The following is a 113,728-nucleotide window of genomic DNA, read 5'->3' as shown; positions in this document are numbered from 1 at the left end:
CGCATCGTGGCAATAACCTTCCAGCCTTGCTCGAGAAAATAACGCGCCGTCTCCAGGCCAAAACCCGATGAACAGCCGGTGATCATTATCGTTTGCATATCTCTGTCTCCGAATGGCTTCTTCCTTTTGATCATAGACAGGCCGTGCCGGACGATATAGGGTCAATAATCCATCATTCTTTAGCAGGAGTCCGGAAATGAGCGATCCGCTGGCGGAGGTCATCGCGATGTTAAATCTCAGAGCGGTGCTGACCAAAACCATCGAGGGGGCGGGAGACTGGCGAGTCCGGCGCTCGGATCAGGGGTTGTCATTTTATGGCGTCGTGCTGGAAGGCGGCTGTCGGCTGGAAATTGACCAGCATGAGCCGCAGATCCTGCGCGCTGGGGATTTTATTCTGATCCCGGCGGCGTACCGCTTCTCGCTAACCAGCCTGACCCCGCCCCCTTCACCGGCGCTGGAAACCATCCCGGTGCAACTGGCGGAGGGACACTTTCGGCTGGGCGCCCTCGACCAGCCTGCGCAGATGCAGGCGCTGATTGGCCACTGCGCTTCCGGTTCAACGAACGCCAGCCTGCTGGCCTCGCTGTTGCCAGCCTTTGTGGTGGTCCGCAATCAACCGCGGCTGGCCACCTTTGTCGGGCTGCTGAAAGAGGAAGCGCAGGCGGATCGCGCGGGCAAATCTTTCGTTCTGGCGAGGATGGTTGAGCTGCTTTTTATCGAGGCCATCCGTTCCTCCGGCACGCTCGCGACCCCCGGTCTGATGCGCGGGCTGAGCGACCCGCGGGTCGCCCAGGCAATCCGTCTGCTGCATCAGGCCCCCGCCAGACGCTGGACGGTCAACGCCCTGGCCGCCGACTGCGCGCTGTCTCGCTCGACGTTATTTGAACGCTTTACCGACCTGACCGGGATGACCCCGATGGGCTATCTGTTAGGCTGGCGAATGACCCTGGCCATGCAGTGGCTGAGCGAGACGGGCATCAGCATTGCGGATATCGCCGAGCGCATCGGCTATGGCTCGGCCAGCGCGTTCAGCGTAGCTTTTACCCGTTATACCGGGATATCGCCGGGCAAATATGCCCGCCAGCGGGCGGCGCTAAATGTCTCCCGACCAGCTCTGACTTAACCTGCCGCAATCTCCGTCTGCAGCCAGCGCTCAAACATCTGCAGCGCTGGCTCCCCCTCCCCGCCGCCGGGTTTGATCAAACAGAAGCGCTTAGCCAGCGTCGGGGAGCCCGGCCACGGGGCAACCAGCGTTCCGGCGCTCAGCTCGCTTTCCACATACATCTTCGGCACCAGTGCCACACCCTGCTGGCTAAGTACCGCGGCGATCGCCATCTCATGCAGATCGTAGCGCGGCCCCTGAGCGGGGTTATCCAGCGCCAGACCGCACTCGCGGGCATAGTGCAGCCAGGCGTCCGGGTTTTGCCGCCGGTGAATGCGCGTTAGCCGGTTAAGCAGCCCCGGAAGATCGTCATCCGTCAGCAGCGCAGCATGGCAGACCGGCAGCAAATACTCCGCAAATAAAAACGTCACCTCCATTCCGGTCCACGCCGGGTGTTCAAAATGGATGGCGGCATCAAATCCGCTTCCCGGCAGAATGAAGGGATCGCTGCGGGCGGCGATATTGACCACGATATGCGGATGCTGCGCCGCAAAGCGCCCGAGCCGGGGAATTAACCAGCGGCTGGCGAAGGTGGGGAGCACGGCGATCTCCAGGCTGCGGCCATCGACGGGCATCCCGCTGACGTCATGGGTGTCCCGTTCCAGACGAGCGAGGATCTCGCGGACCTGACGAGCGTAGCGGGCGCCTGCCGGATTGAGCCGCACCCGGCTCCCCGTCCTGTCGAAGAGTTTACTGTCGAGGAGCGCTTCCAGACGGGCAATCTGCCGGCTGATGGCCCCTTCCGTTAACGCGAGCTCCGCCGCCGCGCGGGCAAAGTTGCCGTGACGAGCCGCGGCCTCAAAAGCCAGTAGCGCAGCGCTGCTGGGGATTTTACGACGCATAGCCAATGCTCCTTGTGCAGGCTCACCGAAAGTCAGTGACAGAATATCACTAACCCTTGAATTAACATCGTTTTTCAGCGCCATTTTTAGCCGATAGGATGATGAAAACTCACTAAAGCGCCTTGTGCGCCACATCATCTGTTCATCAAGGTCACTATGCTCTATGTCGTCGAATGCGCCTACACCGATCCCCAAAGCGAAGCGGCGTGGAATACCTTTTACAATCAGGAAAAACTACCGGCGCTGGTCTCTGTGCCCGGTTTCTACGCCTCCCAGCGCTTCCGCGCTCTCAGCGAGGGCTGCCCCTGCTACCTAGCGCTGCACGATATCCACGATGCTACCGTCATCGACAGCGACGCCTACCGCCGCAACGGCGGCGGCCATTTTGCCCGCTGGCAATCGGCGATCGCCGACTGGCATCGCCACCTCTATCTAACGAATAATACGCTGCGGGAGGTTGCCCCGGATGAAGTGCTGCTGCTGGGCGATACCGCGGAGGACTTGCCCGTCGCTGCGCCGATACACCTGCAGCCAGGCGGCCTGGCGACCGAACAAACCCGGTATGCCGCCATCCTCCCACGAGACAACCTGCATCACCTGGCCACGACTGCCGCCGTCTTTATCTATCAGCCCATCACCGCCCGGTTACGCAACCCGGCGCAGCGCGCGTGAGGTCGCCATGTCACCTGCTCCCTTTTATACGTTGACCGCTGGCGACCTGACGGTGACTGCCGTGAGTGATGGTCTGATGTCAGCGCCGCTGTCCTTACTCTCGGGTATCTCGCGGGAGGAGGCGGAGCATCTGCAGCGGCATTCAGGATTAGCCTCGCCGGAGACCATTGCGATTGGCGCCTATCTGATCCGCGGTCGCGGGAATACGGTGCTGGTGGATACCGGCACCGGCGGAGCCAATGGCGTTGGCGGCGAACTTATCGCCAATCTGGCGCGGCTCGGCGTTGGTCCTGAGGAGATCGACGCCATCCTTCTCACCCACGCCCATCCGGACCATATCGGCGGCCTGCTGTCCGCCGCTGGTACGCCAGCGTATCCCAACGCCACGGTGTTCCTGCCTACGCGGGAAAGCGCTTACTGGCTGGCAACATCCACGTTCGACAACGCCAGCGATCGCGGCCGGCGCAACGTGCTGCTTGTTCGCCGTGTACTGGCGAACTGCGCGGCGCAAATCAGCGGGGTTGATGATGAGGAGGTGATCGCCGGGATCCGCCCGTGCCCTCTGCCCGGCCATACGCCCGGGCATACCGGGTATCGTCTCGAAGCGGGCGATACCTCGCTGCTGATCTGGGGGGATATCGTCCATTTCCCGTCCATTCAGTCTGCGCGGCCAGAAGCCTCGGTCGCCTTCGACGTCGATCCTGAACAGGCCCGGCGTACCAGGGAGATCCTGCTACGCCAGGCCGCCAGCGAACGGTGGTTGATTGCCGGTATGCATCTTGGCCTGCCGGGATTCGCCAGAGTGGAGAACACCGCCTCAGGCTATTGTCTGCGTTCGGTGTGATCGTTGAGCAGAACAATGACCACAGTAAAACCCCGGTCGCGGCATGAGCACGACCGGGGCGTTTTGTCCGGGAAAGTGGACGAGCCGTTAACCGCGGCTCTTCCAGCCTTTTTTACTTTTGCAGCTAGCTTTGGTGGCGACCCACGGGTGACGTAGCTGAGTCAACTGAAGATCCTGGGAGGCCGGGCTGGCCGACCAGCGTTTGTTGCACAGAGGCTTACGAGTTGCAATGACCATAAAAACGCTCCTGAAAAGTAATGAACCATTCCCTGGGTAGTTCCACAAGTTCAGAATTAGCGTATCACCGCGTAACGGAAGTTATTTCAATCTTTGTTTTAGAATGTAAATGGTCATCGCCCTCAGAAATAGCTTAAATTGATCCAAATCAATTTAAGTGCATTTATTTTTCGATGCCACCTATATTTTCAAGCGCTTACCTTCGCCAGTCGCCTGATTAAGACTTTTCCTATACCGCATAATACAACAGAATCAAGCGATATTATCAGATTTTTATTCTAGTTATGTATGGCTGTGTGGTTATTTGTTTTGATTATTCTAACTGATAAAATTCACTTGGTCAGTCAGCAGCGGGCAGGTACTCTGCACCGGCAAGAAGAGGATTTGTCAGGGAGTGGTGGATGACTAAAGGCTATAAACTACTTGGCTATAAGTTAGCGGATAATATTTTCTACTGCCTGCATCATCGGGAAATTATCACGCTGCGCGGGACACGGACGCAAGTCCAGCTACGCAGCACCATGGCCTGTTTACTGGAGTACCTGCTGGCGCACGGCAGAGAACGTCTGGTCAGCGATGAAGAGTTAATGATTAACGTTTGGGAAAAAAATAATCTCCGCCCTTCCGCGCAGCGCCTATGGCAGGTTATTCAGAGCTTAAAGTCTCGCTTACACCAGGCTGGCGTGGAGAGCGCGTTAATCATCCGCGTTAAGTGCGCGGGGTATTATATTAATAACGTTTACGTAGCCGAAATTTATTCATACAAACCGCCGGGGATGATGAATTATATAAACACTTCGCCTGCTGATATGAATAAGCTTCTGGTACGCAGCTAATCCCCTCCCCGCGCCGTTTACATCGCCAGCAACAGGGTTTATTCGTTGAATATTTTAATTCACAGCAATAATATTTAATTTTAATATCGGTATCGCCCAGTGTTTTCGGGATATTCAGAAAACAGCGCCCGAATTAAAGGTTATTCACTCCCTGCCCCTCAGCCATCTTCCAGAACTGTCCGGGCTGGATGTGATTATTTTGTCACTGGAAAACTATCATGATTACCTGGCTGCCGCTGAAATCGCTCAGCACTTTCAGGGCCTGGTCATTGGCTTTACGTCAGCCGGCAACGTAAGGCGCGGACGCCCCTTTTTCGCGGATTCCCTACTGTGGGTCAGCCAGCGCGAAGCGGTACGTGAAGTGAGCCGCCTTCTGCGCTGCCTGGCCGAGCGCCGCTGGCCACTCGTGCCGCGTCACCAACGTCAGAGCGTTTCTTTCCGTCAACGAGCCCCGCTCAACCGCCTGGAGATGCGGATGATTGATGCCACCATGAAGGGTCAGTCGGTTCATCAAATGGCCGCTACGCTGGGGATTAATCGCAAGCGGGTCTATAACGGCCTGGAAAGGATTAAAGTGAATTTCCGCCTGGTCAGTCATAGCCATTTTCATCATTTCATGACCGACAGGCTCTCTTTTAGTCGCCTGTCTGTCGACCTCCGATGCCTGACCACAGCAGCTAATGCAACCCTGCCGCCGCGCGCAGCCTCGAGGCTGGCGGAAAATCATTCATATTATTTGAAAGAGTTTCGCAAATTGTTTTGATTTTAGGCTCCAGCAATCAAGCGTATTCTTTATCACATCAGGGCAACAGGCCCTTTATCAGACACCAAATTAAGGAATACGACCATGAAATTCATCAAAACTTTCGTTGCTGTTGCTGCGCTGTCTCTGTTCTCTGCTGCCAGCTTTGCTCAGAGCGTCAGCGCCACTGCCTCCACGCTGGACCGCGCGGAAGCTAAAATTGCCGCCCAGGCCGCAGAACAGGGTGCATCCTATAAAATTACCAGCGCCCAGTTTAACAACCGTGTTCATATGACGGCTGAACTGAGCAAATAAACCCTTGCCCCTAAACGTTTCCTAAAGCGCCGCCTGGACGGCGCTTTAGTTTTTCCTCCTTCCTGACCTTTCCCGGCAGGTCCATGCGGCATTCGCCGGATCCCGGACAATACTGACTCTCAGCACAAAAAGAGCCGGATAGCAATAAATACCCGATTGGCTGGATTATCTGCGGCTTGTCGGCGTAAAGCGGAGAGGTCTGTCGCCGCGAATCAGTCGGAGGCCTTCCGCTGTCTGCAAAGCGGCGCCCATTTTGGCAAAATTTGCGTGGCGTGGTGAGGGTTTGCAGGGCCTCCGTGCCCTGGAAAGACTTTATTCGAAAAAGACGTCCGGATTTTCCGACAGCGAAACAAAGGATTTCGTATTTTTATCCAGCGCCTGAATATCGCCGGTTTCGATGTCGTAGAACCAGCCATGCAGGCGCAGGGTATGGTCGCGCAGACCAACCGCCACCGAAGGATGGGTCTTGATGTTATTCAGTTGGGCGATGACGTTTTCCTGCACCATGCCGTTGACCTTATCGGTTTCGCTAGCCCAGGTTTTCTTTTCCACCACCGCTTTCGCGGCATCGGCATAGCGTAGCCAGTGAGACACCGCCGGCATCGGCTCAAGGCACTGACAGGTGGCGATCGCTTTCATCGCGCCGCAGTTGGAATGGCCGCAGATCACGATATCCGTCACGCCCAGCGCAACCACGGCATATTCGATGGTCGCGGAAACGCCGCCCGGCTCCGGCCCGAAAGACGGCACGATATTCCCGGCATTACGAATGACAAAGAGCTGTCCCGGCTCCTGCTGGGTAACCAGTTCCGGCACCAGACGGCTGTCAGAACAGGAGATGAAAAGCGCTTTGGGATTCTGGCTGGAGGCCAGGCTGCGGAAGAGTTCTTTACGCTGGGGGAAGATCTCTTTCTGGAAGTTGAGGAAGCCCTCAATGATATGTTGCATAGCAGTGTCTCTTCTCTGTAGTTATTACGGTATGACAAAGATCACAGTTATTCAGTTTACCATCGATGACAAGAATGGGAATCGTTATTCAAACAGTTGCGCAGAAAACGCGCGCCGCCAACGCCTGCTTCTCCCCGTCTAATACACACCTTTTTGACGTGCTTTCCTGAACCAGTTTGCTACTCTGTCTGCTCCAACCGTCCACACGTTACCGACCGCCTGCCTGCGGCGGACATAACAGGAGTCGCTATGTTCCTATCCAGCCTGATGGCCATTGCCGCGGTGCTGATCATGGGCGTGATCAGTCCCGGCCCAAGCTTTATTTTTGTCGCGCGCAATGCCGTCGCTCGCTCGCGTCTGCACGGTATGGTGACCGCCCTCGGTAATGGCGCCGGTGCGGCCATTTTCTCCATTATGGCGATGCTGGGCCTGCAGAAGGTGCTCACCGCGGTGCCGGAGCTGTTTATTGGTTTGAAGGTGGCGGGCGGGCTCTATCTGCTGTGGCTGGGCTATAAAATTTTTCGCGGGTCGGCGCAGCCGATGGATTTTTCCGCCAGCGGGATGGCCGGCAACCGCTCTTTGCTGAAGACCTTCCGCGACGGGCTGTATACTCAGCTCAGCAATCCCAAAACGGCGCTGGTGTTCGCCTCAATTTTTACCGCCCTGCTGCCGGCGCAGATCCCCACCGCCTTCTATTACATCGTGCCGCTGATGAGCTTTCTGATCGACGTCAGCTGGTATTCGCTGGTGGCGCTGGTGCTGTCTGCCGACCGCCCGCGGCGCGTCTACCTGCGGCTGAAGCGGCGGATCGACATCGCCACCGCGACGGTGCTGGGGGCGCTGGGCCTGCGGCTTATCGCCACCTCCCTCACCCGCTAGCGGGTTACACGGTATAGATGCGAATATCGTGCTGCTGAAAGGCAACGCGATATTCGCGACTGATATTCTCTTCCACCACCAGCACATCGATATCGCTGCTGGCGGCCACCACAAACCGCGCTGCTGCCGGAATTTTATCCGAAGTCAGACCAACAATAATCTCGCTGCACTGTTTAATGACCGCTTTCTTGAACTCGCAGTCGGCATAGTCAAAGCCGGTCAGGCCCGACTCTGGCGCCATCGCGCAGCCGCCGATAAACCCCTGGTCGAATAACATGCCCTGCACCTGAGCCACCGCCGCGGCGCCGACGCAACCGCCGCTCGCTCGCTGTACCTGGCCGCCAAGGATCACCACGTCATACAGCGGTTTTTTCACCAGTACCGCGGCGATCTCCGGCGAGTTCGTTACCACCGTCAGCGCCAGCTCGGTGGGCAGCGCCTCGGCCATCGCCAGATTGGTGGTCCCGGTATCAATGAAAATAGTGCCGCCGGGCTTCACCAGCCGGGCACACTGTTGCGCGATCCTGAGCTTTATCGCGCGGTTTTTATCTTTCCGCTCACTGTAATCCCCCGCTTCCGGCAGACTCAGCACCGCCCCGCCATACACCTTTTTACAGAATCCCTCGCGGCTGAGCTCATGCAGATCGCGGCGGATGGTATGCTCCGACACCTGAAGACGCGCCGCCAGCTCCGCGCACACCACTCTGCCGTTTTCCTGCAGGATCTGGCAAATCAGCGCTTGTCGCTGTTGAGGGAAAGCAGCATAATCGAGCATAACACAATCCTTAAATGATCAAAACCGAGCAGTAGCAAGCATGATCGTCTGCCCTGCTCTGGTTGTCAACGTTCCTGCCCGGAGGTTTACCATGAAAATTGCCCATTTCGCCCTGTGGACCCAACAGCTCGACGTCCAGGCCCGCTTCTGGGTGGACTTCTTTGCCGCCAGCATCAATGAAAAATACCTTAGCCAGACCAACCCCGGCTTTGCCTCCTATTTTGTTACTATCGACGACGAGGTGGTGATCGAGCTGATGACCAAGCCTGGCCTGCAGCAGGCCTGCGCGGATAATAACCATACCGGCTGGGCGCATCTGGCCCTCTCGGTGGGCGGGGCGGAACAGGTCGATGCCATCGCCCAACGCGCCGGGGCCGCCGGAATACTGATCTCGCCGCCGCGCACCACCGGCGACGGCTATTATGAGGCGGTGATCGCCGATCCCGATGGCAACCTGATCGAAATCGTCGCATAGTCAGCAGAACGCCAGTATTCAGGAGGCATCCATGGCACATTACCGGATTATCGACACCGCATCCTGGCCCCGCCGGGACCATTTCACTTTTTACCGCCAATTCGCCAACCCCAGCTTTAATCTCTGCGTGCCGATAGCGGCGCAGCGCCTGTACGAATGTGCGAAGGACCGTCGGGTCTCGTTTTTTCAGCTCGCGCTCTATGCCCTGCTGCGCGCGGCCAACGGGGTACCGCAGCTACGCCAGCGAGTGCGGAACGATGAGGTGATTGAATATGACAGTCTGGCAGTAATGACGCCGGTGATGACCGTCGGAGAGGGATTCCGTCAGGTGTGGTGCGACAATGCTCCCGAGTTCACCGCCTTCAGCGCCGCGGCCACGCCGAAGATTGTCGCGGCAAGAGAGACATCCCCGGCGCCGCTCATCGTCGATGGCGAGCATTTTATCTGCGCCAGCTGTCTGCCATGGCTCCACTTCACCTCGATGACCCATGCGGAATATGCCGTCGGCGCGGCGGTCCCCGCGCTCACCTGGGGAAAATTGCAGAATGGCGTTATCCCGGTGGCCGGGCGGTTTAACCATGCCTTCGTCGATGGTCTCCACGCCAGCCGCTTTTATGCCCTTGTCGAAGAGGGATTTAATGACCCCGAGCGGCTCTGGTTGCCGCTAACCGAAACCGCACCCTCCCTGCTTCCCCCAGCGGCGAAGGAGCGTTAACGTCTGCCCGGAACTGACCGCCAGGGAGCCTTACTCCCTGCACGGCGGTCGGTACGGGGCCACTATCATCGTTCCCTTTCAGCCGGCGAATACCGCGCAGGTGTGACGCCTGTTCAGAACCTCGCGATTGAAAAACTGGGTCGCAGACAGCATGCTGACCAACCATCATCAGACAGCGGAAACCACTGCTTCATAGCCATAAAATGGGATTATATTGCCGATCCTTTGCTAAGGATAATTAGTTATAAATCATAGCGTTTCAGTGTTAGACAGGGCGAAGTGCGCCTCTTATCTTTCGTCATGAATTGTAAATAACCACGCAATCATTTGATGAGGTAGCACTTTTGTCCAGATTACAACAAGGATTAAAAACCAGACAAACCCGCTTCGCCCTGGCGCTAAAAGTGGCCCTGCTCGGCGGCGTGGTAGCATTTTCTTCTGTTGCCCATGCGGAAGTGATCCTGAAAGAAGGCATCACCCCGGCCAGCGACGCCAGCCAGATCCCGGCCAGCGCCAAACTGCGCACAGACACGGTGGTGGCCGGGATCTCCGAGCCGCAGGGGATCTTTAACCCCTACTTTTTCATCAACGGCTGGGATGAGAACGTGACTAACGTCATTTTTTCACGCCTGATCGACTGGGACAGCCAGGGCAAGCTGGTCCCGGGACTGGCGGAGAGCTGGACGGTCAGCCCGGATAACAAAGTCTATACCATCAAATTGCGCCCTGGTCTCACCTTTAGCGACGGCTCACCGCTGACGGCGGAAGATGTCGCCTTTACCCTGACGGTCCTGCTCGACCCCAGCTATGATGGCGATACCGACATCACCCTGGCCAATATCGCCGGCGGGGCGGACTACAAAGCCGGCAAGGCTGACAGCGTCAGCGGCCTGAAGGTCATCGACCCGCTCACCCTGCAGGTGACCACCACGCAGCCAGGCGCCACCACGCTGGCCAAAATTGGCGGGCCTGTACTGTCGAAAGCCTGGTACGGCAAAGGGTATCAGCGGGGGAATCTCGACTATCTGCGCTCACTGCACGGCAAGCCGCTGGGCAACGGCCCTTACGTGTACGACAAATATATTCCCGGTCAGGAAATACGCTTCCATGCCAATAGCCATTTTTACCGTGGGACGCCGCCAACGCCGCGCTTTATCTATCGCGTGACCAATCCGTCCACCAACTTCCAGCTGTTCCAGACCGGGGAGACCGACTACGACGCCTTTACCTCGCGCCCCGACGATATTGAGCAACTGAAGATGCTCGGCTTCGCCAATATTAATCTTTACGGCTCCAGCGACTACAGCCAGGTGGAATTCAACGTGCATCGCCCGGCGCTACAGGATAAGCGGGTGCGCCAGGCGCTGATTTACGGCCTGGATAGGCAGAAGCTGATCGACGTGGTCTATCAAGGATACGGCAAAGTCGCCATCGAACCGATCGCGCCGATCTCCTGGGCCTTTAACGCTGAAGGCGTCAACCCTTACCCTTACGATCCGGCACAGGCCAAAAAGCTGCTGGATGAGGCCGGCTGGAAACCAGGCGCCGACGGTATCCGCGCCAAAGACGGCCAGCGCCTGGAGCTGACCCTGCTGGTGAGCAAGAAGGTGCTCAACGATGCGCTGATCCCCATCGCCAAGGAGAACTGGCGGCAGATTGGCGTGCTGCTGAAGCCGCAGGTGGTGGATTTCAACGCCCTGATGGCGCAGCGCAAAGCCGGAAATTACGATTTGGCCTCGTTCAGCACCAGCACCCTCAACGACCCGCACGACGGGGTATGGGATTTCTACAGCAGCGAAGCTAAAGAGTCCGGCTACCATAACGCGGAAGTCGATAAGCTGATTAACGCCGGCAACGCGGTGCTCGACATCGAACAGCGCAAGCCGATCTACCACCAGCTGTATAAAGTGCTGGCCGACGATCCGCCGGTGATCCTGCTCGGCTATCGCGAGATCCTTTCCGCCAGCAGCGCCCGCGTCAGCGGCTTTAAGCCGGATATCTACAACGGCCTGACCGGCAGCCTGCCGGATGTAAAAATCGTCAAATAAATCCCTGGCCGCCGGGTTAACCGACGGCTGATGTGAGACCGTCATGAGAAATTTCATCCTGAGGCGCCTGCTGCAAACGCTGCCGATACTGCTGCTGGCCTCCTTCATTATTTTTTTGCTGTTTGCCAAAACCCCCGGCGACTTTATCGATGGCAATATCACCCTGACCGCCGCCCGCGCCGCGGAGCTGAAGGCGATCTACGGCCTCGACCAGCCGCTGTTGACCCGCTACCTCCACTGGCTGGGACAGTTGCTGCGCGGTGATTTAGGCTTTTCGCTGCAGTATCAGATCCCGGTCAGCCAGTTGCTCAACCAGTACATCTGGAACTCTTTTCTGCTGGCCAGCGTCGCGCTGGTCTTTTACTGGGGCATCGGCCTGGCGGTGGGCGTGGTTTCTGCCCTGCGCCCTGGCTCCTGGTTTGATCATCTGGTGAGCGTCGCGGTGTTTGCCGCCATGTCGTTCCCCACCTTTTTCCTCTGCCTGCTGCTGATTAAATGGTTCGCCGTCGATCTCCACTGGCTGCCGGTAGGCGGGATGACCAATACCGGCAGCGACGAGAGCGGCTGGCAGTATGTGCTGCAGGTGGCTGCCCATCTGGCGCTGCCGGTGCTGGCGCTGGTGATGCTGCAGGCGGGCAGCCTGACGCGCTATGTGCGCGCCAGTATGCTCGACGTGGTGAAAATGGATTTTATCCGTACCGCCCGCGCCAAGGGGTTGCAGGAGCGCACGGTGATCCTCAAACATGCCCTGCGCAACGCCCTGCTGCCGATTATCACCCTGCTGGGCTTCGAGCTGCCGGGGCTGTTCTCCGGGGCGATCATTACCGAAAAGGTATTCAACTGGCCGGGGGCGGGCCACATTCATATCGACTCGCTGGCCGCCCGCGACTATCCGGTACTGATGGGGTTTACCCTGTTTCTGGCGGTGCTGACGATCGTCGGGAATCTGCTCGCCGACGTGCTGTACGCCTGGGCCGATCCGCGTATTCGGGTGAGGTCATGATGATCCTGTCTTACTTAGCTTCCCGTCGCCGCCAGCGGCAGGCGGCTATCCCGGCGCTGGCGCACATTACCCCCTCTCCCTGGCGCCAGGGGTGGCGACAGCTGCGCCGTAACCGGCTGGCCATGTTCTGCCTGCTCCTGCTGGCGGTGATGGCGGTGTGGTGCGTGCTGGGGCCCGTCTGGTCGCCGTGGAGTGATGATGCCACCGACGCCCTGAGCATCAACCAGCCGCCCGGGGCGGAACACTGGCTGGGGACCGATTTCCTCGGTCGCGATGTCTACACCCGCCTGCTGCTGGCCGGGCGCATCTCGCTGATTATCGGCCTGCTGACCATGGTGATGTCGGTGTGCCTCGGCTACCTGCTCGGCGCCCTCTCGGGTTACGTCGGCGGGTTAACCGACAAACTGATCATGCGCGTGGCCGACCTGGTGATGACTATCCCCGGGTTACCGCTATTGATCGTCGCCGGGGCGATGCTTTCTGAGCTCGATTTTTCGCCGGACTCGCGCATTTATATGGTGGTGGTGATGCTCAGCCTGCTGGAGTGGCCCCGACTGGCGCGGCTGGTGCGCGGGCAATGTCTCTCCCTGCGCGAACGCGATTTTATGCTGGCCACCCAGGTGCTGGGCCTGTCGGCGCGTCGCCGGCTGTTTGGCCACCTGCTGCCGAATACCATTCCGATTCTGGTGGTGATGGCGACCATGGCCGTCGCCAACGCCATTCTCAGTGAATCCGCGCTGAGCTATCTCGGCCTCGGCGTGGTGCCGCCGACGCCGTCGTGGGGCAATATGATGGATGCCGCTAACAGTCTGATCGATTTCCAGCGTCGCCCCTGGCTGTGGATGCCGCCGGGCATCGCCATCTTTATCACCGTGATCGCCATCAACGTGCTGGGCGATGGCCTGCGCGACGCCATGGATCCCAATATGAAACCGAGGCTGAAATGACCACGCCGTTAGTCTCCTTTAATCATCTCTCCGTCTCTTTCGCCGGCGAACGCTCTCGCGTGCGCGCGGTGCAGGAGGTCTCTTTCACCATTCAGGCCGGGCAAACCGTTGGCGTGGTGGGTGAATCCGGCTGCGGCAAAAGCGTCACCGCCATGGCGCTGATGGGCCTCCTGCCGCCGCAGACGGCGCGCATCGACGGCGGCGAGATCCGCTTCGCGGACCGCGATCTGCTGCGGCTGAAAGCCAGACAGATGGCCGATCTGCGCGGTCACCAGCTGGCAATGATTTTTCAGGAACCGATGTCGGCCCTCAACCCGGTGTTGACCATCGGGGAGCAGCTGTGCGAACCGCCGATCCGCCACCTCGGCGCCACGCCGAAAGCCGCCTGGCATCAGGCCATCCAGCTGTTAAGCGAGGTCGGCCTGGCGCGCGGGGACAGCCTGATGACCCGCTATCCTCACCAGCTTTCCGGCGGCATGCTGCAGCGTGTGATGATCGCCATGGCGCTGAGCTGTCGGCCCAAACTGCTGATCGCCGACGAACCCACCACCGCGCTCGACGTGACCGTGCAGGCGCAGATCCTACGCCTGCTGCGGGATCGGGCCCGGGCCAGCCAGATGGCGATGATGCTGATTACCCACGACCTGGGGGTGATCGCGCAGATGGCCGAGCAGGTGGTGGTGATGTATGCCGGACGAATTGTGGAACAAGGCGCCACCGCGGAAGTGCTACGGCATCCTCAGCATCCCTACACGCGGGGGCTGATCGCCTCCCGACCGGTGCCCGGTGAGCGGCGTCGGCGGCTGTACTCAATTCCCGGCCAGGTGCCGGATCTGGCCGCCCTGCCGGCGGGCTGCGCCTTTGCCGGGCGCTGCGAGCGGGCGACGGCGCGCTGCCGGGAGGCGATTCCGCCGCTGCTCGGCGACCGCCAACGTGCTGCCTGCTTTTATAGCGAATTTGCGGAGGTGACAGCATGAGCGAACCCTATGTCATTGAAGTGGATGGATTGAAAAAATATTTTCCGCTACGCGACGGCCTGTTTGGTCAGCAGACCGGCGAGCTTCGCGCGGTGGACGGCGTCAGCTTTAATATCCGTCCGGGCACCATTTTTGGCCTGGTGGGCGAGTCCGGCAGCGGTAAAACCACCGTCGGCCGGACCCTGCTTGGCCTGTACGAGAAGAGCGCCGGCAGCGTGAAATTTCACGGTCAGGAGCTGGCCGACCTGACCGCGCCTGCCCTGCGCGCTATCCGGCCCAAGATGCAGCTGGTGTTTCAGGACCCCTATAGCTCGCTGAACCCGCGGCTGCGTATTGGCGACGCGATTGGCGAAGCCATGCTGGAGCACAAACTGTGCGCCCGCAATGAGCTATATGACCGGGTGATCGACGTGATGAAGATCTGCGGCCTGGCGCCGGAACACTATGCCCGGTTCCCGCATCAGTTTTCCGGCGGCCAGCGTCAGCGGATCGGTATTGCCCGGGCGCTGATCCTCAACCCGGATTTTATCGTCGCCGATGAACCCATCTCGGCCCTTGATGTGTCGATTCAGGCGCAGATCATCAATTTGTTTTCCGACCTGCGCGACAACCGCGGCGTCACGTTTCTGTTTATCTCCCACGACCTCGGGGTGGTGGAGCATTTATGTGACGATGTGGCGGTGATGTATCTCGGGCAACTGGTGGAAAGCGCCAGCCGCGATGCGCTGTTCAGCCGCCCCCTCCATCCCTACACCCGCGCCCTGCTGGCTGCGGTGCCGACCCTCGACCCGCACAGCGAACCGCAGGCGCTGGTGCAAGGCGAGATCCCGGATCCGGCCAATCCCCCCGCCGGCTGCCGCTTTTCATCCCGCTGCCCGCTGGCCAGCGAACGTTGCCGCAGAGAGCCTCCGGCGCTGCGCGAGGTGGCCCCGGGCCATCGGGTCGCCTGTCATTGGGTCGCATCCTGAGCGCGGTCGATGGGGTTATTTATTTCTAAACAACCGACCGATTGTGCGCGGCAGCGCCAGGATTTACTATCCGCCCCGTCTTGTGAGACGCGCGATAAATGAAGCGGAACATCTTTGTACTCTTTTGCCCAATGGCTTCGGGCATTTTTTCTCCACGCCCGGGAGCGATCCTCCCGGCAAGATATTTAGCGGGGCGCGGTCGCCCGTCTGTCAAAACGCAGCAATGGAATTGCTCGTCCGCGTCCCGCTACCCTTTTCCCGCCGCTAATTAAATAAGGGCAAAAAAATAAGACAACATGAGATTGCCTGGGGTATAGCTTTATCTTATTTTTTAAGCGTGTACTCCCTGTTAAGGTATCAACATCATGCTTAAGCGTCGCACTCTCAAAACAGCACTGGCGGCGGTTATTTCCCTTGCCGTCATGGCCGCGCCAGCGTATGCCAACCCGGGTAATGGCAATGGCAACGGCGGTGGTAATCACGGGAACAGTGGTAACCATGGCAATAGCGGCAATCATGGTAACAACGGTAACAGTGGCGACCATGGCAATAAAGGGCAAAATAAAGGCCAGTCCACTGAAGATCACGGCAAACGGAAAAACTACGGCAAGCCCGACCACGTCGACAGCGATATTAGCTTCTCACGGGCGCGCTCCCTTGCCGTGAACTACGGTCTGGTCGGCTATCAGGCGCTGCCGCCGGGTATCGCCAAAAATGTCGCCCGCGGCAAACCGCTCCCTCCGGGGATCGCCAAAAAGACCCTGCCAGCTTCTATGATTAACGACCTGCCCTATTATCCGGGCTATGAATGGCGGGCGGTCGGCGATGATCTGGTGCTGGTGGCCCTGAGCACCGCGATCGTCACCGCCGTGATTAACGGTGTGTTTGACTAAATCACCTGCTTATTGAAAAGCCTCGCCTCGGCGAGGCTTTTTTGTGCCTGATGCCGGTGAGTGACGGCTCACCGGCATAACCAGTATGATAACGGTTCAACCAACCCGGGACCGACTATGGACAAAGACACAGTAGTAACGCTGTTGAAATACAAGCGCTGGATTGACCTTGCCACCTTACAGGCGATCCGCGCGATTGACGGAACGGTACATGGCGAAAAGCGTCACCTGACCATCAGGCTGATGAACCATATCCATGTCGTTGATATGATTTTCCGGGCGAATCTGCGCGGCAGGCCGCACGGCTACACCGCGCTGAATACCCCTGAGACGCCAACCGTTGATGAGCTGGAAACGGCCATGACCGCCTGTACGGACGAATACATTCAGTACGTCAGCGCCATGACCCCCGCCGACTTCCACGAACGTATCGCCTTCAAATTTGTCGACGGCGGCGACGGCAATATGACCGCGATGGAGATGCTGAACCACATGCTCTTTCACGGCGCCTATCACCGTGGGGCGGTGGGCTGGATGATTGGCGAATGCGGCGGCGTGCCGCCGAAAGAGGTGCTGACCGTTTTCCTGCGCGACCATCATTCCTGACCGAGCGAAACCATTCGCCGTCGATTACGCGGAGAATCAGCAGGAGCTCTGCCTGATGTCGAGTATGGGTTTTCTGGTACAGGGCGCTAAGGTGGGTTCCGATCGTGGCGATAGATACGCCCAGATGTAAGGCGTCATGCCCCGCACCAGCAGCTCCGCCACTGCGTTTTCGGCGGGCTTGACGTTAAAGAGCTCCATCAAGGCGCTGCCGGTGAGAAACGCCAGTTTCTGCAGCGCCGATTTCCACAAATCAGGATCCAGGGTGGCCATCAGCACCGTTTCCAGGATCTCGATATAAATCCGGTCCGTATCACTCGCCATACCGCCGCCTGTCAGTCACAGTTTCCGTTGCCGGAGCGGCGCATATGGCCGCCCTAATCAGCATAATTCCGTCAGCGAAACAATAACAGTTCCGGTTCGCTGAGCAGACCGGGAAGCGTGACGCCACCGCGCTATCAAGGGGGTTCAGGATCCACTGTCGCGGGTTTGGATAGCGCCCCCCTTCCGGCATAGCGTCCGCCAGACCATCAGGGCGCACAGCAGGGTGACGACCGCCAGCCCGCTAAACAGTAGCGTATAAGCAGAGTCATAGCTCTCGCGCAGCGCCCGGAGGGAAAAGTCAGGCAAAAGCGCAGCCGCCTGCGGCATATTGCCGGCCCCCAGCCAGCCTGCGGCGCGGTCAATCACCTCAGGCGCATACCCGTGTACGCGGCTCTGCAGGGTCAGGGTATTGCTTGCCGTTAATACCGCGGAGACTATCGCCAGGGCGATCCCCTCGCCGGCAACGCGTACGGTGTTGAACAGGCCTGCCGCCATACCGGCTTTGGCGACCGGCACAGCGGATATCGCCAGGCCATCCATCAGTCCCCAGGGAAGCGCTGCCCCCGCCCCACAGAGGAGCAGCGCCAGCACCAGTTGCGGGAGGTGGTTACTGTGAAAAGCATCGCCCAGCAACAACAACCCGACGGAGGCCATCATCAGTCCCGCCGTGGACACCTGCCCCGGTGAAAACCAGCGGGTGAGCAGGGCCGCAACGGATGGGAAAACCAGCATCGGCGTGGTCAGCGCCATCAGATACAGTGCGCTCTGCGACTCACTCATCCCCTCTCCGCCCATAAAATGCAGTGGAACAATAATCAGCAGGACCACGTAGCAACAGCAGGTGGCGACAGGCAACAACAGTACGCCGACAAAACGCGGATGACGCAGCAGGGAGAGTTCCAGCACCGGGTTGTTCACCCTCCGGCAGCGTACGACAAACGCCACGAACAGCCCCCCCGACGCGATGAGCAAGGCCAGCGTGGTCAGGGATAAAAAACCGCGGGCCGGAATGACCATAAGCGATGCAGTAAACAGCATCAGGGCCAGCGTAAACAGGGTTAAGCCCAGGTTGTCGGGTGTCTGCGGCTCGCTTTTTTCTGCCGCGGGCAGATACGCCAGACCGATAAGCAGAACTATCGCCGAGAGCAGCGCAAACAGGGCGTATACGCCGCGCCAACCCACCGCGTCGGTCATGAAGCCGATCAGCAGCGGACCGAACGCCAGGCCAACGCCGAACACCGTGCCGAGGATGCTGAATGCCCTGGTCCGCTGAGCGCCATCATACAGCTGGGCCAGCGCCGCACTGCCGCTGGCTAAAATCATCGCCGCGGCCAGGCCCTGCAGCGCCCTCAACACGCCTGACAGGAAGAGATTGTGCGTCAGACAAAACAGCAGGCTGCTCAGGCACAACAGCGCGGCGCCGGCGATAAAAATACGTTTTCTGTCGATGGCATCCGCCGCCACCCCTGCGGCCAGCAAAAAGCTGCCGAAAGTCAGCATAAAGCCATTGGTCAGCCACGACAGCGCAGCGGGAGAGCCGCCCAGCGACTGCTGTATCGCGGGGGTGGTCATGACGCCGCCGGTAAAACTTAACGGCAGCAGCAAGGCCGCCATAAAGACAGAAAGCGCGGCCAGGGCGCTGGCGTATCGGGAAGGTGTTCTGGCGGGGAGTAACATCGGGCGGCCCTCATCAGTCGGCAAGAAAGAATAAACTGTCGCCATCCTATTGCGGATGTTATTGCCGATAAATAGACTGAAAATATCTTCTTAAGAGACATAAGGTTTATAATCGATGGACAGCCTCACCTCGTTGACGTCCTTTGTCCGCACCGCCGAAACGCTAAGCTTTGTTCAGGCCGCCAGGCTGCTGGGCATATCTGCCTCGGCGGTGGGTAAGAATGTCGCCCGGCTTGAGCATAAACTGGGGGTCCGGCTGTTCAACCGCAGCACCAGAAACGTCAGCCTGACGGCGGAGGGGGCCGCATTTCTGACCCGCTGTCAGAGTATCCTGGAGCAGATCCAGGAGGCCGAGTCAGAGCTGACCAGCAGTCTCTCACAGCCCACCGGCAAACTGAGGATTTCACTGCCCGTCATTGGCTACCGCCTGTTGCTCCCCGCCCTCACCGCCTTTAGCCGTCTTTATCCGCAGGTTGAACTGGATCTCGACTTTAGCGACCGGCTGGTCAATCTGATCGATGAGGGGGTTGATGTCGCTATCCGCAGCGGTGAATTAGCGGACTCCCGCTTGATCGCCAGAACGCTGGGGGGTTTTCGTTTTGTGCTCTGCGCCAGCCCGGCCTATCTGGCGGAATACAGCGCCCCCGGCTCACCAGCGGAATTGGCGGCACACAAGTGCATTTTTTTCCGCTTCCCCGCGACGGGGCTGATCCAGCCCTGGGAACTGCGCGGTATGCGACTGACGGGAGATTTCAGGGCCGCTGCCGTGATGACGGTCAATAACATTGAGGCCGCCATTCGCTTAAGCGCGGCGGGGATGGGCATCGCTTATGTGCCTGATTTTGTCCTGCGCGAGGCAATGGATGAGGGACAACTGCAGGAGGTGTTGCCCGGGTGTTGCGTCAAGGATGGGCATTTCTCGGTCCTGTGGCCCGCCAGCCGCTACCTGTCACCAAGAATACGCTGTTTTATCGATTTTATAGCTGCGGCAGAGATACCTTTGTCACCCGCATCGGCAAGCCCTACCACCTGAAAAGCTCAGCGCCGGAGATCCTGCCGCCCGGCCAGCGAAAGCCGGCGGCAGGTATACCATTCAAGAGCGCATCTTACCCTTTGGCAAAATTGGCCTGGATCCGCTGCTGCAGATAATCCTCGGCGCTGATGGGCGGGTACTTCCTCTGCGGCCCGAGGATCTCGACATCTTTATTGGCCTGGCAAAAAAACGCCAGGCTGTAGCGCGGCCCCTGATATTCATGGGGCAGCGGATTTCTCACCCGGTGGAAGTTAGACGGCAGCTGGTCGTCGCTCCAGCGCATCAGCATATCGCCGATATTACAGGTGATCACCTCCTCGCGCGGCTCAATGCTGGTCCACTGCTGGCTTTCACGGTCTTTACCGGGACAAACCTGCAGGCCGCCCTGGCCGGGGCGCTGGAACAGCAGCGTCAGACAGTCAAAATCGGTGTGCGCGCCGGCCCGCCACATCCCCTGCTGCGACTGCTCGGTTGCATAGTAATGCAGCATGCGCAAGGTGCTCTGATAGGTGTCACGCTGCGGATCGTGCGCGGTGGTAAAAAACGATTCCGGAAAACCGAGCTTTAAAGCAAAGCAGGAGAGGATCTTCATCCCCAGCTGCCAGCACTGCGACTCAAACCCGAGCATTGTCTGCTGGAATGCTGGCAACTCCCGATCGCTGGGCCAGCGCCCGGCCATCAGAGGCCGGGTTATCTGATACGACTCTTTTTGATCCGGGGTGCGAGTCGACGGCCGAACCTGCGCTTTGCTTTCCCAGCCGGCGTTACCGGCCAGCGGATACTGGCGCTTCACCTCGTCGGGCAGGTCGAAAAACGCCTCGGTCATGCTGAACGCCTGGCGGATCTCCGCCAGCGGAATACCGTGATGGCTGACCTGGAAGAAGCCAATCTCCACCGCCGCCTCCCACAGTTGTTCGGCAATGTCATTTTTTCTTGCGGCAAAGTTCGACAGGTCGATACAGCGCACTTCGCGGGCGAAGGTCTCTTCGCCCTCGGCGCCCATCAGCGCCTCTTTTTCCAGTTCCTGTAAGGCGTAGCGTTGATTCTGGGTGGTTGCGTTCATCGTCATTATCCTGTTATCAGTTAAACAGCGGCGCGCTGTTGGAGGGTACGGACGGCAGCCAGCGCGTCGTGGCGCATCGCGTCAAGGTCGAGACCGGGAATGGCGTCGTCTTCCACGATGGGGCGGCCATTGAGCAGTAGCGCCTTCAGCGCGGCGCGCCCACCGCAGGCCACCGGCCCAATGGCCATATCGTGCAGGCCGAAGTAGCGCGGATCGTCCAGCCGGTAAATGGCAAGGTCCGCCTGCATGCCGACCTGCAGGGTGCCGCTCTGCGCTAAGCCGAGGATCTGCGCCCCTCCGGCGCTGCCCCAGCGCACCACATCCTCCACCGTGGCCGCATCGGCCCCACCCTCAAAGGTGCCCCCGGCGTAGCGCGGCTGCGCCAGCATCCCCTTGCGCGCGCGCTGCAGCAGCCATGCGGCATGGGCTTCGCTTTGCATATCCGCCGCTTCATTCGAGGCAGCGCCGTCCACCCCCAGCGAGACCGGGACCCCGGCCTGCTCTAACGCCAGCAGATCGGCGATGCCGCTGCCCAGCCGGCCGTTGCTTTGCGGGCAGTGAGCGATGCCGGTTCCGGTACGGCCCAGCAGGGCAATCTCCTCCGGCAGCAGCTTCACCAGATGGGCAAACCACACGTCATTTCCCAGCCAGTCGTGTTCCGCGCAGAACTGCACCGGCGTCATGGCGAATTTCTGCCGCGCGGCGTCGAGATAATCGACGGTTTCCGATAAATGGCTGTGCAACCGGATCCCCAGCTGGCGGGCCAGCTTCGCCATCTCCCGCAGCTGGGCGCCCGGCGCGGAGTGCAGGACGGTAGTGGGCGCCATCACCACCCGGCGCAGAGACTCGGGCCGGGGGTCGTGATAGCGGCTGACCAGCCGTTCGACATCCGCCATATAGCCGTCGAAGGTTTCCGGACGCAGCGCCACCGGCAGATCCTGTTCCACCGCCCGGCCCTGGGTCGCCCCACCCCGGCACAGGACGATGCGCATCCCCAGCGCTTCCCCTTCGCTGAAGACAATCTCCGAGGTATCGAAAGGCATATCCGGCCAGTACAGGTAGTTGTGATCCGCCACGCTGGCGCAGCCCGAGCGCAGAAGCTCCACCAGGCCAATGCGCACCGCCAGACGAAAGGTATGTTCATCGAAAGCCGCGCGAAAGCGGTACGGCGTGGCGCTCAGCCAGGCCGTCAGGCTCTGGTTCAGCCCCTGCGGCTCGCCCTTCAGCAGCGACTGAAAAAGATGGTGGTGCGTGTTCACCCACGCCGGATAGATCACGCAGTCGCGGGCATCGATCTGTCGCTCTTCCGGCAGCGGCGTCAGGCTGCCGATGGCGGCAATCTTGCCGTCGCGGATGCGAATATCCGGCCCGGCCAGCCGCGCCGCCTCTCCGGGCAGACCGCTGAGGATGGCATGGGCATTTTGAATAATTAATGACATGGCGTCGCTCCTCATGGTTTAACCTGCATGGCCTGAACAAATTCGGTGGTGTAGGCCTGTTTCCAATCGGTAGCCGCCGCCAGTAGACCGGCGCTGACCATAAAGTCGCGGGTCTTCTGCCAGCGCGCGTCGGTCATCGTCCCCCAGCCCTGGCTGGCGGCATCCCCGCCGTCGATCAGGTGATGCTCACGGATCTGGGTCACGCCCCAGGCGAGCAGATCGTCGGTCATTTTCGGGTTGTCCTGCTTAATCAACGCATTGCCCGGCGCCGGATCCTTGAGATAGCTCACCCAGCCCTCCATTGAGGCGCGGACAAACTTCGCCATCGCCGCTTTACGCTCGGCGATGGTATCCGGGCGGGCGATAAGGATGCCGCCGTAGGGGGGATAGCCGTGCTCGGAAAAGAGGAAGAAGTTCGCCTTCACTCCGGCCTTCTGCACCTGGAACACCTCGGAGCTGACATAGGCCTGCTGGGCGACAGCGTCATCGACGACAAAGGGTTGAATATTGAAGGTATAGGGGCGAACCTGCGCGTCGCTCAGCTGGTATTGCGCCTTCAGCCACGGCCACCACGTCGCCTGACCGGAGCTGGAGACCAGCAGGGTTTTGTCTTTCAGCCCCTGCAGGGAGGTGACATCGGCATGGGTCAGCAGCCCCTGGGGATCGTACTGAAAGGGCGCGGCAATGGCCTTTGCCTGGAAGCCGCGCTGAATGCCTTCCAGCAGCTGCAGGTCGTAACCGATGATCACATCGGCCCGCTTCGACAACAGCAACTGCATGCCGTTGACCTGCGGTCCGCCGGAGCGGATCTCGACGTCGAGACCGTATTTTTTGTACAGCCCGGTGGCCTGAGCCTGATAATACCCCCCCTGTTCCGCCTGGGCGTACCAGGAGGTCAGCAGAACGATTTTCTCCTCGGCCTGAACGGCCAGCGAGACACCGCCGAGGGCCATCAGGCCCAGCCAGCGTATGCCCCGGGGAAGGCGTGCGCCTGTTTTCATTATCCCTCTCCTCTTTACGCCGGGAGGGGGAGCGAGCGAATGTGGCTCAGCCTCCCATCCCGGTCAACATTGAACCGCGACATGGTGACTGAGCAATGTCCCGTATGGATAACCCGTACTGACCGCTTCTACTCACACTCAGCTATACAAAAACAATGCCAGATTTAAACGCCTGCGAGCGGCCGCGAGAAATCGCCTGCGCCGCCGCCCTTGGGCATGCAACCTTTGATTCATGCCCACAAGAAACGCACCATAATGGTGCGCTAATGAATGATTTTAGTGCCTGCCCGACATTTCACAGCTGGCTGAAGAGCATCTCCAGCTGGTTCAACATCATCGAGGCGGCAAGGGAAAGCTGGCGGGCGGGCGAGACGCACAGCGCCAGGGTGAAAGGCTTAAGCTGCGGATCGGTTAGCGGCACAAACGCCAGCTGGCCGGACTCAATCTCATCGAGAATATCCAGCCGGCACAGGATGCCGATGCCCATCTGCTCTTTGATCAGGGTGCGGATCATGTGAATGTTATTCGATACCGCCACCTCCTTTACCTCGTTGCCGCTGATGTTCACCAGCGCCTCCACCGGCTCGCTGATCATCAATGGGGCGGACGGCAGGATAAAGGGGTAGTCGAGGCACTGACTAAAGCGCACCGCGCTGCGGCTGGCCAGCGGATGGCCGGTGGGCACCACGATACCCATATTCATTTCGGCAAACGCCCTCACCTGCAGTTCACGGGAGGTCTGCGGATTGAGCATGATGCCGAAATCCGCCTCGCCGGAGATCAGCGCCTGCTGGATGTGGATATTGTTGATGGTGGTCAATGTAAAAGAGATGTTGGGATAATGTTTATGCACCTCTTTGAGCATCGTCGAAAAGAAATGCCGGTTAATGGCATCGATGGTGGCGATGCGCACATGCCCGCGCCGCAGCCCGCGCAGGTCATCCAGCTGCTCGCAGACCCGGGTAAAGTCCTTTTTCCAGTTATTGGCCGCGTGCAGGAGCAGCTCCCCGGCGGCGGTCAGCCGCAGCCCGGTGGGATGGCGCTCGAAGAGCGGCATCGCCAGCTCCTGTTCCACGCGCAAAATCTGACGGTCGATGGAAGACGCCGACACATGCAGCGCCTCTGACGCTTTACGAAACGATCCCTGACGGGCCACTTCGGTGAAATAGAGCAGAAATCGGGAGAAGGCAAACATGGTTTGGGTGCTCTCTTTTTTGCAACGGGTTGTGCGAATCAAAGCTCTGGACGCAACAGTTTTATCACAATACCGTAGCATTCATAGCGGAGAAACGATCGTTTCACCCATTTTCTTGCACGCCGGACAGTTCACCGCGAAGGGGAGTTATCTCTTCGCCGACCCTGGCCGCCCTGCAGACAGCGGAGTGAGGGAGAGTAAACGGTAATGCACAGCCACGATCTTATTTCGGTCTCGGTCGGGGAAATACGCCCCAACGGACAGGGAAACCTATCCATAATTTTGCAGACGGCGGCCGGGGAAATATTACCGGCCTACTCCGCCGGGGCGCATATCGATATTATTATTCCCGGCGTCGGCCCGCGGCAGTATTCCCTGTGCGGCACGCCTGACCGCAGTAATACTTATGAAATTTGCGTCAGACTGACTGACACCTCCACCGGCGGCTCACGCTATTTGCACCAGCAGCTCAAAGCCGGCGATCGGCTCGCCATTTCGCCGCCGCGCAACCATTTTCCCCTGCCGCAGGCCGGGCGCTACCTGCTATTTGCCGGCGGTATCGGCATCACGCCTTTGCTGGCGATGGCTGAAGCGATTGCCGCCAGAAAGGGGGCGCTGGAGCTACATTATTATGTCGCCAATTCGCGCCAGACCGCCTTCTCCCCGCGCCTGAACCAGCTGACTGCGAACGGCACGGTGGCCATTCACTGCAGCGAGGAAGGCGCGTCGTTTCGCCAGCGGGTCCCCGAATGCTTAACTGTGCACCACCCTGATACCGTAGTAATAGCCTGCGGCCCGGAGGGTTTTATTCAGCGACTGCGGTCGGTCATGGAGGAATATCGCTGGTCGCCGTCGCAGTTCGTATTCGAGCGTTTTACTCCCGCGGCGGAAAATAATACTGCGGCGAAAAATGCGTTTTATATTGAGCTGGCCTCCAGCGGGCAGCGCCTGCAGGTGGCCGCGGATCAAACCATTGCTCAGGTATTACAGCACGCCGGGGTGGAGGTAATGCTCTCCTGCGAACAGGGAATGTGCGGCTCCTGTATTACAGGGGTCCTCGACGGGATCCCCGAGCACCGGGACAGCGTGCTGACGGCGGAAGAGAAAGCCGGCAACGACCAGATCACGCTCTGCTGTTCGCGGGCGAAATCGCCGGGTCTGGTTTTGGATCTGTGAGGAGACAGACGATGACGCTCCCCTCCTCTTGCGCGCCGCTCACCGGTATCAGCCGCGCCCGACTCCCGGCCTGGGCGCTGCCCGACGGCTGGCCGACGCGGGCCAACGGTGAGCCGCTGCTGGCGGACCTGGCCTTTCGCGACGGCCGGATTGCCGCATTGACCCCAACCGACCAGCCGACTCCCGGCCTGTGGGACCTGGCGGGAGCCCTGACGCTCCCCGGCCTGGTGGAACCCCATGCCCATCTGGACAAGACATTCACCATTGAACGCTGCCGTCCGACGCAGGCCGGACTGCTGGCGGCGATCCACGCCATGCACGAGGATCGCCGACACTGGACCAGGGCAGATATTCAACGTCGGGCGTCCGCCGCGCTGGCCCGGGCGGCAGCGAATGGCGTGACCCATTTGCGCAGCCATGTCGACTGGTTTACCGCCGACGCGCCGGACGCCTGGCAGGAGATCGCCCGCCTCGATACCGGCGGCATCACCCTGGAGCGGGTGGCGCTGGTCCCGCTGCCCCTGTTTCAGGATCCGGTGGAAGCCGAGGCCATTGCCCGCGCGGTCGCCAACAGCGGAGAGCGCTGCCTGCTGGGCGGCTTCATCCACTCCTCCAACTGGGACGCCGCCGCCATGGAAAATCTGCTGTGCAGCGCGGCCCGCTGGGATCTGGATCTGGATTTGCATATTGATGAGGAGCTCAGCGAAGTGTCTCAGGGGCTGACCTGGCTGGCGGATCATCTCTCCCGCCACCCTTTTCCCGGACATATCTGCTGCAGCCACGGCTGCGCGCTGGCCGCCGGCAGCGACGAACAGGCGGCGCCGATCCTGCGCCAGCTGGCGGCGCACGGCGTCACCCTTATCGCTCTGCCGATGACCAACCTGCTGCTGCAGGATGCGACGTTCGGCCGCACGCCGCGCCAGCGAGGGATCACCCTGCTGCACGAGGCGCAGGCCGCCGGCGTGGCCACCCTGCTCGGCTGCGACAACGTGCAGGATGCCTTCTGCCCGGCGGGGAGCTATGACCCGCTGGACACCCTGGCCTGCGGTCTGTTCAGCGCTCAGCTCAGCGACCTGTTCGACCAGCAGTCGCGGCTGATCTGCGATCGCGCGGCGCTAACCGGTTCGCCGGCAGACGCGGCGCCCTTTGCCGTCGGGGCGACGGCCAGCGTGGTGATTTTCCCGGGTAGTGACCGTTTTATCTGGCCTTTAAACAGCGCCGCCCGTCTGGTGGTTAACCACGGCAGGTTAACCCACCGGCGCGTGTGGCAGGAGGAGATGGCACATGAGTCTTGAAGCAGGCGCCGGGGCGCCGCTGGCGCGGTATGCCGCCTGGCGCAGAGCCGGCGATTTTATCTTTCTCTCCGGCATTATTCCGGTCAATCCCCTGACCGGCACCATCGTCAACGGCTTTCAGGATGTGCCTGAGCCGGTGCGGGAGCTGCTGGGGGCGACCGGCGAATTTTCAACCGATGCGAAACAGGGCCCGATCCTCGCCCAGAGCTGGTACGTCCTGGAGAGCATCCGCCGCACCGTGGCGTCCGCGGGAGGGCAGATGAGCGACGTTATCAAACTGGTGCAGTACTTTCGCAACCTTGACCATTTTCCCTATTACAGCCGGGTCAGGAAGCTGTTTTACCCCGACCAGCCGCCCGTTTCCACCGTGGTGCAGGTCAGCGAAATGCTGCCCGACGCCACGGTACTGATTGAAGTCGAAGCGACCGTCTGGTTACCCCCGTCATTTAACTCCGAGGCACCGCGATGATTAACGGTTACATTCCTGCCGCGCGCTTTCTTCCTTTTCTGAGCTGGACGGACGTGGCCGCCCTGCCGGATAAAAGCAATACGGTTATCGTCCTCCCCACCGGGGCGATCGAACAGCACGGCCCGCATTTGCCCTGCTCGGTGGACAGCGTGATATCTTCCGGCGTGGCGGGCCATGCCCTCGCCAGGCTGCCGGCGACGATCCCGGCCTACGCCATTCCGCCGATCGTCTACGGTAAGTCCGAGGAGCATCTGCATTTTCCCGGCACCCTGACCCTTAGCGGCGATACGCTGCTGCATACCCTGCTGGAGATCGCCGAATCTCTCTATCGGGCCGGTTTTCGCAAGCTGCTGATGATCAACGGCCACGGCGGCCAGCCGCAGATCCTGCAGATCGCCTGCCGGGAAATGCGCCTGCGCCACGGGGATTTCATCGCCATCCCCCACGACGTGTTCAACGTGCCCAACTGCGAAAAACAGTTTCTCAGCCCGCATGAACAGCGGATGGCGATGCACGCCGGGCATAGCGAAACGGCGCTGATGCTGGCGCTGGCGCCGGAGTGCGTCCATATGGAACGGGCCGTCGCTAATTTCCCCCCGGAATTCCCCTGCCCAACCCTGTCGAAAGGCCGTCCGGCGGCGGCGTGGGCGTCGTATGACTTTGGCCCCAGCGGGGTGATTGGCGACCCGACCCCGGCGACGCGGGAGCAAGGCGAAGGGCTTCTCGACTCCCTCGCCGCCAGCTGGGCGCAAGCGATCATCGAGATCCACCGCATGGCCTGGGTCGAACGTCGCGAACCGACCTGGGGCAAACAGCACTGGCACGGCTTTGTGCAGTCCCTACCACCTTCTTTCGCTGCTGAATCCAGGGAGCCCTGATGAATACCAGATTGACGCCCGTTTTTACCCTGCTGACCGTGGCCGCCCTCGCGACCTCAGCCTCCTGCTTCGCGGCGGAGAAGTTTACCTTTCTCACCAACTGGTATGCCCAGGCCGAACACGGCGGGTTTTACCAGGCCCAGGCCACCGGGCTGTATCAACACGCCGGTCTCGATGTCGAAATTAAAATGGGCGGCCCGCAGATCAACGTCATGCAGCTGATGGCGGCCGGTCAGGCGGATTGCACCCTTGGCGACAACGGCCAGGCGCTGGAGACCTGGCAGGCCGGAGTGCACGCGGTGACCGTCGCCACCGTGTTCCAGCACTCGCCGACGGTGTTTATCACCCATGACAAGGTGGAGAACCCGGCGGAACTTAAAGACAAAACCTTCCTGCTCGCCACCGAGGCCTATACCTCCTTCTGGCCGTGGGCGAAAAGCGAGCTGGGTCTGGCTGGCAGCAAAGTGCGCCCCTATACCTTTAACGTTCAGCCGTTCCTCGCCGATAAAAACCTGGTGCAGCAGGGCTACGTGACCTCGGAGCCGTTCTCCGTCGCCAAAGGCGGGCAGCCGTTCTATGTCTATCCGCTCAGCGACTGGGGCTACCCGCCCTACGGCAACTCGATTATCTGTATGGCCGACACCATCCGCAAACGTCCGGCGGCGGTGGCGGCCTTCGTCAAAGCCTCCATGGAAGGCTGGAAAAGCTACCTGCAGGATCCCGCCCCCGGCAACAGCCTGATCGGTAAAGCAAATCCGCAAATGGGCGCCGAGCAGATCGCCTTTGGCATTGCCCAGATGAAGTAGTACCAGCTGGTGACCGGCGGCGATGCTAAGACCGGCGGCATCGGCATCATCACCGAGCCGCGGCTGAAGAAAACCTGGGACATGCTGGTGAAAAACAAACTGATCGACGCCAGCAAGGTGCCGTTTGAGCAGACTTACACCCTTGAGATGGTCAAAGACGCCGGAGTGATGCCATGAATACCGCCCCGAAACTGACCGTGATGAGCGATACCCGCTTTATACCCGCCGCTGCCACCCCGGCCATCGAGGTGCTGTCGGCGGAGAAAATCTACAGCAACGGCACCCGGGCGCTGCTACCCGTCAACCTGACCATCAATCAGGGGGAGTTTATTACCCTGCTCGGCCCGTCCGGCTGCGGTAAAAGCACCCTGCTGAAGATGGTCGCCGGCCTGGTGGAGCCCAGCGACGGCAAGCTGATGCTGTGGCGGCGCGACAGTCGGGAAAAGGCCCAGCATCCGCTGTCGTTCGTCTTCCAGGAAGCCACCCTGATGCCGTGGAGCAGCGTGCGCAATAACGTCAGGCTGCCGCTGGATCTGGCCGGCGTGCCGCGGGCGGAGGGCAATACCCGGGTGAGTGAAGTCCTTGAGCTGGTGGGCCTCGGCAAGTTCGCCGACGTCCTGCCGCGCGAACTCTCCGGCGGCATGCAAATGCGCGTCTCCATCGCCCGCGGCCTGGTCACCCGCCCAAAGCTGCTGCTGATGGATGAGCCCTTCGGCGCGCTGGATGAAATTACGCGTAACAAACTCGACAGCGACCTGCTGCGTCTCTGGCAGGAGCAGAACCTGACGGTAGTGTTCGTCACCCACTCGATCCACGAAGCGGTGTTTCTCTCCCAGCGGGTGATCATGATGGCGGCCCGTCCCGGACGGGTGGTCGAAGATATCGCCATCCGCGAGCCGTTCCCGCGCAGCGAGGCGTTCCGCGTCAGCCCGGCCTTTTCCCTGTATGCCCGTCAGCTGCAGGACAGTCTGTTGCAGGCCAGCCAGTCTGGTATGGAGCCATAATATGAAAACCACAACCGCAACGCCGTGGATCCAGCATCCGCGTTTTCTCAAAATTCTCTATCCGACCCTCGTCGCGGTGGCGATGGTGCTCCTGTGGCAGGGCGCGGTGAGCTATTTCCGTATCCCGGCCTTTCTGGTGCCGTCGCCGCTGGTGATGCTGGAAAGCCTGTGGACGCATCTCACGCCGCTGCTGCTGGCGCTGCTGTTCACCCTCAAGATCACCCTGATCTCGTTTCTGCTGTCGATTGTCATCGGCGCCGCGGTGGCGTTTATCCTGGTGCAGAACCGCTTTGTGGAAACCGCCCTGTTTCCCTACATCGTGTTTTTGCAGGTGACGCCGATCGTCGCCATCGCCCCGCTGATCATCATCTGGGTGAAGGATGCCACGCTCTCGCTGGTGGTGTGCGCCACCCTGATGGCGGTGTTTCCCATCATCTCCAATACCACTCAGGGACTGCGCAGCGTCTCCCCCGGCCTGCTGAGCTATTTTCGCCTCAATCACGCCAGCCGCTGGCAAACGCTGGTGCGGCTGCGTATCCCCTCGGCGCTGCCCTATTTCTTCGGCGCGCTGCGTATTTCCAGTGGGCTGTCGCTGATTGGCGCGGTGGTGGCGGAGTTTGTCGCCGGGACCGGCGGGACCAATACCGGGCTGGCCTATCAGATCCTGCAGGCCGGCTACCAGCTGGATATCCCGCTGATGTTTGCCGCGCTGCTGCTGATCTCTCTCGCCGGTATCGCGCTGTTTGGCGTGATGTCCTGGGTCTCGCGCCGGGCGCTCAGCGCCTGGCATGAAAGCGAAGCCGTGCAATCTCATTAATGTTCTGCTGACGAACAGGAAAAAGAATGATGACTGATGAACAGCGTCAACACGCGGTCGCGGCGATCCAGCAGGCACTCCCGGCGCTGGAGTGGACCTTACAGCCGGCGAAGATCAAACGGCTCTCCCGCGATTTTCACTGGTTCAGTCCGCTACTCACCGAGCAACTGGCGGGGAAACAGGCGGACGCGGTGGTTCGCCCGCGCGATGAAGAGGAGCTGCGGCAGCTGGTCTGCGCCTGCGCGCAGCACCAGCTGCCGCTGACCCTGCGCGGCAGCGCCACCGGCAACTACGGACAGCTGGTCCCCCTCGAAGGCGGGCTGCTGGTGGATATGACCGGGCTCAACCAGATCGTCGCCCTCGGCAACGGCACAGTGAGGGCCCAGGCCGGCATTCGCCTGGCGGACATCGAAACCGCCGCCCGCCCGACGGGCTGGGAGCTGCGCTGTATGCCATCGACCTATCGACTGGCGAGCCTGGGCGGTCTCTACGGCGGCGGGTTCGGCGGTATCGGCTCCATCAACTATGGGCCGCTGGCGGCGCCCGGCAATGTGCTCAGCGTCAAAGTGATGACCGTCGAGCCGGCCCCCCGCGTGCTGACCGTCCCGGCTCCCGAAGCGCTGCTCCTGCATCACGCCTACGGCAACAACGGCATTATCCTGGAGGTTGAGCTGGCGCTGGCGCCCGTGCACCAGTGGATTGAACGCCTGGACGTGTTTGACGATTTCGCCGATGCGCTGAACTATGCCAACGCCTGCGTCCGCTCGCCGGGGCTGGTGAAGCGCCAGGTGGCGCTGCTGGCCACGCCGATCGCTGACTATTTTAGCCACCTCAACGATCGTTACCATGCCGGGCAACATGCGGTTATCAGCCTGATCGCCGAGGAGAGCGAAGGACTCTGCGCCAGCCTGTTACCGCGCCATCGCGGGAGCAACGCCATCCGGCAGGCCAGCGACGAGGCCCGGACGCGCAACGGCTCGTTAATGGAATACTGCTGGAACCACACCACCCTGCATGCGCTCAAGGTGGACAATACGCTGACCTATCTGCAGACGGCGTTTGATCCGCTGCGCTATCCGCAGCAAATTTTACAGATGGAGCAGCACTTCGCCGGGGAGGTAATGTCCCATATTGAATTCCTGCGCGATATCGAGGGCAATCTCACCGCCAGCGGTCTGCAGCTGGTGCGCTATACCACGCCCGAACGTCTTAACGCCATCATGCAGATATTTCGCGACAACGACGTCAAAATTAACAACCCCCACGTGCTGCAGGTTGAGGACGGCAAACAGGGCGTGATTCGTCCCGACGTCGTGGCAGTGAAACAGTCTCTCGACCCGGCGGGATTGCTTAACCCCGGCAAGCTGCGCGGCTGGGCGCTGCGCGACCAGCTGGAACTCGACAGCAACCCGCTGACGCGGGCCACCCGCGAAAGCCCCACGACCTGATGGTCCCCGGTCCGGTTGGGCGCTAACGGGTCGCTGGCCCGTTGCCGCCCAACCTCATCCTGCGCCGGACAGTCCCGCCATATGGACGATAAAGCCCACCGCGGCGGCGGCCAACGGCGCGGTAAATCCCACTTTATTATGGGTGGTTTCAATAAACGACCCGCCGGCGTGAATAAAGATAAACGAGGGCAAAAGGTAAACTATGTCACCAGGCACGCCGCCGCGATGCCCCCCAGCAGCACATCATCGACGCCCAATACCGCTTTGGTGTAATCGCCGACAAACCCGACAAAGGTCACCACCATGATCAACGGTCCGGGGGTCGATTCCCCCAGGGCGAGGCCGTCCATCATCTGCCCTGCGGTCAGCCAGCCATAGTGGGTCACCGCCCCCTGGTAAACGTAAGGCAGGACGGCATACGCCCCGCCGAAAGTCATCAGCGCGGCTTTGGTAAAGAACCCGCTCATCTGGGTCAGCGGATGCGCCCAGCCCAGCATTAGCGCCAGGGCGGCCATCGGCACCAGCCACAGCAGTATCCCGGCGCTGGTGCTGTTCGCCCTGATGGAATGGGGCCACCAGCACGTGCTGCATAGCGCGCCGCCTATTGCATTGGTGGACAGCGCCAGCGGCAGCGTGGCGAGCCCCAGCGCGCTACAGATCGTCAAAGCCGGTACCCATGCCGAAACCTGAGGAATGTATTACTGGCACTGCTTGCCGGACGCGCGGCCTCGCCATTTTCGACCGGCCACAAAAGCCCTGGGATAGGATGAAATCTGGCTGGAAACGCGCCAGTGAAGAAAGGATATCGTCAGACGGGCAGCAGCCCCCTGCTGCCCGCCTGACGTGTGAGTGGCGTTAATTCACCCGCGCAGGCAAGGTAATTTGCTGCAGGGCATTCGCCATATTAATCTGAATCAGCTCTTTAAGACCTTCGCGCTTAATAAACTGGCTCCGGTGCTTACTTTTCACCTCTTCAATACTCTTTTTGATCTCTTGCGCCGGCAGTTTATACCAGCCGCGAGCCTGTTTCTCACCGCCCATTTCCAGCCACAGCGATGAATAACTGGCTTTCACCAGATCGCTTTTCACGTGGTAATCAGAATCGATGGCGTAGACCGTGGAGATGTTGAAATATCGCAGCAAACCATACAGCACGCTCATGATGATATTTTTCGGCCGCGCGCCATGCAGCTCTTTAGTCAGCACCTTCACTTCGTCATTGGTGATATCTTTCCCGCCCTGGATGCCGCCGATATAAGCGCGGCCATCGTCGGTGCAGGAAAAACAGACGCTATAGACGCGCCGGTCGCCAAGAAACAGCTGCAGCATCAGCTCCCCTTCCTCCTGAAACGGCGAGGCCAGCAGCTTAACGTCAAGCTTATCGCCATTTTTCAAGGGAATAGAAAACATCTCGCGGCCAAAATCCGCGACATTGTAGAGCTGCGGCAGGATATCAGGGTGAAACGTTTTCTCGATGAAATTCAGTGAACCATGGGCAATATCCAGTTTGCGTCGTTTTGACAGCCGTTTATTGAGATACGCTTTAAACGGTTTATCCTCAAAAGGCACCAGTCCTTTGGTCACCGCGGTCAACCGCGCGCACTGATATTTCGCACAAAGTCCTTGATATTCTCTGTATTTACCTCCTGCGAGCGAGAGCTCTCTGCATTTTCGTAAAATTTTTTTATAGCTTATTTTGACCTGACCGATCACTTTATTATGTTTACGCCATTCTTTGATGGCGCCTGCAACAGTATGTTCCATTGATTAAGATCCATAGATTCATCCATAATCGCGGCCATATTAACATAAAAGCGTTTCGTCAACGCTTAATTACTCCTTCGTTGTCCTTTCATTTAATATTTAGGCAGGAAATTATCCTGGCGACGTTATTTGTCGCTAAACTTATTCTGTCAACGATTATTTATGGTAGGTAACGCCCTCCGCTCAGCGACTTAACGCTCTGTGCCTTCGGCGCGAAGCGCGGCTACATCCGCTGGCGGTTATGCCCTATACTTGACCCTGATTCAAAACCAGCAACGATAGGTAACTTATGGAAATTGATCTCGACAACCTGGTCTTCAGCGGCCTGGATGAAGCGGAAGAGCGCAACGCGGAGCGTCTGGAAGAAGCGGACAAAAAAGCCCAGGCGATCGTTGCCGACGACGACTGCGGCGACGCCTGCAAAATCTGATTGTCAAACCGGCCAGCAGGCCGGTTTTTTTTTGACGCCCACACCTTCAGGTGGGTAAAAACCCTTTCAGCGTATCCAGCAGCGCCTGCGCCGCCTTCGACAGCGGCAGATGTCCGGCATGGATCGCGCCGACGCACTTCTCAATCGGCGGATCGCTGAGCGGGATGCAGACGGCGCCCAACGATGCCATCTGCGTTTTACACAGCGCCGGCACCGCGCTGCCCCCCAGGCCGCTGGCCACCATTCTCCCCACCGTTACCAGCTGATGACTCTCCAGCGCCACGTCCAGCTGACGTCCGCTGCGCGCCAGCGCCTCCTCCAGCATCAGGCGTACCGCCGAGGGGCGCTGCAGGGTAATAAAGTCGAGGGTCAACAGCTCCTGCCAGGTGAGCTGCTTTTTCTTCGCCAGTGGGGATTGTTGGGGAACGATCGCCACGAAGCGGTCCACCGCCAGCGGGGTAAACAGCAGGTTGTGGTTGGGCGATGGCTCGAAAGCGATGCCCATCTCCACCCGCCCCTCGCGCACCATCTCGATCACCTGCTCATTAATCACGTCATGCACCGTAACGTTCACCCCGGCATAGCGGTCGCGGAAGGCTTTCAGCGCCTCCGGCAGAACGTTGGCGGCAAACGACGGCATCGCGGCGACCGAAATTTTACCCCGCTGCAGGGTAAAGCTCTGACGCATGGCCTCCTCGACGTTATCCCAGTCGGCCAGCAGCTGACGGGCCATCGGCAGAAAGAGTTCCCCCTCCTGGGTGAGGGTCACTTTGCGGGTGCTGCGCTGCAGCAGCGCGCCGCCCAGCGCCTCCTCCAACCCTTTGATGGTCAGGCTGAGAGCTGGCTGCGACAGATTCAGCCTTTCGCTGGCGTGGGCGAAATTCAGAGTGTGAGCTACCGCTAAAAACGCGCGTAACTGTTTGACACTCATTCTCATTTTTCTTCCTGTTAACTAATTGAAAAAAATTAGTTAACAGGAAATTAATTAAAATTCCAAATGAGTGGGTCACAAATTCAAAATTATCAAATCAGTCGCCTGCGCCAATGATAAGGCTATCGCAAGGCAGGAGAGACAAGATGGCAGGACTGGATAAACGCGTCGCCAGTTACGAAGCGGCGCTGGAAGGGTTAACGGACGGCATGACGCTGCTCGCCGGCGGCTTCGGCCTGTGCGGCATTCCCGAGAACTTGATCGCCGAGGTGCAGCGTCGCCAGGTGCAGGGGCTGACGGTGGTCTCCAACAACTGCGGGGTCGACGGTTTCGGTCTCGGCATGCTGCTGGAGTCGCGCCAGGTCAGCAAGGTGGTGGCCTCTTACGTCGGGGAAAACGCGCTGTTTGAACAGCTGGTGCTGAGCGGCGAGCTGGCGGTAGAACTCACCCCGCAGGGAACGCTGGCGGAAAAAATCCGCGCCGGCGGCGCCGGCATCCCCGGCTTTTACACCGCCACCGGGTATGGCACCCCGGTCGCCGAAGGCAAAGAGGTGCGCCAGTTCGACGGCCGACACTACATCCTTGAAGAGGCGATCCGCGGCGATTTCGCGCTGGTCAAAGGCTGGAAAGCCGACTGGTACGGCAACGTGGTCTATCGCCACACCGCGCAGAATTTCAACCCGCTGATGGCCACCGCCGGGCGCATTACGGTGGTGGAGGTGGAAGAGATTGTGCCGCCGGGCGAACTGCCCCCCTCCGCCATCCATACTCCGGGGATCTATGTCGACCGGCTGATCGTCGGGCAATTCGAAAAACGTATTGAACAGCGCACCCTGCGCGCCGGAGGGCACTGAGATGCTGACCCGTGAACAAATGGCGATGCGCGTCGCCCAGGAGCTGCGCGACGGCGACTACGTCAACCTCGGGATCGGTATCCCGACGCTGGTGGCCAACTACATTCCCGCCGGCATTGAAGTGATGCTCCAGTCGGAGAACGGCCTGCTGGGGATGGGCGAATTTCCCGATGAGGAAACCATCGACGCCGACATGATTAACGCCGGTAAACAAACCGTCACCGCGCAAACCGGGGCGGCGATCTTCGATTCCGCCCAGTCGTTCGCCATGATCCGCGGCGGCCACGTCGACCTGACCGTTCTTGGCGCCTTTGAGGTCGACGTCGCGGGCAACATCGCCTCATGGATGATCCCTGGAAAAATGGTCAAGGGGATGGGCGGCGCCATGGACCTGGTGGCCGGCGCGCAGAACATCATCGTGGTGATGACCCACGCCTCAAAAAACGGCGAATCCAAACTGCTGCCGCAGTGCACCCTGCCGCTCACCGGCGTGGGCTGTATTCGCCGGGTACTCACCGATCTGGCCCTGCTGGAGATTGTCGACGGCGCGTTTGTCCTGCGCGAAGTGGCCCCGGGGGTCAGCCCCGACGAGGTGATACGTAAAACGGCGGGACGGCTGATCGTCGCCGACGACGTGCGCGAAATGCGCTTCAGTTAAGGAGAGATCATGACCGATATTGCCATTGTTGCTGCCGTACGCACCCCGATAGGCAGCTTTCGCGGCGCCTTCGCCCCTCTTTCCGCCGTCGACCTCGGCGCGGCGGTGGTGCGCGGCCTGCTTGAACGCTGCCAGCTGCCCGCCGCAGCGGTCGACGAACTAATTTTCGGCCAGGTGCTCACCGCCGGCTGCGGGCAGAACCCGGCGCGCCAGACCGCGCTGCGGGCCGGCCTGCCGGTCGACACTCCGGCGGTCACCGTCAATCTGGTGTGCGGCTCCGGGCTGAAAGCGGTTCAGCAGGCGGTGCAGGCGATCCGCTGCGGCGACGCCGGGATCGTTATCGCCGGCGGCCAGGAGAGCATGAGCAATGCTCCCTATCTGATGCATGGCGCCCGCGACGGCCTGCGTTTCGGCCACGCCAGCCTGCAGGACAGCATGATCCAGGACGGCCTGTGGGACGCCTTTAACGACTACCACATGGGCATTACCGCCGAGAACCTCGCCGACGCCTTCGACATCAGCCGCGAGCGCCAGGACGCCTTCGCCGCCAGCTCCCAGCGCAAAGCAGCGGCCGCTATCGCCGCCGGGCGCTTTCGCGAGGAGCTCGTTCCGGTCAGCGTCCCGCAGGGCAAAAAGCCGCCGCGAGTCGTGACTGACGATGAGCAACCCCGCCCGGAGACCAGCGAGCAGCAGTTGGCCCAGCTGCGCCCGGCGTTTCGCCCGGCTGACGGCAGCGTCACCGCCGGGAATGCTTCGTCGCTGAACGACGGCGCAGCGGCGGTCCTGCTGATGCGTGTCGATAAAGCGCGCGAGCTTGGGCTGCCGGTGCTGGCGCGCATTGTCAGCTCAGCGGTCGCCGGGGTCGACCCGTCGGTGATGGGCATCGGCCCGGTGAGCGCCTGCCGCCAGGCGCTGCAGCGCGCCGGCTGGACGCTGGACGAGGTGGACCTTATCGAAGCCAACGAGGCTTTTGCCGTCCAGGCGCTGGCCGTCGGCCAGCTGCTTGAATGGGACAGCGAGAAGGTCAACGTCAACGGCGGCGCCATCGCCCTGGGCCATCCCATCGGCGCCTCCGGCTGCCGGATCCTCGTCAGCCTGGTGCATGAGATGCAGCGCCGGGGCGCCAGCAAAGGGCTGGCCACCCTGTGCGTCGGCGGCGGCCAGGGCATCGCCATGACCCTTCAACGTTAACAGGAGCCACTATGTTTACACCACGCCTGGCGGTACTCGGCGCGGGACTGATGGGCGTCGGTATCGCCTGCCATTTCGCCCGCCACGGTCACGCCGTCCGCCTGTATGACACCGATCCGCAGCGTCTCGCCGAGGTTCCGGCAGTGGCCAGCGCCATCCTGTGCGAGCTGGAGGCCAGCGGTCAACAGGATCCCGCCGACCGCGACGCGGTGCTGGCCCGTCTGACCCCCACCCCGACGCTGAATGCCCTGGCCGATGCCACGCTGCTGATTGAAGCGATCCCCGAGCGGCTGGCGCTGAAGCACGCCCTGTACGCCGAGCTGGAAACGCTGATCGCCGACGAGACGATTATCGCCAGCAACACCAGCGGCCTGCCGCCGGATCGGCTGGCGCAGGGCATGCGCCACCCTGAACGGTTGCTGATCGCCCATTTCTGGCATCCGCCGCACCTGATCCCGCTGGTGGAAGTGGTGCCCGGGAGCGCCACGCTGCCTCATCTGGCACGCCAGGTGAGCGACTTTTGCGCCGCCTGCGCGCTGGAGGCAGTGGTGCTCAACCGCGCCGCGCCGGGCTTTGTCGGCAACCGGCTGCAGTTCGCCCTGCTGCGCGAAGCACTGCATATCGTCCACAGCGGCATCGCTTCCCCGGAGGTGGTGGACCAGGTGATGCGCGCCTCGCTGGGCCGCCGCTATGCGATGGTCGGCCCGCTGGAGGCTGCGGACATGACCGGCCTGGCGACGGTCCAGGATATCTGCCAGCACCTGCTGCCGGAGCTGGCCAGCGGCACGGAGATGATGTCGCTGGTGGCGGAGAAAGTGGCGCGAGGCGACACCGGCGCCCGCAGCGGGCAAGGCTTTTACCGCTGGGACGAGGCCCGGCACCAGCGCATCCAGTCGCGCCGGGAACACCAGCTGCGCTTCGCCCTGAAACCCTAGTATCGCGTTCTGTACCCCTACAATAACAATGAGAGTGAGACGTCGTGATGAGTGTGATAATAGCCCTGGCCGCGCTGGCGTTACTGATGCTGGCAGCCTACCGTGGATACAGCGTGATCCTCTTTGCGCCGATCGCCGCCCTCGGCGCGGTGCTGCTCACCGACCCGGGCGCGGTCGGCCCGGCCTTTACCGGCCTGTTTATGGAAAAAATGGTCGGCTTTGTGAAGCTCTATTTCCCGGTGTTTCTGCTGGGCGCGGTATTCGGCAAGCTGATTGAGCTGTCGGGATTCTCACGTTCGATTGTCGCCGCCGCCATCCGCATCCTTGGGCGCCGCCACGCGATCCCGGTGATCGTGCTGGTGTGCGCCCTGCTGACCTACGGCGGGGTGTCGCTGTTTGTGGTGGCCTTTGCCGTCTACCCTTTCGCCGCCGAACTGTTTCGCCAGAGCGGGATCCCCAAACGGCTGATCCCCGCCACCGTCGCCCTCGGGGCATTCTCGTTTACCATGGACGCCCTGCCCGGCACGCCGCAGATCCAGAATATTATTCCCACCAGCTTCTTCGGCACCAACGCCTGGGCGGCCCCCTGGCTGGGGCTTATCGGCTCGCTGTTCATTATCATCTTCGGTTTGCTGTGGCTGGAGCGTCAGCGCCGCAAAGCGCAGGCCCGCGGCGAAGGCTATGGGACCGACCTGCAAAATGAGCCGGAGACCCCGGATGACATCGATCTGCCGCATCCGCTAATCGCTATCGCCCCGTTGCTGTTAGTGGGGGTGCTGAATCTGCTGTTCACCCACTGGATCCCGCAGTGGTACGGCGCCAGCCATGAGCTCACCCTGCCGGGTCTGGCGAAGCCTGTCGTCACCGAAGTGGGGAAAATCACCGCCATCTGGGCGGTGCAGGCGGCGCTGCTCTCCGGCATTGTGCTGGTGCTGGTTTGCGGCTATCGCAATATCCGCGGCCGGCTGGCGGAGGGAAGTCGGACGGCGGTGGGCGGGGCTATTCTCGCGGCGATGAACACCGCCTCTGAGTATGGCTTCGGCGCGGTTATCGCCGCCCTGCCGGGTTTCCTTGTGCTGTCAAAAGCCCTCGCGGCCATTCCCAATCCGCTGTTAAACGAGGCGATCAGCGTCACGGTGCTGGCCGGGATCACCGGCTCGGCCTCCGGGGGGATGAGCATCGCCCTGGCGGCGATGTCCGAGACCTTTGTCGCCGCCGCCCACGCCGCCAATATTCCGCTCGAGGTCCTGCACCGTGTCGCCGCCATGGCCAGCGGCGGCATGGACACCCTGCCGCACAACGGGGCGGTGATCACCCTGCTGGCGATCACCGGCCTGAGCCATCGCCAGGCCTACGGCGGCATTTTCGCCATCACGGTGATCAAAAGCCTCGCGGTACTGTTTGTCATTGCCACGTTCTATGTGACCGGCATTGTCTGATACCAGATTGAAGGAGTAATAAAATGAACTTACACGGTAAAACGGCGCTGGTCACCGGCTCCACCAGCGGCATCGGTTTAGGGATCGCCAAAGTGCTGGCGCAGGCAGGCGCCCAGCTGGTGCTCAATGGCTTCGGCGACAGCAGCCACGCCCGGGCTGAAGTTGCCGCGCTGGGCAAGATCCCCGGCTATCACGACGCCGACCTGCGCGACGTCGGGCAGATCGAGGCGATGATGCACTATGCCGAAAGCACCTTCGGCGGCGTCGATATCGTGATCAATAACGCCGGCATCCAGCACGTGGCCCCGGTGGAGCAGTTCCCGGTGGACAAATGGAACGATATTCTCGCCATCAATCTCTCCAGCGTCTTCCACACCACCCGCCTGGCGCTGCCGGGTATGCGCCAGCGCAACTGGGGGCGCATCATCAACATTGCCTCAGTGCATGGCCTGGTGGCGTCGAAAGAGAAATCGGCCTACGTCGCCGCCAAGCACGCGGTGGTCGGGCTGACCAAAACCGTGGCCCTGGAAACCGCGCGTAGCGGCATCACCTGCAACGCCATCTGCCCTGGCTGGGTGCTAACCCCGCTGGTGCAGCAGCAGATCGACAAACGCATCGCCGAGGGGGTCGACCCGGAGCAGGCCAGCGCCCAGCTGCTGGCGGAAAAGCAGCCCTCCGGGGAGTTTGTCACCCCGCAGCAGCTGGGCGAAATGGCACTGTTTCTGTGCAGCGACGCCGCCGCCCAGGTGCGCGGCGCCGCATGGAACATGGATGGCGGCTGGGTGGCGCAGTAAGCCGCTGGCGCCGCGAAGATCAGAACATCGCCAGAAAGCGTTTCACCGTACGCGAGCGCTCGAAGCGCCGCCAGGCGATGGCGATATCGGTCTTCAGCGGCGCCCCGCTAAGCGGGTGATAGCTGACGTTCGGCTGCTGGATGCAGGTCATCGACTGCGGAACCAGCGCGAAGCCGAAGCCTGCATTGACCATGCTCAGCGACGATGAAATTTGCGACGACTGCCAGGCGCGCTCCATATCGATCCCGGCGCGCAGGCAACTGTTATACACCAGCTCATACAGCCCGGGGGCCACCTCCCGCGGGAAGAGGATCGGCGCCACGTCGCGCAGCTGCTCCAGGGCAAGGGTCGGCTGCGTCGCCAGCGGGTTATCGCGCGGCAGCGCGATAACCATCGGCTCCTCATCGATAATCCGCAGATTAAAGGCTTTACTGCTCTCGCACGGCAGGCGGACGAAGGCGATATCCAGCTCGGCCTCGCTCAGGGCGGTCATCAGATTGGCCATATTGTCTTCCATCTGGTGCAGGGTCACCCCGGGGTGGTCGAGCTGAAAACGGTGCAGCAGCGTGAAGATTTGCGGATGGAAAGCATCAGAACTGGTAATGCCTAGCGACAGGCTGCCGTTCATCCCGCGCGCAATGCCCTTGGCCTTCTCCAGCGCCGCATCGCTCATGGCGAGGATCTGGCGGGCATCCTCATAGAAAGACTCTCCCGCTTCCGTCAGCTCCACCCCGCGGGTTAAACGCCGGAACAGCGGGGTCCCCACTTCGCGCTCAAGCCGCTGAATTTGCTGACTTAACGGAGGCTGTGAAATACCCAGCTCCTTGGCGGCCTGGGTGAAGTGCCGCGTCCTGGCGACGGCGACAAAATAGCGAAGATAACGAAGTTCCATATCGAAAACGTCTCAAACCAGCATGGTTTCTATATTGGAACTGTGAGCTGAATCGGGTCAACATTTATTTAACCTTTCTTATATTTGTTGAACGAGGAAGTGGTATATGAATCATTCTGCTGAATGCACCTGCGAAGAGAGTCTATGCGAAACCCTGCGGGCGTTTTCCGCGCAGCATCCCGAGAGCGTGCTCTATCAGACATCGCTCATGAGCGCCCTGCTGAGCGGGGTTTACGAAGGCAGCACCACCATCGCGGACCTGCTGAAACACGGCGATTTCGGCCTCGGCACCTTTAATGAGCTGGACGGGGAGCTGATCGCCTTCAGCAGTCAGGTCTATCAGCTGCGCGCCGACGGCAGCGCGCGCAAAGCCCAGCCGGAGCAGAAAACGCCGTTCGCGGTGATGACCTGGTTCCAGCCGCAGTACCGGAAAACCTTTGACCATCCGGTGAGCCGCCAGCAACTGCACGAGGTGATCGACCAGCAAATCCCCTCTGACAACCTGTTCTGCGCCCTGCGCATCGACGGCCATTTCCGCCATGCCCATACCCGCACCGTGCCGCGCCAGACGCCGCCGTACCGGGCGATGACCGACGTCCTCGACGATCAGCCGGTGTTCCGCTTTAACCAGCGCGAAGGGGTGCTGGTCGGCTTCCGGACCCCGCAGCATATGCAGGGGATCAACGTCGCCGGGTATCACGAGCATTTTATTACCGATGACCGCAAAGGCGGCGGTCACCTGCTGGATTACCAGCTCGACCATGGGGTGCTGACCTTCGGCGAAATTCACAAGCTGATGATCGACCTGCCCGCCGACAGCGCGTTCCTGCAGGCTAATCTGCATCCCGATAATCTCGATGCCGCCATCCGTTCCGTAGAAAGTTAAGGGGGTCACATGGACAAACAGTATCCGGTACGCCAGTGGGCGCACGGCGCCGATCTCGTCGTCAGTCAGCTGGAAGCTCAGGGGGTACGCCAGGTGTTCGGCATCCCCGGCGCCAAAATCGACAAGGTCTTCGATTCACTGCTGGATTCCTCCATTCGCATTATTCCGGTACGCCACGAAGCCAACGCCGCATTTATGGCCGCCGCCGTCGGACGTATTACCGGCAAAGCGGGCGTGGCGCTGGTCACCTCCGGTCCGGGTTGTTCTAACCTGATCACCGGCATGGCCACCGCGAACAGCGAAGGCGACCCGGTGGTGGCCCTGGGCGGCGCGGTAAAACGCGCCGATAAAGCCAAACAGGTCCATCAGAGTATGGATACGGTGGCGATGTTCAGCCCGGTCACCAAATACGCCGTCGAGGTGACGGCGCCGGATGCGCTGGCGGAAGTGGTCTCCAACGCCTTCCGCGCCGCCGAGCAGGGCCGGCCGGGCAGCGCGTTCGTTAGCCTGCCGCAGGATGTGGTCGATGGCCCGGTCAGCGGCAAAGTGCTGCCGGCCAGCGGGGCCCCGCAGATGGGCGCCGCGCCGGATGATGCCATCGACCAGGTGGCGAAGCTTATCGCCCAGGCGAAGAACCCGATCTTCCTGCTCGGCCTGATGGCCAGCCAGCCGGAAAACAGCAAGGCGCTGCGCCGTTTGCTGGAGACCAGCCATATTCCAGTCACCAGCACCTATCAGGCCGCCGGAGCGGTGAATCAGGATAACTTCTCTCGCTTCGCCGGCCGGGTTGGGCTGTTTAACAACCAGGCCGGGGACCGTCTGCTGCAGCTCGCCGACCTGGTGATCTGCATCGGCTACAGCCCGGTGGAATACGAACCGGCGATGTGGAACAGCGGCAACGCAACGCTGGTGCACATCGACGTGCTGCCCGCCTATGAAGAGCGCAACTACACCCCGGATGTCGAGCTGGTGGGCGATATCGCCGGCACTCTCAACAAGCTGGCGCAAAATATCGATCATCGGCTGGTGCTCTCCCCGCAGGCGGCGGAGATCCTCCGCGACCGCCAGCACCAGCGCGAGCTGCTGGACCGCCGCGGCGCGCAGCTCAACCAGTTTGCCCTGCATCCCCTGCGCATCGTTCGCGCCATGCAGGATATCGTCAACAGCGACGTCACGTTGACCGTGGACATGGGCAGCTTCCATATCTGGATTGCCCGCTACCTGTACAGCTTCCGCGCCCGTCAGGTGATGATCTCCAACGGCCAGCAGACCATGGGCGTCGCCCTGCCCTGGGCCATCGGCGCCTGGCTGGTCAATCCTGAGCGCAAAGTGGTCTCCGTCTCCGGCGACGGCGGCTTCCTGCAGTCGAGCATGGAGCTGGAGACCGCCGTCCGTCTGAAAGCCAACGTACTGCACCTGATCTGGGTCGATAACGGCTACAACATGGTGGCTATCCAGGAAGAGAAAAAATACCAGCGCCTGTCCGGCGTCGAGTTCGGGCCGATGGATTTTAAAGCCTATGCCGAATCCTTCGGCGCGAAAGGGTTTGCCGTGGAAAGCGCCGAGGCGCTGGAGCCAACCCTGCGCGCGGCGATGGACGTCGACGGCCCGGCGGTAGTGGCCATCCCGGTAGATTATCGCGATAACCCGCTGCTGATGGGCCAGCTGCATCTGAGTCAGATTCTGTAAGTCATCACAATAAGGAAAGGAAAATGAAAAAAGTCGCACTTGTTACCGGCGCCGGCCAGGGGATTGGTAAAGCTATCGCCCTTCGTCTGGTGAAGGATGGATTTGCCGTGGCCATTGCCGATTATAACGACGCCACCGCCAAAGCGGTCGCCTCCGAAATCAACCAGGCCGGCGGCCGCGCCATGGCGGTGAAAGTGGATGTCTCCGACCGCGACCAGGTATTTGCCGCCGTCGAACAGGCGCGCAAAACGCTGGGCGGCTTCGACGTCATCGTCAATAACGCCGGCGTAGCGCCGTCCACGCCGATCGAGTCCATTACCCCGGAGATTGTCGACAAAGTCTACAACATCAACGTCAAAGGGGTGATCTGGGGCATCCAGGCAGCGGTCGAGGCCTTTAAGAAAGAGGGTCACGGCGGGAAAATCATCAACGCCTGTTCCCAGGCCGGCCACGTCGGCAACCCGGAGCTGGCGGTATATAGCTCGAGTAAATTCGCGGTACGCGGCTTAACCCAGACCGCCGCTCGCGACCTCGCGCCGCTGGGCATCACGGTCAACGGCTACTGCCCGGGGATTGTCAAAACGCCAATGTGGGCCGAAATTGACCGCCAGGTGTCCGAAGCCGCCGGTAAACCGCTGGGCTACGGTACCGCCGAGTTCGCCAAACGCATCACTCTCGGTCGTCTGTCCGAGCCGGAAGATGTCGCCGCCTGCGTCTCCTATCTTGCCAGCCCGGATTCTGATTACATGACCGGTCAGTCATTGCTGATCGACGGCGGGATGGTATTTAACTAATAAAAAAAGCTCTGACATGGCTTGCCCCTGCTTTCGCGCAGGGGCTTTTTTTGGTTTGGGTGTGAGCTTCGTGCAAAACACAGCAACGATATTTGGAGGTCTCTGGCACGACGCGGGCAATTTGACCGGGCTGAAGGTCTGCTTTGAGCGGGAAGCGGACATGCCTCCCTTGCGGTGTAAAAACTTTCTGGTAGCAAGGTGGTATTGATGCATCAAAGACCGGTAAACTTAGGCGCAGCCTCTGCTGCGGTATCATTTTGAATAATAAAGGATGACACTTTGAGACTTTATGATGTAATTACTGACTGCATCCAGCTTAAATTAAGTGGAGCTGCAACAGATAATGTTATTCAATGCTTCGGTGGCAATATACTGACAAAAGAAAAGCCAGTTTTGGCAATCGAAGTTTCGAGCAAAGAAATATTGCTTTGGATGATGCAAGGAGCAACGAATGTACATGTTTATATCAGCGCAGGTACTTTTCATGTAAATGCATTGTATGCACCAACTGTCCGCTTTCCAGCAGCCAGAATTTATTTTATGAAATCAAAAGACCTTTTCTGGTTTGGCCATATTGGTGTTTATCTCGTACAACACGGAATCAAACTTACTCCAGTAGATGATGCCAGCTTCTCAAAGCTCATTGATGATACGGGGTATGTACAACGTTATAAGTCGTGGTGCGAAAAAAGGAAAGCTGACTCGAGATTATTCGATGGTCTACTAGGAGGGCGGTTTAAGAATACTGCTGTAGATCAAGCTATATGGCTATCCTCCGATGGAAAGTGCTTGGTTTGCGGTGAAAAAGCCGATCGCATGGCGACCAGTACTGTTTGGGGAAAGTCAGGGATGATGATTGGTATGCAGTTGTGTTTGACACATGAAGAGGAATCTCAGAAGCAATCAATTCTTCTCAACTATCTCTCGAATCATTTGGGTGGAATAGTTATGTTCTCAAATATGCGTCCACTGACTACTGAGGAAATGCTTGAGCAGACCTGCGAAATACTTAAAGTAAATTTCAAATGCACTATCATGAAAGTCGTAGGGGAAACTGTAACCGCCCGAAGACAGTCAGGGATCACCGTAGTAATCAGACACCAATCTCCGTCGAATTATGCCCATATAATAATAACCCCTGAAGGAAAACAGTTGTCTAGGGTCGATTCAGCCGATCATCACAAAATACCTTACGGCCCTGATCATGTACATTCTGATCTGCGTAAATCTACAAAAAATATCGTCGAGACAAGCTTTACATACGGACATATTGGTCTAGATATGAAACTACTTTTAAAGCTGATCCAAGAGGCTGAAGATAAATTATAAGTTAATCTAATGATACTAGCAATGGCGGCTCCAGGCCCGCAGTCGATGGGCTGCTATAATATTATCTTCATCATCGTGTTCTATTGTGATAGGCATCCTTGATGATATTAAAACTGAATTAATTACTTGTTTAGGTGACACGCTAACCTTGAGCGCTCCATTTATATCTCTTGCGTATACTTTATCGGCAACATCTCTATTCCTTCTATTAATTGCCTTTTTTAATCTAATGACAGGAAGCTTGCTTTGTCTTGCATCCTCGACTCTCCAACGAGAAGTGTTTGAGTATCTTACGTTTTTTTGAAGATATTCTAAAGTAGAAGCAAACTCCGAGTTCGACATATCAATAACCGATGTGTCAAACCAAATTAGCCTATGTGCAGATATCAATACGATATTATTATAATCTCTTAGTTTTTTTAGTATGTGATATATTAGTGATGACTTGCCAGTGTAAGCAGACCCGTTATAGTTCTACGCACTTTTTGAGAGTTTCGGCTTTTCGGCCATCAGCCGGTACTCTTCCGGTGTCAGGTTATTCAGGGATTCATGGGGCCGTTCGCTGTAATATTCAGCCAGCGAGCTCTCCGTGATTTCCCGTGCTTCATTCAGGGTCCTGAACAGATAAAAATCCAGTATTTCTGTCCGGTACGTCCGGTTAAAACGTTCAATAAAGGCATTCTGCGTTGGTTTCCCTGGTTTGATAAATTCCAGTATCACACCATGCTCTTCAGCCCACTGCGCCAGCGTCAGCGAGACCAGTTCAGGCCCGTCATCCATCCGCAATTTCAGCGGATAACCCCGGTTTGCCACGATCCTGTCCAGCACCCTGATCACCCGCTGAGCCGGGATATTCAGGTCAATTTCGATCGCCAGTGCTTCGCGGTTAAAATCATCCACCACGTTGAAGGTCCAGAAGCGTCTGCCGCATACCAGCGCATCGTGCATAAAATCGATGGACCAGCTCTGGTTCATCGCCTCTGGCGTCGCCAGCGGAGCCGGCTTACGTACCGGCAGGCGCTGTTTTCCCTTACGACGAAAATTCAGTTTCAGCAGGCAGTAAATGCGGTGAACTCTTTTATGGTTCCAGCTATTGCCCTGCCTGCGCAGCACCTGAAAAAGCTTTTTAAATCCGTATCACGGATAGCGCTCAGCCGCCACGTTCAGTGCCATAATCACCGGCTCATCACGTCGTGTATCCGGCTAATAAAGAAATACCGTCCTGCTCAGCGACAATGTCCTGCAGGCCTGACGTAAGCTCATGGCAAACTGCGCGGTCAGATAGCTGACCAGTTCACGCTTTATCGCTAGTTTTAAAGCTTTTTTTCAATAATGTCTTTCAGTGCACGGCACTCGAGACTCAGCTCCGCAAACATCTGTTTCAGCCGGCGGTTTTCATCCTCAAAGTCTTTCATCTTTTTGATATCACAGGCTTCCATACCGCCAAACTTCTCTCTCCAGTTGTTATACGAGGCCTCAGAGATCCCGGCCTCGCGGCAGACATCCTTGACAATAGGCATACCCGCCCGTGAATTAGGGCTTTCCTGCAGGAGTTGGGGTTAAGTAACACTGGTTTGATTCAAGTGTTTTCGGATGCTGTTGTTTTTGCCAACATTGAGGCTATATTAGTTCGCATTTTTATCTCTACTTTTTCCGCCATCTCTTCTATCAATTCTGGTAATTCTGCATGGTTATTTCTTGCGTTGTAAGGTATTACGATTAATTTTCTTAATCTCCTATGTATCTCTCTTATGTTTTGAGGTATGTTACTGCTGGTAATAATATAATGTGGCCGTGATCTAGGATAGCGATAAGCGTATAATTCCATTAATGAGGTGATTGCAGGATCATCCATTGAAAAACCTACAAAAAGGAATGTGTAGTTTAGTAATAATGAATCAAGGAATAGTGAGTAATTCTCGTTACCAAAAGCAAGTCTAATGTATTGCGAACGAGAGAATACAATATTGCTTACATCATCTATTGAACCGTGTATTTTTATTATATAAGAAGTATCATGCTCTTTTAAAACTTTAAAAATATCATTGTCTACTTTAGAAATAACTTTAAAATGGCGATCACCATCTGCTAATGAAGAAGTCCATGCACTTTCTATTAGCTTATCAAAGTTAGTGGTAAGTATTATTCTTTGGCCTAGTGATATCAAGGCCCTATGAAGACTTGAGGGTTGAGCTGCGCGACCATACTCTTCTGTTATTTTACGTTCCCACGACTCTCCATAATCTGCTTGTAATAATTCACATGCAAGAAGATAATCTTTGGAGGACAGTAATTTTTTGATTTGTTTCTTTAAAGATGGCTCTCTATCTTTAGATGCATCTTCTAAAAATGTTGGCCAACCTTTAAATCTATTATCGGCATCAAGGTTAACGCTTGAAGACACCCCTGCCCCTAAAAATAAAACTACTTTTTGCTGTGCAAGATCGTTTATTAAATCCTCATTATATATAGTCATAAACTATTTCTCGCCATTAGCAGTCTGAATGTTCTCTAAGTATCTTCTTGCAATATCTCGATAAAGTTCACGCGCGCTTTTTCTAAGTCTGGTGTAATTTCCTGTACCAGACACTGATATCATCGGAACGTGTTGTGATTGTGATTTCGGAGCTAAACTACCTAAATGACGTATATCTCCAAGGTGTGGGTTCATATCTTTTGATGCATAAAGTTTAGAAAGATGTTCAGTAATTTTAGAAGGAAACACCTCTCCAATGTCTTCATACGCCTTTACCCGACGCTTCGATTTTATTTCTTCTTCAGTATTCTCAAGCTGAATTGTATCGTATCCAGAGCGTTCTTTATGTTGTTGGGTGACGTAACCGAGAAACTTTAGTTTTCCTTGAGGTGATAATTGTGATAATTCGCTAGGTTCCTCTGAGAGCCGAATCCCTGTGTCTAATTCTTTTTTCCATATTGAAACCGTGGAGCCAATATTTTTAATAGCCCATAGTGAAAATACATCGATTGACATTGGGACGACAAAAAATTCCATTGCCAGTAATACTGCCCTGTTGATTGCGCCTAATGATGGTCCCATGTCAAAGAAAACAAAATCATAATTTAGCTCACGAGCTTTCTTAATTAACTCTGCAAATACAAAAGTTGTCCTAATTCCTCGCATCCCTCCGCCTTTGGCATCTCGCCAGTCTCCAGCTAAAAGGTCTTCCTGTAAAGCGAGTCTAGGGTCACCGACAATTATGTCAAAACCGAAATTCTCTACATGCCTTATAGGCAGGTCACTTTCATATCCTTTACCAAAGGATAGTGGTCTTATTACTGTATAAATACTATCTGGATTTTCTTGCCCATATAATTCCTGAGTTTCTTCATCACTTAATACATACTGCGTGAGATTACATTGAGGGTCGGCATCCACAATAAGTACTTTTGCACTAAAGTTTATTGATAGCTCTGCTCCTAAATTTGCTACTAATGTAGTCTTCCCAACCCCTCCTTTATTATTAAAAAAGCAAGTGGTTTGTGTTTTAAGCTTTTTTATTTGACTTATTAATAAATGGTCATGTTGAGTTAGTTCTATATTTGTATTTTTACTTCTACTTTTCCTAACCATAGCTTAGCTCCAGACATTAAATAAATTCACATTCATAATAGCAATTTTTGCATAACTGTCATGAGGTTACAATCAAAAACATGCGCGAGTACCAAAAATCAGTTCAGAGTTCAGGAGCGCCGCAATTAATCCGGTCTTGGTAAAGCCAGAGGGCTTTCTTCGCTTTGATAGTGCTGCCAATCGGTAGCTTTGACTTTCCTCACATAACGAGCATGGTTTTCCGCTTCTGGCACACAGCAGACATGAAATTCTGCAATAGCATTCGTACACTTACAACATCGAGTAGCTTCTGAAAGCCGCGTCAGCGGCATGGCAGCGCCAGATGATGTCCATGTGACAGTCCAGCCAAATGGCGCCGAGGTCACGGCGCAGCCGGTTCTCGGGTTATAAATTCTGCCGGTCCCAGTGCCCTGATTAGCTTTAACTCGCGTTCCGCGCTTAAGAGGTCCAGGCCTTAATTTTAACTTCGTTGATCGAGTTCTACCGCGCTTGCGACGGAAGGGGGGCTCCACGGCCTTAGCGGCAGCTTGCTGCTGACGCTAAGGAGGATGTACTTCAGTGAGTTCAGCTACGCCTGGAAGCCTAACACGGTAGCGGCTAAGCGTAGCGCCAGCAGAGAAAAACCCGGATGGCGGCGTATGGCGCCTTATCCGGGCTACGCTCTGGTGCCGTATTTTTGCCGGGTGGCAGCTACGCCTTACCCGACCCGGTGATTTGGCGCTCAATTCGCGCCCTTCGCAGGCCCGCGCAAGCGTAGCGCCGCCGGGCAAGGGCAGCGGGTGCGGAGCCGCTTTTGTGCCGGGTGGCGGCTGCGACTTACCCGGCCTACGGTCCGTGCGACTTGTCGTTAATTTATTCACCATTGTTGCTGAAACTGCCGGTGCTGGCGGCCTCAAAATCGCTGAGACGTTCCCGGAAGGCCGGGGCAGCCCGCATGGATGCGGGCTGAGGGCCGTGTTTTGCACGGACGCTGACTCGGCCCGACCCGAAGCCAGCAGGGATAAGTCGAAGGCACCACGAAGTGGCGATTTTGCTGGCCGGATCCCAGGGGTACAGGGGGCGGCGGCGACTGGCCGCCCCCTGTGCGCTCCCTGCGCCATGCCAGGCATAACGCAGAAGATTAATCGGGAGCGCAAAATACGCTGAAGCCACAGATAACATAAAAGACTTCCCGGCAGTGCTTTCCCTCACCCAGGCCTTCTTCCGGAGGGAGAGAGAACCGTACGGCAGTCGTTGCCGTTCCATGACGCTCCCTGCGCCACGGAGAACCGGGTGCAGCACCACGAAGCGGGAGCACAGAGTACGCTGAAGTCACGCGTGAGAAACGCTTTCCCGGGCTGAGAACCAGGAAACCGATAATAGTCTCCACCACCGCCGGCAAGAAATCAGGCTCCGAGCCCAACATGTTGCCGGGTGGCGGCTGGCGCCTTACCCGGCCTACAAAGGCTACCCGCGATTTGGCGCTCTATTCGCGCCCTTCGTAGGCCCGCGCAAGCGTAGCGCCGCCGGGCAAGGACAGCGGGCACGGAGCCGATTTTGTGCCGGGTGGCGGCTGCGCCTGACCCGGCCAACAAAGGCATCCCGTCAGCTCATATCCCCTGGCCCGCGCCTGCGCAGCGCCGCCGGGCAGTTATTGCGCCTGCTGCTGCGCCTGCGCCAGCTGGCGGACGATCGCCTCGCGCCGCGCATCCCCTTTCGGTAGCCGGGCCAGCAACGCCTGCAGGGCCGCCACGGCCTCGGGGTAATCTTCATTACGCACCGCGCTCAGGGCCAGCATCTCCAGCACCGGCAGGCTGTTCGGCTGCCGCTGATGCAGGTCACGCAGCAGCAGCTCGCCCATCCGAACCTGACCGCTATCCCCCGCCCGCACCAGCGCGCTGGCGTAATCGAAAGCCGCCGCCGGGTCGTCCGCCGCCAGAGCATGCGCCCGGCCAAAGGCGCCGATCGCCGTCTCGCCATCGTTTAACAACAGGCCCAGCCGCCCAAGCAGCTGCCAGCCGGCGAGGTCGTTCGGCGTATCCTGCAGGTGGCTGCGCAGGCCAAGCCGCAGCTCCGCCAGCTCATCCATTCGCAGCGGCGCCGCCGTCGGGTCCTTAACCTGCTGCAACAGTGCAGGATAATGTCGTTCAGCCTGCTGCCAGAGCAGCACCTGACCAATATCGCTGGTTTTCAGATACAGGCCCAGACTCAGGACCACCAGCAGCAGCGCGCCCGGAAACAACGCCCAGCGGTTTAGCGGCCGTTCGCCAGGCAGCGGCTGCGGCGGGATATCGGTCAGCAGCGTGCTCTGAAGCTCGACGACCAGCGCCGGGTTGTCCTCGCCGCGCTCCTGCGCCAGCTCCTGCAGGCGCGACTGGTACAGGGCGCGGTTGAGAGCATCGCGGTCTACCGCCCCTTTGCCCGACCACGGGAAGTACAGCAGCCCCAGCGCGCCAGCCAGCAGCAGCGCGACGATAACCACCAACAGGCTCATCGTTCTTTTCCTTCTTTCAATAATGCCGCCAGCCGCTGGCGCTCTTCGGCGCTGAGCGCCGCGTCAGGAATGTCGCGACGGCGGGCGCGGGCGATAATTACTCCCGCGCCCGCCAGCACGAACAACCCCGGTCCCAGCCACAGCAGCACCGTGCCCGCGGTCAGCGGCGGCTCATAGCTGACAAAATGACCGTAGCGGGCCACCATATAGTCAACGATCTGCCCTTTCGTTTTACCCTGCTGCATCAGCTCGTACACCTTCTGCCGCATATCAGCGGCAATCATCGCGTTTGAGTCGGCGATGCTGTTGTTCTGGCATTTAGGGCAGCGCAGTTGGGAGGTGATCTCGCGGAAGGCCTGCTCCTGGGCCTCATCCTTAAACTGCCAGGTATCGATGGCGGCCCACGTCTGGCCGGTCAGCATCAGGGCCAGCAGGATGACTATTACACGTCTCATCAGCCCGCCCTCCGGTTGTATTGATCCCACAGCGGCTGGAGCTCCTCGCGCCACACCCGTTCGTTCAGGTCGCCGGCGTGCCGCCAGCGGATAATGCCCTGACCGTCGATGAGAAACGTCTCCGGCGCGCCATAGACCCCGAGATCCAGGCCAAGCATGCCGTTGCCGTCGTAGAGGCTCAGCCTGTAGGGATTACCCAGGCGCTGCAGCCAGCTCATCGCCTTCTGGCGATCGTCTTTGTAGTTCATCCCCACCACCCGCACGCCCTGCTGCGCCAGGCCGTTGAGAAACTGATGCTCGGCGCGACAGGTTGGACACCAGGTGGCCCAGACGTTGAGCAGCAGCGGCTTGCCGTCAATCAGCGTCCGTCGGTCCAGCGTCTGACCGGGGGTATTCAGCGCTTCAAGGCGAAATTCCGGCAGCGGTTTGCCAATCAGCGCCGACTCGAGGGTCGTCGGGTCATCGCCCTCGGCGTTGCGCATCAGTTGCCAGAACAGCGCGGCGGCCAGCGCCAGAAACAGCACCAGCGGGATAAACAGTAGCTTCCGGTTCATGAGGCCTCCTGCAGCTTCTTACGCATCCGGTAGCGCGGATCGAGCATGCAGCACAGACCGCCGAGGGCCATCAGCACCCCGCCGTACCAGATCCAGCGAACGAACGGTTTATAGTACAGACGCACCGCCCAGCTGCCGTCGCTCAGCTCTTCCCCCAGCGCGGCGTACAGATCGCGGGTCAGCCCGCCGCTGATCGCCGCCTCGGTCATCATCATCCGGCTGGCGGTGTAAAAGCGTTTCTCGGCATACAGCGTCGCTTCCGGGCGGCCGTTGCGGGTCACGGCGATAATGCCTTCGCCGCCGGTCCAGTTGGGGCCGACGATATTGCGCACGCCGTTAAACACAAAGTGATAGCGGTGGATATCGATGCTGTCGCCGGGGCGCATCCGTACATCGCGCTCCACGCTGTAGTTCTGGCTGAAGGTGATGCCGATAACGGTCACCGCCACGCCAACGTGGCCGAGCACCATCCCCCACTGGCTGCGGGTCAGCGTGCGCAGGCCGCGCCAGAAGCCGTGGCGATGGGTGGCCCGTTCGTGAACCTCCATCAGGGCGAAGATCAGCACCCACAGGGCCATCATCAGGCCTATGACCGCCATGGCGGTGATACGGTCCTGCAGCAGCCACGGCAGCGCCAGAGAAAGTGACAACGTCACCAGCAGAGCGATAATCAGGCGCTTAATCTGCCTGGCGACGTCATCGCGCCGCCAGCGGATCAGCGGCCCCAGCCCCAGCAGCAGCGCAAACGGCGCCATCAGGGCGGTGAACATGGTGTTAAAGAACGGCTCGCCGATGGAGATGCTGCCGAGGCCCAGCTCTTTATGCACCAGCGGCAGCAGCGTCCCGAGGAGCACCACCAGCATCGCGGCCATCAGCAAGATATTGTTGCCAAGCAGGAACGTCTCGCGCGACCAAAGCGTATGTTCCACCCGCGCCCGCACCCGGCCGCCCTTCAGGGCGTACAGCAGCAGCGATCCGCCGATGGCGACAATCAGCAGTACCAGAATAAACAGCCCGCGCGACGGATCCGAGGCGAAGGCATGCACCGAAACCAGCACCCCGGAGCGCACCAGGAAGGTGCCCAGCAGGCACAGGGAGAAGGCGGCGATGGCCAGCAGCACCGTCCAGGCGCGGAAGCTGCCCCGCTTTTCGGTCACCGCCAGGGAGTGCAGCAGCGCGGTTCCCACCAGCCACGGCATAAACGAGGCGTTTTCCACCGGGTCCCAGAACCACCAGCCGCCCCAGCCCAGTTCGTAGTATGCCCACGCCGAGCCCAGCACGATGCCGAGGGTGAGGAACATCCATGCCGCCTGGGTCCAGGGACGCGACCAGCGCGCCCAGGCAGTATCCAGCCGGCCCGCCAGCAGCGAGGCGATGGCGAAGGCGAAAGCCACCGAGAAGCCGACGTAACCCATATAGAGGATCGGCGGATGGAAAATCATGCCGATATCCTGCAGCAGCGGATTGAGGTCGCGACCATCAATGGGGTACTGCGGCAGGCCGCGGCTGAACGGATTGGAGGTGAAGAGGATAAACAGCAGGAAACCAAAGGCGATCATCCCCATCACCGCCAGCACCCGGGCGACGGCGTCGAGCGGCATCCGGCGGCTGAAGATGGCGACGGCGAAGGTCCAGACGCTGAGCAGCAGAACCCACAGCAGCAGCGAGCCCTCGTGCGCCCCCCAGGTCGCCGCTACCCGATACCACACCGGCAGCGCGCTGTTGGAGTTTTCCGCCACATAGCGGACGGTAAAGTCATTGACCACAAAGGCGTGCACCAGCAGCAGGAAGGCGCCGCCGATACAGGCGAATAGCCCCCAGGCCAGCGGCCGTGCCAGGGCCATCAGCCGCCGATCCTGCCGCGCCGCGCCCCACAGGGGATAGACGCTCAGGAGCAGCGCCAGCCCCGCCGCCAGACACAATAAAAAGTTGCCCAGTTCCGGCATCATGGCTGCGCCCCCGTTTTCTCCGGCGTCATGGCGTTTTTCACCTCCGGCGGCGTGTAATTTTCATCATGTTTGGCCAGCACCTGCTGGGCGGTAATATGCCGCTCGCCGTCCAGTACGCCCTGGGCCACCACGCCCTGCCCTTCACGAAACAGGTCCGGCAGAATGCCCTTATAGCTGACGTCCACCACCCCGCGGGCGTCATACAGCTTAAAGCGCACGTCGAGGGTTTGCGGGTCGCGCTGCAGGGAGCCCGGCTGAACGTAGCCTCCCACCCGCAGCCGCTGACCGGTATGGGGCAGCGCCCGGGTTTCCGTTTTGCCGTAGATAATTTCCCCCGGGGTGTAGAACAGATCGATATTGCTGCTCAGGGCGTACAGCGTCAGGCTGACGGTGAGCCCAAGTCCGGCGAGCACCGCCAGCACGATATACAGCCGGGTTTTACGACGCGCTTGCATCCGCGGCCTCCTTGTCATGTTCGCGGGCGGCAGCGATCCGCCGCTCGCGCGCCTGCTGGCGTCGTACCTCATGGAACAGCGCCCGCCGCGCCCACAGGGTATGCACCGTCAGCAGGCCAAATGCGGCGACGGTCACGGCCACCGCCAGCCAGACGTACAGGGCATAGCCGCCCATATTCAGGAAGGCGGCGAAAGACGAAAAGGCGGGGCTCATCGGGCGGCTCCTTTATTCACCAGCGCCACCACCCACGGTCGACGGCGCTCCAGTTGCAGGATCAGGTTACGCAGGCGCATCAGGGTCAGGGTGACCGACAGCGTGAGGAAGGCAAAGATGCAGATCCGCAGCGGCAGACGCATGCTTGGGTCGATGGTTTGCTGCAGGTTGGTCGAGCCCTGGTGCAGGGTGTTCCACCAGTAGACCGAGTAATGAATGATGGGCAGATTGACCACCCCGACCAGCACGAGGATCCCCGCCGCGCGCCCGGCCAGCCGCCGGTCGTCAAAGGCGTGCCACAGGGCGATGACCCCGGCATACAGAAACAGCAGCACCAGCTCTGAGGTCAGACGGGCGTCCCAGATCCACCAGGTCCCCCACATCGGCTTGCCCCATGCCGCGCCGCTGACCAGCGCCACCAGGGTGCAGACCGCCCCCACCGGCGCCAGGGCGGCGATCGCCAGATCGGCCATTTTGATCTGCCAGACCACCCCGACGAAGGCCGCGACGGCCATCGCCAGGTACAGCCCCATCGACCACATCGCCGCCGGGACGTGAAGGTACATGATCCGGTAGCTTTCCCCCTGCTGATAGTCCGCGGGGGCGAAGCCAAAGCCCCACCCCAGGCCGATGACCAGCAACAGCGCGCTCAACGCCGCCAGCCAGGGGATCCAGCATCCGCACAGGCGGTACAGCCGCTCGGGGATCGCCAGTTGATGTAACGCTTTCCACATAGACGCTTACTCACACGGTTATGATGGCCGCGCCCGCAGGCGCAGCGAGTTATCGCACGGTCAGCCGCAGCGCAGCGGCGGTGGCGAACGGACACAGGGTGGCGCTGGCGGTTAAGAACGCCGCCAGCATCGCCAGATAGCCGCCAACCGGGAGCTCGGCGGCGGCCGCCTGGCAGGCCGCGGTGGCGAAAATCAGCAGCGGCACCGCCAGCGGCAGCACCAGCAGGCTCAGCAGGACGCCGCCGCGCTTCAGGCCGACCGTCAGGCCAACCCCCACCGCGCCGAGAAAACTGAGCGTCGGGGTGCCAAGCAGCAAGGTCATCGCCAGCACACCGGCGTCATGCAGACTCATCCCCAGCAGCAGCGCCGCCAGCGGCGAGACGATCAGCAGCGGCAGGCCGCTCATCATCCAGTGGGCAACCACCTTCACCAGCACCACCGCCACCAGCGGCGTCGGCAGGAGCATCAGTTGCTCCAGGGAACCGTCCTGCCAGTCGTCGCGAAACAACCGATCCATCACCAGCAGCGCCGCCAGCAGCGCGGCGACCCACACCACGCCCGGCGCAATCTGCGCCAGCAGCTGCGGCGCGGCGCCTACGCCGAACGGAAACAGGGTGATGACGATCAGAAAGAACCAGAGCGGATTGAGGATCTCCGCCCCGCTGCGCCACGCCAGGCGCAGTTCCCGGGCCAACAGCGCACGCATCATTGCCCGCCTCCAGCGTCGCCGCCGAGGCGCAGGGTGCGCAACGGACAGCCCAGCGGCCGCAGCGGCTGGTGGGTGGTGAGGATGGCGCATCCCCCCTGCCGGGCGTGCTGCTCCAGGCGACGGGTCAGGGTTTCCATCGCCGCGGCGTCGAGGGCGGTGAACGGCTCATCGAGGATCCACAGCGGCGCGTCGGTTAACCACAGGCGGGTGAGCGCCACCCGACGCTGCTGCCCGGCGGAGAGCTGGCTCAAGGGGAGATCTTCATAGCCCGCCAGGCCGACGGCGGCGAGGGCGCTTTCCCGCTGCTGAAGGCGGCTGGCCGGAAAGAAGAAACGCAGGTTTTCATCGGCGGTCAGCGCCGCGTTAACGCCGGGTTTATGGCCCAGCCACAGCAGCTGACGGTGAAATGACTCCCGGACCTTCGCCAGCGGCTGGCCCTGCCAGCTCACCACCCCGCTTTCCGGGCGCGCCAGGCCGCAGAGGATCCGCAGCAGCGAGGTTTTCCCCGCGCCGTTATCACCGGCGACCTGTAGCAGCTCGCCGGCAGCGAGGGACAGCGTCAGCGCCGCAAACAGCGGTCGATCGTCAACGATGCAGGTCAGTCGCTCTGCATGCAGCATGAAGGCAAACTCCTTGATTCAGACAGTATTTTACGTCGTCGCTAAGTATGGGTTGCGCCGCGCGGGCGACGCAACCCTGACGGTTACTGTCCGGCCCCCGGCAGCTTCGAGATATCGGCGTTGCCTAACGCCTTCTCATCGTGCGCCGCGGTCTCCTTACGCACCTTCGCCACATCGCTGGCGCTGACCGCCGGCGCGTTGTTGCCCCAGCTGGTGCGGATGAAATTGACCACATCCGCCACCTGCTGGTCGTCCAGGCGCCAGCCGAACGACGGCATGGTCAGGTTGGAGACCGCATCTTTCACCGCCGGCGTGGTGCTCCCGGTCAGAACGATGTGGATAAGCGAAGTGGCATCTTCCGTCTGTACCACCGGGTTGCCCTTCAGCGACGGGAAGGCGCGTTTATAGCCCGCGCCGTCGGTGCGGTGGCAGGCGGCGCAGTTATCGACGTACAGCGCGGCGCCGGTTTTGCTGTCGTTACCCTTCCACAGATCTTTCGCCACGCTGTCTTCCACCGGGGCTGGGGTCTGTTTGCCGCCGCGCGGCGGGAGCGACTTCAGGTAGCGGGCGATGGCGGTGATGTCGTCATCAGAGAGATACTGCAGACTGTGCTCCACCACATCGCTCATGCCGCCGAAGACCACCGATTTATCGTTGCGTCCGGTTTTGAGGAACTCGGCCAGCTCGGCTTCGCTCCAGGTCCCCAGACCGTCGCGGTTTTCGCCGCGCAGGCTGGAGGCGACCCAGCCGTCAATCGGCGCATTGCTACCCGCCAGGTAATCATCGCCTTCGCTTTCGCTGAGCGCTTTTTCCTGCATCGTCAGGCTACGCGGGGTATGACAGGCGCCGCAGTGGCCCAGGCCTTCCACCAGATAGCGGCCGCGCTCCAGCACCGGGTCAACCTGCGGGTTGGCGACAAAGTCGCTCGGCGTCGGGGCGAAGATGCCGCGCCAGAACGCCAGCGGCCAGCGCATCGACAGCGGCCATGGGATGTCGGTGTCCTTGTTGGCGACATTCACCGGCTCCACGCCGTGCATAAAGTAGGCGTACATGGCGCGCATGTCCGCTTCGCTGATCCGCGCGAACGAGGGATACGGCATCGCCGGATAGAGCGTGGAACCGTCTTTCCGCACGCCCTTGCGCACCGCGTCGTCGAACTCTTCGAAGGTGTACCCGCCGATGCCGTGTTCTTTATCCGGCGTGATATTGGTGGAGTAGATGGTGCCGATCGGCGTCTCCATCGGCAAACCGCCGGCGAAAGGTTTCCCTGCTTTGCCGTTGGTGTGGCAGGCGACACAGTCCCCCGCCCGCGCCAGATACTCCCCCTGCTTAATCAGATTGCTGTCCGCAGGCGCCTCTTCGGCAAAAGCCGCGCAGCTCAATGCCCCAAGCACCAGGGCCGATAACCATTGCATTTTCATCATCTGCCTTCCTTTATGCCTGCACCAGGGGACCCGGATTTTTCAGATACTGCTCACGGATCGCCTTCGCTGACCAGTAGGCCAGCGCGGCCACCGTGCCGGTTGGGTTGTAGCCCAGCCCCTGCGGGAACGCGGAGGCGCCGATGACGAAGACGTTATGCACGTCCCAGCTTTGCAGATAACGGTTCACGGCGCTGGTTTTCGGATCTTCCCCCATCACCGCCCCACCGTTCATATGGGTGGTCTGGTAGGTGGTGGTATCAAAGTGGCTGTTGGCGTTTTTCGGGCTGCCGAGGATATATTTCGGCTTCATCGCTTTGGCGATCGGCGCCATCTTATCGAACATAAACTGCGCCATCTTGATGTCGTTTTCCTGCCAGTCGAAGGTCATGCGCAGCAGCGGCTGGCCGAAGACGTTTTTGTAGTTCGGATCAAGATCGAGGTAGTTCTGCCGATAGGACTGGTGCGCGCCGTGGGCATCCATCGACAGGTGATGGGTGTAGGTGTCGGCCACCGCCGCTTTCCACTTGCTGCCCCACGCCGGGGTGCCCGGCGGTACCGGGAAACCGGAGATGGGCTTGGTCCCGGCCTGGTTGACCCAGAACGGCGAACCGCCGACAAAGCCCGCCGCGCCGTGGTCGAAGTTGTCGGCGTTGAAGTCGTCGACGCCGACGCCGTTGCCGCCCGCGCCGATAAACGGATTGGTATAGGTGTCTTTGTCGAAAATGGCCTTGATGGTGGTCATGTTCTGGTAGGCGAAGTTACGCCCCACCACCCCTTCGCCGGTCTCCGGATTGTACGGTTTGCCGATCCCGGAGAGCAGCATCAGGTGCACGTTGTGGAACTGGAAGGCGCCGATAATCACCAGGTCCGCCGGCTGTTCCATTTCGCGCCCCTGGCCGTCGACGTAGGTCACGCCGGTGGCGCGGGATTTGTCGTCGGTCAGGTTGACCTTCAGCACGTTGGCGTTGGTCCGCAGCTCAAAGCGTTTTTCCTGGCGCAGCGCCGGCAGAATGTTCACGTTCGGCGAGGCTTTAGAGTACATGTAGCAGGCGTAGCCGCTGCAGAAACCGCAGAAGTTGCACGGGCCCATCTGCGCGCCGTAGGGGTTGGTATAGGAGTCGGAGGTGTTGGCCGACGGCAGGTTATAGGGGTGATACCCCACTTCCAGCGCCGCTTTTTCAAACAGTTGCGCCGACCAGGTGTTTTTCTGCGCCGGCAGCGGGAAGTCGTCCGAGCGGTCCGGGGCGAAGGCGTTGCCGCCGCGGCCTTTGCCGACGACCTTGCCTTTGATCGACCAGGCGGTCCCGGAGGTACCGAATACTTTTTCCGCTTTATCGAAGAACGGTTCCAGCTCGTCGTAGGTGACGCCGAAATCCTGGATGATCATATCCTGGGGGATGAAGTTTTTGCCGTAGCGTTCTTCATAGTGGCTGCGCATCCGCAGCTCAATGGGATCGACGCGGAAATGGACGCCGGACCAGTGCAGCCCGGCGCCGCCCACGCCGGTACCCGGCAGGAAGGCCGCCAGCTGGCGATAGGGCACCGCCTGCTGGCTGGTGTTATGCCGGATGGTGACGGTGCTTTTCGACAGATCCTGGAACAGCTTGCGGCGGATGTTGTAGGTCAGCTCATCAATCACCTGCGGGTAGGCGCCGTCCGGCCAGGTGTCGCGCATCGGGCCGCGCTCCAGCGCGACGACGTTGAGCCCCGCTTCGGTCAGCTCTTTGGCCATGATCGCCCCAACCCAGCCGAAGCCGACGATCGCGACATCGGTTTTTTTCAATACGGTGGCCATGATTACGCCCTCTCCCCATTAATTGATACCGGCGGGAAGGGGTAGCGTTCGCCCCGTTCAACCCAGTCCATAAAGTCGGCGCGCGCGCCGGGAAAATTAATCAGCGTCCAGCCGACCATGCCTTTATTGCCGCCATGGATCGGGTCGCTGAAGAACCCTTCGCGGGTGTTTTGCAGCAGATAGGTGAAGAACAGCGAGGCCGGCAGCTGTTTGAACTCGGCTTTACCCGATTCCCACAGGCCGAGCGCCTCGTCCTGCTGCTCGCTGCTCAGTTCAGCGAAGGTTTTATGATATTTGTCCTGACACCACGCCTCGGCGTCGGCGATCCCGAGGTTATAGATCTGTTTGGGCACCAGCGGTAGCTGATAACCCATCTCTTTCGGCACGTCGGGATTGAAGGGCCCCTGCATATACCAGATGGAGCCGGTGGCGTAAGGGGTATTGAGCTGGCGGTCGATAAACTCCGGCACGCCGGCCTCTTTGGCGCCGGGACCAAGTTCATCCGCCGGGATTAAGCGAGCGACGGCGGCGTTGATAAACGCCCACTCACGATCGTTGAAGAACTGCGGCTTCCAGTCGCTGGCCGCCGCGGTGTTCCCGGAGGCTGGCTCTGAAGTGGGGGCCGCCTGCGCGGTCGCGCTGGTAGCCACGCCAATAGCCCCTGCTCCCGCGCCGCCGATCACCACCGTCGGGATCAGCGCCATCGATTTCACCAGGAAATCACGCCTGGAATTGTTGGTTTTCTCGCTCGACATCATCACATTCCTGTCATTGAAAATTACTGTTTTTGTCGCTGACAAAACCAGTGAATGTCGTGCTGGAACCGATACCATTGCGCTTTTAAACCGCTTAGCGTCTGGCCCGGCCCGGCAAGTCGGATAAAACATCGCCAGAGGCGATATCATTTATAGGGTTATCGTTTGGATAGTAGACGATTCTCAACGAAACGCGGGAAATCGGAGAGAAATTCACCGGTCTGTCATCGTGAGAAGAGTGCTGCCATAACCTTGAGGCGGTAAACCAGCGGCATTCACACCGCGCTGAGCTTACCCATGCGCCATAAAAGAGTGACTTGTATCACAAATGTTATTTTTTGTTTATGGTACATGGCAGATTAAACGTCTGTAAATACTCGTATTAGGAATAATTAAACATTTTGAGCTGTTAAAAAAGTTAATAACCGTTGTTAACTATCTTGTATCTATTGTCCGGCTAGCGCCTTCAGCTGGCGATATCCCATCCACAGGAGAAGAGAAGATATGTTCGATCATGTGAAATTCGGCGTTAGCGACTATGCCGCCAGCAAAGCGTTCTTTTTGCAGGCCCTGGCCCCGCTTGGCGTAACGTTGGTTGGCGAAGGCGAACCGAGCTACGGCGCAGAGCTGGCCGGCAGCGGCGATGCTTCACTATGCCTCTATCAAAGTGCGGAAAAACCGGCGCCGCTGCACATTGCCTTTCGCGCCGACAGCCGCGAGCAGGTCGATGCCTTCTGGCAGGCAGCGCTGGCCGCCGGAGGAAAGGACAACGGTGCGCCGGGGCTACGGCTAAACTACCACGCCAGTTACTACGCCGCGTTTGTGATTGCGCCAGACGGGCACAATATTGAAGCCGTGTGCCATCTGGCGGGGTAAGCTGAGCGGAAAAAAATTCCCACGTCAGTGGGAAACGCTGAAGGTATGGATGTGTCGGATTCAGCTGACCGGCTCAATGAGGGCGGACAACAGTCCGTTGAAGTGGGTATGTGACTCAATGACATAATCCGAGGAGACTTTATCGCGGATTTCGAAACGGTCATCTGTGAAGCTGTAGACAATCACGGACATGCCCTCTTCACCAATGACTACTTTGCCGATGAGGTTCGGATCGACATAGATTTCGTTAATACGCGTATCAAAGTTTCGAACAAAGATATTCGACCATGCAGGTTCACCGTTCTCTGCCTGCACCAGGCTGTACAATGTCATGCCATTGTACTCACCCCCATCCATAATATTGAACATATCAGCGTAGTCCGGCCGACTAATCAATAGTCGTTGAATATCCTCATAGACCCTTCTTTTCTTGTCCTCCCATTCAACAGGCGCGACTTTGTGCATTAAATCTGCCATGACGTCTGGGTCTACAGGGTCGGCTACGGGATAATTACCTTCAACCATCAGCGACTTCAGGTTACGAATCGTGAAATAGCGCTTTAGCTGGGCGGGGAATAAAACTGGCATTGCGATTGTTTTTCCTTTCTCGTCGCAAAACTCGACCAGATAGCCAGTTGTTGGCGAATTAAAAACCATAACAATAGTACCAAGCGTTCCTTTTACCAGCCCTTCATTCGGCAAATCCTCACTTAAAACCACAACGTCTAATTCGGCACTTTTCATGTTTATTTCCCTATTTAACGTAAATAGTTGTCAGGCGAGGAACGAGCGCATCTGTTTCATACATCCAGCCTGTACGGATGACCGCCGTTTCACCATTGATGCCTAAAATTGGCATATCTACAGCCATTGTTTGACCGTAGTTGTTTGTCTGCAAAATCGTTGCCGGGGCCGATAATACGCCCTTCTGAATTCGTGCTGCTAAGACATCCGCATTCGTTGGGTTGTACCCCAGGGCAGACTCAAACACCCGAGCCTTATGACCGCCTGTAGGATGTGTTGAATCTAAAGCGTACGTCGCGAGTTTTTTCGGATCGATAACGGCGTATTCAGCATTCACTAACGTACCGTTCTCAGAGATGAAGCCCTTCACATACGGGCTTTCGAAGGCTGGTATTTTACTGAGACTCGATAACTCATCTAACTCACTTAAAGGATTCAATCTACCCATTGTTAATCCTGCAGCGAAAGAGGCTCCTGCAATGAGTAATCCTTTATTGCCCATAATCTGGTCGTAACCTGCAGACGCATCCCCACCCAGTTGCAACGCTGTTTCATGGAATCCTTCAAGGTTGCCATTATATATACCGCCAGCGGCTAGCAGTCGGCCAATGGTCTTACTGTTTAGTGTCTTTGACGCTGGTGCGATTCTTGAGCCATTATAATTGTGTTGTATACGCTGAGTGGGAGCTGGCCTCCTTCCTTGGCGATCGGCAATCGTGTGCCTGTAGGCGTTCATAATTTCGTCCTTAAACCACGCATGGTATGACGAAGAGGTAGGGGTAAAAATTAAATCGCCATTGTCGTCGATGTAAAATGGATTTCTGTCACTGCTCCAACACCTGGAGATATCCACACCAACAAGCCAGCCAATTTGTAACCTGTGCTCTACCTCATCATAGATAGGATCTGCATAGCTACGTTGCCTTCGTTCATATGGCCTTTTATGTGGAGATGAGTTGTATATTTCCTTCGGTAAGCCAAAAGCGAGGCTGTGACCATTCGCCTCACAGGAGAGGTCGTAATTTATACACGCTTCTCTTAGCGAACCTGCTGGTGTCAAAATATATTGAAAGTCTTCAGGATTTAATTGGCGTATTAAATCATGTGACTGGTAAAGTCGAAACATATGAATTCCCTATCCTTCATTTTATAAGAATCATTCGCCGTTATTGCTTTAAACAGTTCCCTTCTCTTTCGCAATAAAATATTCCTACCTCTCCCAAACGACAGTTTCATTAGCTAAAAATTATTTTAAGTTTCGCTGGCTATAAAATATTTATTCTAATACGAGTATTCCGCTTATTGCTAAGTCCCACATGTGTAGGGAAGACTCCAGTACGCCAATGCTGGTAGACCCCTCACAAGAAACACCCCCACGTGCGTGGGGAAGACAAAAAGTGGCACTGAGTGAAGCCTCTAAGGTCAGAAACACCCCCACGTGCGTGGGGAAGACAGGTCCAGTTCGTGCTGCCGGATAACGCAGCCGGAAACACCCCCACGTGCGTGGGGAAGACGCATGCTTCCACTCCTTTTGGCGCTCACCTTCAGAAACACCCCCACGTGCGTGGGGAAGACCTTCGACACCAACCCAAACAGATCTGGCCTGGAGAAACACCCCCACGTGCGTGGGGAAGACCGGCGCGCCAGGCGTTATTGTCATCCACCCGCAGAAACACCCCCACGTGCGTGGGGAAGACCAGCGCTGCGCTGATTGTCAGGAAGAAGAGGAAGAAACACCCCCACGTGCGTGGGGAAGACGCCAGCGCAGCGAAGTAGGCAAAGTTGTCATCGGAAACACCCCCACGTGCGTGGGGAAGACGTAGTGCTTGCGAAGGATGGGGGGCATACAGCGGAAACACCCCCACGTGCGTGGGGAAGACCGTCAGCACTAGACGCTTTTACTGACTCGAATGGAAACACCCCCACGTGCGTGGGGAAGACCCTACCAGCAGCATCACGGCATACGTCAACCAGGAAACACCCCCACGTGCGTGGGGAAGACGCCTTGCAAACATCAGAAGAAACGAACCAAGGAGAAACACCCCCACGTGCGTGGGGAAGACCTCCTGAGCCTTTGCGTCAAAGAGCTGGGTGTAGAAACACCCCCACGTGCGTGGGGAAGACAGCCGCAGCGGGGAGGATGACGAGGTCGTCGCGGAAACACCCCCACGTGCGTGGGGAAGACACAAAATAGACAAAATGATTTCAGAGATTGATAGAAACACCCCCACGTGCGTGGGAAGACTGCACCTGACAGAGCAACATTTTGCTTTTGCAGGAAACACCCCCACGTGCGTGGGGAAGACTGAGACGAAAGCACGGTTACGCTGCATAGTTAAGAAACACCCCCACGTGCGTGGGGAAGACCCACATGGCATCAAGGCGCTGCTGGCGGTACTGGAAACACCCCACGTGCGTGGGGAAGACTTGCGGTCCAGCGTATTGCCGTAATTCACGACGGAAACACCCCACGTGCGTGGGGAAGACTCATCCTCAAACCACGAAACGTAAGCATTAATAGAAACACCCCCACGTGCGTGGGGAAGACCCGCTAAGGTCTTTGTTGCTGATAACCTTTCCGGAAACACCCCACGTGCGTGGGGAAGACCCATCGGCGATAAGACTGAATGGACATACCTTGGAAACACCCCCACGTGCGTGGGGAAGACCTCACAGCATCCTTTTGAGCCGAAATTGAAATAGAAACACCCCACGTGCGTGGGGAAGACATTGTACTGAACAATCTGCACTCGCGCAAACCAGAAACACCCCCACGTGCGTGGGGAAGACCAGGAGGGGCCATTGTCTTCTGCATGGGGCTAAGAAACACCCCCACGTGCGTGGGGAAGACTGGTGTAGGCGTACATGGCGTCATTGTACTCAGGAAACACCCCCACGTGCGTGGGGAAGACCCAACCAGGACAATAATCAGGGATATTGAGGAGGAAACACCCCACGTGCGTGGGAAGACCATTCATGAAATTCGTTCCCGGAATCATACCCAGAAACACCCCACGTGCGTGGGGAAGACGAATGAGCAAGAAAAGCCTTGCCGGAAGAATTGGAAACACCCCACGTGCGTGGGGAAGACTCACCCCAAGCCAACGTGAGGCGCTGGACATGAGAAACACCCCCACGTGCGTGGGGAAGACATCCGCCTATGCCGGACAGTGCATTGACATTAAGAAACACCCCACGTGCGTGGGGAAGACATCTCTCTGCGATTATTGGCCGTGCGTTCACAGGAAACACCCCACGTGCGTGGGGAAGACACATCTGTCGGGGGTTTGATGACATGTATACGGGAAACACCCCCACGTGCGTGGGGAAGACCCAGAAACAATCAGTCACATCAAACGCGCAGGAGAAACACCCCCACGTGCGTGGGGAAGACACCAACATATTGTGAAAGAGCGAGAGTTTAACCACAATATCCACGTATTACGACAGTTTTAGGGTTTCAATAATCAGCTGTAACCCACTGAGATCAATAATCGGCTTTCTGACCTCACCCTTGTAGCGAATTTCATAACCAGGCGGTTGAGGAATACTGCGAAACAGCATCAGGCCTGATTCCACAGGCGTGTACTGCAACAGGTAATCAACAACGGTTTGCGCGACCGAATCTTTGACGCCTGAGACAAAAACATTTGGCCGTGGTTCGACAAACCACAGCTTCATTCGTCCACGCACCGCTGGCGGCAGATCATTTGCCAGTACGACGAGCACCTTTCCCTCCCATCAGCTCATTGATATCGGCCGCAATCAGGTTGAGCAAATCCAGGGCTATCACTCGCTTTCTGAATGCCTCAGAGACTTTGTGTTTATCGTAGCGGCCCGCCATTTCCCTCGAGAGTGAAAATGCCAAATCAATACAGAGCCGTTCTTTGTAAAGGTCGGCCAGATCATAGACAAACGGTAAAGGGCTACCTGAATGGATAAAGCCGATATGCGGCGAGTAGCCCATCGCATGCACAACCGAGCATAAAATGCCATACAGGGCGGCGTTGGTGGAGGTCAGTACCTGGTTTGTCAGGTCACTCAGTTCAAACTTGCCTGGTGTAAACTGACGCCCTTTCCAGCCGACGCCATACTCCTGCGCTTTCTGCTGATACAACGCGCGAACCCGACTCCCCTCCATGCCCATCATGCTGTTTAAACTTTTACCCTCCAGATCGGCATCCGGAAAGCGTTTAGCAAACATCGCCCGGGCAACCTTGAGGGTAGACGATGCATCGCAGGCCAGCGCCATCTGCGCTTTAAGATTGCGGGTATCTGCAGTAGGCAAAAAACCGGCGGCATAAAACAGCAGGCTATCCTCGCCCACCCAGCACACCGCACAGTTAGCCGCAGTTGCGGTTTTGATCGCCTCATGAGTCACAGTTGTCCCGGGGCCAAGCAGCAGCGTGTTGATGGTCGCCACTGGGAGAGGCACCACGTTGCCATCCGCATCCACCCATTTCACACTGCTGTCATCAATTTCCAGCCGCCCGCGCTCAAGATAGAGAAAAGGATATTTATCTTTTACCTGAGGCAGGAGTTCGCGGGTAACTTTGACAAACAGCCTCTCCCCCTGGGCCATTAGCCGCACTCCAGCACGGTCACCTGACGATCCCGGTAACGCTTATGCCGGCCGAACTGCACCGGGACATCATTAAGCGTGATGACATCGCCATCCCCTTCCCCTTCAATGACCTTGTAACTCAGCGTGCGCCGCTTACTCTCAGCTAATGTCCTGGCCTGCTGCCATGCCGCTTCTGCGCTGTCATAGATGCCCTGATAGATCAGCTCGCTGGGCACGCAGCTTTTACGACCGAGATATAAATCCCATACCGGATTTTGTAGCGCCTCTGGTAACGACTCGGCTTGCTGGCTGCCAAGTCCCATTACCACGGCGAATACGGCATCCTGGAGATAGTGGCGGTAGGTCATTTTCGTTCCACCCCCTACGGCTTTCTTTCCATCGGATGTTTTAGGGATCAGCAGACTTTGCCACGGATCGCTGTCGTCATATCCGCTGCCAACCATCTGGAAATCGCACAATGTCGGCTCGCGCAGGAGCGGCTGGCCCTCCTTGTCGGTTCGGGCGTAGGCGCGAACCTCCATCGGCAGGTTATTCATCTCCGCCAGCCACTCGACCTCTGGCCCCGCGGCGCCTCGTGCACAGCAAATCAGCCCCAGAATGCCCGAGCGAGTCGGGAAATTCAGCGTATCGCGCACACCGAACTTTGAATCGCCCCCCCAGGACTGCAGCGGCCCTTCAAGCCACAGCAGCATATATTGCGTAGTTTGTCTCATCTCCACCGTCCATTACAGATGTGACTGTAAGTCAGCGATCAGGCGGTCAATGCTGTAGTCGAGGTCCTCACCCCACTCATAATCGCCTTGTTTGCCGAACAAGGAGCCAGAGAGTTTTTCTTTTGTATGCAACCAGTTTTTGAGCGCCGCTTTACTGGGAGATAAGAAGCCTTCACCCTGACTCTTAACTGGCTGCTCGAATGAAGCCTGCAGACCCTGACCTTTACGCAGTAACACGCGGGCATATTCCCACGGGCAGGCCCCGGACTGCGTTGTCTGTCGGGCTGAGGGGACGGCGACATAGAGTGCCTTAACAAAAGCGGCGACGGCGGTTTTCATATCGGCGTCCTCACCCAACGTCTGCGCCAGTTGCCCGAGATCCAAGCTGACATAGCGATAGTAGGTCGCCGAATTAAACTCCAGGCTGCCCATATGTGCCGAACCGCTTTCATCCTCCGTTTTACAGTCATCCACGGCGGTAAAAAACTCGATCTCATTACTCACTTTATGGGTGGAAATGGCATGCGCGAACGATGCCGCCGCCTCAACGTTCATATCCGCCGCTTTGGCCACCATGCGCCCGAAAAGCGCAATATCCAGGGCATCCAGGGTATTGTTAACCACCTTTTTGGCGACTTTGACCAGCTCTTTGTCTTTCAGGCTGGCGGCGTCAAAATCTTTTCCCTGCGCATAAGCGGCAAATGCGGCGGCCTCAGCCTCGCTGAGAAACAGCAGGGTATCATCGGAGAAAAAAGCGGCCATCGCTTCACCGCATCCGGTGGCCTGTTCTTCGCTCGCTCCCAGTGCGCGACAGGCGTTGGCCAGCAGTGAGGCAGTTTTTTTACTACGCACCCCGAGACGAATACCAAAATCAGGCAGCGCCAGACGCACCTGGCGCTTCCAGCACTGCGATGACACTCTGGCGCGCGACACACCGCCAACGATGGCGGACTTGGGGGCGCCCACGTCATCGCGGTTAAGGCAGGTCACCGGGAAAGACTGCAGAATATGAAACTCAATACGGGTGTTTCTGAACGGGGTAGTCATAAGATTATCCTTAATAAATTGTTAAACCATCAGGAAAAAAGCGCATCAACAACGGGCACAATCTGCAGCAGGCCGCAGCCAAAGGCTCGCCCTTTACCAATGCCATGATGAAAACTATGCTGGAACTTCTGTCGGTCGGTGACGGTGAGCAGCCCCTGCACCGTCGCCTTGCCAAGCGTTACCTGGCGGCCGCCTTTATCTTTAAACTGCAGCACTTCCATCGCCTCAACCTGCAAGCCAGGAAGGTCAACGTCAAAGCCCCAGCGGCTGGCGGCTCGCTGAATAAACCACTGCGCAATATCGGCCCGGCCTTTCACCGCGACGCGTTTACCCGTTTGCTTATCTTTCCGTACCGGATTCACTTGTACCTGAAAGCGATAACGCGAATGGGAGAGAAAGGCGGCCGGAATCGATTTACTGATGACCTCACCGTACAGGCCATCAACCTTTGCAGCCGGAAGTCTGTCAGAGACGATCAATATTTTGCGGCCATGAAAATCCCCGCCCTGGTCGGCATAGGCGATCCCGCTCGAAATATGGCTGCACTTCTCCCGGTCTGTACGCGCGTCAGCAAACAGGCTGTACACCACCCGGTGTAGGGAGTAGGCATCGCTTATTTTCAGCGCTTTCACCGCAGCGCGATCGAGATGTAAAGCACTCGCAAAGAGGTCAGTCATGTGAATTCCTCGCCTCACTCCCGGCAGCCTCACCGGCACGACGATAGAATTCCTGCGCCCAGCGGGCGCGGATCCGTTCGCGACTGCTGCCGGAGAACCACTGCAGTTCGTTGAGTAGCCCTGCGAAATCCGGCGTCACACTGCGGCTGGCCATTAATGCCAACAACGGGCGCAAAATACGGCACGCTTCGCTGGTCGAAGTACAGGCCAACAGCCGTCGCAGGCGAGCTTTCGCCTGTTCAGACTGATTGCCTTCGGGATAACAACCGGCAATGGCGGCCCCCAGAGTGATTGTGCCATTGCTGGCCGGTTTCGCCTTTGCCAGCGCGGCGCCAATGACGCAGTACGGCAGGCGTTGCCACTCTTTTTCCAGGTCAATGCCAAACCCCGCCAGGATTTCCCAGCTCTGATACTCGGTCGCCGGGTTATCCGCTCGTTTAAGGCGGGCGGCAAAGCCATTGTCTTTCGCGATACGCTCAATCACGTAACCGACAAATCGTTTGGCAGGCGATTCGTTACCGGCGCTTTCGGCGGTAACGTCTGCAGGAACCTGATCCATGATGATCCTCCTTAATCGAGGGTGAGATATTGGGAAAAATTAGGCCGGGCCAGCGCCCAGGCATCTAATTGACGGGCACTGTCGGCGGGACAGAGCTGATCAAAAACCTGCCCGGCGTACCTGGCAAAAATTTTTCGTAACTGAAGACGCGCGGTATGGTCTTCACCGGAATTCAAGCAAGCATTAATTAGGGTCTGAGCCTGACGTTCACAAAGTTGCCAGAATATCGTCGTCGCTTTTTCGGCCTGCTTTGCCACAAAGGGTTGAGCCTTCCCTGTCGCTGATTTATCAATATCTGATAGCTGGCGAAAATAACGTACAACTGCACCCCAAAGCTGTTTTTGCACAGCATCAAGCTGCGTCATTTCATATTTTAAATACTCTAAAAATGTGTGATTGATTAAATCTGATGACAACCATATTTCTGACTGAACATAATCATCGGTCCCTGAAGCGTACTGTTCCCCCGCATTACTACTCACCCTTAAGCCGCCTGACCATAGCGCAAACTGCTCCGCATGATGGGTTATCCGCTTCAGAGGAAGGCTAAGCTGACGGGTTTCATATCCCCGGGGGCTATCTTGCTCAATAAACTGCAATAACGACGTCAGTTCGCGCCAGGGGCGTTTACCCGGATTAACCCATAACGCCTTTGGTTTCTTTCCTGAAAAATCGACGGACACCGAGGGGTCGGTTTTGCCCTCCAGATAACCGGCATGGCTTATTCCATCGCTATAGTGAATGCCGTCCTCAGCTAACAGACAAAATTTACCCATCGAGATCAAGCGGCCCAGCAACGACGCTTTCAACGAGCGCGCAATGTCATCATCTTCCCCTGTCGGCATTCGCTCCCAGGGAGCAGTCCCCAGCGTGGGATACATCGCCAGCTGCGTAATATCCTCAGCGGTAAACAAATTGAGCCAAATGCTCTGTACGATTGAATTCCCCTGCCAGAACGAATGTAACAATCCCATATGCCCGACAGAAACCCCGGCCTTTCCACTGCCCGGCTTTCCCTTGTCGTTTTGTTTACCCCGATAGCCCGGCGTTAATACCACAGAGTTATCGGTTTTCTTGCCTCCGAGCCCAAAGCCCATTTGCATAACAATAGCTAGCGCTTTGTCTGCATCAGTTAATTGCTGCTGTTGCTGACTTTCGGTCAAAACGGTGGTATTGCCGGTACTCACCTCCGGTGATAATACTCCCAATGACTTACATTCCGCGGCCTGAATAGCGGGCATCTGTAAGAACGGCTTTTCGCCATACAGATAAAAACGGTCATGCCATTTAGCAAGGTACTGCAGGCAGCAATGGGCCATTCCCTGCCAGCCCATCTGCTGCCAGTCGCTATCATCTGTCGGCGTCGCTGCTGCCTGGGCGATGGCGAGTAGCAATTTAGTGAGCGCGATTTTTTCTACCGGATTCCCACCTAAAGCGCGTAATTCCGGCTGGCTGAAAATATCGGTTAAACTGACCAACCCCACATCCACGACCGCAATCCAGGGTTCATCAATCAAATTGAAGCGGTTCTCCATGGTTTATTCCTTTTTGGAAATGGCCCGGAAGCCAAGATATTCACTATATTCGAGAGTGTATTTATCGCCTGCGGGCCGGCCATCCAGTGTCTTCAACTCACCCGCCGGGCTGACAATCGCAACCCGCAGTAACGCCTCGTCATCTTCGGGGCGACCAAGATAGAACACCTCCTGCAGGTGTAATTTTTCCAGCTCACTTTTAGCTATTGTGGGCGGACAAAAAGCCGGGCTAACTCGCACCAGCTGCTGATTAAGCACCACCGCCAGCTGTCGCCACTGCGCCCGGCTTAAACGATGGCGCCCATGCGGAAGGGTTAATTCAGCACCATCTAGCAGGCGCATATACGTGATGCCGTCTTGCGTACGCAGACCACGCAGCAGCAACAGGTCATGGGTGTCACGATCGCTATAGCGAGTCTCCGCTTTATGCTCAGGCAGCGTTTTCCCGCCGGTAGATAACGTGAGCTTCGCCAGCGACTGCAGCGCCTGTTCTCCTGAACGAAAGCGGCTGCCATTCTTCAGCTCATGCAATAGGGTGGCCCATGTCCCCTCTTCAGCGCGCTCGGTATAGGTTTGATCGATCAGGGGGCGAATATCCCCTGGCAATGAGAGGGACGGGATCGCTTGCCAGACCTCCAGACTGCGGCATAACACATAGGGCGAATAGACCATCGCGCTCATGCCGAATGCAGAACCCGGGTTGGCTAAAGCACTCTCCAGCGAGGGGGACAATAGCCAGCATTCCGCCTTCGCGCTGGCATGGCGGGGCGTATCGGTATGTCGCCACAGCCGACCAAGACGTTGCAGCAACATATCGGTTGGCGCAAAACGGCTGACGAGGAAATCAGCATCTATATCGAGGGATTGTTCCAGAACCTGGGTCCCGACTAAAATGCGTCCGCACTGTTTACGTTGGGGCCAACCCGCCCGGCCGTAAAGCGCGACCCAGCGTTGCTCATGCCGGTTGCGGTGCTGGGGCGTAAAACGGGAATGTAAGAGTCCTGTTTCACATCCCGCCTCGACCGCCCGGCTGGCCAAGTCCAGATATGTTTGTTGCGCTTCGGCAATGGTGTTCTCAATCCATAAAACCTGCTGCCCGAGCTCTGCGCGCCGCAGCGCCTCTTCCCGCGCGGACTCATCTTTACGACAAGAATGGAGGATGACGGTGGTATTCTCGGTGACGGGAACGCCAATCTCGACCAGACCGCGCTCCCGTTCCGCTGATGGCGCCGCGGTAATCAGCGGGTATGCCTCACTGGTTGTGCTTTGCTGCAGTAATGCGTCGCGACGCGTCTGACTCAGCGTGGCGCTAAGAATAATCACTGTACAGTCGATTTGACGGAGGAATTCGACTAACGCATTAAGAATCGTGCCAGTGTATAAATCGTAAGTATGAACTTCATCAAGGATCACAACCTTGCCTGCGAGCCCATACGCTCTGACAAAACCATGCTTAACATTCATCACCGCCATCAACGCCTGATCGATGGTACCGACGGCAAACGGCGCTAATAAGCCGCGTTTACGGTGGTTAAACCACGCACCACCAGGGCTTCCTTCCTCCCCCATCTCGGTATCCATCAACCAGGCGCCGGAATGCAAAAGTAAGGCATGTTGCGGGGTTTCAGTACTGACAATCTGATGCAAAAACGCATTAAAGCGATCGTATATTTTGTTCGAGGTTAGCTGGGTGGGTAGCGCAAAATAAATGCCGGTTGCTTTTTCCTGGACCAACATTTGATAAGCCGCGTATAACGCGGCTTCGGTTTTCCCCATTCCCATTTGCGCTTCGAGAATATAGAGACCAGGCCCCACAACCTGGTCAATAAAGCGCGATTGCGCTTCGCGTGGTTTCTTCGGTGGATCGTCAGGAAAAAAGACGTCCGCAAAGGATAGTCCCTGACGGATAACGGGTTTAATAAAGCCGGCGTTATTAAGGGCTGCGGTTATGACAGGCTGCCACGCTTGCTCAGGATTTTCAAAAAACTCACCGGATCCAATCCAGTCAGCTACCGAGGTCAACCCGGCGACCACGCGAGCCTGAGCGGCTGAATCAAATGTCGGCCAATCTGCGGAGAATTCCGCTTTCAGCTTATCCACGAGTTTTTTACGCTCATCAAACCAGAGCGGCCCGCCGAATACTTCAGCGTCGCCACGCCTGCCGTTGAGCCCTGGATTAAAACCATGATGCTGACCGAGGATCTCAGGAACATAGCGCGGAGCATGTAAACTTTCCGCTGTCGCCTGACTGACGCCTGCATGTCCTCCCCAGAGTGTTTCGAGTCCGGGGTTCACCGCCGATAACCCAGCAAGACGGTGATCATTAACGTCACATGCCGCAAAAATTTTGGCGGCAAAAGTCGGACTGACCTTTCCGATATCGTGGCCAGCCGCTGCCATTTCACTTCCCGCTGGAAAGAGTCGACTTCGCATCGGTTCGGGATACAACGCTATAAGCGCCCGAGCAATCTCCCCGACAATCTGACAATGGCTCAATACCGAGCGTCCCTGCACCACGCGACCATCACTCAACATCCGGGTTTTCGCTGGACAGTTTTCAAAACTTATCGCCGCGATGGCATGTTGATTTTGTAGCGAAACCCTGATCAAGCGCCTCATGGAATTTTTCCTTAAAAAACATGTGCCCTTTATTAATACTAAAAACCGGGAAACTTATAAATAACTTTTTATAAAATCAAAAATGTCCACAACACACTGAATTAAAGATAAAAGCCAAAAATAATATTATAAAAAGCTATAAATAATTAATATGAAGAACAATATCTCCAGACGAGTAATAAACTCGAATGATTTAGATGCCCCTAAAGAAAGTATAGGACAAACATAGTTCACGAATATTTATAAGTAAAATCATACAAAAAACATATGAGACTGTGCTGGCCAAACGAAATTTCGAAGACATTGATGTACATTAAGGATAACTATGTCACGGCATTGATGCCTCTACGTCAGGAATCCCCTTTCATCTGAGAAATGCGCACAGACGTGACTTGTCGTCACTTGAAAGGCGAAAACACCTCCACGCATGTGGGGAAGACAGGATAGAGCCAAATCCGCTCACACGTGATGAAGAAACACCCCCACACATGTGGGGAAGACCCGGCATCCGTCAGCTCGACGGCCAGCTGCAGGGAAACACCCCACGCGTGTGGGGAAGACACGTGATCGCCCTGGCGCGGACGCCGGGAGGTAGAAACACCCCCACGCGTGTGGGGAAGACATGGTGCGACTGTAGAATCCTCACCATGCACGAGAAACACCCCCACGCGTGTGGGGAAGACGATAATCCCGTCAGGTTGTGACTCTGCACGATAGAAACACCCCCACGCGTGTGGGGAAGACGGTGGTCGCCGCTGGAACAAGGCGCTGATGACGGAAACACCCCCACGCGTGTGGGGAAGACCTATTTCGGGTCCAACAAACGGCACGCCGATCAGAAACACCCCCACGCGTGTGGGGAAGACATAGCGAAGGATGAAGGAGATAAAAAAGAGCCGGAAACACCCCCACGTGTGTGGGGAAGACGCTTCGTTTGCCGCTCTTACACTGCAACCCATAGAAACACCCCCACGTGTGTGGGGAAGACACCAGCATATTGTGTTTAGCGGCGTATTAAAACGCCAGATTTACAACAATTGCACTCCGCAGGGTTTCCGCATCAGCATCAACATTCATCAAACGAAAAAGTATGTCACCATATAACCACCGTCGATTTGCTGCTGACCTGGACCGGTCTACCCTACTGGCCTGCCCGGCCCGCAGCCGGGGGTAAAACGCTTTTGTCATCCCCAGAACGTAGCGCGTCATCCTGGCGCTTGCCTTCCGTGGCTTCGCGAAGTTACCGCTGCGGAAAAATCCACACATCCTCCGCCGGGAGCGTCAGATGGCAGTGTTCGGCATCGCGCAGCGCCGTTCCGTAGGCGCGCAGCGGAAAGTCGTCGCCTTCGGTACGGAACAGGTACTCCCAGCGGTCGCCGAGGTACATGCTGGTCAGCAGCGGTAGCTGGAGGCTGTTATCCTGCGCTGCGCCGTCGAGTCGCAGGCGCTCGACGCGGATCACCGCCGTCGCCGGCTCGCCAACGCTAACCCCCTCGCCCGCTCGCCCCCACAGGCTCCAGCTGGCGCCTTCGATCCGCGCCCTGCCGTTCTCCAGCGCCATCACTTTGCCGTGCAGGCGGTTATTGCTGCCCATAAACTCAGCGGCGAACAGCGTCGCCGGGCTGCCGTACATCTCCTGCGGCGTCCCCTGTTGCTCAATGACGCCATTGTTCAGCAGCAGAATACGATCGGAGATGGCCATTGCTTCATTCTGATCGTGGGTGACCATCAGCGCCGAGAGGCCCAGCTTAATGATCAGCTCGCGCAGAAACACCCGCGCCTCTTCGCGCAGCTTGGCGTCAAGGTTGGAGAGCGGTTCATCCAGCAGGATCACCGGCGGGTTGTAAACCAGCGCCCGACCGATGGCCACCCGCTGCTGCTGGCCACCGGAGAGCTGGTGCGGATGGCGGTTGCCAAGGTGCCCCAGCCCCAGCTGATCCAGCACACGCTGCACCCGCTCTTTTATCTCCCCGGCGGCCACTTTACGCAGCTTCAGCGGATAGGCCACATTGTCGAACACCGTTTTGTGCGGCCACAGGGCATAGGACTGGAACACCAGGCCGAGGTTACGCTCTTCGGCCGGGATCTCGCTGCGCGGCGTGCCGTCGTACACCGTGCGGTTGCCGATGGCGATCCGTCCGCTCGTCGGTTTTTCCAGCCCAGCCACCGCCCGCAGCAGCGTGGTTTTCCCGCTTCCCGAAGGCCCCAGCAGCGATACTACCTCCCCCCGGCCGAGCGTCATGGACACCCCCTTCAACACCGGGTTGTCGCCATAGGTGAGATGCAGATTTTCTACCGATAACTCAATCATGTAATTTCACTCCAAAGCGCAGGGCGATACCCAGGCCAATCACCACCAGCAGAATATTGATAAAGGAGAGCGCCGCGACGATATCGATGGCCCCCGCCGCCCACAGCGACACCAGCATCGAGCCGATGGTTTCGGTACCCGGCGACAGCAGATAGACGCCGGTGGAATACTCGCGCTCAAAGATCAGGAACATCAGCAGCCAGGAGCCAATCAGCCCATAGCGCGACAGCGGAACGGTCACGTGGCGGGTGATCTGCCCCCGCGAGGCGCCGGTGCTACGCGCCGCCTCCTCCAGCTCCGGGCCCACCTGCAGCAGCGTCGAGGAGATGAGCCGCAGGCCGTAGGCCATCCACACCACGGTGTAGGCCAGCCAGACGCTGAAGATGGTGTTGCGCAGGGCGCGCAGCTGCACAATAAGGTGCTCCCGCAGCCAGTCGGCCACCGGCAGCGCCGAGAGCCAGCCGTGCTTCAGCGACTGATCGAGCCACATCGGTACAAACAGGAATACCCACAGGAAGGCCAGGCCGGCCAGCAGCCCCGGTACCGCGCGCGGGACCAGCACGCTGTAGTCGAGAAAGCGGGTGACGTTATCCGCTTTGCGGTGCATGGCGATGCCGACAAACAGATAGCAGATCACCGCCAGCGCGCCGCCGATGATGCCGATAGCCATCGAGTTGACGATCGCCCGCAGCAGGTTGGGCTGCTGCCAGATATTGTGGAACGTCGCCAGCGACAGCTCATCCCACAGCGACACGCCGACGCCCCAGTTGGAGATAAAAGCGCGCAGCGCCACGCCGAGCAGCGGTACGCCGATGGTCACCGTCAGCCAGGCCACCACCACCGCCCCGGCCACCCAGCGCCATTTGCCCAGCGGCAGCGCCCGCGCCTGGGACGCCTTGCCCTTCATGGTGACAAAGCGGTTGGCGGTGCGCATCAGCCGCCGCTGGAGCATCACCAGCGGGATGGTGATGCAGATCAGCACCACCGCCACCGCCGCCATCAGATGGTAGGAGGGGGTGCCGAGCTTGTTAGTCAGCTTGTAGAGATAGGTCGCCAGCACCATGTTGCCCTCGGGGTCGCCCAACACCAGCATCAGACCGAAGACTTCCAGACCGAGGAAAAAGAGCAACACGCAGGCGTAAAGAATGGATGGCCGCACCATCGGCAGACTCACCGAGGTCATCACCTGCAGCGGCGTGGCGCCGACGGTGCGCGCCGCCTCTTCCACGTCGGAGCCGACGCTGCGCAGCGCCGAAGAGATATAGAGATAGGCATGCGGAACGTGAGTTAAGCCGGCGATGACCACAATGCTGAACATCGAGTAGATATTCCACGGCACAAAGCCGATCAGCTGCTGCGCCCACTGGGAAAAGAAGCCTACCGGCCCGGCGGCCACCACGTAGCCAAAGCCCAGCACCATCGGCGAGACGAAGATCGGCACCAGGATCAGCGGCTCAATGATCCGCCGGCCGGGTAAATCGGTGCGCACCATCAGAAACGCCAAAATACCGCCCAGCGGAATGGCGATAATCACCAGGCCAAAGGCCAGAATAAAACCTGACCTTAATGCCAGATAAAAATCCGGGTCGGTAAAAATAAAGGCGAAGGCTTCCAGACTCCACGATTTGGAGCGGGAAAAGAACGGTGCCGAAAGAAAACTCTGCACCACAATAAATAACAGCGGGACATAAATCACCAGCGCCGTGATGCACACCACCACGCCGCGCGGCAGCCCCTGCCACTTTCTGCGTAATACGTTCATGGTTCATCCCTTCGGTCAGGTGAATAAACCCGCCGGGTGTGAATAGGGGCATCGGCGATGCCCCATGGGAGGATTATTTCGCGGCGGCGCTGCGCCATTGTTTAATAAACTGCAGACGTTTTTTCGGCTGTAAATAATCGAGCAGCGTTTCGTTGACCGGGATCGGTTTTAACGCTTTGCCCAGCAGCGCGGTCATGCCGTCGATATCATTTTTACCTGCAATATCGCGACGAATAGAGGGAATATCCGCCTGGCTGGCGAGGATCTGCTGGCCTTTTTCCGACAGGACATAATCCAGCCACAATTTCGCCGCATTGGGATGTTCGCTCTCCTGGCTAATAAACGAGACGCGGGAGAGCACCAGCACGTAATCTTTCGGATAAGCAATACCTAAAGAGGGATCGTTTTTCGCCCGCGCTTCGGCATAAGAGCCAAGAATGTTATAGCCGATCAGGTTTTCGCCGGAGGAGACGCGCTCCATCATTGTGCCGGTGGATGACTGCACCGTCAGGCCGCCTTTGGCGATATTCGCCAGGTCGGCAAAATAGTTCGCGTCGGCCTGGCTGTCCTGTACCGCCAGCATAAAGCCGAGGCCCGATTTTTCGATATCGTAGGTGGTGACTTTGCCTTTAAATTTATCGGCCTGGCTGGCGATAAGTTTTGCCAGCGCGGTATGCGAATCCGGAACCTCATTCTGCGGGATCAGCCGTTTGTTATAGATAAACACCACCGGCTCGTAGGTGGTGCCATAGGCTTTCTGCTGCCAGACCGCCCAGTCGGGTAATTGCTTCACCTCCGGCGAGGCATATTGTTCGGCGTATTCGGTGGCTAATTTCAGCGCCGTATCCATCGATGAGCTCCACACCACATCCCCGCTGCCGCCCCCGGCGGCCTGTTCGCTGATATAGCGGTTATACAGCTCAGTACTGTTCATGTCGTTATATTCGACTTTTACACCCGGGTATTGCGCTTCAAATCCCTTAATTAACGGCCCGGCCGCTTTGGTATCGGTCGTGGAATAGATCACCACCTTGCCCTCTTTTACGGCGGCATCAATCGTTTTTTGATAATCCGCGGGATAGCCCGCAGGCACCTCCGCCCAGGCGGCACAGGCGAAAACGGCCGTCAGTGAAACCACTAAACCACTTATTTTCTTATACATGATACCAACCTTTAATCATCAATTAATAAACACAAATTTAACATATAGTGGTATCAGCTCCCCTTGCAACGACGGGGATGGCTTTTTTCTGGCTTTTGTGACACTGGCAGAATTTAAAAATGTGGTGTTTATGGCGTTAATTAAAACGCGATCCCGGCCCGGTTTTTTATCGTCTGTCGTATGCGCAGGCGCTGGCGCAGCGGCATGTCGCCGGGAGACGCCGCCCTTGACCTTCTGCGCCGGGCGGCGCAGCATAAAACGGCAAACATAACAAAATAACAACAGACTACAGGAGAGAATCAGTGCCTACAGGACACCGCTTTCTGGCGACGGATCTGCATCAGTTTGTCGTCTCACTGTTTACCCATCTCGGCAGTACCCCAGGGGAAGCCACCCTCGTCGCGGACCATCTGATCGCCGCCAATCTTGCCGGACATGACTCCCACGGCGTTGGGATGATCCCCAGCTACGTCAAATCCCACGCCGGTGGTTTTCTGCAGCTCAACCGCCACGTCACGGTGACCAAAGACGCCGGCGCCGTGGTCACCCTCGACGGCAACGCCGGCTTCGGCCAGGTGGTCGCCCACGAAGCGATGCAGTTAGGCATTGAAAAGGCGAAGCAGCATGGTATGGCGGCTATCGCCTTGCGCAATGCGCATCACGTCGGACGCATCGGCTACTGGGCCGAACAGTGCGCCGCCGCCGGGCTGATCTCCATTCACTTCGTCAGCGTCATCGGCGACCCGATGGTCGCCCCGTTCCGCGGGAAGGACAGCCGCTTCGGCACCAACCCGCTGTGCGTGGTGTTTCCCCGCGCGGGCCATCCGCCGCTGCTGCTGGACTACGCCACCAGCGCCATCGCCTTTGGTAAAACCCGCGTCGCCTGGCATAAAGGCGAAGCCGTGGCCCCCGGCTGCCTGATTGACGCCGAGGGTCGACCCACCACCGACCCGGCGGTGATGCAGACCTCGCCGCTGGGCGCCCTGCTCACCTTCGCCCAGCACAAAGGCTATGCCCTGGCGACGCTGTGCGAAGTGCTCGGCGGCGCGCTCTCCGGCGGGCAAACCACCCATCAGGAGAGCCTGCAGACCAGCGTCGACGCCATCTTTAACTGCATGACCACGGTGATCCTGCGCCCGGACGCGTTCGATGCCCCGGACAGCCAGGCACAGACGGAGGCCTTTATCGCATGGTGTAAGCAGTCGCCGCACGATGCCGATGCCCCGGTGCTGGCGCCCGGCGAATGGGAGGCCGCCAACCGCGAAGCGCGGCTGGCGCAGGGGATCCCGCTGGATGCCGGCAGCTGGCAGGCTATCTGCGCCGCCGCGCGCGACGTCGGCCTGAGCGAATCGCACTTCGACCGCTGCCGCCCTCTCGCCTAGCCGCGTTTTACTCCCGCAGAGCGTCTGACGTCGGCGCTCTGCGTCATCGTCATTAGTGACGAGGTCATGCTCCCGTCATCAATCTCTTTTCATTTTTCAATACAGATCAATAACTTAAATTCTGGCACAAGACCTGCATAGCGCAACAGGCCTGCGTCTGCATCACCACCAGGCGATACCGCGATCGTTGCCCGTCGGCCCGGCGCGACAGCGATCCTCAGTTCACTGTTAACAGGTCTGTTACTGATGAAAAAAATCACGAGCGTGTGCCCCTACTGCGGGCGGGTTGCAAACTTAAACTGGTTGTCGACAACAATAAAATCATTCGCGCGGAGGCCGCCGACGGCGTCACCAACCAGAACCAGCTGTGCCTGAAAGGCTACTACGGCTGGGATTTTCTTAACGATACGCAGCTCCTGACGCCCCGTCTTAAACAACCGATGATCCGCTACCAGAAAGGCGGCGCCTTCACGCCGGTCAGCTGGCAGGAGGCGATTCGCTATACCGCCAGCAAGCTCAGGGAGATCAAAGAGAAGCATGGCCCGCGCGCCATCATGACCACCGGCTCCTCGCGCGGCACCGGCAACGAAACCAACTATGTGATGCAAAAGTTCGCCCGCGCGGTGCTGAACACCAATAACGTCGACTGCTGCGCCCGCGTCTGCCACGGCCCCTCCGTCGCCGGGCTACAGCAGGCGCTGGGCAACGGGGCGATGAGCAACTCGATTAGCGACATCGAAAACTCGAAGTGCCTGCTGATTTTTGGCTACAACTGCGCCGACTCCCATCCCATCGTCGCCCGCCGGGTAATCAAGGCCCGGGACAACGGCGCCAAAATCATCGTCTGCGATCCGCGGCGCATTGAAACCGCGCGCATTGCCGATCGTCATCTGCAGCTCAACAACGGCAGCAACATGGCGCTGGTAAATGCCTTCGGCTATGTGCTGCTGGAGGAGGAGCTGTACAACAAAACCTATGTCGAACGCTATACCGAAGGGCTGGATGCTTACCGCGAGGCGGTGAAGGATTACGCCCCGGAAGCGGTGGAAGGGATTGTCGGGGTCAGCGCGCGGGAAATCCGGGAGGCGATGCGCATGTTCGCCGCCGCCCCATCCGCCACCATTATGTGGGGCATGGGGGTCACCCAGTTTGGCCAGGCGGTGGACGTGGTGCGCGGCCTGGCAAGCCTGGCGCTGCTCACCGGCAACCTGGGACGGCCCAACGTCGGCGTGGGGCCGGTCCGCGGGCAAAACAACGTACAGGGCGCCTGCGATATGGGCGTGCTGCCGAACCTGTTCCCCGGCTATCAGGAGGTCACCGACCCCGCCGTGCGGGCGAAATTCGCCGCCGCCTGGGGCATCGACCCGGCGCTGATGGACGACCAGGTCGGCACCCGCATCACCGAGGTGCCGCATAAAGCGCTGACCGGCGAGATCAAAGCCTATTACATCATGGGCGAAGATCCGCTGCAGACCGAAGCCGACCTCGGCCTGGTGCGCAAAGGCATCGAGGCGCTGGACTTTGTCATCGTGCAGGACATCTTCATGACCAAAACAGCGGAAATGGCCGATGTCCTGCTGCCGGCCACCTCCTGGGGCGAGCACGGCGGCGTCTTCACCTGCGCCGACCGCGGGTTCCAGCGGTTTGAACAGGCGATCCCTCCGGCGGGGAATGTGAAGCGCGACTGGGAGATCATTAGCCTGCTGGCCAGCGAATTGGGCTATCCGATGCACTATGAGAACAACCAGCAGATCTGGGACGAGATGCGCGAGCTCTGCCCGCTGTTCTACGGCGTGACCTGGGAGAAAATGGGCGATATGGGCCATGTCCAGTGGCCGTGCCCGACCCTCGATCATCCCGGCACGCCGTGGCTGTATAAAGACAACCGCTTCGACACCCCCTCGGGTAAAGGGCAGCTGTTCGCCACCGCCTGGCGCGCGCCGGCGGAGCGCCCGGATGACGAGTGGCCGCTGGTGCTCTGCACCGTGCGGGAAGTCGGGCATTATTCCTGCCGCTCGATGACCGGCAACTGCGCCGCGCTGCAGTCGCTGGCCGACGAGCCGGGACGGGTGCAGATGAATCCCGCGGATGCGCAACGACTGGGGATCGCCGACAAACAGCTGGTGTGGGTCAGCTCCCGGCGCGGGAAGGTGATCTCCCGCGCCGACCTCAGCGATCGCATCAATCCGGGGGCGGTCTATATGACCTATCAGTGGTGGGTGGGCGCCTGCAATGAGCTGACCCAGGATAACCTCGATCCGATCTCCAAAACGCCGGAAACCAAATACTGTGCGGTGAAAGTGGAAGCGATTGCCGACCAGCAATGGGCGGAGCGCTATGCCTGGACGGCCTACAGCGACATGAAAGCGCGACTGAAAGCCGCTGCCGACGTCTGACCTCAGGGAGCGCAGCGCGCTCCCTCTGCCGCTGCCGGTGGGTTACGCCGCCGGCAGCTGTTTCTCCACCAGCCCCACCCACATGGCGACGCCGGGGCCGATCAGCGCATCGTTAAAGTCATAGCTGGCGTTATGCAGCGGCTTCGACGGGGTTTCGCCGTCGGTGCCTATCCAGAAATAGGCCCCCGGACAGGCCTCCAGCATGCAGGCAAAATCTTCGGAGGCCATCGACGGCGCCTGATTCCAGCGCACCGCTTGCGCGCCGAGAGTGGCGGCAGCCACCTCGCGCACCTGCTGCGCCTGCAGCGCATGGTTTTTGGTCACCGGATAACCCGGGAACCAGCTAATCTCGCCCTGCACATCGGACACCTGCGGCTGGGTCGCCACATAGCTTTCGATGAGCTCCCGCACGCGGGCGCGAACGCGATTGCTCAGGCAGCGGAAGGTACCGCGCAGCACCACGGTGTCTGGCAGGACGTTGATCGCCTCGCCGCCGTTTATCTGGGTGATGCTGACCACCGCGGAATCCTGCGGCGACAAGCGGCGGGAAGGAATGGTCTGCAGCGCCATTATCAGCTGCGCCGCCGCGACGATCGGATCGGCCCCGCTCTCCGGCATCGCCGCATGACAGCTCTTTCCGCGCAGGGTGATCTCGAAGGCGTCCAGCGAGGCCATCATCGCGCCATCGCTGAGCGCCACTTCGCCAAGAGGGATCCCCGGCCAGTTATGCAGCGCGTAGATGGCGTCCATCGGGAAGCGCTCAAACAACCCCTCCTCCACCATTTTGCGCGCGCCGCCGAGGTTCTCTTCCGCCGGCTGAAAGACAAAGTGGACGGTGCCGCTGAAATGGCGGGTCTGCGCCAGATGGGAGGCGGCCGCCAGCAGCATCGCGGTATGGCCATCGTGGCCGCAGGCGTGCATCACCCCGGGACGGCGTGAACGGTAGCTGACGCTCCCCAGCTCAGTGATCGGCAGGGCGTCCATATCGGCGCGCAGGCCGATAACCGGCCCGGGGCCGTTCTCCAGCGTCGCCACGACGCCGGTGCCAGCCAGCCCGCGGTGCACCTGCAGCCCAAACGAGGCCAGCAGCTCCGCAACGCGGCGCGAGGTCTCCTGTTCCTGATATCCGAGCTCAGGCGCGGCGTGAAATTCACGTCGCCAGCCAACGGCTTCGGCGATCAGTGACGGCGATACGGCCATGTATTACTCCTTTCCTGCATAGCGTAATGCTGAATAATCGGTCATGCGTCGCGTTTTTCCCCGTCGCTCACCGGCGTCGGGGCGCTGCCGCTCCCTCCGTTATATCCTGTCGTTACCACGCTGACAACGTCACGAAATGCGGCGACGGCGCGGCGTACAGCCCACCTGCCGCCCTGCGGCCCTTTTTTGGTAGTGATTTCAACGGTGACAACGGCCAGTCGATTAATTATTATGCAACTCAGGACGGCAATTTGCCGAAGGATCCACTACTGACCTCTCCGTCATCGGAAATAAAATGTTTAACCCAGACCAGAATCGTCTTGCCCCCACGCTGGCGATGATCATGGCCGCGTCGCTTGTGGGATTTATCACCGGCTATACGGTGCCGTTAATCAGTCTTGAGCTGGCGCAGCAGCAGATCGCGCCGCTGTACGTCGGCCTGCTGGCCGCCCTGCCGCCCGCCGGCATGATGATCTCCTCTTTCCTCTCTCCTGCGCTGTGCCGGCGCGTTGAAATGGGCGTGCTGCTGAGCGGCAGTCTGATCCTGCTGGCGCTGGCGACCATCGCCTCATGCATGACTACCGATATGACGCTGCTTTTGCTGCCGCGCCTGCTGACCGGCCTGGCCTCCGGGGTCATTATCGTACTCGGCGAAAGCTGGATCACCGGCGGCGCGGCGGGCAGCCAGCGCGCTACCCTCACCGGTCTCTACGCCTCGGCCTTTACCGGCTGCCAGCTGGCCGGGCCGCTGCTGATCTCCGTCGGCCCAGCCTGGCAGACCTCAGCGCTGATAGCGATTGTCGCGGTCACCGCCGTCTGCCTGCTGATGCTGCGCCATCTGCCCACCGGCACTCGTGAAAGCCTCGGGGAGCGCGCCAGCTGGCGCAGCCTCGGCGCCTTTCTGCCGGTACTGGCCTCCGGGGTCTTCTGCTTCGCCTTCTTTGACGCCAGCATCCTCGCCCTGCTGCCGCTGTACGGCATGGACAAAGGGCTGAATGAAGGGCTGGCGGTGCTGCTGGTCACCATGGTGCTTACCGGAGATGCGATGTTCCAGACCCCGCTCGGCTGGCTGGCCGACCGGGTCGGGATTCGCCGCGTGCATCTGAGCTGCGCGGTGGTTTTCAGCCTGTCGCTGCTGGCCCTGCCGCTGATGCTCGGCTCGCGCATTCAGCTGATGGCCATTTGTCTGCTGCTGGGCGCCGCGGCGGGCGCACTTTATACCCTGTCGCTGGTGCGGGCGGGGAAAACCTTCAATGGGCAGAAGCTGATTATGATTAACGCCCTGTTCGGCTTTTTCTGGTCCGCCGGCAGCGTTGCCGGGCCGGTAGTCAGCGGCATGCTGATCGGCATCACCGGTTACGATGGCCTGATCGTCACCCTGGTGGCCAGCGGCGTACTGTTCCTGTTGATTCAGTGTCTGTGCAAAAACGAGAAAACCCTGCTTGCCAGTGAGCAGGAAGATGACATGGACGAGGCGACGGAGTCCGCACGGTAGTCCTCACGGGCTGGCCTGGCGCCAGCCCTTTTTTATGGCCCTCACCGGAGGGTATCCTGTTCTTGCTGGCTCACTGCTGTTAACCATTGCCGGCCCCCCAGCCGAGAGGAAATCCCATGGAAAGTAATACCTTACATCGTGGCAGATTGATCGATCATATTCTGCTGGTTGTCGAAGACTTTGAGGCAAGCAAAAACTTCTATACCGCCGTACTGTCGGCGCTGGAGATCCCGGTTATCACCACCGCCAATGAATACTTGCTGGCCGACGAACTGGTGGTGGCCTCACGCCGCAGCCCGGAGGCTGCCGGGAAACTGACTGGGCGCCACCACCTGGCATTCCAGGCCAGAGATCGTGACATGGTCGACGCTTTTTACCATGCGGCGCTGACCCATTGCGGACGTGATAACGGCGCGCCTGGCGAACGACACTATCATCCTGGTTACTATGCCGCTTTTGTGCTGGATCCGCAGGGAAATAATATTGAGGCGGTGTACCATGGCAAGGCTGAGCGCAGCGCCGGGTCTGTTGCGATCAGCTTCACGCAGTAAGCGGGCGAAAGTCACATTTCCTTACCTGCGCAATTCCCATAATAAATGTGGGTGTTATCATTTCCTTAATGAATAATTCATACCCATAGCTGAGGCGTCGATGCTGGAAAACCTAATCATCTGATAATCAGACTTCCGACCATCACTGGCCGGACTGATTATCACTGCGCTGAAATCGAATGCGGACACTGGCGAGTGTTCGCCTATTTTGCCCATGATGATGACAAAGGTTTCCCGGTATGAATGTTTCCCCTCAGGAGCAAGCGACTTTATTCATTCTCGTCCCCTGCGGACAAACGCTCCACATCCACGCGATGGCAGCGAGACCCTCCCTCGCATAAGAAACGTCACCCCAGCCAGTTAACCCGGTGCGTTATCCCTCTGCCATGCTCGATCACTCCCTCTGCATGCCGTTGCGTTGCCTTACCCAATGACAGTCGCCAGGCGAATTTTATCTTTCGGTTTGTCATTCCGCGGCCAGCCTGTGACGACAGCCGCAAGGGATCCACATCAACCAGGCCCGATACCAGGGAAACCGTCACCGACCAGGGAGTCTTCGCGTATGAAATTAGCGTTGGGACCGTACATCCGTTTTAGCAGAATCTTGTTATTTCCGCTGGCGATGGTTATCTATGATTTTTCTGCTTATCTGACTACCGATCTCATTCAGCCGGGTATTATCCACATCATCCGGGAATTTGAGGCTGATGTTGCGTTAGCCCCGGCCTCTGTCAGCCTCTATTTAGCCGGGGGGCTGGCATTACAGTGGCTGCTGGGGCCGCTCTCCGACCGCATTGGTCGCCGCCCCGTACTACTGACCGGAGCCATCATCTTTTCTTTGGCCTGCTTCAGCATGATCTTTGTCACGTCGATTGATCAATATCTTATCGCCCGTTTTATCCAGGGAACCAGTATCTGCTTCATTTCGACAGTCGGTTATGTCTCCATCCAGGAGGCTTTTGATGAAAAAGAGTCTATCCGCATTATGGCGGCGCTGACATCCATCGTTTTGCTGGCGCCGGTAATCGGGCCCCTGGCGGGCGCTGGCCTGATGAATTTCCTGCACTGGAAGTTATTGTTTGCGATCATCGGCGCCATGAGCTTGCTGGCCTGGGCGTTACTGATTTTTAACATGCCAGAAACGGTCACCTCTCAGGGCCGGGGGTTTCGTCCGGGAGAGGTATTTTCCGAGTTTGTCCGCGCCTTTAAACAGCCGGTGGTGCTCACGGGCGCGCTGGCGTTGTCATTCAGTAACCTGCCGATAATCACCTGGGTAGCACTCTCTCCGGTGATCCTGATCGATGACGGCGGAATGTCGCGCGGCGCCTATGCCTGGACCCAGGTGCCTGTCTTTGGCGGCGTTATTATTGCCAGCATCATCGTGGCCCGTTTTATCAAGGAACCGACCTCTCCCCGCTTTATCTGGCGCACTATCCCGATACAGCTGACCGGGTTGTTGGTATTACTGGCGGGAAATATTGCATGGCCCCATACCTGGTGGTGGTCCGTTTCAGGAACAAGTCTCTATGCCCTCGGAACAGGCCTGTTGTTCCCCGTATTATTCCGTTTTGCGCTTTTTTCCCACTCCCTGCCGAAAGGGACGGTTTCAGCCACCATCAACATTGTGGCGCTCAGTTTTATGGCGGCCTCGGTGGAAGTAGCGCGCTGGGTTTACTTCCAGGCTGGCGGCAGAATAGCCTTTCACTGCCTGGCGCTGATAGCGGGAATCGTCGTCATCATGCTGGTCTCGCGCTTGTTAAAACTCCGTCAACAACATCTCCTTCAGCCAGCCTGAAGGTTTAGGCCTTTTTGCCCGCAACAGGAGAACACTATGTTTTCATACATTATGCTGGGAACGAACGATCTGCCACGAGCCATCAAGTTCTATGATCCGTTAATGGCGCTGCTGGGGCACGTCAAAGCCGGCCGTAACGAACAGGGGGCGTCCTGGGGCACCTTCAACGGCAATCACACCTGCGGGCTGTGCGTGGGTGTTCCTTTTGACCAGCAGCCTGCCGGGGTGGGTAATGGAACGATGGTGGCGCTTAACGCCCGCTCCGTCGCACATATTGCGGAACTGCATGCCCTCGCCCTGCAACTCGGCGGACGTGACGAAGGCGGGCCCGGTCACCGGCCGCAGTATGGCGACGGTTTTCACAGCGCCTACGTCCGCGATCCCGACGGCAATAAGCTGGCGTTTGTTTACTATGCGTCTGCAGATTGAATGGCTGCAGCGGAGGTGGCTTATGCAGACGGAGATAAGGGAGTCAGGACGGCCAACTTCGCCGTCCTTATTCACCAGGGAATAAAAAAGCCAGCAGCTCAAGCGCTGCGGCTTATCTTCCCGACGGGTTATCTACCGTGAAGGGTTAACGTAATCCGGCGTCGCGCATACAGCGTTTCCGCCGCCAGCTGAAAACTATATTCCATCGCCATCAGCTTTTTCGTCTTGAGCTGTTTTAGTGGAATACCCTCGATATGCCCTGTCGCGACCAACCACCGGATTTCAGCCGTACTCAACTTGAGCTGTTTTTTCAGTATTGATAGCAGGCTGATGCGAAATGGCTGACTGACTCTGACGCGCACCGTTATCCGCTGACATGCCATCAACGTAACCGACCATTGCTCGTGAATACGAAAATCAGGTTGCCCCGACGGCTCGGCGCGGTTGCGCTTCAGCGTCGCGAGGTCAGCGGCATAATAGTGAACCATGGCTGCATCGTTCTGCAGCAGGCGCTGAAGCAGTTCACGGTTTATCTTGCTGACGTGCAGCCTGGAAAACAGGACGATATTCCAGGTGTAATCGCAGCGCGTGCATTTATAGATGCTCCAGATATCCAGCAGCTTCTTTTGCGAATTCACCCGGATGGCGCCGGAAGGCGCGAAGTCGCGTTTTACATTGCAGGCGGGGCAGCGTTTGGCAATGTGCTGATACCCCACGGGCGTGACCGTCCATGTAACTGTCATAACGTACCTTTTTTAACCCATACGAAACCGAGTCCGTCATTAACGGACCATGATTTTTGGCGTATGAAAAATAGTTAATCGCTATTTTTCAGTGGGTTAAAAAAAGATTTCCAACGTTATTTTCCTGGAGAAGTCCTAATCGACACCCTGAGATTAACAAAGGGGTTATCGCGGATATATGAGCCCTGTCAATGTTTGCGCGGATGATTAAAAGCTTCGTCAATACACCCGGAATGCTCAGCGGGCTGGCATCGCGCCAGCCCGCCCGGTTTACAGCACCTTGCTGAGGAACGCGGCGGTGCGTGGGTTGCTCGGCGCGCTAAAGATCTGCCCCGGCTTGCCCTCTTCCTGAATCACGCCCTGGTCGATGAAGATCACCCGGTCGGCCACTTCGCGGGCAAAGCCCATTTCGTGGGTCACGATCACCATGGTCATCCCCTCGCTGGCGAGGTTTTTCATCACCTCCAGCACGTCGCCCACCAGCTCCGGATCCAGCGCCGAAGTGGGCTCATCGAACAGCATTATCGACGGCTTCATCGCCAGCGCGCGGGCGATGGCTACCCGCTGCTGCTGGCCGCCGGACAGGCTCGAGGGCCAGGCGTCGCGCTTATCGCTTAAGCCCACCTTCGCCAGCAAGGCTTCCGCCAGGTCGACCGCCTGCTGGCGCGGCATATTGCGCAGATTCATCGGCGCCATGATCAGGTTTTCCAGCACCGTCATGTGCGGGAACAGGTTAAAGCGCTGGAACACCATGCCGACGCTTTCGCGCATCTTGTTGAGGTCGGTGGTCCGGTCGTGGGCGGCAAAGCCGTTAACCACCACCTCGCCTTCGCTGACCGTCTCCAGGGCGTTCATGCAGCGCAGGAAGGTGCTTTTCCCCGAGCCGGATGGGCCGATGATGCACACCACTTCCTGCGGTTTAATATCGCAGCTGATGCCGCGCAGCACGTGGCTGTCGCCGAAGCGCTTATGTAAGTTATTAATGTGAATCACTTTTGCCAAACCTCTTTTCCAGACGGTTAACCAGCTGCGCCAGCAGGAAGGTGATCACCCAGTAGACCAGAGAGATGGTCAGGTAGGGTTCCCAGTAGGTGGCGTAGGCGCCGGAGACGGTGCGCGCGGCATAGGCCAGATCGGCCAGGCCGATCGCCGAGGCCAGCGACGAGTCTTTGACAATGGCGATGGCGTTATTGCCCAACGGCGGCAGAATGCGGCGAAACGCCTGCGGCAGGATCACCTTGCGCATGGTTTTCCACCACGGCATGCCCAGCGCGCGGGAGGCCTCCATCTGCCCTTTGTCGATCGACTGGATGCCGGCGCGGAAAATCTCCGACACATAGGCTCCGGCGTTAAGGGTGATCGCCACGATGCAGGAGAGGAACGCCCCGTAGCTGGCGCGCAGTTCGCGGGCAAAGTCGGCGCTCATCAGGCCGCTGGTCACCAGCAGGCCGTCGCGCGGGTTGATAAACAGCGGCACCAGCGCAAAGTGCACCACCATAATCTGCACGAACAGCGGCGTGCCGCGGAAGGCGCTGACATAAAAGCGCACCGGAAACTGCACCAGGTAGCGGAGAATATATTTCCACGGCCCGTGCTCGGCCTTCGCCATCCGCCCGAGACCGAGAGTTAACCCCCACAGCGTCCCGAGGATCACGCAGATAATGGTACATTTAATCGTCATCAGGGCGCCGTCCACAAACAGCGGGCCGTACTCCTCGATGATCTCCCAACGGAATCCCGTCATAGTCCTTCCCTAAAAAATACGGCTATCGCCTGGGCGATAGCCGTGGTCACTGAAAAAGGTGGATTATTGCGCTGGCAGCGTCGGCACGTTGTCGTCGAACCAGGTTTTATAGATTTTGGCGTAAGTCCCGTCAGCAACGATCTTTTGCAGCCCGGCGTTGATTTTGCCCAGCAGTTCGCTGTTGCCTTTCGCCACCGCAATACCGAAATACTGACGCTCAAATTTGGCATCCGGCACCAGCTTGAACTGCTTCTCCGGGTGCTGTTTGATGTAGTACTTCACCACCCCGACGTCGCCAACCGCGGCGCTGACGCCGTCCTCAAACAGCTCCTGGAGCATCAGCGGGGTATTGTCGAAGCGCTTGATCGCGGTGCTGTTTTTACCCAGCACCTCAGAAACCACGATATCGCCGGTGCTGGAGTTCACCACCCCGACCTTCTCGTTTTTCAGGGCCGCCAGCGAATCCACCTGCGAGTCCTGAGCGACGACGATAGACTGTTCGGCCGGGAAGTACGGCGCGGAGAAATCGACCATCTGTTTGCGTTTATCGGTGATGGTGATCCCGGAGATGATGATGTCGCGGTCGCCGGTGTTCAGCGTGGCGAAGATGCCTTCCCATGGGGTATTGACCAGCTTAACGTCAAAGCCTTCGGCTTTGGCGATGGCTTTGATGATGTCGATGTCGAAACCTTCCAGCTGTTTCTGGCTATTTTCAAATTCAAACGGCCGGTAGGTGCCGCCGGAGCCGACGGTATAGGTTTCCGCAGCCGCCTGTCCGGCAGCCGTCAGCGCGGCTATCATGCAACACGCTTTGAGCAAATTCTTGACCATGAGATTTCCTTTTTATGCATTTATTTTGCATAAAAATACACACACTCACTTTTATATGCAACCGGAAACCTTCCCGCTGGTGAATTATCTTCTCAATGGCCCCGTTTACCGCCGGATTTACCGATAGCCCGATGCAGATCGTTGATTCGTTTCAGGGATTTCACCGTTTTTTGTGGTGTGGTAGAGGCCACCGACAGGACAATCATCTCGAGACAGACCAGCACCGTACCGTGCAGCGGCATCCGGCTACTGTCCCCGCCGCGCGGGACGTCGATCACCACCTGCGCCTCCTGGCTGAAGCGCGAGTCCACCGCCTGGGTCAGCAGGATGGTCGGAATACCCAGCCGCTTCGCCTCGCGCAGGGTGGTCAACCCTTCGCGATGAGGGGATTTTTGCCCCATCATGATCAGCACATCGCCGCGCTGCAGGCCGATAAGCTGTTCGGCAAGGCTAAAGCCCGTGCGGTTCATCACGTACGCCGGCAGGCCAATACGGCTGAACAACCGGGCGGTGTATTCGGCGAGGATCCCCGAGGCGCCGATACCGAAGATCCCCACCTGGCGCGCGTCGCTGAGCAATGCCACCGCCTGAGCCACCGCCGCGCGGTTGTCGGCCCGCGACAGGACCTCGCACACCCGCTGATGGCCTTCAAGCACAAAATCAATACTGGAGTTGACGTCGCTGGAGAGCGCGGTAACCGTCGAGCGCATCTTTTCCGCCGAGGTGACCGAGGTGCCGAACCAGCGCTCCATGGTCTGCTTAAGCTCGCGCAGCCCGGCGAAGCCCAGCGCCTGGATGGCACGCACCACCGTGGCGTCGGAGGTCTGGGTCGCGGTGGCGATCTCCATCGCCGTATGCTCCAGCACCACCTCGCGGTTGTCGTTGATATAGCTGACCACCGCCCGCAGCCGGGGGGAGAGCTGGTGCGCCCGGGCGCGATAGCGTTCGCCGAACAGATCGACTTTGCCCTTCTCTTTTTTTACCGCGCTTTTCATTTGGCCTCCGCCGGGATCGGCCTGCCGGCAATATGCGACTGCACCTGGGCCACCATCAGAGACAGCGCGGCGTAGGAGTTGGAGATCACCTCTTCCCGCGGCAGTAAAATATAGTGCCCGGTGCGGCAGGCGCGCATAAAGTCGCACCAGCCGGGCATCACGCCTTCCATCGCCTGCAGCTCATCCTGCGGCTTACCGCCGGTATCCGACCGCCAGGTGGCGAAGACAAAATCAGCGTCCAGCTCCGGCAGCTGTTCCGCGCTGACGTCAATGCGCTGACCATCGGGGATCCGCTCAATCAGCGGCGGAAAGCGGAACCCGGCGTCGCGCAGCACCCGGCCCAGCGCATGATACGAATGATGCACCGTGACCTTGCCGTTGTTCGCCTGGATCACTGAGACGCTGTACTGCGGTGGGTTGACCATCGCTTTCAGCTGCTTGATTTGCTCCTGATAGCGGCGCTCGAGGATCGCCAGCCGCGGCTGGGTGCCGGTCAGCTGCGCCAGCTTGCGGTAAATCTCCGGGGCGCTGCCCTGCAGATGGTCGATGCTCACCGTCGGGGCAATCTTCTCCAGTTGCTCCACTGACACGTGGCGGCTGGGCTCGGTGATAATCAGATCCGGCCTGGCGGCGGCTACCGCTTCCAGATCGATATCGGCGGTGCCAATAAAGCGGATATCGCTGTTGTCGAAATCGACGCCGGTGAGCTGGGCGCTGGATCGCAGGTAGTGGCTACCGTCCGGGCGCGTCCGGCCGTGGCTGGCGATCGGCGGCGCCCCGAGCTCAATCAGCGGAATGGTAATGTCGAGATCGTGCATCGAAACGATACGCTGCGGATGCAGCGGCACGGTGACGGTGCGGCCTAAATCATCGGTGAAAGTTTGAGTTTGTGGGGCGGCGGCGCTGACGGCCCCCGTCAGCAACAGCAGCAATGAGACGAACCAACGCATACTACCTTCCTGGTTAAAGGGCATCACGGCGACGCCAGAGCAAGATAACGAAGAACGGGCAACCCACCAGGGCAATGACAATCCCCGCCGGGATCTGCAGCGGGGCAAACGCCAGCCGGCCAAGGGTATCGGTCGCCAGCACCAGCAAGGCGCCAATCAGCGCGCTGCCGCACAGCAGCGATACCTGGCCGCCGCGCAGCACGAAACGCGCCATATGCGGCGCCATCAGGCCCACAAAACCCAGGCTGCCGACGCAGGAGACGCTGGCCGAGGTCAGCAGCACCGGCGCAAAAAAGCGCAGCACCGTCAGCTGCTGCAGACGTACGCCGAGGCCGATGGCGGTCCGGTCGCCCAGCAGCGCCACGTCCGCCGCCCGGGCGGTACAGAACAGGATGATGGCCCCGGGCAGCGTCCAGCAAAAAGCCACCGCCAGCAGCGGCCAGGTGGCGGCCTGCAGGCTGCCCGCCAGCCAGATCATCGCCGTCTGCACGTCGCGTACGTCGGCGGTGGTCATAAAGATGCCGACCGCGGCCGCCAGGCTCCAGGAGACGCCGATGCCAATTAAAATAAAGCGCGGCCGCGAACAGTCGCGGGCCAGCGTCAGGACCAGCAGGGCCACCGCTATGCCGCCGACCATCCCCGCCAGCGGCCGCCAGACCAGGCCCACCGCCGGGAAAAACAGCACCAGCGCCAGGACCACGATGCTGGCCCCCTCTTTGACGCCGATCAGCCCCGGGTCGGCCAGCCCGTTACGGGTGATGCTCTGCATCGCCGCGCCGGCCAGCCCCAGCATGGCCCCGCACAGCAGCGCCATCAGGATCCGCGGCAGGCGGATATCAAACAGAATAAAGCGCGGCTGCTCGCCCATCTCCTGCGGCGCCAGCAGGGCCCGCGCCAGCGTCGACGCGGGCAGCGGAAAGCTGCCGCGGCTAAGGCTGTACAGCCCCAGCGCCAGCAGCGTCAGCACTATGCTGGCGGCAATTTTTAACGCCGCAGGACGCAGCAGCAGCTGGCGGGAGGCGAAAGCCAGCGGCCGAAAACCGGCCCGGTGAACGGCGCGCGTCATTTAAAAAACCTCGCGGCGATAAAGATAAACAACGGCGCGCCCACCAGGGCGGTCATCGCTCCGGTGGCCAGCTCCTGCGGCGCGACCAGCGTCCGGGCGGCGATATCCGCCAGCACCAGCGCCAGCGCTCCCACCGGCGCGGCCAGGGGCAGCGCCAGGCGGATGTCTTCCGTCACCAGACGGCGCACCACGTGCGGCACCACCAGCCCGACGAAGCCGATCGGCCCGGCCACCGCCACCGCCGCGCCGCAGAGCAGCGCAATCGCCAGCAGGCCCAGCAGCCGGGTCTGGACGAGATTAACGCCAAGGCCCAGCGCCACCTTATCCCCCAGCGCCAGCACGTTGAGGCGTGGGGCAATGAGCAGCGCGACGCCTAGGCCGATCAGCGCCGGAACCAGCGCCGTCTGCAGCGTGCTCCAGTTCAGTCCGGCCAGGTCGCCGGCCAGCCAGGTGCGCATCGCCAGCAGCGTCTGTTCATCGAGAATTAATATCGCCGCCGTCACCGCCGACGCAAACCCTGACAGCGCCACTCCGCACAACGTGATGCGCAGCGGCGTCGCCCCGCCGCGCCCGGCAGAGGCCAGCGCCATCACGCCACCGAACAGCAGCCCCGCGCCGCAGGCGGCGGTCAGCGGGCGCCCGGCGGGGAAAGCGCCGAAGGACAGGCCCAGCGCCGAGGTCGCCACCACCGCCAGCGAGGCGCCGGCGTTGAGGCCGAGAATATGCGGCTCGCCAAGCGGGTTACGGATCACCGTCTGCAGCAGCAGCCCGGCGACGCCGAGCGCCGCGCCGGTCAGCAGCGCCGCCGCCAGCCGCACCAGACGCAGATCGATGATAATCCGCTGCTCAAAGTTGCGCGGATCGTACTCCAGCAGCGCCTGCAGCACCGTCTGCGGGGCGATCCAGCGGGCGCCTAAGCCAAGATGCACCAGCGAGGCGGCGATAAGCAGCAGCGTTAGCAGAAGCAGCGCCAGCCGGGGGCGGGGGCGACGCCGCGCGGAAAGCAGGATGGCCACGCTCATTGTGCCGCTGCCTGGCGGTCGCGAAACGGCATAAAGAAGGGTTTGCCGGTTTGCGGGTTAATCGACATCTGCACGTCAACGTCAAACACGTGTTTAATCAGCTCAGGGCTACAGACATCGTTTTCGCTAATCGTGCCGGCGATGCGCCCCTGTTTAAGGAATACCAGCAGATCGGCGTAGTTCACCGCAAAGTTAAGGTCATGGAGCACCGTCACCACCGTGCGGCCATGTTCGCGGGTGAGGGTCTGGAGCAGCTCGAGGATATCGACCTGATAGCGCAGATCGAGCCAGGTGGTCGGCTCATCGAGCAGAATGGTGGCCGTTTGCTGGGCCAGCGCCATGGCGATCCAGCAGCGCTGACGCTGGCCCCCGGAGAGGCTGTCCACCGGCAGATGGGCGAATTCGGCGGTACCGGTTAAGCGCAGCGCCTCCTCTACCGCCAGCTCATCGGCCTCGGACCACTGGCGCATCAGCCCCTGCCACGGGTAGCGCCCGCGCGAGACCAGCTCGAAAACGGTCAATCCTTCCGGGGTCAACGGCGATTGCGGGAGGATGCCCAGCTGGCGCGAGACGGCTTTCGTCGGCATCTGGTGAATGGCTTGCCCGTCCAGACGCACGCAGCCGCCGAGCGGTTTCAGCATTCTGGCGATGGTCGAGAGCAGCGTGGATTTGCCGGATCCGTTCGCCCCGGCCAGCACCGTCATTTTGCCGGTGGGAATGGTCAGGTTGATATCGTCAACGATCAGGGTCTGGCCGTAGCCGGCCGACAGGGCATCCAGTACGATCCCCTGCTCTGCAGGTTTCACCCGCTGTGGCATAACTCGCTCCTGCGCCGCAGCGTTCCAGGCGATAGCTGGACATTCTGCAGTCAAATCAAAATAAATCTCATTCTCTTTTGATCATGACGGGGATGAATGTAGTAGTCAATACTCGCCATCGTCTTCAGACGGGGACGCTGACTACAGCGAGGCTGTGCCAACGCAATATAATTAAAATAAAATAATATCAGATAGATAACTACAGAACATTCCCTACTGGAGGTGTTTAAAACGTCCTGTTCCTCGCCGCTGAATTTTTATCTTGCATAACGTTTACTACTACATCCCTTCATGATTGAATGATTCTCAATTACACATCTGAAGGCGCATTCAGACGCTAAACAGAGTGCTTTTATTATTCAGGGCAATGATTTTATTGGCTTAATCTGACCGCAAAGGCAGATTCGTTCACGAGAAACAGATAATGACTCAACCCCATGTCGCCTGCAGGACGTTGCCAGGGCGCGCGCTTTTTTCGCTTCTTTTTTTAGCCTCACCGGGATTAATGGCCGCCGACAATCGCGCGGCGAAAAGTACTAACGACGCGGAAGAGACTATCACCGTAGTGGCCGACGGCGCGCAGCAAAGCGCCACCAGCGGCTATCAGCCGCTCAACTCCGCCACCGCGACGCTAACCTCGATGCCGCTGCTGGATATTCCCCAGGTGGTCAATACCGTCAGCGATCGGGTTCTCGAAGATCAGCACGCCACCTCACTCGATGAGGCGCTGTATAACGTCGCTAACGTGGTGCAGACCAACACCCTCGGCGGTACCCAGGACGCCTTTACCCGCCGCGGCTTCGGCGCCAACCGCGACGGCTCGATCATGACCAACGGCCTGCGCACCGTGCTGCCGCGCAGCTTTAACGCCGCCACCGAACGAGTGGAAGTCCTGAAGGGGCCCGCCTCGACGCTGTACGGTATCCTCGACCCCGGCGGGCTGATCAACGTCATCACTAAACGGCCGGAGCGGCAGTTCTCCGGTTCGGTTTCCGGGACCTCCACCAGCTTTGGCGGCGGCACCGGCAGCGTCGACATCACCGGCCCCATCGAAGGCACAAATCTGGCGTACCGACTGATCGGCGAATATCAGAATGAGGATTACTGGCGCAATTTCGGTAAAAACAAAAGCAGCTTTATCGCCCCTTCCCTGACCTGGTTTGGCGAGCGGGCAACGGTGACCGCGTCCTATTCGCACCGCGACTACAGCGCCCCCTTTGATCGCGGCACTATCTTCGATCTGAATACCGGCCATGCGGTTAACGTCGATCGCAAAACCCGCTTCGATGAAGCGTTTAATATTACCGATGGCTATTCCGATCTCGCTCAGCTCAACGCCGAGTATCGCCTTAACGACGCCTGGACCGCGCGCTTCGACTACAGCTACAGCCAGGATCATTACAACGATAACCAGGCGCGGGTAATGGCCTATGATTCGGCGACCGGCAACCTCACCCGCCGGGTCGATGGTACCCACGGTTCAACGCAGAAGATGCACTCCACCCGCGCCGACCTGCAGGGCAACGTGGTAGTGGGCGGCTTTTATAACGAGCTGCTGACCGGCGTCGCCTATGAGAATTACGATCTGCTGCGCACCGATATGCTGCGCTGTAAGAACGTTAAAGGCTTTAACATCTATCATCCGGTCTACGGCACTCTCGACACCTGTAATACCGTCTCCGCCTCCGACAGCGACCAGCGGATCCAGCAGGAGAGCTATGCCGCATACGTGCAGGACGCGCTGTACCTGACCGACAACTGGATCGCCGTCGCCGGCGTGCGCTACCAGTACTACACCCAGTACGCCGGTAAAGGCCGACCGTTTAACGTCAATACCGACAGCCGCGATGAGAAATGGACGCCGAAAGCCGGCCTGGTCTACAAGATCACGCCGAACGTCTCCCTGTTCGCCAACGTCGCCCAGTCGTTTATGCCGCAGTCGTCGATCGCCAGCTATATCGGCGAGCTGCCGCCGGAAGAGTCCACCTCTTACGAAGTGGGCGCCAAATTTGACCTGTTAAACGGCATTACCGCCAATATCGCGCTGTTTGATATTCATAAGCGTAACGTGCTGTACACCGAGAGCATTGGCGATGAGACGGTGGCCAAAACGGCGGGCAAAGTGCGTTCCCAGGGCGTGGAAGTGGATCTGGCGGGGTCCATCACCGATAACCTCAGCGTGATCGCCAGCTACGGCTACACCGACGCCAAAGTGCTGGAAGATCCGGATTACGCCGGGAAATCGCTGCCAAACGTACCGAAACATACCGGTTCGCTGTTCCTGACCTATGACATTCATAACGTTTATAACAGCAATACCCTGACCGTCGGCGGCGGCGGCCATGCGGTCAGCAAGCGTTCCGGCACCAACGGCGCGGATTATTATCTGCAGGGGTATGCGGTGGCGGATGTGTTTGCCGCCTATAAGATGAAGCTGCAGTATCCGGTGACGCTGCAGGTGAATGTGAAGAACCTGTTTGATAAGACCTATTACACTTCCTCGATCGGCACCAATAACCTCGGCAACCAGATTGGCGACCCGCGCGAAGTGCAGTTCACGGTGAAGATGGATTTTTAAGCCGGACCATGGCGTCGCGCCGGATATTCATTGCCGGGCGGCGCTGCGCTTGCGCCGGCCTACCTTTCCGTGACATTTGTCGCAGTTCGTAGGCCCGGCAAGGCGCAGCCGCCACCGGGCAAAACAGGCGCCTGGCACCGGATGCCCATTGCCGGGCGGCGCTGCGCTTGCGCCGGCCTACGTTTCCGTGACATTGGTCGCAGCGCCACCGGGGAATGCGTTCAGCTTACCAGTCCGCCTCCTGGCCGAGGATGCGCAATATATCCTGACGATGCTGCAGCAGCTGCGGGTTATCGCGATGACGGGGAAAAGCCAGCGGCAGCGCAAACTCGGCGATAATCCGCCCTGGACGCGGCGACATCACCAGCACCCGCTCGCACAGCAGCAGCGCCTCTTCGATATCGTGGGTCACCAGCAGGCTGGTATACCCCTGCTGCTGCCAGAGGGCGATCAGCTCCCGCTGCATGCTGATGCGGGTCAGCGAATCGAGTTTGCCCAACGGCTCGTCGAGCAGCAGCAGACGCGGTTCGTTCAACAAGGCGCGCGCCAGCGCCGCACGCTGTGCCATCCCTCCGGACAGCTGCCGCGGCCACGCCTCGCTGAAGGCCTGCAGCCCGATGCGGTCAATCAACGCGTCTGCCTTCGCCTCCAGCCCCTTTTTCCCCTGCGCCTGCGGGCCCAGCAGCACGTTCTGCCGCACCGTCAGCCACGGATAGAGCGTCGGATCCTGAAACACCAGAATTCGCTCCGGCCCCGGGGCGCCGAGCGCCGCGCCGTCGATCTGCATCTGTCCGCTCTGCGGCGCTTCCAGCCCCGCCAGCAGCCGCAGCAGGGTTGATTTACCGCAGCCGGAAGGGCCCAGCAGCGCCACGCTTTCCCCCGGGCGCAGCTGCAGGCTAATATTCTCCAGCACCGGTACCGTCTGTTTGCCAAGCGTAAACGCATGATGAAGATGGCTGATGGATACCGCCGCGCCGCGCGCTATCGTCTCGGTTACCATTGCATCCCTCCTCGCTGCCAGCTCAGCAGCCGGTCACGCAGCATAAATAATCCGCTTATCAGGCCGGAGCATAACAAGGCCATCACCAGCAGCGCGGCATACATATTCGGATAGGCCGCCCAGCCCTGGGCCCACTGGAGGTAAAAGCCGATCCCCGACTTCACCCCGACCATTTCGGCGACAATCAACACCGAAAACGACGCGCCGAGCCCCATAAACAGGCCGACAAAGACGTTCGGCAACGCGGCGGGGATCGCCACCCGCAGGATCAGGAAACGCTGGCTGGCGCCGAGGGTCCGCGCCACGTCGTACCACGCCTTATCAATGCCCATCACTCCGGACCAGGTCAGCACCGTGACCGGGAACCAGGTGCTCAGCGCGATCAAAAACACGCTGGCGCCGAAGCTCGAGGGAAAAATAAACAGGCACAGCGGCAGCAGCGCGGTGGACGGCACCGGCCCCAGCAGACGTAACACCGGATGCACCCAGTAGCCAATCCGTTGCGACCAGCCGATGGCCAGACCGGTGATGAAACCGCTGCTGGTACCCAGCAGCACACCGAGCCCCAGCAGCCCCAGGGAGTGCAGCAGGCTGTCGAGCAGGCGCGGCCAGTCGTCGTGCAGCACCTCGATCAGCGCCTGCGGCGGCGCGAAGAATGGTACCGGCAACACGGCAGTTTTGGCGGTCAGCCCTTCCCAGACAGCAAACAGCACCGGCAGCAGCGCCAGCCACTTGCCGGCATGCAGCACACGCGCGCCGCGCGCCCGCCAGTAGCGATAGCTCAGCGCCAGCAGCAGCAAGCCGCCGCCGAGGGTGAATTGCGCCAGCGCCCAGCCTTCGCTAAACGGCCAGCGCCGCCCGGCGTCGGGCCAGGTAAGAGTAAACAGACCGCCCAGCAGCCACAGCGCGGCGGCCAGCAGCCCTTCTCCCCACAGCGGCGCGCGGCCGGTGGGGCGCGCCAGAGCCTGCTCAGGCGAATACGTTGGCATAGATACTCTCCGCGAACTGATGGGGATCGGTACCCGGCTTGATCACCTGCACCCGCTGCAGGTCGACCGCATACTGCGTCAGCTCTTTCACGAACGCTTCGCCCACCGCGTGATGGCCGTGGCCCTGCCCGTGCAGGATGCCGCTCACCTCCGCTTCACTGGTATTCAGGGCATGGGCGAGGAAGGATTGCGCCACGCTTTCCGGATGCGCAGCGGCATAGCTGTGCGCCTCAAGGATCGCCTGGGTGAGCGCCGCGGCGGCCGGTTTATGGTCCCGCGCCAGGCTCCCGCTCACCCCCAGCACGCAGCAGCTGAGGTTGGCATAATCCCCGGTCATATTGCTGGCGATCAGCTGATACTTACCGGTCTCCAGCAGACGATAGCTAAACGGCTCGCTGCCGCTGATGGCGGCGATTTCGCGCTTGTCCAGCGCCACGCTGAGCAGATCCGCCGGGTAGACTTTCCACTGCACGTCGCTGATCGGGTCGATACCGTGGCGCTTAAGCAGAATGGCGAAGAAGTTTTTATCCGGTCCGGCCATGTCGGTGACGCCGATGGTTTGACCCTTCAGGCTCTCGAGGCCGCCGAACGGCGAGTCTTTAGCCGTCAGCAGGTTCAGACAGCCGCCGTGGGTCCCGGCGGTGAGCTTGACGTCAAAGCCCTGCTCCAGCGCCTTCAGCCAGCGCAGCGCCATCCCCACCCCGGCGTCGGCCTTACCGGTGGCGATCGCCTCCAGCAGCACATCGGTGGAGCTGCCGAAGTTAACAAACTCAACGTCGAGGTTGTATTTACTGAATATCTTCTGCTGCTCGGCGACGGCGACCGGCGCGAGGCATACCGCGCTTTTGTTGATCGCCAGCTTGATCTTGTAGGGCTCTGGCAGGCGCAGCGCCGGATGGGCATCGCCGCCGGCCATGTCCGCCATATCATGAGCCCACAGCGGCAGAGAGACCCCGGCCAGCGCCAGGCCGCCGCTGAGCTGTAAAAAACGGCGGCGGGAAAAAGGGGTTCTGGTCATGGCGTCACCTCGGCGGCGGGCACGCTAAAACGGCGGTCAAAGGTCGGCTTCACGTCCAGCCGGGTGCGGATCAGGCCGTTGGCGAGATAAAAGTCCGCCGTTGCCTGCTGTTGGGCCACTGTTTCCTCGGCCAGCGGCTGCCACTGCGACTGGCGGTTGGCAAACTGCGCGCGGGCGATCTCCGCCGGGAAGCGGATGATCTCCCCAACGTTTTGCCGTAGCTGTCGAGATTGGCGTAGGCCCAGCGCTCGGCGCCGGCCAGGCGCTGGAGATAATCCTGCAGCGCGGCGCGTTTTTGCGGATCGTTAAGCGCGGAATCCGTTGCCGCGAGGAAGGTATTCCCGGCAGCAGCCCTTTGCCGCTCACCAGGATCTGCCCCTCGTTGGTCTTCACCATTTGGGTGGTGTAGGGCTCCCAGGTCGCCCAGGCGTCCACCGAACCGTTTAGCAACGCCACTTTGGCGTCCACCGGGCCGAGGAACACCCACTGCACCTCCTTCGGTGAAATCCCCGCCTGCTCCAGCGCTTTCAGCGCCACGAAATGACCAATCGACCCTTTACCGGTGGCGATGCGTTTGCCTTTTAAATCAGCGCCGCTTTTTAACGTGCTGCCGGGGGATACCAGCACCGCGGTCCCCGCCGGGTTGCTTTTATCCACGGCAATAGCTTTGACCGGCGCACCGTTGGCCAGGGCGAAGAGCAACGGCGCATCGCCGATGATCCCCGCGTCCACGGCGCCCGCGTTGAGGGCTTCCGCCAGCGGCGCGGCGGCCGGGAACTCGGCCCACTTAATGTCGTAAGGGAGATTTTGCAGGGCGTTGGCCGCCTCCAGCTGCGAACGCATGCCGCCTTTTTGATCGGCGATACGCAGGGTAAGCCGCTCCTGCGCTGTCGCGTAGCCGCCCAGCGCCAGCAGCATCAGCGCGGCCGCCACCCGGCCTGAAAATGATAGACGCATCGTGATTATCCTTGTGATTGAAAGACGAAGTTGCCAGCTGCCAGCCAGGCGCTGTCGCTCTGTGGGGTATGTACCCGTCCGCAGAGCACATTGCGGTAGTGGCGTTCCAGCGGGTTTTGTCGGCTGAGACCATGATTGCCGGTCAGCTCGAGCGCGATATTCACCGCCTGAATGGCGTTGTCGGTGATGGTGACTTTCGCCAGATTGGCCTCGATGGCGGAAAAGCGCAGCGCGGCGGCCTGCTCCAGCAGGCTGCGGTTGACCAGCAGCAGCCCGGCGATCTGCCCGACTTTCTCCTGCACCCGTGGCAGACGAGAGAGCGGATGGCCGAGACCGGCGGGCACCCGCCCCGCCAGCCACCTCACCAGCCAGTCGTGAGCGGCGTGGGCAATGCTGTCATAGATCGCCGCCAGCAGCGCTGTCTGCCGGTTGGCGAACAGGCGAAACGGTTCGGCCTCCGCGGCGGGTGGCGCATCGGCCGGCCAGACATCCACCGCGTGCTCTGCCGCCACCCGAACGTGGTTAAAAATAACTTCATGGCTGCCGGTGGCCCGCATCCCGGCGTGATCCCAGCTCTTCACCACCGTGATACCCGGGCTGTCGCCAGGCACCAGCCAGGTACCCACCAGCGGCGGGTTATCATCGCTTCTGGCCCACACCGCCAGCCAGCGCAGCCCTTCAATGCCGGTGGTATAAATTTTATGGCCGCTGATGTCCCAGCCCTCCGCGCGACGGGTCGCCACGGTGTCCGGCAGGCCGCCCCGCGCCGGGGAGCCCAGCTCCGGCTCGACGCGCAGGCTGTTGATGAGGCCACCGTGTTCGACAGCATCGTGAAAAACCTGCTGGCGCAGCGGCGCGTGCCAGGCGTCGTTTTCCGCCAGCCGCAAATGGTGGAGATACTGCATGCAGACAATCAGCGCTGTCGCCGGCTCTCCCCAGGCGATGGCGGCGATGACCTGCTGCAGCTGGGCCAGACTGGCACCCGCGCCGCCGCAGGATGGCGGCACGGCGAGGCTTAACCAGCCCCCCGCACGCAGATGGTCGATATTACGCCAGGGAAACTCGCCGCTGGCGTCAAGGCTAGCCGCCTGCTCCGCCATCTGCTGGCGAAGCGCCGTCAGCTGCCGGGCCCAGTCGTCGCGCTCAGGATGGATCACGATGCGCGCTCCGCCACCGCACGCCGCGCGGCTTTTTCCCGGGCGATCGGCAGCAGCGCCCGGCCATAGTCGGCCGCGTCGTTCAGCGGATCGAAGCCGCGGATCAGGAAGTTACGCACGCCGAGGTCGTAGTAGTCGAGCAGCGCATCCGCCACCTGCTCCGGGGTGCCCACCAGCGCGGTGGAGTTATGTCCGCCGCCCACCAGCTGGGCGATGCCGGTCCACAGGCGTTTGTCCACCACTCTGCCCTGCGCCGCGGTAGCCCGCAGCCGCTGGGCGCCGATGCTGTCCGGTTTGGCTTTGAACCCGCCCCCGCGCTGCGCCGCCTGCTCGGTGGCGACGTGTAGGATATGCTCGGCTTTCTCCCAGGCTTCGGCTTCGCTGTCGGCGATAATCGGCCGGAACGAGACGCTGAAGCCAATATCACGCTGGTGTTTCGCCGCTTCGGCGCGCACGCGCTGGATGGTCTCGCCGGTTTGCGCCAGCGACTCACCCCACAGTGCGAAGACGTCGGCATGTTTGCCGGCGACGGCGATGGCCGCTTCCGACGAGCCGCCGAAGTAGATGGGAAGATGCGGTTTTTGCAGCGGGCGAATGGCGGACCAGGCCTGCTCGGCCTGATAGAAATCGTTGTGAATATCCACCGGCTGCTCGCTGGTCCACACCTGGCGCACGATGTCGAGGAAGGCGTCGGTGCGGGCGTAGCGCTGGTCGTGGTCGAGATAGTCGCCATCCCGGCGCTGCTCGGCATCGTTGCCGCCGCTGATGATATGCACCGCCAAGCGGCCCCCCAGCAGGTGCTCAAGGGTAGCGAATTTGCGCGCGGCAAGGGTTGGGGAAACAAAACCGGGACGATGGGCCAGCAGGTACTGAATTTTCTGCGTCGACAGTCCGGCCAGGGCCGTCACCAGAAAGCCGTCGGGTTGATCGGACCAGTGGCCGACCAGCAGACGATCAAACCCGGCGGCTTCATGGGTTTGCGCAAAGCGAACGATATAGTCGCGGTCAAAGATCGGCCCCACCGGGGCAATCGTTTCGGAAGAGAGGCGGTGGCCAATCATGCCGAGAAACTGAATGCTCATGAACAACTCCTTGCGTCAGGGTAATGGAGTGGCCGCGACAGCGGCGCTGGTCATTACCCTATACAGAGCGTGTTAATGAGCAAAATGCATTTTTATCATATCTTAATATGCTTAATTAGCATTAAACAAAAATGCATAGTGCTTTCAGTCGGATACGGTCAGCTGCTGAACCACTTTGCTGGCAAAAAAGGTCAGCGGCGGCTGCAGGTTCGCCAGATACTGGGCGTGGATCAGCCACAGTGAGACCGCAGGCTGAAAATCGCTGAGGCTTAGGACCGCGACCTCGTCCCGCCACGGGCTGCTGGCCAGCGCCGCCCTCGGCACCAGACCCAGCCCCAGCCCCTGCGCCACCAGCGCTATCTGCAGCTGCGCGCCCGCGCTCTCGACGTTGAGCGTCAACCGCAATCCCTGGCTCTGCAGCTCGCGAATGAGCCCGGCGCGCAGGCCACAGCCGTCGGGGTTAAGGATCCAGCCCCGTTCGGCGCACTCCCGCAGGGATGACGCGCGCAAATTCAAACGCCGGCCGACGATCGGCACCACCTCCAGGGGACACAGCAGGCGCCCGCTGTAGCCCTCGGCGAAGCTTTGCTGGGCGGGCCCCATCGCCAGCATGCCGTCCAGCTCGCCGTTTTCCAGCCGGCGCTGCAGCTGTCCGCTCCAGCCGCAGGTGATCTGCGGCGACAGTCCGGGAAACTGCTGGCTCAGCGCCGACAGCGCCGCCGGCAGGGCAATCTCGCTGAGACTCTGCGGCACGCCGAGACGCAGGGCGCCGCGCGGCTCGCCTTCCGGATCCAACAGGCTGTAGAGTTTTTTCGTCTCACGCTTAATGCTCAGACACTGCTCGTACACCCGGTGTCCAGCGGCGGTCAGGGTCAGCGGGCGGGTCTGGCGCTCTAACAGCGTGACGTTCAGCTCCTGTTCCAGACGCTGCAGGCGCCGGGTGATGGCCGACTGGGTGATCCCCAGATATTCCGCGGCCTGATTGAGGGAGGAAAACTGCACCGTGGCCAGCAAAGCGTCGATATCGTCAATGCGCATAGGAACCTTATGTGAAATTTGCATATTAATATATGCGTAAATTGCATTTAAATAATATTAACGCCTCTGTTAGCGTTTTGACCAGTCCCTCTGACAGGAACCGCACATGACTGCACCACGACTGGAAAAATTACGCCATTTCATTCATGAGGTAGACCGCCTGCACCGCGAACACCACCAGACCGCCCCGCTGCTTGACGCCGTGGCGCAGCGGCTGGCGGCGCTGGTGCGTTACGACGACTGGCTGCCGGAAGAGTACACCCTGCCGCATCCGCACCATTACCAGCAGTATCTGCTGCATGCCGACTCCGGGGAGCGCTTCTCGATTGTCAGCTTCGTCTGGGGACCGGGGCAAGCGACGCCGATCCATGATCACCGGGTGTGGGGGGCCATTGGGATGCTGCGCGGCGCGGAGGAAAACCAGCGCTACCAGCTGGATGCCGATGGCATACCGCGCGCGCTGGGCGCCGCCACGCTTCTGGAAGCAGGCCAGGTGGAGAAAGTCTCCGCTGACGATGGCGATATTCATCGCGTCAGCAATGCGCTGGCGGATCGCGTCTCTATCAGCATTCATGTCTACGGCGGCAATATCGGCGCGGTGAAGCGCGCCGTGTATACCCCGGAAGGGCAGCAGAAACCGTTTATCTCCGGCTACTCTAACCGCCATTTACCCAATATCTGGGATTCCTCCCGCGAACATCAAGGATAACCACTATGTCCACCTACGCTTATCGCCAGGCCGCCGGGATCCGCCAGGCGCTGCTCGACCGTCGTGAACTGGCGCTGATCGACGTCCGTGAAGAGGCCGATTTCGCCACCGCTCATCCGCTGTTTGCCGTCAATCTGCCGCTCAGCAAACTGGAGCTCGAGGTCCGCCGGCGGATACCGCGCTTCACCACCCCGCTCACCGTCTACGACAACGGCGAGGGTCTGGCGGAGATCGCCGTCGAACGGCTGCGGTCCTGGGGCTATCAGGATGTGGCCCTGCTGGCCGAGGGTCTCGCCGGCTGGCGCCGCAGCGGCGGCGAGCTGTTTCAGGACGTCAACTCCGCCAGTAAAGCCTTTGGCGAGCTGGTGGAAAGCGTGCGTCACACACCGTCGCTCAGCGCCCAGGAGGTTCAGGCGCTCATCGACAGCCGGCAGGAGGTGGTGATCGTCGACGCCCGGCGCTTCGATGAGTACCAGACCATGAGCATCCCCGGCAGCATCAGCGTGCCCGGCGGCGAGCTGGCCCTGCGGGTGGAGAGCCTGACGCCCTCCCCGCAGACGCCGGTTATCGTCAACTGCGCCGGACGCACCCGCAGCATCATCGGCACCCAGTCGCTGATCAACGCCGGCGTGCCAAACCCGGTCCATGCCCTGCGCAATGGCACTATCGGCTGGACGCTGGCCGGCCAGACGCTGGCGCACCAGCAACAGCGGCAATACGATCCCTCCGCCCGCGCCTCCGGCGCCCGGGCCGCTGAGGTGGCGCATTTTGCCGAACGGGCCGGGGTGGCGGTCATCGATGAGGCCACGCTGCAACGCTGGCTGCAGCAGAGCGACCGCACCACCTTCCTGTTTGATGTCCGCAGCCCCGAAGAGTACGCGGCGGGTCACTATCCCGGCAGCCTGAGCGCGCCAGGCGGCCAGCTGGTGCAGGAGACCGACCACTTCGCCAGCGTACGAGGGGCGCGCATTGTGCTGCTGGATGACGATGGCATCCGGGCGGCGATAACCGGCTCGTGGCTGGCGCAGATGGGCTGGGAGACGGCGCGGCTGAGCGCGCTGTCGACCAGCCAGTTGAGCGAACGCGGGGTGCCAGCCGCCGAGGTGCCGCCCGGCCCGCAGGCGGAGGAGATAAGCCCGGCGCAGCTGGCGCAACAGCTGGAAGAACCCGGTACGGTGGTGCTCGATTTTACTACCAGCGCCAACTTTGTCGCTCGCCATATCCCCGGCGCGTGGTGGCTGACGCGCTCGCAGCTGCGCCAGGCCCTGGAAGCAATCCCTCCCGCCCAACGTTACGTGGTGACCTGCGGCAGCAGTCTGCTGGCCCGCTACGCGGTGCCGGAGGTGACGGCCTTGACCGGTAAACCGGTGCAGTTGCTTACCGGCGGGACGCTGGCGTGGATCGCCGCCGGTCTGCCGCTGGCGCATGGCGATAGCGGCCTCGCCGTCGAACGCCGAGATCGCTATCGTCGTCCGTACGAAGGAACCGATAATTCCGCCGAGGCCATGCAGGCCTATCTGGAGTGGGAGTATGGCCTGGTGGATCAGCTGGCCCGCGACGGCACCCACGGTTTTCGGGTGCTCTAGCGCGAGCCCGCCTCAGGCCTCGCGCATGATCCACGAATACTGAAAGCTCTTCGGCGCCGGAAAATGGGTCCGGCGCCGGTAGGAGCCCAGCGACTGCGGGGTGCAGTAGGTACAACTCCCCAGCCATTCAACGCTCGCCGGCGCCACCCCCGCCTCTGCGAAGATCGCTTCGGCAAAGGCGCGCAGATCAAACCACAGATTATCGCTGCCGCGTGCGGCGGCTTTGAGCGGATCGCTGACCGGGTCCGAACGAGAATGGAACAGCCGCTGGCGATGGCGGGCCACCCGGTCACCGCCGGGCTGGTCCAGCAGTTGCTGATAGAATCCGGCGGAGACTTCGTAACAGCAGGGGTGAATATGCGGCCCCACGGCGATGACCAGATCGGCCAATGCCACCCCCTGCTGGCGAAAACAGGCCAGACTGTTGTCGACAATACCGCTGACCAGCCCCTGCCAGCCGGCATGCACGCTGCAGACGTAGCGACCGTCGCGCGAGGCGATCAGCAGCGGCAGACAGTCGGCGGTCACCACCCCCACCTTTTGCCCGGCTACCGCGGTAAACACCGCGTCGGCGTGCGGGCGCGTCGGCAGCGGCTGCTGATAATGATGAACTTCATTACCATGCACCAGCTTCACCGGAGCCAGCTCGGCATAGGGAAAGGCGGCGGTTTCATGGACATCGAGAAAAGCGTGGCGGATGCCAGGGATCGCATTGAGCAAACGGGAGGTGTAAGCCATAGGGACGATAAGCGTCAGGGAATGATGTCTTACCTTAGGCCAGGGGACGCGGACAGGCAAGGCGGCGGCCCGGCATTTTTTTACCAGACCGCCGGATGCATATCAGACCATGGCCGCGCGCTGCTGGCGATGCATCAGCCAGAACACCGCCACGCCGGCCAACACAATGCCCGGCGCCGAGGCCGCCATCACCCCGACGGTGCCGGTGCCGAGGGCCAGCATCTTGCCGGCCAGCAGCGGGCCGCTCATCGCCCCAAGACGCCCCACCGCCACGGCGGTGCCCACCCCGGTGGCGCGGATGGCCGCGGGATAAAAAAGCGGCGCCAGAGCGTAAAGCACACTTTGTCCGCCGGTGGCGAACAGCCCGGCGACAAACCCCGCCAGCAGCATGCCAGTCAGCGACGACGCGCTGCCCAGCGCCAACAGCGACGCCAGAATGCCGCTGTAGATCAGGAGCGACATCCGCAGCGGGGTGAGCTTATCCATTAGCGCCCCCAGCAGCAGCGTGCCGCAGGCGGCGCCGATCTGCAGAGAGAACATCACCCCCGCCGCCTGGCTGGCGCGGAATCCCTGGCCCACCAGCAGCATCGGCAGCCAGTTGATCAGCATATAGACCACCAGCAGGGTGAAAAAATAACCCAGCCACAGCAGCAGCGTAGCGGCGGCCTGGCCCGGGGCAAACAGGGTGCGCAGCGGCACGCTGACCTCCGCGCGCTGAAACGCCTGCGACTCCGGCAGCCAGCGCATCAGCAACGGGATCAGCAGCAGCGGGACCACGCCGCCAATCCAGAAAATAGTCTGCCAGGCCGCGGCGAGACCGGAAAAGCCCAGCGCTGCCGCCAGCGCGGCGCCAATGGGTACGCCGCAGTACATCAGGCTTACCGCCCGGCCGCGGAAACGTGAGCCAGCGGCTTCCGAGGTTAAGGCAATCAGGTTCGGCAATGCCGCCCCGAGCCCGACGCCGGTGAGCAGGCGCGCCAGCAGCAGCGTCGGGAAGCTCCATGCCAGCGCGGTGGCCAGCGAGAACAGGCCAAACAGCAGCACCGACCCCAACAGAATGCGCTTACGCCCGTGGCGGTCCGCCAGCATGCCGCCCACCAGCGCGCCGGGCAGCAGGCCGAGGATCCCGGCGCTGAAGATCCAGCCCATCTGCATTTTATCCAGCGCAAAGGCCTGCGCCATGCCGACGGCGGCGATCCCCGCCGCCTGCAGATCCAGCCCTTCCATCAGGGCCACCATAAAACAGAGCCCGATGGTGACCACCAGGCGCGAGGGGGTTGCAGTCGTTATCTTGGTCATAGGGTACCTTGGCGATAGCCGAACAAACGGAGCAGGTGACTGGCGGCTGATGCTTTGTCAGCCGCACGTTCTTAGTTATTTATTGCGGTTAAGCAGATCCAGCGCGACGTCGACGATCATATCCTCCTGGCCGCCGACCATCCGCCGCTTGCCCAGCTCGACGAGAATATCCACCGCGCTGAGGCCATAGCGCTTGGCCGCCGCTTCGCTGTGGCGCAGGAAGCTGGAGTAGACTCCGGCGTAGCCCAGCGCCAGCGTTTCGCGGTCGACACGCACCGGGCGATCCTGCAGCGGCCGCACCAGCTCATCGGCCGCGTTCATCAGGGCGTAGAGATCGGTGCCATGCTGCCAGCCGAGCTTGTCGGCGGCGGCAATAAACACCTCCAGCGGCGCATTGCCCGCCCCCGCCCCCATCCCGGCCAGGCTGGCGTCAATGCGATCGCACCCCTCTTCCACCGCGACGATCGAGTTCGCCACCCCGAGGCTCAGATTATGATGGGCATGCATCCCGGTGGCGGTCTCCGGCTTCAGCACCGCCTTCAGGGCGCGGAAGCGGTCGCGAATGTCGTTCATGTTCATCGCCCCGCCGGAATCCACCACATAGATACAGGTCGCGCCATAAGATTCCATCTTCAGCGCCTGCTGCGCCAGCTCCTGCGGGGAGATCATATGGCTCATCATCAGAAAACCGACGGTGTCCATCCCCAGCTCGCGGGCAAAGGCAATATGCTGCGCGGCGACGTCCGCTT

Annotated in this window: 102 protein-coding genes, 8 pseudogenes and 1 CRISPR repeat array (2 of these 111 only partly in view); of the genes and pseudogenes, 47 read left to right on the top strand and 63 right to left on the bottom strand. The window is 59.5% G+C overall.

Features of this window, described 5'->3' with window-relative positions; translation table 11 throughout:
* Positions 1-98, bottom strand: the start of a protein-coding gene (locus tag LPQ25_RS11505) for an SDR family oxidoreductase (RefSeq protein WP_014907481.1). It extends 655 nt beyond the left edge of the window; the window shows 98 of its 753 coding nt (coding positions 1-98); it begins with the start codon at positions 96-98; its stop codon lies beyond the left edge, outside the window.
* Between the two features lie 98 nt (positions 99-196).
* On the opposite strand from LPQ25_RS11505, the gene LPQ25_RS11500 reads away from it, so the two are divergent.
* Positions 197-1,123: an AraC family transcriptional regulator gene (locus tag LPQ25_RS11500; RefSeq protein ID WP_014907480.1), complete on the top strand. Its 927-nt coding sequence runs from the start codon at positions 197-199 to the stop codon at positions 1,121-1,123.
* Here LPQ25_RS11500 and LPQ25_RS11495 read toward each other — a convergent pair.
* Positions 1,120-2,004 carry a LysR substrate-binding domain-containing protein gene (locus LPQ25_RS11495; protein ID WP_002907799.1) on the bottom strand — a complete coding sequence of 295 codons (885 nt, stop codon included), beginning with the start codon at positions 2,002-2,004 and terminating at the stop codon, positions 1,120-1,122. The genes LPQ25_RS11500 and LPQ25_RS11495 overlap by 4 nt on opposite strands.
* A 156-nt stretch (positions 2,005-2,160) precedes the next feature.
* On the opposite strand from LPQ25_RS11495, the gene LPQ25_RS11490 reads away from it, so the two are divergent.
* A complete protein-coding gene (locus LPQ25_RS11490) occupies positions 2,161-2,676 on the top strand; it encodes a DUF4286 family protein (RefSeq protein WP_014907478.1) in 516 nt (171 codons plus the stop codon).
* A 7-nt stretch (positions 2,677-2,683) separates the two neighbouring features.
* Positions 2,684-3,520 carry an MBL fold metallo-hydrolase gene (locus LPQ25_RS11485; RefSeq protein WP_004180178.1) on the top strand — a complete coding sequence of 279 codons (837 nt, stop codon included), beginning with the start codon at positions 2,684-2,686 and terminating at the stop codon, positions 3,518-3,520.
* A gap of 87 nt (positions 3,521-3,607) precedes the next feature.
* Here LPQ25_RS11485 and LPQ25_RS11480 read toward each other — a convergent pair whose 3' ends face one another.
* Positions 3,608-3,757: a hypothetical protein gene (locus tag LPQ25_RS11480; RefSeq protein WP_002907802.1), complete on the bottom strand. Its 150-nt coding sequence runs from the start codon at positions 3,755-3,757 to the stop codon at positions 3,608-3,610.
* Positions 3,758-4,158: 401 nt separating this feature from the next.
* On the opposite strand from LPQ25_RS11480, the gene LPQ25_RS11475 reads away from it, so the two are divergent.
* The 3 genes and pseudogenes from LPQ25_RS11475 to LPQ25_RS11465 all read left to right on the top strand — a co-directional run bounded on the left by LPQ25_RS11475 (position 4,159) and on the right by LPQ25_RS11465 (position 5,650).
* On the top strand, positions 4,159-4,593 hold the full coding sequence (locus LPQ25_RS11475) for a winged helix-turn-helix domain-containing protein (RefSeq protein WP_004143863.1): 435 nt from the start codon (positions 4,159-4,161) through the stop codon (positions 4,591-4,593).
* Between the two features lie 45 nt (positions 4,594-4,638).
* Positions 4,639-5,356, top strand: a pseudogene (locus LPQ25_RS11470) (hypothetical protein).
* A gap of 84 nt (positions 5,357-5,440) precedes the next feature.
* Complete coding sequence (locus LPQ25_RS11465; protein ID WP_002907807.1) at positions 5,441-5,650, top strand: YdgH/BhsA/McbA-like domain containing protein; 210 nt, start codon at positions 5,441-5,443, stop codon at positions 5,648-5,650.
* A 312-nt stretch (positions 5,651-5,962) separates the two neighbouring features.
* Here LPQ25_RS11465 and LPQ25_RS11460 read toward each other — a convergent pair whose 3' ends face one another.
* Positions 5,963-6,598: a carbonic anhydrase gene (locus LPQ25_RS11460; RefSeq protein WP_002907811.1), complete on the bottom strand. Its 636-nt coding sequence runs from the start codon at positions 6,596-6,598 to the stop codon at positions 5,963-5,965.
* A gap of 249 nt (positions 6,599-6,847) precedes the next feature.
* Between LPQ25_RS11460 and LPQ25_RS11455 the strand changes: the two genes are divergently transcribed.
* Positions 6,848-7,477 (top strand): LysE family translocator, encoded by a 630-nt coding sequence (locus LPQ25_RS11455; RefSeq protein ID WP_014907475.1) that lies wholly within the window; start codon positions 6,848-6,850, stop codon positions 7,475-7,477.
* A 4-nt stretch (positions 7,478-7,481) separates the two neighbouring features.
* Here LPQ25_RS11455 and LPQ25_RS11450 read toward each other — a convergent pair whose 3' ends face one another.
* A complete protein-coding gene (locus LPQ25_RS11450; protein WP_002907813.1) occupies positions 7,482-8,252 on the bottom strand; it encodes a DeoR/GlpR family DNA-binding transcription regulator in 771 nt (256 codons plus the stop codon).
* 91 nt (positions 8,253-8,343) lie between these two features.
* Between LPQ25_RS11450 and LPQ25_RS11445 the strand changes: the two genes are divergently transcribed.
* From LPQ25_RS11445 to LPQ25_RS11405, 9 genes are all read left to right on the top strand, one after another.
* Positions 8,344-8,727, top strand: a complete 384-nt coding sequence (locus LPQ25_RS11445; protein WP_014907474.1) for a VOC family protein — start codon at positions 8,344-8,346, stop codon at positions 8,725-8,727.
* A gap of 31 nt (positions 8,728-8,758) precedes the next feature.
* The gene (locus LPQ25_RS11440) at positions 8,759-9,442 is read left to right on the top strand and encodes a CatA-like O-acetyltransferase, family 1 (protein ID WP_004175829.1); all 684 of its coding nucleotides are present in this window, start codon (positions 8,759-8,761) and stop codon (positions 9,440-9,442) included.
* Positions 9,443-9,786: 344 nt separating this feature from the next.
* A complete protein-coding gene (locus tag LPQ25_RS11435; RefSeq protein WP_014907473.1) occupies positions 9,787-11,490 on the top strand; it encodes an ABC transporter substrate-binding protein in 1,704 nt (567 codons plus the stop codon).
* A gap of 43 nt (positions 11,491-11,533) precedes the next feature.
* Entirely contained in the window at positions 11,534-12,493 is a 960-nt protein-coding gene (locus LPQ25_RS11430; protein ID WP_015874866.1) for an ABC transporter permease, read from the top strand.
* Entirely contained in the window at positions 12,490-13,440 is a 951-nt protein-coding gene (gene opp4C, locus LPQ25_RS11425) for an oligopeptide ABC transporter permease (protein WP_014907471.1), read from the top strand. The genes LPQ25_RS11430 and opp4C overlap by 4 nt, the downstream gene beginning before the upstream one ends.
* Entirely contained in the window at positions 13,437-14,417 is a 981-nt protein-coding gene (locus tag LPQ25_RS11420; RefSeq protein WP_004151192.1) for an ABC transporter ATP-binding protein, read from the top strand. The genes opp4C and LPQ25_RS11420 overlap by 4 nt, the downstream gene beginning before the upstream one ends.
* Positions 14,414-15,385, top strand: coding sequence for an ABC transporter ATP-binding protein (locus LPQ25_RS11415; RefSeq protein WP_015874867.1), 972 nt, complete (start codon positions 14,414-14,416; stop codon positions 15,383-15,385). Before LPQ25_RS11420 ends, LPQ25_RS11415 begins: the two co-directional genes overlap by 4 nt.
* 365 nt (positions 15,386-15,750) lie before the next feature.
* Positions 15,751-16,278, top strand: a complete 528-nt coding sequence (locus LPQ25_RS11410) for an anti-virulence regulator CigR family protein (protein WP_002907918.1) — start codon at positions 15,751-15,753, stop codon at positions 16,276-16,278.
* A gap of 117 nt (positions 16,279-16,395) precedes the next feature.
* Positions 16,396-16,884, top strand: coding sequence for a DinB family protein (locus LPQ25_RS11405; protein WP_004175817.1), 489 nt, complete (start codon positions 16,396-16,398; stop codon positions 16,882-16,884).
* A 36-nt stretch (positions 16,885-16,920) separates the two neighbouring features.
* Here the strand turns inward: LPQ25_RS11405 and LPQ25_RS11400 are convergent, their stop codons facing one another.
* Together LPQ25_RS11400 and LPQ25_RS11395 are read right to left on the bottom strand one after the other, a co-directional pair.
* On the bottom strand, positions 16,921-17,205 hold the full coding sequence (locus LPQ25_RS11400) for a hypothetical protein (protein ID WP_004180186.1): 285 nt from the start codon (positions 17,203-17,205) through the stop codon (positions 16,921-16,923).
* A gap of 144 nt (positions 17,206-17,349) precedes the next feature.
* Positions 17,350-18,882 carry an MFS transporter gene (locus LPQ25_RS11395; protein ID WP_014907469.1) on the bottom strand — a complete coding sequence of 511 codons (1,533 nt, stop codon included), beginning with the start codon at positions 18,880-18,882 and terminating at the stop codon, positions 17,350-17,352.
* A gap of 115 nt (positions 18,883-18,997) precedes the next feature.
* Between LPQ25_RS11395 and LPQ25_RS11390 the strand changes: the two genes are divergently transcribed.
* Positions 18,998-19,915: a LysR family transcriptional regulator gene (locus LPQ25_RS11390; protein WP_015874870.1), complete on the top strand. Its 918-nt coding sequence runs from the start codon at positions 18,998-19,000 to the stop codon at positions 19,913-19,915.
* Between the two features lie 73 nt (positions 19,916-19,988).
* On the opposite strand, the gene LPQ25_RS11385 is transcribed toward LPQ25_RS11390, so the two are convergent.
* From LPQ25_RS11385 to LPQ25_RS11370, 4 genes are all read right to left on the bottom strand, one after another.
* On the bottom strand, positions 19,989-20,978 hold the full coding sequence (locus LPQ25_RS11385) for an isopenicillin N synthase family dioxygenase (RefSeq protein WP_023283827.1): 990 nt from the start codon (positions 20,976-20,978) through the stop codon (positions 19,989-19,991).
* 20 nt (positions 20,979-20,998) lie between these two features.
* The gene (locus tag LPQ25_RS11380; protein ID WP_014907466.1) at positions 20,999-22,417 is read right to left on the bottom strand and encodes an amidohydrolase family protein; all 1,419 of its coding nucleotides are present in this window, start codon (positions 22,415-22,417) and stop codon (positions 20,999-21,001) included.
* A gap of 11 nt (positions 22,418-22,428) precedes the next feature.
* Complete coding sequence (locus tag LPQ25_RS11375) at positions 22,429-23,418, bottom strand: ABC transporter substrate-binding protein (RefSeq protein ID WP_004175804.1); 990 nt, start codon at positions 23,416-23,418, stop codon at positions 22,429-22,431.
* Positions 23,419-23,713: 295 nt separating this feature from the next.
* Positions 23,714-24,613 (bottom strand): LysR family transcriptional regulator, encoded by a 900-nt coding sequence (locus tag LPQ25_RS11370; protein ID WP_002908057.1) that lies wholly within the window; start codon positions 24,611-24,613, stop codon positions 23,714-23,716.
* A 207-nt stretch (positions 24,614-24,820) separates the two neighbouring features.
* On the opposite strand from LPQ25_RS11370, the gene LPQ25_RS11365 reads away from it, so the two are divergent.
* The 8 genes and pseudogenes from LPQ25_RS11365 to LPQ25_RS11330 all read left to right on the top strand — a co-directional run bounded on the left by LPQ25_RS11365 (position 24,821) and on the right by LPQ25_RS11330 (position 32,506).
* Positions 24,821-25,789: a PDR/VanB family oxidoreductase gene (locus tag LPQ25_RS11365; RefSeq protein ID WP_015874873.1), complete on the top strand. Its 969-nt coding sequence runs from the start codon at positions 24,821-24,823 to the stop codon at positions 25,787-25,789.
* Between the two features lie 11 nt (positions 25,790-25,800).
* Positions 25,801-27,084, top strand: a complete 1,284-nt coding sequence (locus LPQ25_RS11360; RefSeq protein WP_014907464.1) for an amidohydrolase family protein — start codon at positions 25,801-25,803, stop codon at positions 27,082-27,084.
* Positions 27,074-27,553, top strand: a complete 480-nt coding sequence (locus LPQ25_RS11355) for a RidA family protein (protein ID WP_002908128.1) — start codon at positions 27,074-27,076, stop codon at positions 27,551-27,553. The genes LPQ25_RS11360 and LPQ25_RS11355 overlap by 11 nt, the downstream gene beginning before the upstream one ends.
* Positions 27,550-28,431, top strand: coding sequence for a creatininase family protein (locus LPQ25_RS11350; RefSeq protein WP_004151186.1), 882 nt, complete (start codon positions 27,550-27,552; stop codon positions 28,429-28,431). Before LPQ25_RS11355 ends, LPQ25_RS11350 begins: the two co-directional genes overlap by 4 nt.
* Positions 28,431-29,414 (top strand): annotated as a pseudogene (locus tag LPQ25_RS11345) (ABC transporter substrate-binding protein). The gene LPQ25_RS11350 and the pseudogene LPQ25_RS11345 overlap by 1 nt, the downstream one beginning before the upstream one ends.
* A complete protein-coding gene (locus tag LPQ25_RS11340) occupies positions 29,411-30,241 on the top strand; it encodes an ABC transporter ATP-binding protein (RefSeq protein ID WP_014907462.1) in 831 nt (276 codons plus the stop codon). Before LPQ25_RS11345 ends, LPQ25_RS11340 begins: the two are co-directional and overlap by 4 nt.
* Before the next feature lies 1 nt (position 30,242).
* Positions 30,243-31,058 (top strand): ABC transporter permease, encoded by an 816-nt coding sequence (locus LPQ25_RS11335; RefSeq protein ID WP_004145364.1) that lies wholly within the window; start codon positions 30,243-30,245, stop codon positions 31,056-31,058.
* A 26-nt stretch (positions 31,059-31,084) separates the two neighbouring features.
* Positions 31,085-32,506 carry an FAD-binding oxidoreductase gene (locus tag LPQ25_RS11330; RefSeq protein WP_014907461.1) on the top strand — a complete coding sequence of 474 codons (1,422 nt, stop codon included), beginning with the start codon at positions 31,085-31,087 and terminating at the stop codon, positions 32,504-32,506.
* A 75-nt stretch (positions 32,507-32,581) separates the two neighbouring features.
* Here LPQ25_RS11330 and LPQ25_RS11325 read toward each other — a convergent pair.
* A pseudogene (locus LPQ25_RS11325) lies at positions 32,582-33,048 on the bottom strand (chromate transporter); the annotation flags it as partial.
* Between LPQ25_RS11325 and LPQ25_RS11320 the strand changes: the two are divergent.
* On the top strand, positions 32,954-33,196 hold the full coding sequence (locus LPQ25_RS11320; RefSeq protein ID WP_041168957.1) for a hypothetical protein: 243 nt from the start codon (positions 32,954-32,956) through the stop codon (positions 33,194-33,196). The pseudogene LPQ25_RS11325 and the gene LPQ25_RS11320 sit on opposite strands and share 95 nt — an antisense overlap.
* A 165-nt stretch (positions 33,197-33,361) precedes the next feature.
* Here the strand turns inward: LPQ25_RS11320 and LPQ25_RS11315 are convergent, their stop codons facing one another.
* Entirely contained in the window at positions 33,362-34,270 is a 909-nt protein-coding gene (locus LPQ25_RS11315) for a DUF535 family protein (RefSeq protein ID WP_015874879.1), read from the bottom strand.
* 289 nt (positions 34,271-34,559) lie between these two features.
* Here LPQ25_RS11315 and LPQ25_RS11310 point away from each other — a divergent pair, with 289 nt between their 5' ends.
* Positions 34,560-34,700 carry a hypothetical protein gene (locus tag LPQ25_RS11310; RefSeq protein ID WP_002908189.1) on the top strand — a complete coding sequence of 47 codons (141 nt, stop codon included), beginning with the start codon at positions 34,560-34,562 and terminating at the stop codon, positions 34,698-34,700.
* Positions 34,701-34,746: 46 nt separating this feature from the next.
* On the opposite strand, the gene LPQ25_RS11305 is transcribed toward LPQ25_RS11310, so the two are convergent.
* The gene (locus LPQ25_RS11305) at positions 34,747-35,637 is read right to left on the bottom strand and encodes a LysR family transcriptional regulator (RefSeq protein ID WP_004189584.1); all 891 of its coding nucleotides are present in this window, start codon (positions 35,635-35,637) and stop codon (positions 34,747-34,749) included.
* A 140-nt stretch (positions 35,638-35,777) separates the two neighbouring features.
* On the opposite strand from LPQ25_RS11305, the gene LPQ25_RS11300 reads away from it, so the two are divergent.
* Genes LPQ25_RS11300 through LPQ25_RS11275 form a run of 6 tightly spaced genes read left to right on the top strand, consistent with a single transcriptional unit; the run spans position 35,778 to position 41,502 of the window.
* Entirely contained in the window at positions 35,778-36,485 is a 708-nt protein-coding gene (locus LPQ25_RS11300; protein ID WP_004175762.1) for a CoA transferase subunit A, read from the top strand.
* 1 nt (position 36,486) lies between these two features.
* On the top strand, positions 36,487-37,143 hold the full coding sequence (locus LPQ25_RS11295; RefSeq protein ID WP_002908192.1) for a CoA transferase subunit B: 657 nt from the start codon (positions 36,487-36,489) through the stop codon (positions 37,141-37,143).
* A 9-nt stretch (positions 37,144-37,152) separates the two neighbouring features.
* A complete protein-coding gene (locus LPQ25_RS11290) occupies positions 37,153-38,334 on the top strand; it encodes an acetyl-CoA C-acetyltransferase (RefSeq protein ID WP_014907457.1) in 1,182 nt (393 codons plus the stop codon).
* A gap of 11 nt (positions 38,335-38,345) precedes the next feature.
* Positions 38,346-39,269 (top strand): 3-hydroxyacyl-CoA dehydrogenase family protein, encoded by a 924-nt coding sequence (locus tag LPQ25_RS11285; RefSeq protein WP_004184318.1) that lies wholly within the window; start codon positions 38,346-38,348, stop codon positions 39,267-39,269.
* A 44-nt stretch (positions 39,270-39,313) separates the two neighbouring features.
* The gene (locus LPQ25_RS11280) at positions 39,314-40,708 is read left to right on the top strand and encodes a GntP family permease (RefSeq protein ID WP_014907456.1); all 1,395 of its coding nucleotides are present in this window, start codon (positions 39,314-39,316) and stop codon (positions 40,706-40,708) included.
* Between the two features lie 23 nt (positions 40,709-40,731).
* Entirely contained in the window at positions 40,732-41,502 is a 771-nt protein-coding gene (locus LPQ25_RS11275; RefSeq protein WP_004189574.1) for a 3-hydroxybutyrate dehydrogenase, read from the top strand.
* Between the two features lie 19 nt (positions 41,503-41,521).
* Here the strand turns inward: LPQ25_RS11275 and LPQ25_RS11270 are convergent, their stop codons facing one another.
* Positions 41,522-42,394 carry a LysR family transcriptional regulator gene (locus LPQ25_RS11270; protein ID WP_004145376.1) on the bottom strand — a complete coding sequence of 291 codons (873 nt, stop codon included), beginning with the start codon at positions 42,392-42,394 and terminating at the stop codon, positions 41,522-41,524.
* 106 nt (positions 42,395-42,500) lie between these two features.
* Between LPQ25_RS11270 and budA the strand changes: the two genes are divergently transcribed.
* The 4 genes from budA to LPQ25_RS11250 all read left to right on the top strand — a co-directional run bounded on the left by budA (position 42,501) and on the right by LPQ25_RS11250 (position 47,092).
* Positions 42,501-43,280, top strand: coding sequence for an acetolactate decarboxylase (budA, locus tag LPQ25_RS11265; RefSeq protein ID WP_002908205.1), 780 nt, complete (start codon positions 42,501-42,503; stop codon positions 43,278-43,280).
* A gap of 9 nt (positions 43,281-43,289) precedes the next feature.
* Positions 43,290-44,969, top strand: coding sequence for an acetolactate synthase AlsS (alsS, locus tag LPQ25_RS11260; RefSeq protein WP_004175750.1), 1,680 nt, complete (start codon positions 43,290-43,292; stop codon positions 44,967-44,969).
* 23 nt (positions 44,970-44,992) lie between these two features.
* Positions 44,993-45,763, top strand: a complete 771-nt coding sequence (locus LPQ25_RS11255; RefSeq protein ID WP_004151179.1) for a (S)-acetoin forming diacetyl reductase — start codon at positions 44,993-44,995, stop codon at positions 45,761-45,763.
* Positions 45,764-46,042: 279 nt separating this feature from the next.
* Complete coding sequence (locus tag LPQ25_RS11250) at positions 46,043-47,092, top strand: hypothetical protein (protein WP_014907455.1); 1,050 nt, start codon at positions 46,043-46,045, stop codon at positions 47,090-47,092.
* A gap of 474 nt (positions 47,093-47,566) precedes the next feature.
* Here the strand turns inward: LPQ25_RS11250 and LPQ25_RS11245 are convergent.
* The 15 genes and pseudogenes from LPQ25_RS11245 to LPQ25_RS11175 all read right to left on the bottom strand — a co-directional run bounded on the left by LPQ25_RS11245 (position 47,567) and on the right by LPQ25_RS11175 (position 62,824).
* Positions 47,567-48,612 (bottom strand): annotated as a pseudogene (locus tag LPQ25_RS11245) (IS3 family transposase).
* 59 nt (positions 48,613-48,671) lie between these two features.
* Positions 48,672-49,568 carry an SIR2 family protein gene (locus LPQ25_RS11240; RefSeq protein WP_015874882.1) on the bottom strand — a complete coding sequence of 299 codons (897 nt, stop codon included), beginning with the start codon at positions 49,566-49,568 and terminating at the stop codon, positions 48,672-48,674.
* 3 nt (positions 49,569-49,571) lie between these two features.
* Positions 49,572-50,684 (bottom strand): ParA family protein, encoded by a 1,113-nt coding sequence (locus tag LPQ25_RS11235; protein ID WP_014907451.1) that lies wholly within the window; start codon positions 50,682-50,684, stop codon positions 49,572-49,574.
* Positions 50,685-52,314: 1,630 nt separating this feature from the next.
* Complete coding sequence (ccmI, locus tag LPQ25_RS11230; RefSeq protein WP_014907448.1) at positions 52,315-53,157, bottom strand: c-type cytochrome biogenesis protein CcmI; 843 nt, start codon at positions 53,155-53,157, stop codon at positions 52,315-52,317.
* Positions 53,154-53,600: a cytochrome c-type biogenesis protein gene (locus tag LPQ25_RS11225; protein ID WP_072158549.1), complete on the bottom strand. Its 447-nt coding sequence runs from the start codon at positions 53,598-53,600 to the stop codon at positions 53,154-53,156. Before LPQ25_RS11225 ends, ccmI begins: the two co-directional genes overlap by 4 nt.
* Positions 53,601-53,611: 11 nt before the next feature.
* Positions 53,612-54,166: a DsbE family thiol:disulfide interchange protein gene (locus LPQ25_RS11220; protein WP_004189556.1), complete on the bottom strand. Its 555-nt coding sequence runs from the start codon at positions 54,164-54,166 to the stop codon at positions 53,612-53,614.
* On the bottom strand, positions 54,163-56,115 hold the full coding sequence (locus LPQ25_RS11215; RefSeq protein WP_014907446.1) for a heme lyase CcmF/NrfE family subunit: 1,953 nt from the start codon (positions 56,113-56,115) through the stop codon (positions 54,163-54,165). Before LPQ25_RS11215 ends, LPQ25_RS11220 begins: the two co-directional genes overlap by 4 nt.
* A complete protein-coding gene (gene ccmE, locus LPQ25_RS11210) occupies positions 56,112-56,570 on the bottom strand; it encodes a cytochrome c maturation protein CcmE (protein ID WP_004143391.1) in 459 nt (152 codons plus the stop codon). The genes LPQ25_RS11215 and ccmE overlap by 4 nt, the downstream gene beginning before the upstream one ends.
* Positions 56,554-56,784, bottom strand: a complete 231-nt coding sequence (ccmD, locus tag LPQ25_RS11205) for a heme exporter protein CcmD (RefSeq protein ID WP_004175730.1) — start codon at positions 56,782-56,784, stop codon at positions 56,554-56,556. Before ccmD ends, ccmE begins: the two co-directional genes overlap by 17 nt.
* Complete coding sequence (locus LPQ25_RS11200) at positions 56,781-57,518, bottom strand: heme ABC transporter permease (protein ID WP_002908223.1); 738 nt, start codon at positions 57,516-57,518, stop codon at positions 56,781-56,783. The genes ccmD and LPQ25_RS11200 overlap by 4 nt, the downstream gene beginning before the upstream one ends.
* 49 nt (positions 57,519-57,567) lie before the next feature.
* Positions 57,568-58,227: a heme exporter protein CcmB gene (ccmB, locus tag LPQ25_RS11195; protein WP_014907445.1), complete on the bottom strand. Its 660-nt coding sequence runs from the start codon at positions 58,225-58,227 to the stop codon at positions 57,568-57,570.
* Complete coding sequence (ccmA, locus tag LPQ25_RS11190; RefSeq protein ID WP_014907444.1) at positions 58,224-58,847, bottom strand: cytochrome c biogenesis heme-transporting ATPase CcmA; 624 nt, start codon at positions 58,845-58,847, stop codon at positions 58,224-58,226. Before ccmA ends, ccmB begins: the two co-directional genes overlap by 4 nt.
* An 83-nt stretch (positions 58,848-58,930) precedes the next feature.
* The gene (locus tag LPQ25_RS11185; RefSeq protein ID WP_004217197.1) at positions 58,931-60,271 is read right to left on the bottom strand and encodes a c-type cytochrome; all 1,341 of its coding nucleotides are present in this window, start codon (positions 60,269-60,271) and stop codon (positions 58,931-58,933) included.
* Positions 60,272-60,281: 10 nt separating this feature from the next.
* Entirely contained in the window at positions 60,282-62,066 is a 1,785-nt protein-coding gene (locus LPQ25_RS11180; RefSeq protein ID WP_002908285.1) for a GMC family oxidoreductase, read from the bottom strand.
* A 2-nt stretch (positions 62,067-62,068) separates the two neighbouring features.
* Entirely contained in the window at positions 62,069-62,824 is a 756-nt protein-coding gene (locus LPQ25_RS11175) for a gluconate 2-dehydrogenase subunit 3 family protein (protein WP_014907442.1), read from the bottom strand.
* A 501-nt stretch (positions 62,825-63,325) separates the two neighbouring features.
* Between LPQ25_RS11175 and LPQ25_RS11170 the strand changes: the two genes are divergently transcribed.
* Positions 63,326-63,697 carry a VOC family protein gene (locus tag LPQ25_RS11170; protein ID WP_014907441.1) on the top strand — a complete coding sequence of 124 codons (372 nt, stop codon included), beginning with the start codon at positions 63,326-63,328 and terminating at the stop codon, positions 63,695-63,697.
* 60 nt (positions 63,698-63,757) lie between these two features.
* Here LPQ25_RS11170 and LPQ25_RS11165 read toward each other — a convergent pair whose 3' ends face one another.
* The 13 genes from LPQ25_RS11165 to LPQ25_RS11105 all read right to left on the bottom strand — a co-directional run bounded on the left by LPQ25_RS11165 (position 63,758) and on the right by LPQ25_RS11105 (position 81,411).
* Positions 63,758-64,441: a YrhA family protein gene (locus LPQ25_RS11165; RefSeq protein ID WP_004891304.1), complete on the bottom strand. Its 684-nt coding sequence runs from the start codon at positions 64,439-64,441 to the stop codon at positions 63,758-63,760.
* Between the two features lie 10 nt (positions 64,442-64,451).
* Positions 64,452-65,567, bottom strand: a complete 1,116-nt coding sequence (locus tag LPQ25_RS11160) for a DUF6883 domain-containing protein (protein ID WP_015874885.1) — start codon at positions 65,565-65,567, stop codon at positions 64,452-64,454.
* A gap of 238 nt (positions 65,568-65,805) precedes the next feature.
* Positions 65,806-67,353: a CRISPR direct-repeat array (repeat unit 28 nt; unit sequence GAAACACCCCCACGTGCGTGGGGAAGAC).
* A gap of 529 nt (positions 67,354-67,882) precedes the next feature.
* Positions 67,883-68,170: a type I-E CRISPR-associated endoribonuclease Cas2e gene (cas2e, locus tag LPQ25_RS11155; RefSeq protein ID WP_004180288.1), complete on the bottom strand. Its 288-nt coding sequence runs from the start codon at positions 68,168-68,170 to the stop codon at positions 67,883-67,885.
* A complete protein-coding gene (gene cas1e / locus LPQ25_RS11150; RefSeq protein WP_014907439.1) occupies positions 68,148-69,023 on the bottom strand; it encodes a type I-E CRISPR-associated endonuclease Cas1e in 876 nt (291 codons plus the stop codon). The genes cas2e and cas1e overlap by 23 nt, the downstream gene beginning before the upstream one ends.
* Positions 69,023-69,739 (bottom strand): type I-E CRISPR-associated protein Cas5/CasD, encoded by a 717-nt coding sequence (gene cas5e / locus LPQ25_RS11145; RefSeq protein WP_023317605.1) that lies wholly within the window; start codon positions 69,737-69,739, stop codon positions 69,023-69,025. Before cas5e ends, cas1e begins: the two co-directional genes overlap by 1 nt.
* Positions 69,740-69,751: 12 nt before the next feature.
* On the bottom strand, positions 69,752-70,786 hold the full coding sequence (gene cas7e, locus LPQ25_RS11140) for a type I-E CRISPR-associated protein Cas7/Cse4/CasC (RefSeq protein ID WP_004180294.1): 1,035 nt from the start codon (positions 70,784-70,786) through the stop codon (positions 69,752-69,754).
* Positions 70,787-70,815: 29 nt separating this feature from the next.
* Positions 70,816-71,463, bottom strand: coding sequence for a type I-E CRISPR-associated protein Cas6/Cse3/CasE (gene cas6e, locus LPQ25_RS11135; RefSeq protein WP_014907437.1), 648 nt, complete (start codon positions 71,461-71,463; stop codon positions 70,816-70,818).
* Positions 71,456-72,022 (bottom strand): type I-E CRISPR-associated protein Cse2/CasB, encoded by a 567-nt coding sequence (casB, locus tag LPQ25_RS11130; protein WP_004180297.1) that lies wholly within the window; start codon positions 72,020-72,022, stop codon positions 71,456-71,458. Before casB ends, cas6e begins: the two co-directional genes overlap by 8 nt.
* An 11-nt stretch (positions 72,023-72,033) precedes the next feature.
* Positions 72,034-73,557, bottom strand: a complete 1,524-nt coding sequence (gene casA, locus LPQ25_RS11125; RefSeq protein WP_004180298.1) for a type I-E CRISPR-associated protein Cse1/CasA — start codon at positions 73,555-73,557, stop codon at positions 72,034-72,036.
* Between the two features lie 3 nt (positions 73,558-73,560).
* Positions 73,561-76,176 (bottom strand): CRISPR-associated helicase Cas3', encoded by a 2,616-nt coding sequence (gene cas3, locus LPQ25_RS11120; protein ID WP_015874888.1) that lies wholly within the window; start codon positions 76,174-76,176, stop codon positions 73,561-73,563.
* 1,240 nt (positions 76,177-77,416) lie between these two features.
* Positions 77,417-78,487 (bottom strand): ABC transporter ATP-binding protein, encoded by a 1,071-nt coding sequence (locus LPQ25_RS11115; RefSeq protein WP_002908292.1) that lies wholly within the window; start codon positions 78,485-78,487, stop codon positions 77,417-77,419.
* Positions 78,480-80,249, bottom strand: a complete 1,770-nt coding sequence (locus LPQ25_RS11110) for an ABC transporter permease (protein WP_002908294.1) — start codon at positions 80,247-80,249, stop codon at positions 78,480-78,482. The genes LPQ25_RS11115 and LPQ25_RS11110 overlap by 8 nt, the downstream gene beginning before the upstream one ends.
* Positions 80,250-80,322: 73 nt before the next feature.
* On the bottom strand, positions 80,323-81,411 hold the full coding sequence (locus LPQ25_RS11105) for an ABC transporter substrate-binding protein (protein ID WP_014907434.1): 1,089 nt from the start codon (positions 81,409-81,411) through the stop codon (positions 80,323-80,325).
* 302 nt (positions 81,412-81,713) lie between these two features.
* Here LPQ25_RS11105 and LPQ25_RS11100 point away from each other — a divergent pair, with 302 nt between their 5' ends.
* On the top strand, positions 81,714-82,793 hold the full coding sequence (locus tag LPQ25_RS11100) for a malate/lactate/ureidoglycolate dehydrogenase (protein WP_014907433.1): 1,080 nt from the start codon (positions 81,714-81,716) through the stop codon (positions 82,791-82,793).
* 246 nt (positions 82,794-83,039) lie between these two features.
* Positions 83,040-85,189: pseudogene (gene fdhF / locus LPQ25_RS11095) on the top strand (formate dehydrogenase subunit alpha).
* Positions 85,190-85,231: 42 nt separating this feature from the next.
* Here the strand turns inward: fdhF and LPQ25_RS11090 are convergent.
* Positions 85,232-86,389 (bottom strand): M20 aminoacylase family protein, encoded by a 1,158-nt coding sequence (locus LPQ25_RS11090; RefSeq protein ID WP_014907431.1) that lies wholly within the window; start codon positions 86,387-86,389, stop codon positions 85,232-85,234.
* Between the two features lie 295 nt (positions 86,390-86,684).
* On the opposite strand from LPQ25_RS11090, the gene LPQ25_RS11085 reads away from it, so the two are divergent.
* The 4 genes from LPQ25_RS11085 (at position 86,685) to LPQ25_RS11070 (ending at position 90,659) form a co-directional block, all read left to right on the top strand.
* The gene (locus tag LPQ25_RS11085) at positions 86,685-87,884 is read left to right on the top strand and encodes an MFS transporter (protein WP_015874890.1); all 1,200 of its coding nucleotides are present in this window, start codon (positions 86,685-86,687) and stop codon (positions 87,882-87,884) included.
* Positions 87,885-88,000: 116 nt separating this feature from the next.
* A complete protein-coding gene (locus tag LPQ25_RS11080; protein ID WP_014907430.1) occupies positions 88,001-88,435 on the top strand; it encodes a VOC family protein in 435 nt (144 codons plus the stop codon).
* A gap of 562 nt (positions 88,436-88,997) precedes the next feature.
* Positions 88,998-90,230 (top strand): multidrug efflux MFS transporter MdtM, encoded by a 1,233-nt coding sequence (locus LPQ25_RS11075; protein WP_014907429.1) that lies wholly within the window; start codon positions 88,998-89,000, stop codon positions 90,228-90,230.
* 36 nt (positions 90,231-90,266) lie between these two features.
* The gene (locus LPQ25_RS11070) at positions 90,267-90,659 is read left to right on the top strand and encodes a VOC family protein (protein WP_002908370.1); all 393 of its coding nucleotides are present in this window, start codon (positions 90,267-90,269) and stop codon (positions 90,657-90,659) included.
* A 128-nt stretch (positions 90,660-90,787) separates the two neighbouring features.
* On the opposite strand, the gene LPQ25_RS11065 is transcribed toward LPQ25_RS11070, so the two are convergent.
* The 9 genes and pseudogenes from LPQ25_RS11065 to LPQ25_RS11025 form a co-directional block, all read right to left on the bottom strand.
* Positions 90,788-91,375 (bottom strand): DUF1062 domain-containing protein, encoded by a 588-nt coding sequence (locus LPQ25_RS11065; RefSeq protein ID WP_014907428.1) that lies wholly within the window; start codon positions 91,373-91,375, stop codon positions 90,788-90,790.
* A 297-nt stretch (positions 91,376-91,672) separates the two neighbouring features.
* Entirely contained in the window at positions 91,673-92,395 is a 723-nt protein-coding gene (locus tag LPQ25_RS11060) for an amino acid ABC transporter ATP-binding protein (RefSeq protein WP_002908374.1), read from the bottom strand.
* Entirely contained in the window at positions 92,382-93,146 is a 765-nt protein-coding gene (locus LPQ25_RS11055; protein ID WP_004151161.1) for an amino acid ABC transporter permease, read from the bottom strand. Before LPQ25_RS11055 ends, LPQ25_RS11060 begins: the two co-directional genes overlap by 14 nt.
* A gap of 63 nt (positions 93,147-93,209) precedes the next feature.
* Positions 93,210-93,977: a basic amino acid ABC transporter substrate-binding protein gene (locus tag LPQ25_RS11050; protein ID WP_002908376.1), complete on the bottom strand. Its 768-nt coding sequence runs from the start codon at positions 93,975-93,977 to the stop codon at positions 93,210-93,212.
* 92 nt (positions 93,978-94,069) lie between these two features.
* Positions 94,070-95,003 (bottom strand): annotated as a pseudogene (locus LPQ25_RS11045) (MurR/RpiR family transcriptional regulator).
* Positions 94,969-95,946, bottom strand: coding sequence for an ABC transporter substrate-binding protein (locus LPQ25_RS11040; protein WP_004148675.1), 978 nt, complete (start codon positions 95,944-95,946; stop codon positions 94,969-94,971). Before LPQ25_RS11040 ends, LPQ25_RS11045 begins: the two are co-directional and overlap by 35 nt.
* The gene (locus tag LPQ25_RS11035) at positions 95,936-96,988 is read right to left on the bottom strand and encodes a FecCD family ABC transporter permease (RefSeq protein WP_014907426.1); all 1,053 of its coding nucleotides are present in this window, start codon (positions 96,986-96,988) and stop codon (positions 95,936-95,938) included. Before LPQ25_RS11035 ends, LPQ25_RS11040 begins: the two co-directional genes overlap by 11 nt.
* Positions 96,985-98,010, bottom strand: coding sequence for a FecCD family ABC transporter permease (locus LPQ25_RS11030; protein ID WP_004200217.1), 1,026 nt, complete (start codon positions 98,008-98,010; stop codon positions 96,985-96,987). The genes LPQ25_RS11035 and LPQ25_RS11030 overlap by 4 nt, the downstream gene beginning before the upstream one ends.
* On the bottom strand, positions 98,007-98,828 hold the full coding sequence (locus LPQ25_RS11025; protein ID WP_014907425.1) for an ABC transporter ATP-binding protein: 822 nt from the start codon (positions 98,826-98,828) through the stop codon (positions 98,007-98,009). The genes LPQ25_RS11030 and LPQ25_RS11025 overlap by 4 nt, the downstream gene beginning before the upstream one ends.
* Before the next feature lie 505 nt (positions 98,829-99,333).
* Between LPQ25_RS11025 and LPQ25_RS11020 the strand changes: the two genes are divergently transcribed.
* A complete protein-coding gene (locus LPQ25_RS11020; protein WP_014907424.1) occupies positions 99,334-101,406 on the top strand; it encodes a TonB-dependent siderophore receptor in 2,073 nt (690 codons plus the stop codon).
* A 226-nt stretch (positions 101,407-101,632) separates the two neighbouring features.
* Here the strand turns inward: LPQ25_RS11020 and LPQ25_RS11015 are convergent, their stop codons facing one another.
* The 7 genes and pseudogenes from LPQ25_RS11015 to LPQ25_RS10985 form a co-directional block, all read right to left on the bottom strand.
* Complete coding sequence (locus tag LPQ25_RS11015; RefSeq protein WP_002908439.1) at positions 101,633-102,406, bottom strand: ABC transporter ATP-binding protein; 774 nt, start codon at positions 102,404-102,406, stop codon at positions 101,633-101,635.
* Positions 102,400-103,395 (bottom strand): ABC transporter permease, encoded by a 996-nt coding sequence (locus LPQ25_RS11010; RefSeq protein ID WP_004148681.1) that lies wholly within the window; start codon positions 103,393-103,395, stop codon positions 102,400-102,402. The genes LPQ25_RS11015 and LPQ25_RS11010 overlap by 7 nt, the downstream gene beginning before the upstream one ends.
* Entirely contained in the window at positions 103,376-104,413 is a 1,038-nt protein-coding gene (locus LPQ25_RS11005) for an ABC transporter substrate-binding protein (protein WP_004189530.1), read from the bottom strand. The genes LPQ25_RS11010 and LPQ25_RS11005 overlap by 20 nt, the downstream gene beginning before the upstream one ends.
* Positions 104,410-105,370: pseudogene (locus tag LPQ25_RS11000) on the bottom strand (ABC transporter substrate-binding protein). Before LPQ25_RS11000 ends, LPQ25_RS11005 begins: the two are co-directional and overlap by 4 nt.
* A 5-nt stretch (positions 105,371-105,375) precedes the next feature.
* Complete coding sequence (locus LPQ25_RS10995; RefSeq protein WP_014907423.1) at positions 105,376-106,527, bottom strand: acyl-CoA dehydrogenase family protein; 1,152 nt, start codon at positions 106,525-106,527, stop codon at positions 105,376-105,378.
* Positions 106,514-107,609 (bottom strand): annotated as a pseudogene (locus LPQ25_RS10990) (LLM class flavin-dependent oxidoreductase). Before LPQ25_RS10990 ends, LPQ25_RS10995 begins: the two are co-directional and overlap by 14 nt.
* Before the next feature lie 144 nt (positions 107,610-107,753).
* Positions 107,754-108,647, bottom strand: a complete 894-nt coding sequence (locus tag LPQ25_RS10985; protein WP_014907422.1) for a LysR family transcriptional regulator — start codon at positions 108,645-108,647, stop codon at positions 107,754-107,756.
* A gap of 106 nt (positions 108,648-108,753) precedes the next feature.
* Here LPQ25_RS10985 and LPQ25_RS10980 point away from each other — a divergent pair, with 106 nt between their 5' ends.
* The gene (locus LPQ25_RS10980) at positions 108,754-109,356 is read left to right on the top strand and encodes a cysteine dioxygenase family protein (RefSeq protein ID WP_002908526.1); all 603 of its coding nucleotides are present in this window, start codon (positions 108,754-108,756) and stop codon (positions 109,354-109,356) included.
* A 5-nt stretch (positions 109,357-109,361) separates the two neighbouring features.
* Positions 109,362-110,942: a rhodanese homology domain-containing protein gene (locus LPQ25_RS10975; RefSeq protein ID WP_014907421.1), complete on the top strand. Its 1,581-nt coding sequence runs from the start codon at positions 109,362-109,364 to the stop codon at positions 110,940-110,942.
* Positions 110,943-110,954: 12 nt separating this feature from the next.
* On the opposite strand, the gene LPQ25_RS10970 is transcribed toward LPQ25_RS10975, so the two are convergent.
* The 3 genes from LPQ25_RS10970 to mhpE all read right to left on the bottom strand — a co-directional run.
* Entirely contained in the window at positions 110,955-111,680 is a 726-nt protein-coding gene (locus tag LPQ25_RS10970) for a purine nucleoside phosphorylase YfiH/LACC1 family protein (RefSeq protein WP_014907420.1), read from the bottom strand.
* Between the two features lie 102 nt (positions 111,681-111,782).
* The gene (gene mhpT / locus LPQ25_RS10965) at positions 111,783-112,979 is read right to left on the bottom strand and encodes a 3-(3-hydroxy-phenyl)propionate transporter MhpT (protein WP_014907419.1); all 1,197 of its coding nucleotides are present in this window, start codon (positions 112,977-112,979) and stop codon (positions 111,783-111,785) included.
* 75 nt (positions 112,980-113,054) lie between these two features.
* Positions 113,055-113,728, bottom strand: the 3' portion of a protein-coding gene (gene mhpE, locus LPQ25_RS10960) for a 4-hydroxy-2-oxovalerate aldolase (RefSeq protein WP_014907418.1). It continues 343 nt past the right edge of the window; 674 of the gene's 1,017 nt are visible here — the last part of the coding sequence; its start codon lies off the right edge, out of view — the gene reads right to left on this strand; the stop codon is at positions 113,055-113,057.

Source organism: Klebsiella sp. KPN54798 (assembly GCF_021184225.1).
In the GTDB taxonomy this organism is placed as follows: domain Bacteria; phylum Pseudomonadota; class Gammaproteobacteria; order Enterobacterales; family Enterobacteriaceae; genus Klebsiella; species Klebsiella pneumoniae.
This window is presented reverse-complemented; position numbering and strand designations above follow the sequence as displayed.

What these genes read in the sequence shown, in the direction of transcription:
- LPQ25_RS11500 (WP_014907480.1), top strand. Translation starts at nt 197, where the DNA reads ATGAGCGATCCGCTGGCGGAGGTCATCGCGATGTTAAATCTCAGAGCG.
- LPQ25_RS11495 (WP_002907799.1), bottom strand. Translation starts at nt 2,004, where the DNA reads ATGCGTCGTAAAATCCCCAGCAGCGCTGCGCTACTGGCTTTTGAGGCC.
- LPQ25_RS11490 (WP_014907478.1), top strand. Translation starts at nt 2,161, where the DNA reads ATGCTCTATGTCGTCGAATGCGCCTACACCGATCCCCAAAGCGAAGCG.
- LPQ25_RS11485 (WP_004180178.1), top strand. Translation starts at nt 2,684, where the DNA reads ATGTCACCTGCTCCCTTTTATACGTTGACCGCTGGCGACCTGACGGTG.
- LPQ25_RS11480 (WP_002907802.1), bottom strand. Translation starts at nt 3,757, where the DNA reads ATGGTCATTGCAACTCGTAAGCCTCTGTGCAACAAACGCTGGTCGGCC.
- LPQ25_RS11475 (WP_004143863.1), top strand. Translation starts at nt 4,159, where the DNA reads ATGACTAAAGGCTATAAACTACTTGGCTATAAGTTAGCGGATAATATT.
- LPQ25_RS11465 (WP_002907807.1), top strand. Translation starts at nt 5,441, where the DNA reads ATGAAATTCATCAAAACTTTCGTTGCTGTTGCTGCGCTGTCTCTGTTC.
- LPQ25_RS11460 (WP_002907811.1), bottom strand. Translation starts at nt 6,598, where the DNA reads ATGCAACATATCATTGAGGGCTTCCTCAACTTCCAGAAAGAGATCTTC.
- LPQ25_RS11455 (WP_014907475.1), top strand. Translation starts at nt 6,848, where the DNA reads ATGTTCCTATCCAGCCTGATGGCCATTGCCGCGGTGCTGATCATGGGC.
- LPQ25_RS11450 (WP_002907813.1), bottom strand. Translation starts at nt 8,252, where the DNA reads ATGCTCGATTATGCTGCTTTCCCTCAACAGCGACAAGCGCTGATTTGC.
- LPQ25_RS11445 (WP_014907474.1), top strand. Translation starts at nt 8,344, where the DNA reads ATGAAAATTGCCCATTTCGCCCTGTGGACCCAACAGCTCGACGTCCAG.
- LPQ25_RS11440 (WP_004175829.1), top strand. Translation starts at nt 8,759, where the DNA reads ATGGCACATTACCGGATTATCGACACCGCATCCTGGCCCCGCCGGGAC.
- LPQ25_RS11430 (WP_015874866.1), top strand. Translation starts at nt 11,534, where the DNA reads ATGAGAAATTTCATCCTGAGGCGCCTGCTGCAAACGCTGCCGATACTG.
- opp4C (WP_014907471.1), top strand. Translation starts at nt 12,490, where the DNA reads ATGATGATCCTGTCTTACTTAGCTTCCCGTCGCCGCCAGCGGCAGGCG.
- LPQ25_RS11420 (WP_004151192.1), top strand. Translation starts at nt 13,437, where the DNA reads ATGACCACGCCGTTAGTCTCCTTTAATCATCTCTCCGTCTCTTTCGCC.
- LPQ25_RS11415 (WP_015874867.1), top strand. Translation starts at nt 14,414, where the DNA reads ATGAGCGAACCCTATGTCATTGAAGTGGATGGATTGAAAAAATATTTT.
- LPQ25_RS11410 (WP_002907918.1), top strand. Translation starts at nt 15,751, where the DNA reads ATGCTTAAGCGTCGCACTCTCAAAACAGCACTGGCGGCGGTTATTTCC.
- LPQ25_RS11405 (WP_004175817.1), top strand. Translation starts at nt 16,396, where the DNA reads ATGGACAAAGACACAGTAGTAACGCTGTTGAAATACAAGCGCTGGATT.
- LPQ25_RS11400 (WP_004180186.1), bottom strand. Translation starts at nt 17,205, where the DNA reads ATGGCGAGTGATACGGACCGGATTTATATCGAGATCCTGGAAACGGTG.
- LPQ25_RS11395 (WP_014907469.1), bottom strand. Translation starts at nt 18,882, where the DNA reads ATGTTACTCCCCGCCAGAACACCTTCCCGATACGCCAGCGCCCTGGCC.
- LPQ25_RS11390 (WP_015874870.1), top strand. Translation starts at nt 18,998, where the DNA reads ATGGACAGCCTCACCTCGTTGACGTCCTTTGTCCGCACCGCCGAAACG.
- LPQ25_RS11385 (WP_023283827.1), bottom strand. Translation starts at nt 20,978, where the DNA reads ATGAACGCAACCACCCAGAATCAACGCTACGCCTTACAGGAACTGGAA.
- LPQ25_RS11380 (WP_014907466.1), bottom strand. Translation starts at nt 22,417, where the DNA reads ATGTCATTAATTATTCAAAATGCCCATGCCATCCTCAGCGGTCTGCCC.
- LPQ25_RS11375 (WP_004175804.1), bottom strand. Translation starts at nt 23,418, where the DNA reads ATGAAAACAGGCGCACGCCTTCCCCGGGGCATACGCTGGCTGGGCCTG.
- LPQ25_RS11370 (WP_002908057.1), bottom strand. Translation starts at nt 24,613, where the DNA reads ATGTTTGCCTTCTCCCGATTTCTGCTCTATTTCACCGAAGTGGCCCGT.
- LPQ25_RS11365 (WP_015874873.1), top strand. Translation starts at nt 24,821, where the DNA reads ATGCACAGCCACGATCTTATTTCGGTCTCGGTCGGGGAAATACGCCCC.
- LPQ25_RS11360 (WP_014907464.1), top strand. Translation starts at nt 25,801, where the DNA reads ATGACGCTCCCCTCCTCTTGCGCGCCGCTCACCGGTATCAGCCGCGCC.
- LPQ25_RS11355 (WP_002908128.1), top strand. Translation starts at nt 27,074, where the DNA reads ATGAGTCTTGAAGCAGGCGCCGGGGCGCCGCTGGCGCGGTATGCCGCC.
- LPQ25_RS11350 (WP_004151186.1), top strand. Translation starts at nt 27,550, where the DNA reads ATGATTAACGGTTACATTCCTGCCGCGCGCTTTCTTCCTTTTCTGAGC.
- LPQ25_RS11340 (WP_014907462.1), top strand. Translation starts at nt 29,411, where the DNA reads ATGAATACCGCCCCGAAACTGACCGTGATGAGCGATACCCGCTTTATA.
- LPQ25_RS11335 (WP_004145364.1), top strand. Translation starts at nt 30,243, where the DNA reads ATGAAAACCACAACCGCAACGCCGTGGATCCAGCATCCGCGTTTTCTC.
- LPQ25_RS11330 (WP_014907461.1), top strand. Translation starts at nt 31,085, where the DNA reads ATGATGACTGATGAACAGCGTCAACACGCGGTCGCGGCGATCCAGCAG.
- LPQ25_RS11315 (WP_015874879.1), bottom strand. Translation starts at nt 34,270, where the DNA reads ATGGAACATACTGTTGCAGGCGCCATCAAAGAATGGCGTAAACATAAT.
- LPQ25_RS11310 (WP_002908189.1), top strand. Translation starts at nt 34,560, where the DNA reads ATGGAAATTGATCTCGACAACCTGGTCTTCAGCGGCCTGGATGAAGCG.
- LPQ25_RS11305 (WP_004189584.1), bottom strand. Translation starts at nt 35,637, where the DNA reads ATGAGAATGAGTGTCAAACAGTTACGCGCGTTTTTAGCGGTAGCTCAC.
- LPQ25_RS11300 (WP_004175762.1), top strand. Translation starts at nt 35,778, where the DNA reads ATGGCAGGACTGGATAAACGCGTCGCCAGTTACGAAGCGGCGCTGGAA.
- LPQ25_RS11295 (WP_002908192.1), top strand. Translation starts at nt 36,487, where the DNA reads ATGCTGACCCGTGAACAAATGGCGATGCGCGTCGCCCAGGAGCTGCGC.
- LPQ25_RS11290 (WP_014907457.1), top strand. Translation starts at nt 37,153, where the DNA reads ATGACCGATATTGCCATTGTTGCTGCCGTACGCACCCCGATAGGCAGC.
- LPQ25_RS11285 (WP_004184318.1), top strand. Translation starts at nt 38,346, where the DNA reads ATGTTTACACCACGCCTGGCGGTACTCGGCGCGGGACTGATGGGCGTC.
- LPQ25_RS11275 (WP_004189574.1), top strand. Translation starts at nt 40,732, where the DNA reads ATGAACTTACACGGTAAAACGGCGCTGGTCACCGGCTCCACCAGCGGC.
- LPQ25_RS11270 (WP_004145376.1), bottom strand. Translation starts at nt 42,394, where the DNA reads ATGGAACTTCGTTATCTTCGCTATTTTGTCGCCGTCGCCAGGACGCGG.
- budA (WP_002908205.1), top strand. Translation starts at nt 42,501, where the DNA reads ATGAATCATTCTGCTGAATGCACCTGCGAAGAGAGTCTATGCGAAACC.
- alsS (WP_004175750.1), top strand. Translation starts at nt 43,290, where the DNA reads ATGGACAAACAGTATCCGGTACGCCAGTGGGCGCACGGCGCCGATCTC.
- LPQ25_RS11255 (WP_004151179.1), top strand. Translation starts at nt 44,993, where the DNA reads ATGAAAAAAGTCGCACTTGTTACCGGCGCCGGCCAGGGGATTGGTAAA.
- LPQ25_RS11240 (WP_015874882.1), bottom strand. Translation starts at nt 49,568, where the DNA reads ATGACTATATATAATGAGGATTTAATAAACGATCTTGCACAGCAAAAA.
- LPQ25_RS11235 (WP_014907451.1), bottom strand. Translation starts at nt 50,684, where the DNA reads ATGGTTAGGAAAAGTAGAAGTAAAAATACAAATATAGAACTAACTCAA.
- ccmI (WP_014907448.1), bottom strand. Translation starts at nt 53,157, where the DNA reads ATGAGCCTGTTGGTGGTTATCGTCGCGCTGCTGCTGGCTGGCGCGCTG.
- LPQ25_RS11220 (WP_004189556.1), bottom strand. Translation starts at nt 54,166, where the DNA reads ATGAACCGGAAGCTACTGTTTATCCCGCTGGTGCTGTTTCTGGCGCTG.
- LPQ25_RS11215 (WP_014907446.1), bottom strand. Translation starts at nt 56,115, where the DNA reads ATGATGCCGGAACTGGGCAACTTTTTATTGTGTCTGGCGGCGGGGCTG.
- ccmE (WP_004143391.1), bottom strand. Translation starts at nt 56,570, where the DNA reads ATGCAAGCGCGTCGTAAAACCCGGCTGTATATCGTGCTGGCGGTGCTC.
- ccmD (WP_004175730.1), bottom strand. Translation starts at nt 56,784, where the DNA reads ATGAGCCCCGCCTTTTCGTCTTTCGCCGCCTTCCTGAATATGGGCGGC.
- LPQ25_RS11200 (WP_002908223.1), bottom strand. Translation starts at nt 57,518, where the DNA reads ATGTGGAAAGCGTTACATCAACTGGCGATCCCCGAGCGGCTGTACCGC.
- ccmB (WP_014907445.1), bottom strand. Translation starts at nt 58,227, where the DNA reads ATGATGCGTGCGCTGTTGGCCCGGGAACTGCGCCTGGCGTGGCGCAGC.
- ccmA (WP_014907444.1), bottom strand. Translation starts at nt 58,847, where the DNA reads ATGCTGCATGCAGAGCGACTGACCTGCATCGTTGACGATCGACCGCTG.
- LPQ25_RS11185 (WP_004217197.1), bottom strand. Translation starts at nt 60,271, where the DNA reads ATGATGAAAATGCAATGGTTATCGGCCCTGGTGCTTGGGGCATTGAGC.
- LPQ25_RS11180 (WP_002908285.1), bottom strand. Translation starts at nt 62,066, where the DNA reads ATGGCCACCGTATTGAAAAAAACCGATGTCGCGATCGTCGGCTTCGGC.
- LPQ25_RS11175 (WP_014907442.1), bottom strand. Translation starts at nt 62,824, where the DNA reads ATGATGTCGAGCGAGAAAACCAACAATTCCAGGCGTGATTTCCTGGTG.
- LPQ25_RS11170 (WP_014907441.1), top strand. Translation starts at nt 63,326, where the DNA reads ATGTTCGATCATGTGAAATTCGGCGTTAGCGACTATGCCGCCAGCAAA.
- LPQ25_RS11165 (WP_004891304.1), bottom strand. Translation starts at nt 64,441, where the DNA reads ATGAAAAGTGCCGAATTAGACGTTGTGGTTTTAAGTGAGGATTTGCCG.
- LPQ25_RS11160 (WP_015874885.1), bottom strand. Translation starts at nt 65,567, where the DNA reads ATGTTTCGACTTTACCAGTCACATGATTTAATACGCCAATTAAATCCT.
- cas1e (WP_014907439.1), bottom strand. Translation starts at nt 69,023, where the DNA reads ATGGCCCAGGGGGAGAGGCTGTTTGTCAAAGTTACCCGCGAACTCCTG.
- cas5e (WP_023317605.1), bottom strand. Translation starts at nt 69,739, where the DNA reads ATGAGACAAACTACGCAATATATGCTGCTGTGGCTTGAAGGGCCGCTG.
- cas7e (WP_004180294.1), bottom strand. Translation starts at nt 70,786, where the DNA reads ATGACTACCCCGTTCAGAAACACCCGTATTGAGTTTCATATTCTGCAG.
- cas6e (WP_014907437.1), bottom strand. Translation starts at nt 71,463, where the DNA reads ATGACTGACCTCTTTGCGAGTGCTTTACATCTCGATCGCGCTGCGGTG.
- casB (WP_004180297.1), bottom strand. Translation starts at nt 72,022, where the DNA reads ATGGATCAGGTTCCTGCAGACGTTACCGCCGAAAGCGCCGGTAACGAA.
- casA (WP_004180298.1), bottom strand. Translation starts at nt 73,557, where the DNA reads ATGGAGAACCGCTTCAATTTGATTGATGAACCCTGGATTGCGGTCGTG.
- cas3 (WP_015874888.1), bottom strand. Translation starts at nt 76,176, where the DNA reads ATGAGGCGCTTGATCAGGGTTTCGCTACAAAATCAACATGCCATCGCG.
- LPQ25_RS11115 (WP_002908292.1), bottom strand. Translation starts at nt 78,487, where the DNA reads ATGATTGAGTTATCGGTAGAAAATCTGCATCTCACCTATGGCGACAAC.
- LPQ25_RS11110 (WP_002908294.1), bottom strand. Translation starts at nt 80,249, where the DNA reads ATGAACGTATTACGCAGAAAGTGGCAGGGGCTGCCGCGCGGCGTGGTG.
- LPQ25_RS11105 (WP_014907434.1), bottom strand. Translation starts at nt 81,411, where the DNA reads ATGTATAAGAAAATAAGTGGTTTAGTGGTTTCACTGACGGCCGTTTTC.
- LPQ25_RS11090 (WP_014907431.1), bottom strand. Translation starts at nt 86,389, where the DNA reads ATGGCCGTATCGCCGTCACTGATCGCCGAAGCCGTTGGCTGGCGACGT.
- LPQ25_RS11085 (WP_015874890.1), top strand. Translation starts at nt 86,685, where the DNA reads ATGTTTAACCCAGACCAGAATCGTCTTGCCCCCACGCTGGCGATGATC.
- LPQ25_RS11080 (WP_014907430.1), top strand. Translation starts at nt 88,001, where the DNA reads ATGGAAAGTAATACCTTACATCGTGGCAGATTGATCGATCATATTCTG.
- LPQ25_RS11075 (WP_014907429.1), top strand. Translation starts at nt 88,998, where the DNA reads ATGAAATTAGCGTTGGGACCGTACATCCGTTTTAGCAGAATCTTGTTA.
- LPQ25_RS11070 (WP_002908370.1), top strand. Translation starts at nt 90,267, where the DNA reads ATGTTTTCATACATTATGCTGGGAACGAACGATCTGCCACGAGCCATC.
- LPQ25_RS11055 (WP_004151161.1), bottom strand. Translation starts at nt 93,146, where the DNA reads ATGACGGGATTCCGTTGGGAGATCATCGAGGAGTACGGCCCGCTGTTT.
- LPQ25_RS11050 (WP_002908376.1), bottom strand. Translation starts at nt 93,977, where the DNA reads ATGGTCAAGAATTTGCTCAAAGCGTGTTGCATGATAGCCGCGCTGACG.
- LPQ25_RS11040 (WP_004148675.1), bottom strand. Translation starts at nt 95,946, where the DNA reads ATGCCCTTTAACCAGGAAGGTAGTATGCGTTGGTTCGTCTCATTGCTG.
- LPQ25_RS11035 (WP_014907426.1), bottom strand. Translation starts at nt 96,988, where the DNA reads ATGACGCGCGCCGTTCACCGGGCCGGTTTTCGGCCGCTGGCTTTCGCC.
- LPQ25_RS11030 (WP_004200217.1), bottom strand. Translation starts at nt 98,010, where the DNA reads ATGAGCGTGGCCATCCTGCTTTCCGCGCGGCGTCGCCCCCGCCCCCGG.
- LPQ25_RS11025 (WP_014907425.1), bottom strand. Translation starts at nt 98,828, where the DNA reads ATGCCACAGCGGGTGAAACCTGCAGAGCAGGGGATCGTACTGGATGCC.
- LPQ25_RS11020 (WP_014907424.1), top strand. Translation starts at nt 99,334, where the DNA reads ATGGCCGCCGACAATCGCGCGGCGAAAAGTACTAACGACGCGGAAGAG.
- LPQ25_RS11015 (WP_002908439.1), bottom strand. Translation starts at nt 102,406, where the DNA reads ATGGTAACCGAGACGATAGCGCGCGGCGCGGCGGTATCCATCAGCCAT.
- LPQ25_RS11010 (WP_004148681.1), bottom strand. Translation starts at nt 103,395, where the DNA reads ATGCCAACGTATTCGCCTGAGCAGGCTCTGGCGCGCCCCACCGGCCGC.
- LPQ25_RS11005 (WP_004189530.1), bottom strand. Translation starts at nt 104,413, where the DNA reads ATGACCAGAACCCCTTTTTCCCGCCGCCGTTTTTTACAGCTCAGCGGC.
- LPQ25_RS10985 (WP_014907422.1), bottom strand. Translation starts at nt 108,647, where the DNA reads ATGCGCATTGACGATATCGACGCTTTGCTGGCCACGGTGCAGTTTTCC.
- LPQ25_RS10980 (WP_002908526.1), top strand. Translation starts at nt 108,754, where the DNA reads ATGACTGCACCACGACTGGAAAAATTACGCCATTTCATTCATGAGGTA.
- LPQ25_RS10975 (WP_014907421.1), top strand. Translation starts at nt 109,362, where the DNA reads ATGTCCACCTACGCTTATCGCCAGGCCGCCGGGATCCGCCAGGCGCTG.
- LPQ25_RS10970 (WP_014907420.1), bottom strand. Translation starts at nt 111,680, where the DNA reads ATGGCTTACACCTCCCGTTTGCTCAATGCGATCCCTGGCATCCGCCAC.
- mhpT (WP_014907419.1), bottom strand. Translation starts at nt 112,979, where the DNA reads ATGACCAAGATAACGACTGCAACCCCCTCGCGCCTGGTGGTCACCATC.